Genomic DNA, 115,343 nt, shown 5'->3' on the forward strand with positions numbered 1-115,343 from the left:
TAATAATACTTGCTGTTCCAATTAAACGCATTCATCCAGGAATTGAAGACGGTACATTGGATTCAGAAATACTTGAAAAATTAGAAGAATTAAGCCCAAAGCTTGAAAAAAACAAAGACAAAGAAGAGGACATTGATCCTCGTTGGAATACATTAAAAAAATTATTAACGGATAAATAAACATATAAAATGGCACATCCTAAAAGAAAAATCTCGAAAACAAGAAGAGATAAAAGAAGAACACATTACAAAGCAACTGCGCCACAGATTGCTACATGTCCAACAACTGGAGAGGCTCATTTATATCATAGAGCACATTGGCACGAAGGAAAATTATACTACAGAGGTCAAGTATTAATTGACAACTCTGAAGAAATAGAAAACGTAGCATAAAGAGTTATGCATGCATATATAAAACGCTCATTTATGAGCGTTTTTTTTATGAAATACTTTTTCTAATTAACAAAAACATGTAATTTGTACATTATTAAACCAAAATTTAGTAGTTTTCATGAAATTTTGGACGTTTTTGTCCTTTTTTAATGATTTTTTGGTCTAAAAACAACTTTTAAAGTATGGGTAAAATCTCAGCAGCAATTACAGCTGTAGGTGCATATGTGCCAGATTATGTATTAACCAATCAGATTCTTGAAACGATGGTTGATACTAATGACGAATGGATTACCAGTAGAACAGGAATTAAAGAACGCCGAATTTTAAAAGGAGAAGGTAAAGGAACATCTTATCTAGCTATACAGGCGGCTCAGGATTTAATTAATAAGAAGGGTATTGACCCAAAAGATATAGAACTAGTTATTGTTGCTACAGCAACACCAGACATGAAAGCGGCTTCTACGGCTTCTTTTACAGCTTCTCAAATTGGAGCAGTAAATGCTTTTTCTTTTGATATGGACGCAGCGTGTTCTAGTTTTCTTTACGGGATGTCTGTTGCTTCTACTTATATAGAATCAGGGCGTTATAAAAATGTACTTCTTATTGGTGCCGATAAAATGTCTTCTATTATTAACTATAAGGATAGAGCAACTTGCATCATTTTTGGAGATGGAGCGGGAGCTGTTTTATTTGAGCCAACTGAAGAAAATTTAGGGCTTCAAGATGAGTATCTTAGAAGTGATGGTTCAGGTAGAGAGTTTTTACAGGCTACTTACGGTGGTTCTTCCCACCCATTAACTGCAGAACTTCTAGAACAAGGCGGTCATTGCGCATTTCAAGAAGGTAGAACAGTATTTAAAAATGCTGTTTTTAATATGGCTGATGCTACAGTTAAAGTTTTAGAGCGTAATAACTTGGATAAAGATTCGGTAGATTGGTTAGCAGCACATCAAGCTAACAAGCGTATTATTGATGCTACCGCACAACGTATAAATTTAGATGAAGATAAAGTAATGATGAATATTCATAAGTATGGGAATACAACATCTGCAACTTTACCACTTCTATTAAGTGATTATGAGTCACAGCTTAAAAAAGGAGATAATATAATATTTGCCGCTTTTGGTGGCGGATTTAATTGGGGTGCCACTTACTTAAAATGGGCATATAATTCAAAATAACTAACCACTAACTAATTAGTAAAATTATGGATATAAAAGAGATTCAAAACTTAATTAAGTTTGTAGCCAAGTCGGGTGCAAGTGAGGTTAAATTAGAAATGGATGATATAAAAATCACCATTAAAACAGGATCTGATTCAGACACAACAATTGTGCATCAAGTTCCTGCAACTCAAATACCACAACAAGTTATTGCCGCAGCGCCAGTTACTGAGGCTCCTGCAGCACCAGCTGCTTCAATAGAAACTGCAGCACCAGCTTCAGACGATTCAAAATATATTACCATTAAATCACCAATTATTGGTACATTCTATAGAAAACCTTCTCCAGACAAACCTTTATTTGTTGAGGTTGGTCAAGCTATAGCAGAAGGAGATGTACTATGTGTTATTGAAGCGATGAAACTTTTCAATGAAATTGAATCTGAAGTTTCTGGAAAGATAGTTAAAGTATTAGTTGATGATTCTTCTCCAGTAGAGTTTGATCAACCACTATTTTTAGTTGACCCATCATAACCTATTAAAAATTCCAATACACAAATCTCAAAATCCAAAATTTGGAATTTGGCGATTGGAATTTGAAATTTTTAATTCAAAAAGTTATGTTTAAAAAAATATTGATAGCCAATAGAGGAGAAATAGCACTGCGTGTTATTAGAACCTGTAAAGAAATGGGCATAAAAACAGTTGCTGTTTACTCAACTGCAGATGAGTCTAGTTTGCATGTTAAGTTTGCAGATGAAGCCGTTTGTATTGGGCCACCTGCAAGTAGTGAGTCTTATTTAAAAATGTCTAACATTATATCAGCTGCAGAAATTACAAATGCTGATGCTATTCATCCAGGATACGGATTTCTATCGGAAAACGCTAAGTTTTCAAAAATTTGTGAAGAACATGGAATAAAATTTATTGGTGCTTCTCCAGACATGATAGATAGAATGGGAGATAAAGCCAACGCAAAAGAAACCATGAAAGCTGCAGGTGTACCATGTGTACCAGGTAGTGATGGAGTTATCAAAGATTTTGACGAGTGTAAAAAACTTGCAAAAGAAACCGGTTACCCCGTAATGCTTAAAGCCTCTGCTGGAGGTGGAGGTAAAGGTATGCGTGCTGTTTGGAAACCAGAAGATTTACAAAATGCATGGGAATCTGCTAGAACAGAATCAAAAGCAGCATTTGGGAATGACGATATGTATATGGAAAAACTCATTGAAGAGCCAAGACATATCGAAATCCAAATTGTTGGTGATTCTCGAGGGAAGGCTTGTCATTTATCTGAAAGAGATTGTTCAGTGCAACGTCGTCATCAAAAATTAACAGAAGAAACACCGTCTCCATTCATGACGGATGAACTTCGTGAAAAAATGGGAGAAGCCGCTGTAAAAGCTTCAGAATATATAAAATACGAAGGCGCAGGAACGGTAGAGTTTTTAGTAGATAAGCACCGTAATTTCTACTTCATGGAGATGAATACACGTATCCAAGTAGAGCACCCAATTACAGAACAAGTTATTGATTTCGATTTAATTAGAGAGCAAATATTAGTAGCTGCAGGTGTACCAATTTCTGGTAAAAATTACACCCCAAAATTACATTCTATTGAATGCAGAATTAATGCAGAAGACCCATACAATGATTTCAGGCCTTCACCAGGAATGATTACTACATTACATGCTCCAGGAGGTCATGGAATACGCTTAGATACTCACGTTTACGCGGGTTATGCGATACCCCCAAACTACGACTCTATGATTGCAAAGTTAATTACAACAGCGCAAACCAGAGAAGAAGCGATAAATAAAATGAAGCGTGCTTTAGACGAGTTTGTTATAGAAGGTATCAAAACCACTATTCCATTCCACAGGCAACTCATGGATCATCCAGATTATTTAGCGGGTAATTATACCACAAAATTTATGGAAGATTTTGTCATGGAAAAACAAGTCGAAGAATAAATATTTAAAACTCCGGAAGCTATTTCGGAGTTTTTTTATGGCGTTACCACAAGGGTCGGGCTTTCCACTATATCTTTTTTATTTGTTACCTTGAGCGTAATCGAAAGGTGTTTTCGTTTAATAAAAAAGGATGCCGTTTCAATCCCTAACGCAGTGTAAAACTTCAATTTAAAATCCTAACTTTGCTCAATGAATCTTGCATATTGGGAAATTATATTTACTATCTGTCGATTTTAGTTTTATAAGAAAAGCGGAGATTCACGAAAAAAATAAAGATTGAATATAAAAGAAGAGTTATATAAGCAATGCGTAGCGTTTGTAAATAATCGTTTTCAAACCGTTCAAAATACCATCCAAGAAATTCAAAAATCATTACAATCCGAAACAAAAAGTAGTGCAGGAGATAAGCATGAAACAGGAAGGGCTATGTTACAATTAGAACGTGAAAAAGCAGGAAATCAACTAGCTGAAATTGAAAAAACAAAGCAAGTCTTGTCTAAGGTAAATATTGAAAAAACAGCCCATAACATTGGGTTAGGAAGTGTTATTTACACCTCAAAAGCCAATTATTTTATTGCTATAAGTGCAGGCGAACTTCGTGTTAAAAACGAAACCTTTTATGCTATTTCTAATAATACACCAATTGGGCAAGTTTTAATTGGGAAAACTTTAGGTGAAACTATAAAATTTAGAACGCAATCATTTCAGATTACTAAGGTTTTATAAGTTGTTTTTTTCAATTGAAAGATAAATTACTGTTTCTTTTTCTAAATTTTGATAATGCTCAAAAAAAAGTGTTTCAGCATTCAATTCAGCTTCAATTAAATAATAATGCCCTTTAAAATAAGATTGCTTTACAGTAGCCTTTAATTTTGAGTGCTCAACAACTTGAAGCTGATGAGCATAAACTATCTTTTTATTAATGATGTTGAATTCCCCAAAAAATGAAGCAATTAAAGGTGTTTTTGGGTTTTTATAAAGTGTTTCAGGCGCATCGTTAACAGCAATTTTATTGTCGTTTAAAACAATCATTTTATCAGCAAAACCGAGTACATCTTCTTTATCATGTGTTGCTACAATACAAGTAATGTTTTTATTTTTTAAATATTTAAAAACACTTCTTCGGAGACTTTGCTTTTTAAAATTATCAATATGGCTAAAAGGCTCGTCTAATAAAATAATCTCAGGCTGTTTTGCCAAAGCTCTTGCTAAAGCTACACGCTGTTTTTGTCCGCCACTTAAGGTTTTTACTTTTGTTTTAGCAAACTTGGTAAGTTCTACAACTTTTAGTAATTCGGCTGTGCGTTGTTCTTTTTCTTCAGGATAAAAACGCGATAGAAATTTACCTATATTTTCTTCAACCGTTATATAGGGCATAAGGTCAAATTCTTGTGCTACATATTTCATAAAATCATAGCCGATAACCAAGTTATATTTAGGTCCTAATATCGCTTCATCTTTCCAAAAAATATGACCTTTATCTAAGTCGTATTCGCCATATAAAACTTTAAGAAGCGTGCTTTTCCCAGAACCACTTTCTCCAATAATAGCAATATGTTCTCCTGTATGCGCTTTAAAAGAGATGTCTTTTAAAACGGGTATTTTGTTATAAGAAAAAGTTAGGTTTTTAACGTGTAGCATAGCAGCGCAAAAATAGTATAAAAAGTATATTATGTGTTATACTTTTATTTTCTAATTCACTTTATGAGGTAAAATTTCAAACCCCATGTTGTAAAGTGTAAAACAAAAAATATCTACGTATTGCTCGATGGTTTTGCTTACTGGTGTTCCTGCACCATGTCCTGCATCCGTTTCAATTCTTATTAGTGTTGGGTTGTTTCCTGTTTGCTTGCTTTGTAATTCGGCAGCAAATTTAAAACTATGCGCAGGCACCACGCGGTCATCATGGTCTCCAGTGGTTATTAAAGTTGCAGGGTATTCAATGCCAGATTTCACATTATGCACTGGCGAGTACCCTTTAAGATATTCAAACATGGCTTTGCTATCTTCAGCAGTTCCATAATCATAAGCCCAACCTGCGCCAGCAGTAAATGTGTGATAGCGCAACATATCTAAAACACCAACAGCAGGCAATGCTACTTTAGCTAAATCAGGACGCTGCGTCACGGTTGCACCAACTAATAATCCGCCGTTAGATCCACCTCTTATAGCTAAATATTCTGATGAAGTATAATTGTTTTCAAATAAATATTCCGCAGCAGCTATAAAATCATCAAACACATTTTGCTTTTGCATTTTTGTTCCTGCATCATGCCATGCTTTTCCATACTCTCCACCACCTCTTAAATTTGGTACTGCCAGAATGCCTCCTTGCTCCATCCAAATAGCATTAGCAATACTAAAACTAGGTGTTAAACTAATATTGAAACCACCATAGCCATAAAGGATGGTTGGGTTTTTACTGTTTAATTCTAAATCTTTTTTATGGGTAATAATCATCGGTACTTTTGTGCCATCTTTTGAGTTGTAAAATACTTGATTAGTTTCATAATTATCAGGATTAAAATCGATATCAGGCTTGTGTAATAACTCTGAAGTCCCGTTTTTAATATGGTATTTATAAATATTACCAGGGGTTTTATAATTGGTAAACGAGTAATATAACGTTGTCTCTTCTTTTTTCGCTCCAAATCCGCCTGCGCTACCAACTCCAGGTAATTTCACTTCTCGAATTAGTTTCCCGTTATAATCATATTGAAATACTTTAGATACCGCATCAACCATATATTCTGTAAAGAAATAACCACCACCAGTAGAAGGACTCAATACATTTTCAGTTTCAGGAATAAAGTCAACCCAGTTATCTGGTGTTGGATTTGAAGCATCAACAGAAACTATTTTTTTGTTAGGCGCATTTAAATTTGTCACTAAAAACAGTTTGCTGCCCACATTATCAATAACGTAAGTATCGCTATCTGTGTGATCTAAAATGGTTATAAGTTGACTATTAGGGTTTGTTAAATCTTTAATAAATAATTTATTTCCAGAGGTTGAAATTCTGGGAGAGATTAATAAATAACGATTGTCTTCAGTTACAGAACTGTATATATAGCGGTGTTTCTCATTTGGTTTGCCACCATAAATTAATTGATCTTCTTTTTGAGGCGTACCTAATTTATGATAGTATACTTGATGTTGGTCTGTTTTAGCAGATAGTTCACTGCCTTTCGGTTTATCATAGCTTGAATAATAGAAGCCTTCATTTTTATACCAAGACATCCCGCTAAATTTGATATCAATAAGTGTATCTTCAATAATAGTTTTTGTTTCAGTATCCATAACTAAAATCTTTCTCCAATCGCTTCCGCCTTCAGAGATAGAATAGGCTAATATTTTTCCGTTTTTTGAAAAACTAGTACCTCCTAAAGAAACAGTACCATCTTCTTTAAATGTATTTGGATCTAAAAAAACTGTTGCGGTACTTGGGTTTTCTCCTGTTTTATAACGATAGATGACATATTGGTTTTGAAGCCCATCATTTTTATAAAAATAAGTATAACCCCCTTCTTTAAAAGGCGCTCCTATTTTTTCATAATTCCATAGTTTTGATAAACGCGCTTTGAGTTCTTCTCTGTATGGGATGTTATCTAAATACCCAAAAGTAGATTGGTTTTGTGCTTTAACCCAAGCTTCGGTGGCTTCGCTTCTATCATCTTCTAACCAACGGTAAGGGTCTTTAACTTCTGTATTAAAATAGGTGTCTACGGTATCTACCGTTTTGGTTTTTGGATATTTCACAATAATATTTTTTAAAAATCCACTTATATATTAGCTTTTTAGCGATTTGGGTGGTCAAAAATAAAAAAAGCCTCTGTAAATCAGAGGCTTTGAGATTTCTTTATGAAAATAACACTTATACTAATTTATGCTCAATTAAATACTCAGCAATTTGAATGGTGTTAGTTGCTGCACCTTTACGAAGGTTATCTGCAACAATCCACATATTTAAAGTATTAGGTTGTGTTTCGTCTCTTCTTATACGTCCTACGAAAACCTCATCTTTTTCATGTGCAAAAATAGGCATTGGGTAGGTGTTAGTATCGGTATTATCTTGTACAACAACTCCAGGAGTTTCATGTAATAATTTACGAACATCAGCCAAATTAAAATCATTTTCAAACTCTACATTTACAGATTCAGAGTGTCCACCCGCAGTAGGAATTCTAACAGCAGTTGCAGATACAGAAAATGTTCTATCGTTCATGATTTTTTGAGGCTCTCTGGCTAATTTCATTTCCTCTTTAGTGTATCCATTGTCTTCAAAAACATCACAATGAGGTAATGCATTTCTTCCAATAGGATATGGATAAGCCATTTCGCCTTCAACACCAGCAATTTCGTTTTCTAATTGACGTACAGCTTTTACACCAGTACCAGAAACCGATTGGTAAGTAGACACCACAACACGTTTCATTTTATATTTTTTATGAAGCGGATTTAAAGCCATTACTAACTGAATAGTTGAACAGTTAGGATTGGCTATAATTTTATCGTCTTTAGTAAGCTCATCAGCATTAATTTCAGGAACCACTAATTTTTTTGTTGGATCCATTCTCCAAGCAGAAGAATTATCTACTACTGTAGTACCAACCTCTGCAAATTTAGGAGCCCATTCTAATGATGTGCCTCCTCCTGCTGAAAATAAGGCAATATCTGGTTTCATAGAGACAGCAGTCTCTAAAACAACAACCTTATAGTCTTTTCCTTTGTATGTTATCGATTTACCTAAAGAACGTTCAGAAGCAACAGGAATTAATTCTGTTACGGGAAAATTACGTTCTGCAAGAACTTTCAACATCACTTCGCCAACCATTCCAGTGGCACCAACTACAGCTACTTTCATTTTTTCTAGCTTTAATAAATTTGTGAGGACAAAACTAAGTATTAATTCTATTTTAGAGTATAAAAAAAGCCCTCATTTTCAATAAACAAGGGCTTTTTAACAACAAATAACACATTGTTATTTATTTAACATATTGTTATTTTTTAAGCAAATCTCTTATTTCGGCTAGTAGATCTTCTTGAGATGGTCCTGCTGGAGCTGGTTCTTCTGCTGGAGCTTTAGTTTTGTTGTAGGCCTTAACAATTAAGAACATAACAAACCCAACTATAATAAGATTTACTATTGTGTTTACCCAAGATCCCCACATAATAGCATTTTCTGGAGTTGTAACAACACCTTCAGCATTAACAACAGCTTCAGATAGGACTACTTTTAACTCAGCAAAATCCATTCCTCCAGAGAAATGACCTACTACAGGCATAACGATATTGTCAACAAAACCTTTAACAACACCTCCAATAGCTCCTGCCATAATAACGGCAACTGCAAATTCCACAACGTTACCCGTCATGATAAATTCTTTGAATTCTTTTAACATTTTAATTAGTTTTAATGGTTAAATATATTAATTGTGACCAAGATAACTAAAAAAGTCACATGTTGGAATAATTAGTAATTAATAAAAGTGCGTTTAACTCGCTGAGAGATAGAAGTAATCAACTCGTAAGAAATTGTATTTGCAGAATCAGCCAAGGTTTCAGCTGTAATTGTATTACCGTCAAAAACAATAACTTCATCACCTTCTTTACAATCAATATCAGTAATATTAACCATAATCATATCCATACAAACATTACCAATAATAGATGCTTTTTGTCCATTTATGGTAACAAAACCCTTTCCGTTGCCATAAATTCTACTAATACCATCGGCATGACCTAGTGGTAAGGTAGCTGTTTTTGTAATTAATCTATCGCTTTTATAGGCACGGTTGTAGCCCACAGACTCACCTTTTTTAATTTTATGGATTTGAGATATAACCGTTTTTAAACTAGCAACAGGTTTTAAATGAGCACTTTCTTTTTCAGAATTTCCAAAACCGTAGAGACCAATTCCAGAACGTACCATATCAAAATGAGCTTCAGGATAATTTAAAATCCCAGAGGTATTGCTCATATGTAAAAAAGGCATGTACCCAATTTCAGCTTCAAAATTTTCAGCAATTGCTTTAAAACTATTAATCTGATTTAATGTAAAGTCCCGTTCATTTAAATCTTCACTAGCTGCTAAATGAGAAAATAAAGATTTCACTTTTACTACACTTGTAGCCGTTACTTTTGAAACCACATATTCTAAATCATTTTCCCAAAACCCTAAACGATTCAAACCGGTATTAAACTTTATATGTACAGGATATTCGTTTTGCTTTTCAGAAGAAGCAAATGCAATAAATTCATTTAAAATTTTAGCATTATATAGATTAGGCTCCAAGCAATTTTCAATAATAACATCAAAATTAATAGCTAATGTATGAAGTACTAAAATGGGTTTGGTAATACCAGCTTTCCTTAATGTTATGCCTTCATTAGCATAAGCAACAGCAAAATAATCCACATCTAAATCTTGTAGGTATTTAGCAATTTTTTGTGCATCACTTCCATAAGCAAAAGCTTTAACAACCGCTAAAAACTTAGTTTCAGGTTGTAATTTTGATTTTAGATATTCAAAATTATGTTTAAGTGCTTTTAGGTCTATTTCAAGCACCGTTTCTTGTGCTTTAAGCATTAGCATCCTTGGGTTTTGTGTTAACTTCTTCGGCATCGTTAACTTTCATATTCCTGACTTTATCCCTAATCATCGCTTTATAATAAGCAGCTCTACTTAAAGGCTCATATTCGTTAACTTCACCTAATAAAACTAAATTATCATCTTGATTTTTTCTGTAACTATATTGCGCTAAATTCCCTGTTCTTGTACAAACGGCATGCACTTTAGTTACATATTCTGCTGTAGCCATTAGGTTGGGCATTGGCCCAAAGGGGTTGCCTTTAAAATCCATATCCAAACCAGCTACAATAACTCGAACACCTTTGTTTGCTAAATCGTTACATACCCGTACAATTTCATCATCAAAAAACTGAGCCTCATCAATACCAACCACATCACAACCATCAGCCAAAATAGGGATATTAGCAGCAGCAGGAACAGGTGTAGATCGAATTTGATTTTCATCATGAGAGACTACCATATCTTCATCATAACGCACATCAATAGCAGGTTTAAAAATTTCAACTTTTTGTCTAGCAAACTGCGCACGCTTTAGCCTACGAATCAATTCTTCCGTTTTTCCAGAAAACATGGAGCCACAGATAACTTCAATCCATCCAAATTGTTCTTTATGATTTACTGTATTTTCAAGAAACATTTCGTAATTTTAACACTAAAACAAAGCAATTTATCGTTTGTATAAAGGTGGCGTAAATTTATTAAAAAACAAAAGCCTAAAGTGCAATAATTTAAAATTTATAAACAATGAAGAAGAAGCTTGAATCTGAATTGGTCAGTATAGCACATAGAATTCTTAAATTAAAAGGAAAAGAGGATGTTGTTAAAATGCATGCCGAAGTTTCTGCGCTTTATGAGAAACTATCGGTGTTAAAATTTGCACACGAAAATTTTGAAGGCGATATACCAACTATTGGCAATGATTCTTCGTTTTTCGATATGTTGGACAGTGCTTTCAATAATAAAGTGAGTGATAATATTGAAGTTGAGGATAAAATATACATCAATCTTGATGAGGTTGAAGACGACGATATTATGGAGCCAGTAATGAATAAAATCAAAGATATGGTGGCGCATATGCCAGAAGAGACTGAAGAAACTGATACCGTTTTTGAAGAAGCCATTCCTAAAGAGCCTGTTAAAAAGCACAACTTAGAAGATATCACTGCTGGATTTGAGGATATACCTGTTTTTGAACCTATATCAAAATTAAAAAATGGAGTTGCTAATGGAAAAAAATCATTGAATGATAAACTTAAAGTTGGCGGATTTAATATTGGACTTAACGATAAAATAGCTTTCATAAAACATCTATTTAATGGGAAAAGTGAAGATTATGACCGTGTAATGTCTCAACTAAACACCTCAGTTTCATTGGAAGATGCAAGGCGTTTTATAGATAATATGGTAAAACCAGATTACAATAATTGGGAAGGAAAAGAAGAGTTTGAAGAACGCTTCATAGAAATTATAGAAGCAAAGTTTAATTAAAATTGGGGTGTTACCACGCCGAAAAAGGCGCGGTCGTGCTTTTCGTTCATAGTTTTGGCTCGATGCGCGCCTCGCCAAAAGCTAACCACTGCAATCACTAACACAAATGAGTAAACTCTTCATAGTCCCAACCCCTATTGGAAATTTAAAAGACATTACATTCAGAGCTATAGAAGTTCTTAAAGAAGTCGATTTAATTCTAGCAGAAGACACCAGAACATCAGGGAAACTATTAAAACATTTTGAGATTTCAACACATATGCAATCGCATCATATGCATAATGAGCATAAAACGGTTGAAAGTATTATTCAAAAATTAAAATCAGGAACATCAGTAGCATTAATATGTGATGCAGGAACACCAGCCATTTCAGACCCTGGTTTTTTACTCTCCCGTGCTTGTATTGAAAACAATATAGAAATAGAGTGTTTACCTGGAGCTACGGCATTTGTACCAGCATTGGTAAATTCTGGATTACCAAATGATAAATTTGTGTTTGAAGGTTTCTTACCTGTTAAAAAAGGGCGTCAAACTAGATTATTACTTTTAGCTGAAGAAACTAGAACCATGATTTTTTACGAAAGCCCTCATAAATTAGTAAAAACCTTAGGACATTTTTGTGAGTATTTTGGAGAAGACAGACAGGTGACTGTATCCAGAGAATTAACCAAATTGTTTGAAGAAACAATTCGTGGAACAACTAAAGAGGTTTTAGAATATTACACCAACAAACCACCTAAAGGAGAGATTGTTGTTGTGGTTGGTGGAAAAAGTAAATAGTATTAAAACATCAAAATGAATATAGAATCATTCAAGAATAAATTAAAAGAAACTCCAAAACAAATTGAGTTTTCCGAAACTATGAAAGTTATTGACGAAAACTACACGTTTTCACCAACAGCTTTTAAAAACGGAATACTAGAAAATGCAGAAGGTCAAAATTCAGGATCATGCAAATTATTTGCTTTTGCAAAAGAGCAAGGACTATCAAAAGACGAAACATTGGCTTGTTTTGGGCAATATTATTTTGAAGATGTTTTAAAAGATCCAAATGGTGAAGGACATCAAAATATTAGAAATTTTATGGAAACTGGTTTTGAGGGTTTAAGTTTTAAAACGAATCCATTAATAAAAAAATAGACATTCCTTTATTTTTTAAAAGATATGAAAGCGCTTCTACATGAGATTAAAGAATGTACCATTTGTAAAGAACATTTGGTTTTAGGGCCAAGACCTGTAGTTTCTGCGCATCCAGAATCTAAAATTGTAATTATTGGGCAAGCACCAGGAACAAAAGTCCATGCTTCTGGTATACCTTGGGATGATGCTAGTGGTAGACAATTACGAAAATGGTTAAATGTAACAGATGAAGAATTCTATGATGAAAAAAAGTTTGCCATAATACCTATGGGGTTTTGTTATCCAGGAAAAGGAAAAACAGGTGATTTACCACCACGACCAGAATGTGCTCCACAATGGCACAAACCCTTGTTTGATGAACTCAAAAATGTGGAGTTGGTTATTTTAATAGGCATGTATGCCCAAAAGTATTACCTAGGAAAGGCCGCGAAAAAAACCTTAACGGAGACTGTAGATAATTTCCAAGAATATTTACCAAAATATTTGCCTTTACCACATCCATCGCCTAGAAATAGATTTTGGCTGACAAAGAATCCTTGGTTTGAGGTTGAGGTTTTGCCAGTTTTGAGGGAACAAGTTAGAAAAATGTTAAGACATTAGTTTACTTTATATCCAAATCAATAACAGTATCAGAATCAACAATAAACTTCGCTTTTTCAAATTTTGGAGCACCCATAAAACCCTTAGCGTTATTTGAAAATACAAATGGCTCACTTGGGATACCTAAAAAATTGGTATCTAGTTTTTCATTATTATTCACATCATGATATGCCATTACTGCATAATCTCCTTTAGGAATAGAGTAAAACATAACAGAGACTCTGCCATTAACAACGTTACTTTTAGCAGCTTTAATAGGCTGTCTTTTTTTATAATTTTTCTCACTATTTACAAGCATCAATGCTATTTTACCACTATTTTTTTTAACATTAAAATTCACTTTAATATTAACAGTATTCTTAAAAAGTGAATCTGATAATTGTTTGTTTGGATTCATTTGATGTGTATTCATCATCTTGTAATCTATATAAGGAATCCCAAAGTTTTTTTGAAATGCATTGACTAAGTTTTTATTATCATCAAAACTATAATCGTTGAAATTTAAAGTTTCAGAATTAATTTTTGCCGCTACAGTTGTATCATCTTCAAAGTTGAAATTATCAAGTTTAATGGTTTTTACAGTTGGATTATTTCGACTTAAAAATTGAATTTCTTTATTTGTAACATCATAAACTATACTCCATTGCGTTTGTGTTGTTCTAGTTGGTAATAAGGTTTTAAACAGGGCTTCAGAATCTATAGTATTATCTAAATTTAATTTTGAAATACTATGAGATAAATGGCAATACCTATCTAAAGAACGTCCTGAGGTTTTGTCTACAGTATCTTTATGAGTCGCCCAATAGTTTTGAGAATTTTTATAGTTACTATTCGTGATTAATTGATGATTATCAGACGACTCAATAAGTTGAGTTTTACCATTTATAAATTCAATAATTGCTGATTTACCTGAAGTATCTGTTATAAAATAATGCACTTTTGCCATTACGGGAATAATCGTGATTTGTTTTAAAGAGTCAATAACTTCATCTACAGTTTTATAATTGTCTAATTGAAATTGAATCCATTCTAATTCAGAAATCGTTTTTGAATTTTTGAAAACTTCATATTCGCAATCATCTTGATTCCAAAGTTGTTCAACAACTAAACCTTCCTCATTCATACCTCCAAAAGGAAACTCTTTTCCTATTTGATTAAAAGTAATTGAGCCATATTTTGATGTCCACGATGCAGTATGTTCTCCTTTAAAATTATACCCATTTTTAAAAACACCTTTACTATTTTTTATGATATAACCATGGCTGTATTGCCAGTCGAAATTTTTAGCAAAATACACCCCATTTTTAGCACGACACATAAATGCAGAACATGCTGAGGCTTTTATTGAAGCAAAAAGAATGATAATAGTTAAAAAGAATGCTCTCATTTTTCCAGATATTAAAATTATACTCCAAAACTATACGAAAAGACAATAAAAAAAATTGACCTATGGTAAGAAAACCAGATTTAGTAGGTTTTATTCCTTTAGAAGTTGTTTTTTCAGTCGACTTAACGATTCAGGAGTAATACCAATATAGGATGCAATCATATAATTAGGGATAGATTTTAAAACCTCTGGTCTACCTTTTACAAGATTTAAATACCTAGTTTTGGCATCGTCTAACAAAAAAGAAGAAGATCTTTCGAAGAAATCAATATATAGAAACTCACTAATACGCCTTCCAAAAGTATTAAAGGCTTTACTGTTTTTATACATGTTTTGAACGTTTTCAAAAGATAATGCTAATAATTCTACATCAGATAAACATTCAATATTTATGCGCCCTTTATTTTGGGTTAAAAAGCTACTATACGATGAGCAATAAGAGTTTTCAAAATAAAATTGCGTTGTAAATTCTTCGCCATCTTTAAGGTAATATGATCGAAGTGTGCCATTATTAACAAAATACACATACTTACTTGTAGCGCCTTCTTTTACAATTACATCCTTTTTTTTGAAATGGAAAACCTCAAGTTTATTAACTAGATGCTTTTTTTCTTCATCGTTAAGATCTACAATTTTAGAAAAGAAGGATGTTATTTTTGAGAAATCTACTCCTTTCATTAAATATGCTTTCCTTTTTCCCAACCATGCTTGCCTAAATACTGGTTGCCACTTTCAACAGCACCACCTTCAATAGAGGTCCCCATACTATCATTCCATCTATTGAGATAACCAAACAAAGAAATTACCCCAAGCATTTCAACAATTTCACCTTCATCCCAATGCTCATATAAACGTTTTTTTATTTCCTCGTCAACACCGTTTGGAACTTGAGAGGCTTGTAAAGAAAAATCTAAAGCAACACGTTCTGCTTCACTAAAGGCTGGATGTGTTCTGTATTCCCAAATATTATCCAGTTGTTCTTGTTCTGCACCATAACGTTCGGCTGCACGAATTGCATGTGCTTGACAATATCTGCACCCAGTCGAGTTACTACTCACCCAAGCAATCATACGTTTTAAAGCAGATGTTACTCTGCCCTCATTAGCCATAACCGCCTTATTTAAATTAATAAATGCTTTACTTATGGCGGGTCTGCGTTGCATGGTTAGTACCGAGTTTGGGCAAAACCCTAAAGTTTCATTAAAAAATTCGGCAAGCTTTTTGGTGTCTAAATCGTGATCAGCAGATAATGGTGTTACTAAAGGCATATTTTGTTTTTTAAATAGTATTTTTGAAGCTACAAGTTAACAAAAAATAATTCAGAAAAATGACAAATAAGGTTACTACAAAATGGTTAGGAAATATGAGGTTTGAAAGTACAAACCCGTCAGGGCATAACTTGTTTATTGATGCTGGTGAAGAAAGTGGAGGGAAAAGTGAAGGCTACCGACCCAAAGCATTAATGTTATCTGGTTTAGCAGGATGTTCTGGACTAGACGTTGCAGCTTTAATAAAAAAAATGAAGCTAAATGTTGATGACTTCAAAATAGAGACTGAAGCAAATTTAACAGAAGAGCACCCAAAATATTACGATAAAGTGGCTATGCATTTTCATTTTTATGGAGATGATTTAAATGAAAAAAAACTGCAAAGAGCTGTAGATTTATCCATTGAAAAATATTGTGGTGTTATGGAAATGTTTCGTCAATTTTCAGAATTAAGTATAGAAACTCATTTTCATAAAAAATAAAAAGGAATACTACCCGTTGAACTTTTATCAAATCTCATACCCCTCTCAATGCGTTGGACTTTAAAACCTAAACCTCAATCTGAAAAAGTTGAAGCTTTACAAAAAGCACTTCAAATAGATCATACAATAGCAACATTGTTATTACAAAGAGGCATTGAGACTTATGATGAAGCTAAAACATTTTTTAGACCACGCTTAACTGATTTGCACGATCCTTTTTTAATGAAGGATATGGATAAGGCCGTTGCTCGAATTGAAAAGGCTATTACTAATAAAGAAAATATTTTGGTATATGGTGATTATGATGTTGATGGCACCACTTCGGTGGCGTTAATGTCTTCTTATTTAAAAACAAAACACGGTTTAGTTTACACTTATATTCCTAACAGGTATGATGAAGGTTATGGCATTTCATATAAAGGCATCAATTTTGCTTTAGAGAATGAATTTACTTTAATTATTGCTTTAGATTGTGGTATAAAATCTGTTGAAAAGGTTGAACACGCAAAAAAACTAGGTATTGATTTCATTATTTGTGATCACCATAGGCCTGCAGATAAAATTCCTGATGCTGCAGCTGTTTTAGACCCTAAGCGTGAAGATTGTGAGTATCCATATAAAGAATTATGTGGTTGTGGTGTTGGCTTTAAGTTGGTACAAGCATTAGCCTCAAAAGATGGAAAAACAGCTGAAGATTTAACCGAATATTTAGATTTGGTAGCTACTGCAATTGGCGCTGATATTGTACCTATTGATGGAGAAAATAGAGTACTAGCGTATTATGGTTTAATGGTTATAAATACCAATCCGAGATCTGGAATTCAAGCCATTTTAGATCAGGTTGAGAAAACTGAATTAACCATTACCGATGTTGTTTTTATTGTTGCACCAAGAATAAATGCTGCTGGAAGGATGAAACACGGTAATTATGCCGTAACTTTATTAACTGAGGAAGAGCCAGATATGGCTCAAAAATATGCTGCTGAAATAAATGATTATAATTTAGATAGACGTGAAACAGATAAGCAAATTACAGAAGCAGCTCTTCAGCAAATTGAAGAACAAAAAGAACAGAACCGCCTTACTACTGTTGTTTATGACGAAACTTGGCATAAAGGCGTTATTGGTATTGTGGCTTCTAGATTAACAGAAACCTATTACAGGCCTACTTTAGTATTTACAAAAAGTGGCAATAAATTAGCAGCCTCAGCACGTTCAGTTAGAGATTTTGATATTTATAATGCTTTGGAAAACTGCAAAGAACATATTGAACAATTTGGTGGGCATAAATATGCAGCAGGTTTAACCCTTGAAGAAGAAAATTACGAAGCATTTAAACAGGCTTTTGAAGATGAAGTTTCTAAAACCATAGATAGAAACCTATTGACTCCAGAAATTAAAATTGATGCTAAAGTTGATTTAAAAGATATTACGCCCAAGTTTTATAGAATATTAAAACAGTTTGCACCTTACGGGCCTAGTAATATGACCCCTGTTTTTATGACCGAAAATTTAATAGATACAGGCTACGGAAAATGTGTTGGTGCTGATAAAACCCATTTAAGATTAACCGCTACGCAACCAGAATCATCCAGTAGAATGGTAGGTATTGGATTTAGTATGGGCGATAAATTTGATATTATTTCTAATGGAAAACCATTTAAAGCTGTCTATTCCATTGATGAAAACGAGTGGAGAGGTAATGTAAGTTTACAATTGAAGTTAAGAGATATAAAAGATCAAGATAGCCAATAGGTAAATTATGGCAAAAACCGACCCTTACGCAGCCCTACGAATTAGAGAATTCAATATTTTTTTATTGCTACGATTGTTTTTGGTATTCGGTTGGTCCATGCAATTTATAGTTATTGAATGGCAGGTTTATAGTATTACTAAAGATCCACTTTCTTTGGGAATTATTGGGCTTATGGAAATTATTCCAGCTTTTACTATGGCTCTTTTTGCTGGTCATATTGTAGACCAAAAGGAAAAACGAAACCTCTTTGCGCTTTGTATTGCAGCTTTTTCATTAATTAGTCTGGGTCTTTATTTATTAACTTCTGAAGCTGTGGTTGGCAATTGGTCAACAAACGCTATTCTATATTCTATTTATGCGCTGGTATTTTTTGGAGGTTTTTTGCGTTCGTTTTTTGGACCTATAATCTTTTCATTGGTGGCATTAATTGTGCCTAAAAAAATATATCCAAATGCAGCAACTTGGAGTACAAGTACTTGGAAAACAGCCGCGGTTTTAGGTGCGCTTTTTGGCGGTTTTGCTATTAGCTGGATAGGTGTTGCAAATACATTATGCGTTGTTTTTCTCTTGGTTCTGATTTCATTTTTTATGACATTTCTTATCAAGAAGAAACCCATTTTAAATAAAAAAATTGGAGAACCCGTAAAAGAAAGTTTAAAAGTAGGAGTGCGTTTCGTTTTTCAAAATAAAGCTATTTTAGGAGCCTTAACGCTAGATATGATTGCTGTTTTATTTGGAGGAACTGTTGCTATTCTAGCTATTTTTGCTCAAGATGTTCTCGAGGTTGGTAGCGAAGGTTTTGGGATTTTAAATGCCTCAATTTCTCTGGGAAGTATTGTTACTATGTTTGCCACAACCTATATCCCTATTAGTAAGAATACAGGTAAAAAATTATTGATTGCAGTTTTTGTTTTTGGTATTAGTATTATTGGTTTTGGCTTGTCAAATATCTTTTGGTTAAGTGTTTTAATGTTATTTATTAGTGGTGCAGCCGATGGAATTTCTATGATTATTCGTCAGACGATTTTACAGTTAAAAACACCTGATGATATGCGTGGACGTGTATCTTCAGTTAATTCTATGTTCGTTGGCTCTTCAAATGAATTGGGTGCTTTTGAGAGTGGTTTAGCTGCTAAATTAGTTGGTCCTGTTGCAGCAGTAGTTTTTGGAGGAACAATGACGTTAATTACAGTTTTTGCAATAGGTGTGAAAAACCCAACGCTAAGAGATTTGGATTTAAGAGCTGATATGGAAGCTCATGAGAATGAGGATTAATATTCTTTTAATTCCATAGTTTCTCCATCAAAAACACCATACGTGAAATATTGAATCCAATCGCCGAGGTTGATGTATTTTGAATTTTTGTTGAGGTCTATATTTAGAGGTAAGTGTCTGTGTCCAAATACAAAGAAATCTCTGTGTTTATCTTCTAGTTTGCGTTTGCAATATTGTACTAACCATTCATTGTTTTCTCCAAGAAATTTAGCATCGTCATCGCCAGAAATCAATTTATTTTTTACCGAAAAGTATTGTGCAATTCGCATTCCAATATCTGGATGGCCCCATTTAAAAACCCATTTAAAAAAGGAATTGGTAAACACCTTTTTCATACGTTTATAACCTTTATCTCCAGGGCCTAATCCATCACCATGCCCTATAAAAAAAGTTTTATTGTTAAAGGTGAATTCTTTGGGTTTGTGATAAACAGGAATGTTTAGTTCTTCTTCAAAATAGCCATTCATCCATAAATCATGGTTTCCAACAAAATAGTGAATAGGAATGCCTGAGTCTGATATTTCAGCAAGTTTGCCTAATGTTCTAGTAAATCCTCTTGGGACAACAGTTTTATATTCAAACCAAAAGTCGAATAAATCACCTAAAAGGAAAATGGCTGCTGCATCATGCTTTACTTTGTCTAACCAGGCAACGAATTTTTTTTCGCGAGGAAAAGAGGCTTCTTTGGTTGGTGCGCCTAAGTGATTATCTGAAGCAAAATATATTTTTTTTCCTTTTGGAATATTCATGAAGTAAATATAAATAAAATAGCCACAAATGCACGAATATTTGTGTTATAACGGTATTTGGCGGATATGCCTGCGTTAGGGATTGCAGTGGATAGCCCACAGCTTTTGCGCCCTAGCGCAGAAGCGAGGACTTGTAACGAAACATTTATGTTCATGAATTCCAAAATTTAAAATAGAAATGCATGAATAAAAGCCCGACCCTTGTGGTAACGCCCTAATTATTTTCGTAAGCGAACCATTCTGCAAACGACGTATCTGTTTCTTGAAGTTTTAAGGAATGTAATTTAATATGTTTAGGTAGTCGTTTACCTATTTTTTTAGAAAAATCTAGCACCATCATTTCACTAGTAGGCTGGTAATCAACAAGTAACACATTGTGTCCGCGATCTTGTAATTCTTTTGCTAACTCGACATGTGGCGTGTTTTTGTTGAATACGGTTGCGTGATCAAAGACGTTTACTATCTCTTCTTTAACGATTTTTTTAAGATCGCCAAAGTCTATTACCATTCCGAATTTTACGTTGGTGTTATCGGTAATAGGTTTACCAATAACGGTAACAGAGAGTTTATAACTGTGACCGTGTACATTTTTACATTTCCCGTCGTAGCCGTAAAGTGCGTGACCGGTTTCAAAAGAGAATTGCTTGGTGATGCGAATGTTGTTTCCCATTATCTTCTTTTTCTTTTATTTACAAAGTATACGATGATTAAAACTAAACCGAGGATTAGAAATAATCCGTTTCCGCTGAGGAATGACATGATGTCCATAGTGCTTGTTTATTGGTTTCTTTTTTTGTTGTATCTGTACATTAAATACGCCAGAGCTACTAGGTTTATAAAGGGTAGCATGGAGCCAATGAAAACACCAATTTCGTAACCTTTATCGGGTGCGTTTTGGATTTTCTCTTCAATATCTACTTGCTGAACTATTGCAATTAATAGATTCATAATACGTTAATACAGATTACGCGCCAAAGTTAAGTTTTTTGTGCTAGAGGTATAAATATTTTCCTGAATTTTATAATTAAAGGGATGCCCCGAGCAATTATCCAGAATGTTATAGCTATGAATATGGCGTGTAGTTTATAATCGAGGTTGTCTAACCAAAATAGAATGGGTATAAAAACGAGAAAGGTTGAGAATAAAAGAACGTTTCTAAGGTATTTCATTTTTCCTAAGCCTTTAAAAATACCATCGAAAATAAAAGCGAGTGTACATAGCGGTTGCATAGCCAATACAATCCAAAATATGTTGTAAAACGCTTCTAAAACTTCAGGTTCTTTAGTAAAAATACGTCCGATTGGGTAATAGAATATAGCACCAATAATGCCTAAAATAATGCCGATTATTACACCGTATTTTATGAGTTTATTGCTTAATTTTATTAAAATTGAATAGGCTTTTGCACCGAACAATTTACCTGATAAAATATTACCTGCACTGGCGTAGCCATCAACTATAAAAGCACCTAAAAACCATAAATTTATGGCTATGGTATAAGCTGCAATGTAAGCTGCGCCATATTTTGTGGCATAAGCACTTGCAAAATATAGCGTAACATTAAGCGCTATAGTTCTGACAAATAAATTAAGAATCATGAGAATGAATCTATTTATTTCTGGATTAAAAGGAAAGGTAGGTTTTAATGGAATAGATGTTTTTTTGAGCAGGAAATATGCCGAAAAACCTGCCATTAAAATTTGAGCTATAACACTAGCATAGGCTGCACCTTCTATATTCATGGGTGGGATGTAGCCTTCAATTCCGTAAACTAAAATGATATCTAAAATGATGTTTGATGCGGCTCCTATTATTGCAATTATCATGGGGTAATAGGTGTTTTGTAAACCTCTAAAAGCACCAAAAACACCAATAGTAAAAAGCGTGAAAGGAAACCCTAAAACACGTATTTTATAGTAAATGACGCTATAATCTAGAATTAAGCCTGAGGCATTATAGAGTTTGAATATGTGTTTTGCTATAGGATAGGTGCCAATGATGATTAAGAGACTCAAGGAGGTTATTATGAAAATAGCTTGAGCTGGTAAGTTTTTTATTTTTTCGAGTTTATTTGCACCAACATATTGCGAAACTATTGATGAAATAGCACTTCTAGTTTGCCCCAATACCCAAATAAGCATGGATATAAATGTGGTTACTATACCAACTGCTGCAAGAGATTCAGTAGCGTTTAATTGAATATTACCAACTATTGCGGCATCTGTTAAAGATAAAATAGGTTCTGATACTCCAGAGATAAGTGCTGGAATAGCTAATTTGTTTATATTTTTAAAACTGATGTTTGTGCTCACAAGACGAGTTCGTAACAATGAAAAGGATGTTCACTTTGTTTTGGGAAGTAAATATCACCCAATTTTTTATAGCCACGAAGTTCGTAAAACTTTTGGTTTCTTTTGTTTTGAGAAAAGGTGTCTAATCTAACGGATTGAAACTTATTTTCTCGTGCATAATTTTCTGCAAATTGCATGAGTTTTTGAGCATATCCTTGCCCTTGTTGATTTGGGTGAATTGCTAGCCTATGGATGTAAATATTGTTTTTATTAGATGTTAGCCATGAAATTGGTATATATTCTTCGTCCATAAAAGTGGACACTGTAATACAACCTAAAATTTTATCATCTACTTCTAAAACATATAATTCGTCACTATTTGCATCATTTATGAAGGGTGTTTTGTTGGGATAAAATTCATTCCATTGGAAAATATTTTTAGTAATCATAAAAGCAGCACAAGCCTTTGTGATTTCAAGGATATTGTCGATATCGCTAAGTGTTCCTTTTCGAATCATATAAATGTTATACTTTTGCTTCAAATTTATTGTAAATTTAGTTTTTAAACATATTGGTATGAAGAATATTTTAGTTCCTGTTGGATCATCTAAAAATACATTAAGTCATTTACAGTATGCTTTAGATTTTGCTGAAGCTTTTGGCGCAAAACTTTTTGTAGTACAAGTATACAATGTTTATACTAAGGCTGGTACTATGATTAAAGTAGATCAGATTATTGAAAAAGAAAGCAGATCTTTTTTGGAAGATTTAGTTTCTAAAGTTGATACTAAAAATGTTGAGGTAGTTGTAAAGACCCTAAAAGGAAAATTAATTGACACATTAGAATTAGCATGTAAAGCGGGAGATGTAGATTTGGTTTTAATTGAACCCAGAACAAACTCTATTAAAGATGAAGTTTATTTAGGAAAGACATCTGGTAGAATTGTTAAGCAAATGGATGTTCCAGCTCTTATTGTTCCTGAAGGGTATAAGTTTAAAGCACCAGCTAATATTTTAATGGCGATTAAATCTGCTGTAATAAAGAAGAAAGGTGTATTAAATCCACTTTCTGATTTGAAGAAAAAGTTTGATGCTAATTTGGATTTATTATTGGTAAAAACACCATTCCATAATGAAGGTGATTTTGATCTTAATACAGAGCTTTTAGGCTTGATAAAAAATATTACTAAATCAGAAAATGCAACAACTTTTCAAGGTGTTTTAGAGCATTTTCAATCTTATAACCCTGATATATTATGTGTTGTAAGACGAAAAAGAGGATTCTTTGCGAAGAAATGGGAAAAGAATACCATTTTGAAAAAGGATTTTCACAGTAAAATACCAGTATTAGTTTTAAGTGGATTAAAATAGGAAATGGGGCATTAGCTCATTTGGCTAGAGCGCTACGCTGGCAGCGTAGAGGCGATCGGTTCGAATCCGATATGCTCCACCAGAAAAAAAAGCTTTCAAGATATTGAAAGCTTTTTTTGGCTTTTAAATGAAATAAAAAAAGAACGTATATTTATTTTTAATAAAATAATAACAATCTAACTATAAAATCGCATAGATAATTATGTCTAATACTCAAGAAATATCATCAGAAAATAAAACATTTATACCCATAGTGATTATAGCGGGGTTGTTTTTTATTTTCGGATTTGTAACCTGGATAAATGGAGCATTAATTCCATTTATGAAAACCATCAATGAGCTAACCGATGCTCAATCCTATTTAGTAGCATCAGCATCATATATATCGTTTGTGGTTATGGCATTGCCTGCTTCATCTATAATTAATAAAATTGGCTACAAAAAAGGGATGTCTTTAGGGTTAATTATTATGGCAATTGGCGCATTGGTATTTATTCCTGCGGCTAATGCGCGGACATATTGGATGTTTTTAACCGCTATTTTTATTCAAGGCGCTGGTATGACATTATTACAAACAGCATCAAATCCTTACATTACTATATTGGGACCTATTGAAAGTGCAGCAAAACGTATTGCTATAATGGGAATAGCAAATAAAGTTGCAGGAGCCTTAGGTTCGGTAATATTTGGTGCTATTTTATTATCTGGAATAGATGATATAAAAGAAAAACTAAATGTAGTTGATGCTTCTGAAAAAGCGAACTTACTAAATACTATGGCTGATAGTGTTATTACACCCTATATTGTAATGGCTGTTGTTTTATTTATACTCGGAATTTTGATTAGAAAAGCACCACTACCTCATGTTGAAGCAGAACCAATTAAAGAGTCCGAAACAGGTGGGAAAACAAAATCCAGTATTTTTCAATTTCCACATTTATGGTTAGGCGTTATAGCATTATTTGTTTACGTGGGTGTTGAGGTTATTGCTGGAGACACTATTATTTCTTATGGTATTTCACTTGATATCCCTGTTGAGCAAGCTAAGTTTTTTACATTATTTACATTAATGGCTATGGTTGCTACTTATGCTTTAGGGGTATTTTTAATTCCTAAATACATAAGTCAAAATTTAGCCTTAAAAGCAAGTGCCGCCATAGGAATTATTTTATCATTTTGTATAGTATTTACAAGTGGTTTCACGTCAGTTCTTCTTGTAGCTTCGCTAGGTTTTGCTAACGCTTTAGTATGGCCTGCTATTTGGCCTCTGGCCTTAACAGGTTTAGGTAAGTTCACTAAAACAGCATCAGCTTTATTAATTATGTCTATTTCTGGAGGTGCTATTTTACCCTTATTATATGGAAAATTAGTTGACGTAAAAAAAGAAGAATTAGTTGAAACAGGTTTAGATACTATAACTGCTAACATAGATTCAGCAACATTTGGATATTGGGTATTATTACCTTGCTATATTATTATATTCTATTATGCCTTTTGGGGACATAAAGTTGGTTTTAAGAGGGCATAATTTTATCCTTAAAATAAGGTAGTGAGACAACGAATTGAATTTGTAGATATTTTAAAAGGTTTTACTATAGTATCTATGATTTTAGTTAATAACTCTGGTGATTGGGGAAATGTTTACGAATCATTGTTACATGTCTTTCTGGAGTTTTAATGGGTAAATTGTTAGATGGACTAAATAAATAAAGTGGTTATTTTTAATCGCGTTTATATTACTTATTTCCGGTTATATGGTACGATATTTTAGTCTTAAACTTTAGGCTTAATTGTTGTCCTTTTTTATGCTTTATTGGGTTATATAATGTATAGAAAAAAGTGTTTATAAAAGTTTAAGCTACTTAAACTCTTCATCATATAAAGTTGTGGCGTCTTTGAGTGCTAGGTTTAATTTTTCAATCTCACTCTTAGTTTTGTCAGTATTCCAGTTTAGATATTTGGAAATATCATTAACTATTATTTTTTTAAAATTATAAATACTTTGAATATCAAAATACAATCGTCCTGTTCTTCTTATGAAAAAATCGTTCAAACTGTTTATCATTTCATGATGTACGCCATACCAGAGTTCAGCTCTAACTAAACATTCTAAAGGGGTATTAGATTTAAAATCTTTTAATTTTTCAATAATAAAATCTGCTTGTTTTCCATAAGAAGAAGACAGGTACCAAGAATAATAACTATCAGAGATTCCTAGAGTAGATAAAACGTTTTCAAGTTTGAATTTGTACGCTTCTACGTCATCAGTAGATTTAAGTGGCGGATTTACCAGAGTAATGGTTTCTGTATTTGATTCTTCAAGCTTTGGCAAAGTTTTACTATTACTGTGTTTTTTTAAAACAGCATCTAAGGCTCTATAAGCCATTTTTCTATAGCCTGTAAGCTTTCCTCCTGCCATAGATATTAAACCGCTTTTTGAAACGAATATTTCGTCTTTTCGAGATAATTCTGAAGCCGATTTATTCTCTTCATGAATCAGTGGTCTTAAGCCAGCCCAATTAGATTCAATATCGTCAATAGTTAAGTCTACCGTTTTAAACATACTATTTATAGCATTCAAAAGATAATTAGCATCAGGTTTTGTTGCAACTACACGGTCTAAACTACCAGAATAATTAGTATCTGTAGTACCTACATAAGTTATTTTTCCTCTAGGTATTGCAAAAACCATTCGACCGTCAGAAACATCAAAATAGATGGATTGTTTAACGGGCAATTTTTCAAATGGGAATACTAGATGTACACCTTTAGTAAGATGAAGTCGTTTTTTATTTATTGAATTATCTTTTTTACGAACTTGGTCAACCCAAGGACCAGCAGCAGAAACATAATTTTTAGCTTTTACTGTAAATATATTTTTAGAGTTATGGTCTTTACAATTTATACTCTCTATTTTCGATTGAATGTCGTAATTAAAAGATGTCATTTCACAATAATTTACTATGGTAGCACCTAAAGCTGCAGCCTTTTTTAAAATTTCAATAGTTAAACGTGCGTCATCTGTTCTATATTCAGCATAAAGTCCGCCTCCGATTACAGTTTTATTGTTTAGTAAAGGTTCTATGCGCAACGTTTCCTCTTTATCTAACATTTTTCGTCTATCATCACCTTTAACATCCGCCAGAAAATCATATACTTTTAAACCCAAAGCAGTCATTAATTTTCCATAGGTACCTCCTTCAATCAAGGGTAATAGCATTTTTTGAGGTGTTACTAAATGTGGTGCTAAATTATGTACTATGGCACGTTCTGATCCAGATTCTCTAACTAAACCGATTTCAAAATTCTTTAAATAGCGTAAACCGCCATGAATAAGTTTTGTTGATTTATTACTGGTGCCTGAAGCAAAATCATTTTTCTCAATTAAGCATACTTTAAGCCCCCTAGCAGAAGCATCTAGTGCTATGCCTGCTCCAGTTATTCCTCCACCAATTATAACTAAATCAAATATTTCTGTGCTTAGTTTTTCTATTTGATGCTGTCTATTTAAAACTGAAAAAGCTAAAGTGTTCAAAAGGTTATTCTTTTAAAAATGATATAATTAATGAAGTTACTTTTTTTAATTGAGTTGAAAGGTTTTTTTGTTGCCAAGGATGATTGGTATTAAATACATGATTTGCACCTTCAATAATTTTTAAAACACTTTTGGGTTGCCATTTATGAAGATTATGAGCTTCATCAATTAAAACACTGGTATCATTATCACCATGAATAATTAAAAAGGGCGTTTTTAAATTTGAAACTGCTCGTTTTACAGTAAGCCTTTCTTCATTTTGAATAAAGTCTTCATAGAATTGATAAAAATGAGGCATTTTTTGTTTTGTACGACCGTTTAAAACATACTTTACGCCATCTTTTTTCCATTGCTCTAAGTCACCAGTTGTAGATGTTCTTTTCCCAAAACTTGAAACACCTGCAAGACTTATTACTTTTTTTATACGATTATCTTCTTCTGCTTTTATAGTAACAATACCGCCAGCTCTACTATGGCCTAATAAATTTATATTACCAAGGTCAGCCTCGTTTTTAAAAGAAGTATTTTGGCATATCCAATTTATTACACTTTCAAGATCATCTAATTCTTTGGTGTAATTGTTATTTCCAAAAGCTTCTAAATCTGGAAAATCAATAGGCTGCTCAACGGTTCCACCATTATGCGAAAAGTTAAATTTTATAAAAAAGAAACCAGCGTCAGCAAATGCTTTAGCCATTAAATTCCAAGCACCCCAATCTTTAAACCCTTTATAGCCGTGGCAAAATATAATGATTGGTTTTGTTTCAGAGTTTTCAATATAAAAAGTATCAACCACAATAGGTTTTTTGTGTTTCCCAGGAATTATATTGTTTTTTGAAATGGTCATAATCAAACTTCTTTTTCAGTAAAATCTATTTTTGGATTGCATATTTCTAAGATGAGTTTTTTTAATTCATCTTCAAAAGCATTTATAGTGTCATTGGTTATAAGTGAATCTTTACTTCTACTAAAAGTACTGTCTTTTTTAGAAAATTTTAAAAAACCAGAACTTAAATTTTTAAAAGAAATTATACCAGCTTCAATAGGTAATTGAATTGTATTTTCTTGTTGCATCATATAAGCATAAGTTAATACTTGAAAACTTTTGCTATATTTTTTATAGTCTGTTGTAATATCTTCCCAATTAACAATTTCTACATGGTTAGATTCTACCTTACCCGTTTTGTAGTCTATAATTCTAGTAGTTCCGTTACATTCATCAACTCTATCAACTTTACCTTTAACTCTTATAGGAAATTTAAGTTCAGGAATATTTATTTCAATATTATTATCAGCTTCAATAGCAATAATTTTAATTTTATCACCTGCTTTCAAAGCTTTTATTTCTAAGTCTAAAAAATTAGAAACATAGCGCTTAGCTATTTCAAAAATAATAAGGTTTTTGCCTTTTGTAATGTCTCCTTCTTTATACTCTTTTAAAAAATGATGCGTTACAGTTTGGTTTATTTTTGATTTTAGGGCTTTTATATCTTCAACAATTAAAAACTTATTTATAAAGGGTTTGTAAAAATCTTCAAGTGTATTATGCACTACTGTTCCTAGCGTATTAGCTGCAACAGTTTCTTCAACATCATCATGGTCTTTTATCTTTAATATTTTCTGATAGTAAAAATCAATAGGATTTCTAATGTAGTTTGTTAATGATGAAGGTGAAAAACCTTGATTAGCTGTTTCTATTATTTGGCGTTGTAGCGTTTCAGTTTTTTTTATAGTGTTTAATTCTGTTTCAATAGTCGGAACGTTAGGTGCAATTATTTGATGGTTAATTTTATGAATACCTTCAAGTTCTAATTGCGTAATAAATCTACTTTTCTCACCTCCAGTTAATACATCAGTTTCAGTGTTGTAGATGATGTAAACATTTTTAGCACGTTGTATAAGTTTATAAAAATGATAAGTATAAACAGCGTCTTTCTCTTTATAAGTAGGTAATTTGTTTTCTAGTTTTACATCAAAAGGAATGAATGAATTATTGCTTTTCCCAGCGGGTAATATGCCTTCATTTACAGATGAAATAATAACTGTTTCAAAATCTAAAACACGAGATTCTAACATCCCCATAAGCTGTAAACCTTGTAAAGGTTCCCCTTGAAAATCTAAAGTTTCACTACTTAAAAGTTCTTTGTATACTCCAAATAATGTTGAGATATCTTTTATGTGTTCATGCTCTGAATTGAGTCTTGTGAGCTCATTAAACAACTCATTAAAACGAAACACATATTCTAGATGTAATAAATTTGATTTTTTGTTTTTATCTAATGAAGATTTAATAGTTAGAATAAGTTTAGAGCAATTTTCAAGGGCTAGTATTATAGAATTTTCCCAATTAGAAAATAATAAATCTAGTATGTTTTCATCCGTATTAATCATTCTTTTCAACCTGTCTTTATTTGGATAGACAAGATTATTGTTTTCTATAGTCTTAATAATTTTTGATGCATAATCAATTCCATCTACATTCAATAGAGGTCTAATAAATTGATGCGCTATGATATTTATTACATCTTTATAATAAAATGAATTTGAATTGATTTTATGTAATTTGAAAAGCGAATCAAATAATGATGCTAATGGTATAGATTTTAAAGGAAATCCCATTGTAATATTCAATGCCTGAATACTAGTTGGCAACGAATTTAAAACGGGTATTAATAAATTTTCATCACCTAAAACAACAGCAGTACTATTTAAATTTGTGTTTTCTTTCTGTAAGGTTTTTAAAAGTGAACCTATATATTTTGCTTGCCCTATATTTTTAGGAATTCCAATAGCTGATATGTTTTTGTTTTTTGAATAGTTATTTGCTATCCAATTAAAAGGATGTTTTTTAAAATATTTCCAATTTTTAAGATGTTGTCTTGTGAATAAAGCGGCATCATGCTTTATATTATTCATGAAAACAACATCAGTATCCCAATAAATTTTGGCTAAATTATTTTGAAGTAACTCTTGAATAATAGTTTCTTCTGAACTGTTAAGTGCATTAAAGCCAACAAACACATGTTTTTTATTAGAGTTGTTTTGAATATAAGCTTCTAAGTTTTCTACTGCTTCTCTGTAAACTAAACCTTGATACCCTAATTTTTTATTTAAAAGCTGCTCTGTAAAATTCTGATAATAGTCATAAAGTTTATTCCAAAAGGACAAATAATTTTTTACAAAATCAGTTTTGTTATCTTCTAACGACCAGTGTTTTAAATCTTGAATAGCACTTAAGTAATTGAAAATATTTTTTTGTGGAATTAAATACCTGTCAATTTCGTTAAAATCTTGTAGTAATATTTGTGCCCATTTTGAAAATGATTCAAAAGAGTCTGAGTTTTCTTTTTTTGTTAGATGTTTATATGTGCTGTAAAACTCAAAAAGAAGCTCTGTATTGGGAATTGATTTTAATTGAGATAGTTCTTCAACAAACTCTTCGATGCTTAAAATTTGAGGAGCAAATGCAGTTTGATTAACAACTGATGATAGTTGATGTTTAAGAAAAAGACCAGCTCTTTTACTTGGTAAAACGAATGTTATTTCAGAAAGCTTTTGACCGGTATTATGTAAATCTTTTAAAACCTCATGTATGAAAGTTGTCATTCTATAAAAATAAAAAAACGCTTCGGAAACCCGAAGCGTTTTTTGTAAACTTATTTATTAAAATTAGCTTTTTTAGCTTATTTTGCTAAGTTAATTTCTACACGTCTGTTATTAGCTCTACCAGCTCTAGTTTTGTTAGAATCAATTGGTTTAGATTCTCCATAACCAAGAGCAGATAATCTGAAAGCATCAATACCATGACTCACTAAGTATTCTTTCACAGAATTAGCTCTAGAGTCAGATAATCTTTGATTTAGTTTTTCGCTACCTACGCTATCAGTATGACCTTCAACTGTAAATTTAGCTGTAGAGTATTCTTTAAGTATGTTAATGATATCTCCTAATACAGCTTCAGATTGAGACTTTATAGATGCTTTACCAGTATCAAATAAGATAGTTTTAGCATACTCGTTCAATTGTTTTTGAACAGTTTCAGTAACTTCAGGACAACCATTGTTTGCAACAGTACCTTTAACGTCTGGACATTTATCGTCTTTGTCTAATACACCATCACCGTCAGTATCTGGCCATGGGCATCCTTTGTTTGCTGCAGGACCTGCAGTGTTAGGACATTTATCATCAGCATCAGTAACACCGTCACCGTCTGCATCAGGACAACCAGCTAAAGCTTTTAAACCAGCAACTGTAGGACAGTTATCTTTGTTATCAGCAATACCATCACCATCAGTATCAGGACATCCGTTTAGTTCAGCTAAACCAGCTTCGTTAGGACAATCATCTTTACTGTCTTCGATACCATCTCCATCAGAATCAGGACATCCGTTGAAGGCTTCTAAGCCAGCAACATCTGGACAAGCATCATCTTTGTCATATATACCATCACCGTCTGTATCAGTTCCACCAAATTTAATTGATAAACCAGCTGAATGCTGGAAGTGTGTATCTAAGTAATCTTCAAATGCATGTTTGTAAGAACTTTGTAGTGTTAAACCAACATTCTCACTAAACCAAACATTGAAACCTAATGTTCCATTAACTGTACCAGCTCCAATTTCATCTATCCAAGTGTAACCACCTCCTACACCAACAAATGGGTCGATAGTTTTGCCTTCTAAGAAGTTATATTTGATAGTACCATCAATAGCATAGTATGATAAGTCATCAACTTTGTTAGTAACATCTGGCGCTTTACTGATATCTCCCCATTTATCTATTTTATTTAAAGAACCAGCAATTCCAAAAGAAAAGCCATCACTTAGGTATTTAGATACAGAGATCGTTGATAAAGAAGGTAAAATGTTCCAGTGATCAGTTGCATTAAATAATTCATCACCGAAAGTTTCACTAAATGGAGCACCATCACCTGAAGGATATCCATCAACTGCATTTACACCAATAGTAATTTGCCATGGGTTGTTTTGGTCTTGCGCATTTACGTTGCTATAACCAAGTACAAGCAACATAGCGAACAATAATCTGCTAAGATTTTTCATATTCAAAAGTTTAATTTTTAAGTGTTAATTGTGAACAAAAGTAAGTTGTTAAATGTTATTAACAAAGACAAATATATAAAAAAATAGGAGATTTGTGCAGTTCGTCGATAGTTCATAATGAATTTAGATAACATTTAGTGCTTTTCCTACTTTGATAAAGGCTTTTAAAGCCTTGTCTAAATGGATTTTTGTATGTGCTGCGGATAATTGGACTCTAATTCTTGCTTTATCTTTAGGAACAACAGGAAAAAAGAACCCAATTACATAAATTCCTTCGTTTAAAAGCATATTTGCCATTGTTTGAGATAGTTTTGCATCATATAGCATCACTGGAACAATTGCTGAATCACCATCTACAATATCAAAACCGGCAGATTTCATACCTTTTTTAAAATAATTTGTATTCCATTCTAGAGTATCCCTTAACTCTGTATTGTTTGCCAACATATCAAATACTTTTATAGATGCGCCAACAATAGCTGGAGCTAGAGAATTAGAAAATAAATAAGGTCTTGAGCGTTGTCGTAACATATCTATAATCTCTTTTTTACCAGTAGTATAACCACCCATAGCACCACCTAGAGCCTTTCCAAGAGTACCAGTTATTATGTCTATACGTTCTAAAACACCTTTTTCTTCAAGAGTTCCTCTACCTGTTTTACCTATAAAGCCAGTAGCGTGACATTCATCAATCATAACCAATGCATTATATTTATCAGCTAAATCACAAATTTTATCTAGTGGAGCAACTAAACCATCCATAGAAAACACCCCATCAGTTACTATAATTTTAAAACGAGCATTATTTTGGTTGGCAGAAATAAGTTGTTTTTCTAAATCAGTCATATCATTATTTTGATAACGATATCTTGCTGCTTTACATAAGCGAACACCATCAATAATTGAGGCGTGATTTAATGAATCTGAAATAATAGCATCCTCTTTCCCCAATAATGGTTCAAAAACCCCACCATTAGCATCAAAAGCTGCAGCATATAATATGGTGTCTTCAGTCTGATAAAAATTGGCTATTTTTTGTTCTAATGTTTTGTGAATATCTTGAGTACCACAAATAAACCGCACAGAACTCATCCCAAAACCATGAGTATCCATAGTATCTTTTGCTGCTTGTATAACCTCAGGGTGAGATGATAGTCCCAAGTAGTTATTGGCACAAAAGTTTAAAACGGTTTCGCCTGTATTTAAAGTAATTTCTGCGCCTTGTGCTGAGGTGATTATACGTTCCTCTTTATAGAGCCCATTATTTTTTATGTCTTGAAGCTCTTCTTGGAGATGATTTTTCAGTTTTCCGTACATTTTATTGCGTTTTATGCAAATTTAAACATCTTTTACTAAAATATCATCATTTATATAGATTAGAACTTTCTTTTTAACTGCTATTTTCATGTCTTCCAAAACATCTTGATAAGATTGCAATTGCTGACCATGTTTTTTGTCCTCCAAACCTGTTTTATAATCTATTATTATAGCTTCATTTTTTGAATTTAAAACAATTCTATCTGGTCTAAAAATAATGCCATCTTTAGAAATAATATCACGCTCGTTATAAATAGTATAATCGGAAGAGAAATAATCTTTAAGTTTTGGGTGTTCAATAATACTTATAAGGATGTCTTTTACAGCTAGAGCTTGTTCTTGACTAATAGCCGAAGATTTCAAAAAGTCATTAATAACAAAATCAACATCATCGCTCGTTTTTATTTGAGCCATAATATCATGAATTAAATTTCCTTTTTCAATGGCTTCTTCTTGGCGGGTATCCCAAAGTAATCCAGATTTTGTGACAACTTTTATATTATGATCTTCTTTTGCTGTGGAAATAAATTCTTGTTGTAGGTGAATGTCTTTTTTTAACGAGGAAGCAACTTTTAGTGTTCTTTTAGAATTTCCGAAGCTGTAATTTAATTCTGAATCATTCCAGATACTTTTCTGTTGAAGATAATTTATCAATAAACCAGAATATTTTTTTGCATTCACTTCGCCTTTAGATGATATGTCTTTTGTTGAAATAATATGCATTTGCTCAACAGCTCTTGTTAAAACTACATAGAGTAAATTAATATTATCTAATTCTTGTTCAGATTTATGTTTATTGAATATGCGTAAGCCTTCATCACCGTAATTTTCAAAATCTTTATTGTAGTTTAAAAGAGCATGGGGAAATCCGTTGTATTTTTCTTTATCTAGACTAAACCACTCTTTAGGTTCAATTTCTCTGTAAATATCCAAATCTGCATAAGGAAAAATCACAACGGGAAACTCTAAACCTTTGGATTTATGGATGGTCATGATTTGAACAGCGTTTTGCCCTTGAGGTGAAATAATACTCAAACTATCTTTTTTCTTATCGAAATAATCTAAAAATGCTGAAATATCAGATCCCTTTTTTTGTGAAAAATCTAAAACAATATCTAGATAAAACTGAATGTAAGCATTTGATTTTTTAACTAAATTAAAGCTTCTAACAATAGTTTCAGTCAAATCATAAAGCGGAAGTTGTAGTAATTGATTGCTATCTACAAAAACCTCAAAGGTTTCTAATTTTTTTAATAAATCTTCAGTAGAAAGGTTTATGTGTTTTGTAAAAAAATCATGCTTGTCTTCAAGCTTAAAAAGTGAAGTTAAATAATTTAAAACCTTAATTTTTGATTCTTTGTTTTCAGGCTGAATAAGAAGCAATAATAAATCATTTATAAAAACGATTTCAGGAGAATTATTAATTAGTAATGTTTCAGATGAAATTATAGGCACTTTATTCAAACTCAAATAATCAGCAATAGCGACACCTTCTTTTTTCTTTCTAACTAAAACACAAATATCCTCAAGATTAAATCCATTTTCAATAGATGTATTTATGGTATTTAAAACTGCTGAAGGAAATTCTACGTTTCTATTATCTTCCTTTTCAAGATCTAAAAATGATATTGAAACATAACCTTCTTCAGTTTTTGTAATGTTTTGATGGGCTTTTTCATAAAGCACTTTATAATCTTCATTATTAAAAACCTGATTCGCCAGAAATTTAAAAAAGCCATTGTTAAAGTCTACTATTTCCTTATAACTTCGGTAGTTTTCCTCAAGGTTCTTTACATCTTGTTCAATATAAAATGGTGATTTTTTTTTATTAAATAAATCAATAAACTGTTCCGCTTTTCCACCACGCCAACGATAAATAGCTTGTTTTGCATCACCAACCAACATGGTGCTTCCATTAATTCCAGATACAGAATTGTCTAACAACGGAATTAAATTTTCCCATTGCATTACAGACGTATCTTGAAACTCGTCAATAAAATAATGTTTGAATTTTTCTCCCAAACGTTCATATATAAAAGGTGTTGGCTGTTCTTTTATTTCATTGCTAATAATAGAATTAAATTCAGAAATCAACATCTTATTTTGATCTTCTTTCAAAAGTTGCAATTCATTATTAATAGCTTTTAAAACAGATAAAGGTGTTACATTTTTATAAAACGCTTTCAAAAATTTTAAATGAAAAATAGCTTTTTTTGTTACATTAAAACTTAATGCTAGTTGTGGTTGTATTTGTTCAATTATTGAAGCGATATTATCGGTTACACGCTTGGGATATAGTGCTTTAGTTTCTATATCTTCTTGCCATTTGGCATCAAAATTCGCATCAAAATTTTTCTTTGATAATTTTTCAAAATGTTTAGGTAGGTAACTACTGCTAAAATCTGAAAACTCTAATCCGGCTTCTTCAATTAAAAGAAGAATACTTTCGCTAGTTTCAACAATTTGTTTTTCTAAACCAGAAATTTCCTTTTTCAATTGTGTTTTAAGGACTTTAAAATCGTTTAAAGTTTTATCCTTCAAACCATTTATAAAAGGCATATCGTTTTCATTTACTAATAGTTTAGCAATCTTGTTAAAATCAAAAGAGACATCCCAACTTTTATCATCATCGGTTTTTTCAATAGCAAAATCAACTAAAATTTTTGTCAAATCTTTATCATTTCCAGCTTTAGCAATCAAACTATCAACAGCCTCGTTCAATAAAGCATCTTGATCTAATTCAACTTCAAAATTTAAAGGTAATCTTAAATCATAAGCAAAAGTTCTAATTAATTTATGTGTAAAACCATCAATGGTCGAAATATCAAATGCAGCATAATTATGCAATATCGTGTTTAATAAGCGCTTTGATTTTTCACGTAAAACAGGAGGATTAATCTGTAACTCTTTAGAAATATCAATAAACATATCTATAGGTTTTTCGAGATTCTCTTTTGAAGAAAAACTTTTTAGACTTTCTATAATTCGCACTTTCATCTCAGCAACAGCCTTATTTGTAAAAGTTATTGCTAAAATGCGTTTAAAAGGTTCAGAGTGATTAGACCGAAATAAAATCTTCAAATATTCCTTAACAAGTGTATACGTTTTTCCACTTCCTGCAGAGGCATTGTAAATACTAAAAGGAGACGATTGTTGCATGAAGAATGATTTGCCTACAAGATAAAAACTATCAATGGTTTCATAGCTATTTATTATTTTTTATTGACCCGTTTTATGCGTAAATTTGAAGGAAATTAAATATTAATAATTAAAAACAAAATAATTATGGCTTTCGAATTACCGAAATTAGGATATGCTTATGATGCTTTAGAACCTCATATGGATGCAAGAACAATGGAAATACACCATACTAAGCACCACCAAGGCTATACAAATAAATTAAACGCAGCAATAGAAGGAACAGATTTAGAGGGAAAATCTATAGAAGATATTTTAACTGGATTAGATATGGAAAACTCTGGCGTTAGAAATAATGGAGGCGGTTTTTACAACCACTCTTTATTTTGGGACGTTATGAATCCAGAAGATAAAGGGTATTTATCTGGAGATTTAAAAGATGCTATTGAAGCAGCTTACGGCTCAAAAGATGCATTTATCGAAGCCTTTTCAAGTGCAGCAGCTACACGTTTTGGCTCAGGTTGGGCATGGTTATGTGTTCATAAAGGAGGTAATGTAGAAATTTGCTCAACACCAAACCAAGACAATCCATTAATGCCAGGAGTAAGCTGTGGCGGAACTCCAATTTTAGGCTTAGACGTTTGGGAACATGCATACTACTTAAACTACCAAAACCGTCGTCCAGATTATATCAAAGCATTCTTTAGTGTAGTTAATTGGAATGAAGTTGAAAAGCGTTACGCAGCAGCAAAATAAAACATACAGTACATTAAATTAAAGGCAAATTCAGAAATGGATTTGCTTTTTTTATGGCGTTACCCTAAAGGGTCAGGCTATCCGTTACAAGTCCTCGCTTCTGCGTTAGGGAGCAAAAGCTGTGGGTTATCACTACTATCCTTAACGCACCAATCCGTCAGCAACAGTTCTAATAATTTTACTAAATCTAGTCTAAAAAAGTTCGAGTAAAAAGAGAACAATTACGCTTATTATATATTTCGAAGTATTAAAAAACACAATTTCAAAAAAGGCAAATTATATAAAATGAAAAAGGTGAACTTGCGTTCACCTTTTTGCCCCAAATCTACCATAAACTTAACCTACTTATGTTATGGTGATTCAAATATATGGCAGTGATACTGTTCGTTAAAATATTTTAGTTAAACGGCGCAAATATTGGCTTAAAAGAGATTGTGCGAATTAAATAGGATAAAATGCAAGAATAAAAAAAACATAAAAAAAGAAACTTAATTGCATAAAAAAAGCCGAACAGAAGTTCAGCTTTTTTTGCCCCAAATCTACCATGAACTTAACCTACTTATGTTATGGTGAGACCAATTTATATGTAATTTAAATATTCTGATTATTTTTTAGACAAAACGCACTTTTTTGGGTCAAAATACGTGATTTGTAGTTTTCTTGCTTAGAATTTAACAATTTGATAATTAATAGGCACGTTCATTATTACCTTCGTAAAAGTTTATAAACGCTCTATTTACTACTCTATTACCGCCTACAGTTGGGTAGTTTCCAGTAAAATACCAATCTCCTAAATGTTCAGGACAAGCCTTGTGTAAATTCTCTACAGGTTGAAAAATAATTTTCACTTCCGCCTTAACTGTTTCATCACTTAGTAACTCAGATATTTTATCAGAAATTTGCTCATCAGTGAAAGGGTCATAAATCTCTTTTACAAAATTCTGAACATATTTATCTTTTAAATCTGTTTGCGTAATACATTTATCATAAACCTCTTTTACAATATCATATTTACCAGATTCTTTTAATAATTCTAAAGCAGCTCTAAAGGCCACTAAGCTTTCAAGGTTAGCCATATCAATACCATAACAATCAGGATATCTAATTTGCGGAGCAGAAGACACCACAATTATTTTTTTTGGGTTTAAACGATCTAGCATTTTTAAGATACTCATTTTTAAAGTGGTACCTCTTACGATACTATCGTCTATAATAACTAGGTTGTCGTTAGGTTTAATAACACCGTAAGTAACATCATAGACATGGGCTACCAAATCATCACGACTACTATCTTCAGTAATAAATGTTCTTAGCTTAACATCTTTAATGGCTATTTTTTCAACCCTAGCATGCTCAGATAAAATCTCAGTAACCTTTGCAGCAGATAAAGAACGTTGTCCGTTTAAAATGGCATTGGTTTTAGTTTTATTAATAAAATCTTCAGCAGTTTCAATCATTCCAAAAAAAGATGTTTCTGCTGTATTAGGGATGTATGAGAAAACGGTGTTCTTAGTATCATTATCAATAGCCTCAAGAACTTTCGGCATTAATAATTTACCTAACATTTTGCGTTCTTGATAAATTTCGGCATCACTTCCTCTTGAAAAATAAATACGCTCAAAAGAGCAAGATTTTCTTTCTAAAGGTTCAAGGATTTTTTTAATACCAACCTGACCAGATTTTTTAGTAATAATGGCATGTCCTGGTTCTAATTCCTTAACATCATTAAAATCAACATTAAAAACGGTTTGAATTACTGGGCGCTCAGAAGCAACAACTACAATTTCATCATCCTTATAATAATAGGCTGGTCTAATTCCTGCCGGGTCTCTTAATACAAAAGAATCTCCATGACCAATAAGTCCTGCCATAGCATAACCACCATCCCAGTTTTTTGCTGCTCGCCTTAGTATTTTACTAACCTTTAAACGTTCTGCTATTTGAGGAGAGGCATCTCTTTTATTATAACCTTCTTTTTTTAAGTCTTTATATATTTTACTAACCGCATCATCTAAAAAATGACCAATTTTTTCCATGATTGTTATGGTGTCGGTGTATTCTTTAGGATGCTGACCTAATTCTATTAAGTTGCTAAAAAGTTCTTTAACATTAGTCATGTTAAAGTTCCCAGCCATAATTAAATTTCTATGCATCCAGTTATTTTGCCTTAAAAACGGATGTACACTTTCAACACTGTTTTTTCCGAAAGTTCCGTAGCGTACATGCCCTAATAAAACTTCACCTATGTACGGAATATTCCTTTTTTGTGCTGCAACATCATCTTTATATTCAGGATGTGCTTCAAATTCTTTGTTAATTCTATCATTAATTTGATCAAAAATATCTTGAATGGGTTGTTGTTCAATAGATCGCACTCTACTTATGTAGCGCTGACCAGGTTTTGTATCTAATTTTATACTTGCAAAACCAGCACCATCTTGTCCACGATTGTGCTGTTTTTCCATCATTAAATACATTTTGTTTACACCATAAAATGCACTACCATATTTTTCTTTATAAAACTCTAATGGCTTTAAGAGCCTAATCATGGCTATTCCACATTCGTGTTTTAAGGCATCACTCATATTGTAGATATTTTCGCTTTCGCGGAATAAAAATTATTTTAATCAAAAAACGCACTCTATTTTAGAGCGCGTTGGTTTATGTTAATTCTATATCAAATTGCGTTAGTTGCTTAAACTGCAATAGTCGTTTATGAACTTCTTCATTTGATAGGTTTTGCATACGTTCAGTTCCAAATTTTTCAACACAAAATGACGCTAGAGTTGAACCATATATTACGGCATTTTTCATGTTTTCAAATGATGTATCGTTCGTTTTTGCTATATACCCAGCAAACCCACCTGCAAAAGTATCACCAGCACCAGTTGGATCAAAAACTTCTTTTAAAGGTAAAGCGGGTGCGTAAAATACATTTTCATTATGAAATAGTAATGCGCCGTGTTCTCCTTTTTTAATCACTACATATTTAGGGCCCATTTCATGAATTTTTTTAGCGGCAACAACTAATGAGTATTCACCAGTTAATTGTCTTGCCTCTTCATCGTTTATTGTTATAACATCAATGCGTTTAATAACATTAAGCAAATCATCAAGTGCACAATCCATCCAAAAATTCATAGTGTCTAAAATCACTAATTTTGGTTTAGTTGTCATTTGGTCTAAAACACTAGATTGAACAATAGGGTGTAAGTTCCCTAACATAACAACCTCAGCATCTTTATAGTTTTCTGGAACTACAGGATTAAAATCAGCAAGTGTATTCAATTCTGTTGCAAGCGTATCGCGAGAATTCATATCGTTATGATAGCGTCCGCTCCAAAAGAATGTTTTTCCTTCTTTAACAATTTCAACACCAGAAACATCAATATTTTTATTTGATAATAAATCTAAATAGGCTTGAGGAAAATCGCCACCAACAACAGAAACGGCTGCAGCATCAATATTAAAATGAGAAGCAGCAAGACCAATATAAGTTGCAGCTCCACCAAGAATTTTATCGGTTTTTCCGAAAGGTGTTTCAATAGCATCAAAAGCTACAGTACCAACAATAACTAATTTACTCATAAATGAGATGTGAAATTAAGGTGCAAATATAAGTCTTTTTATAGATTAGAACGACTATATTTTTTCAATTAAGCTTAATGTTACTAAAGTTCTTTTTAATGTGACTTTTTAAGAAAGGGTGTGTCTTAAAACTATATGCTATTATCAATTTAAGATTGGGGGATGTAATTTATTACACCCCTTATTTTTTTATTTAATAGAATGACTAATCAAAATATACAAGTTTATTTTCTGCCAAAATCAGCAGGAATTTCACCCCAAGCTTTGGTTTCCCATTTTACAATAACAGTTTTGTAAGTATTATTGTTTAACCATTCAATAGCTCTATCAACTAAGTCAAAAACAGGTTTGTTTTTTTTATTGCGCTTGAGTTTTGTGTTGCAGTTTTTTTTTCTAACCCAACTCATTGCGGTTTTAGAATCAGTGTATAATATTCTATCGCTATTATTATTTTTAAGAATAGCTAAACCATGTACAAGTGCTAAAAACTCTCCTATATTATTGGTGCCTTCTTCAAAAGGACCTTGAATAAATAGTTGTTTTTTTGTTTTTGTGTCTACACCACGATATTCCATAATACCAGGATTCCCACTTGAGGCTGCATCAACTGAAATAGAATTGTAATTTGGTTGCCCTATTTTTTTAAGTTGTGTTTCAGATAACTCAGAAGTAAACTTTTTAGTTTTTCCTATATAGTCTTTATAATTTCCTTTTAGCGCTTTTTTTGCTGCATCAAATGTTGAAAATGATTTGTACTGAGCGCCTTGAAAATCTTTAATTTGAGCTTTGCAATCATCCCATGACTCAAAAACACCTGTATGATGTCCTTTCCAAACGGTGTAATATTTCTTTTTCTTTTTACTCATTTAGAAGTTTATCAACAACCTTCGGAAAATGTTCCATCTCCAATTCATGAATTTTTGAAGCTACATCTTCAGCATTATCGTTTTTATCCACTTTACATGATGTTTGAAAAATAATAGCCCCTTCATCATAATGCTCATTTACATAATGTATAGTTATACCAGTTTCGGTTTCATTATTTTTAACAACAGCTTCATGAACATGTATACCGTACATACCTTTTCCTCCATATTTAGGTAATAAAGCAGGATGAACATTTATTACTTTATTTGGAAACTCCTTCAAAATATGTTCAGGAAACTTCCATAAAAACCCTGCTAAAACAATTAAGTCTGGCTTTGAAGCTAATAATATATTTAGTATATCATTTGTTTTTGAAAAGGCTATTCTGTTGAATGACAAAGCACTAACTTTTAATTTTTTAGCACGCTCTAAAACTTTGGCATGAGGATTGTTAGTTAGTATTTGAATAACAGACGCATTATCGCTGTTGTGAAAAAACTTAATTAAATTTTCAGCATTAGTACCACTTCCGGACGCAAAAATTATAATACGTTTCATCTGTTGGTTTTTATTTTAAAATTAATGTCAGATGTAATTCGTAAATCGAAATTACAACAATGTTCAGCAAAATTCGTAAGCTCATTTCATTTTACAGACTATAGTGTTAATATTATTCGAACAAAAAAAAGAATAATTATTAACAATTAGAAGGGAAAAACTAATTACTTAAAAGTAATTTTAGTAAATTACAAACACATTTTTACTGTAAAAGTGTATTATAAAATAAAGTTTTTTATTTTTGCCAACTAATTAAAACATTTAAATTAAAAGATTATGTCAGACATTGCATCAAGAGTAAAAGCGATTATCGTGGACAAATTAGGAGTAGATGAGAACGAAGTTGTTACTGAAGCTAGCTTCACAAACGATTTAGGAGCAGACTCTTTAGACACTGTGGAATTAATTATGGAGTTCGAAAAAGAATTCGATATTCAAATACCAGACGACCAAGCGGAAAATATCGCAACAGTTGGTCAAGCTATCTCTTATATAGAAGAAGCTAAATAAGAAAAACAATCAAAATACTTTATGGAATTAAAGCGAGTTGTAGTCACAGGATTGGGCGCTTTAACACCAATTGGCAATACCAAAGATGAATATTGGGAAGCTTTAATTAGTGGTAAAAGTGGAGCTGCGCCTATAACATATTATGATACCGAAAAGTTTAAAACTAAGTTCGCTTGCGAGCTAAAAAACTTTAACGTAACCGACTTTCTTGATAGAAAAGAAGCTCGTAAAATGGATAAGTTTGCACAATATGCTATGGTAGCAGCAGATGAAGCCATTGAAGATGCTAAATTAAATCTAGATCAAGTTGATAAGTTACGTGTTGGTGTTATATGGGGAGCAGGTATTGGTGGATTAGAAACCTTTCAGCAAGAAGTTTTAAACTTTGCTGCTGGAGATGGTACACCAAGATTTAACCCATTCTTTATTCCGAAAATGATTGCTGATATAGCACCAGGAAACATCTCTATAAAACATGGTTTTATGGGGCCAAACTATACAACGGTTTCTGCTTGTGCTTCTTCTGCTAACGCCATGTTTGATGCTTTAAACTCAATACGTTTAGGACATACAGACGTAGTTGTTACAGGAGGAAGTGAAGCTGCAGTTACTATTGCTGGTATGGGAGGATTTAATGCTATGCATGCCCTATCAACTAGAAATGAAAGTCCAGAAACGGCTTCCAGACCTTTTGACGCTACCAGAGATGGTTTTGTTTTAGGTGAAGGAGCTGGAGCACTAGTTCTAGAAGAATATGAACATGCAAAAGCAAGAGGTGCTAAAATATATGCGGAATGTATTGGAGGAGGTTTATCTTCTGATGCACACCATATGACGGCTCCTCATCCAGAAGGAATTGGTGTTATAGCTGTAATGAAAAATTGTCTTGATAATGCAGGTCTTAAACCTGAAGATGTAGACCATATTAATACACATGGTACATCTACACCTTTAGGAGACGTTGCAGAACTTAAAGCAATTTCAGAAGTATTTGGAAGTCACGCAAAAAACATAAATATTAATTCAACAAAATCAATGACAGGCCACCTTTTAGGTGCAGCTGGAGCTATTGAAGCTATTTCGGTTATATTGGCAATGGAACACGGTATTGTGCCCCCTACAATTAACCATACTACAGTAGATGAAAATATTGATCCTGAATTAAATTTAACCTTAAATAAGGCTCAAAAGCGAGACGTAAAAGTAGCAATGAGTAATACATTTGGATTTGGCGGTCACAACGCTTGTGTAGTATTCAAGAAAATAGATTAAATCCCGAATGAAAAACATTCGTAACATACTAAATTCCCGTTTTAAACGTAACGGGAATTTTTTTATGGAATTAACTAAAATTCTTGGATTTAAACCCAAGAAAATAAAGTACTACCAAAAAGCTTTCACGCATCGCTCTATGAATATCAGAGATGGTAAAGGAAATCCATTTAATTACGAACGTTTAGAGTTTTTAGGAGATGCTATGTTAAGTTCTGTAATTGCATCTCATTTATATTTAGAAGTACCAAGTGGAGATGAAGGTTATTTAACAAAAATGCGTTCTAAAATTGTAAGTAGAGAGCATTTAAATGAGTTAGGAAAAGATTTAAAACTCATTGACTTAGTTAAAAGCAAAATACCTTCAGGACAATTTGGAGATAATATTCACGGTAATTTGTTTGAGGCATTGGTTGGTGCCATTTTTTTAGACAAAGGCTATAAATACTGTGAGAAATTCATCTTCAATCGAGTAATAATTCCTTATGTTGATATTGAAACTTTAGAAGGTAAAGTTATCAGTTATAAGAGTTTATTGATTGAATGGTGTCAGAAAGAAAAGAAGACATTTGGTTACAACGTTTATGAAGATACTGGTAATGATGATGTTAGGCATTTTTCAGTAAAACTATCCATAGATGAAAAAGTTATTGCAAAAGCTAGAGCAACTTCAAAGAAAAAAGCAGAAGAAAAAGCATCAAAACGCGCTTTTTTTGCATTTCAAAGTAGAATGTCTAAGATGATTTAAGCATCTTATTTCTTACTAATACACTACAACGTTTTAGTTGTATTTCTTACCAAGATTAACATAAAGCTTGTCAAACTCAGCTTTATAAATATTATATTTACGAAATTTAAAAATAAGTTATGGCTGTTCACAAACTTATTCTTGATGATGTTTTTGAAGAAGCATTATACACCCTAATAGCAATACATTGCAGATTAGAAGACTATCGCTTAGCGTACCTTCTTAACAAGAATTTGGGTGTTACACTTTCTAGAAAACCTTCAGATATAGATTATAAAAACGGACAAGGTTCTTATTCAATTTTTGAATGGGAAGACCATAAACAATTAGTAACATGGAGTTTGGTATCTAATATATGTAAAATTGAAGAAGAACTTCATCAAACAGATTTTACATCGTTATTCGATAATCAACAAAAAGTAACCAAAACATTTCAATTATTACCAGAACATAAAACGGTAAACTATTTTTTAAAAATAGATAGCGAGTTCAGTTTCAGTAAAGAAAAATATATTTTAGATAGTATATTAAAAATACCTCAAATTGCAACCGCTTACAGTATAGATTCTAGTGAATTGAAATCTAAAGAAAATTTAATTTTTAACTAATGTCAATAGATAAAAAAACCAAAATAGTAGCAACCTTAGGGCCAGCTACCAGTTCCAAAGACGTTTTAAAAGGCATGCTTGAAGAAGGAGCAAATGTTTTTAGGATAAACTTCTCTCACGCAGATTATGATGATGTTAAAGAGCGTATCCAAATGATACGAGAACTTAATGAAGAATATGGTTTTACTGCAGCAATTTTAGCAGATTTACAGGGGCCAAAACTTCGTGTAGGCGTTATGAAGGAGGAAGTAGTTGTAAACCCAGGAGACGAAATTATTTTTGCTACAGGTGAACGTTTTGAAGGCACAAAAGAGCGTGTTTATATGACCTATGATAGGTTCCCGCAAGACGCAAAACCAGGAGAGCGTATTCTTTTAGATGATGGAAAATTACTTTTTGAAGTGGTTTCTACTGATAAAAAATCAGAAGTAAAGGCTAAAGTTATACAAGGTGGCCCATTAAAATCTAAAAAAGGAGTTAATCTTCCTAACACTGATATCTCACAGCCAGCATTAACTGAAAAGGATATTGAAGACGCTATTTTCGCCATCAGTCAAGATGTAGATTGGATAGCCTTATCGTTTGTACGTCATGCAGAAGATTTAATGCAATTACGAGATTTAATAGCAAAACATGCAGATCATAAAATCCCAATCATAGCTAAAATTGAAAAACCAGAAGCGGTTGAAAACATTGATAAAATTGTAGCGCATTGTGATGGTTTAATGGTAGCCCGTGGCGATTTAGGAGTAGAAGTTCCAGCAGAAGAAGTACCACTTATTCAAAAACAATTGGTACTACGCGCTAAAAAAGCAAGGATTCCAGTCATCATTGCAACACAAATGATGGAAACTATGATAGATAGTTTAACACCAACCAGAGCAGAAGTAAACGATGTTGCTAACTCTGTAATGGATGGTGCTGATGCCGTAATGCTTTCTGGCGAAACTTCTGTAGGTCAATATCCAGTTCAAGTAATTAGGCAAATGGCAAATATTTTAAAAAGCGTTGAAGGTTCAGATTTAATTAAAGTACCTCAACTACCGCCACATATTCGTACCAATCGTTACATCACAAAATCTATATGTTATCATGCCGCTAATATGGCAAACGAGATTAGTGCAAAAGCTATTTCTACATTAACAAATAGTGGTTATACAGCATTTCAAATTTCAGCATGGAGACCATCATGTCATATTTTAGTATTCACATCAAACAAGCGTATCTTAACGCGTTTAAGTTTACTTTGGGGCGTCCGTGCATTCTATTATGATAAGTTTGTAAGCACTGATGAAACTATTGAAGATGTAAATGCCATAGCCTGTAAAAAAGGTTATCTAGATGTTGGAGATATGCTAATTAGTTTAGCAGCAATGCCAATTCAAGATAAAGGGATGGTTAATACATTACGTGTTACAGAAATTGAAACCTGTAATTTCTAAAGTTGTTATAAATATTTGGGCGTTACCACAAGGGTCGCGCTTTTATTCATGGTTTTTAATTTTAAATTAAGGAATTCCTGAACATAAATGTTTCACTATATCTTTTAAATAGAAAAAACTGCCCAAAAGCAGTTTTTTCTATTTAAAAGGATAAGTTTATCCTGAGCGTAGTCGAAGGGTTTCAAGTATTAAGCGTTATATTTATTTTGCTGGTAATAATCCAAAACATGCTTAGGAATTTCCATTTTCTGTGGTAACCCTTTATCAGGTATTGGATATTCAGCTACCTGTTTTAAAGGTACTAAACCAGCCCAAACATCCAAATTATAATCTTCTGGTTCGTCCCCAACACCAACATCTCTAACTTTTGCAGAAGCCGTTTCAATAGTCATTTCAACAACCATAGTTCTGTCTAACTCTTTTTTGTGCATAGGCCTAATGCCATCCCAACGACCTGTCATCATATGTTCCATAAAACAAGCAAGAGCAGCTTCTTTTTCTTTAGGATTTTCAAGGTTTTTAATAGAACCAAATAAAGTAGCTGAACGATAATTTACTGAATGGTGTAAACCAGAGCGCGCTAAAACCAAAGCATCTAAATGCATAACAGTCATACTCATTTGTTTTGCTTCTAATAAAGCTAAAAGCATCCTGTTAGCTTGAGAGCCATGTAAGTAAATTTTATCTTCTTTTCTTCCATAAGCCATTGGTAGCGTAATGGCTCTATCTTGGTATATATAGCTTACATAACCTATAAAACCTGCATCTAATATTGAATTGATTTTTTCAACATCATAGGTAGCTCTAATTTGCCCACGTTTTATTCTGTTTAGTTTTGATTTTGAATAGTCTTTCATTGTTATAATTCTTTAGCAAAAATTTGATTTGGGTAATTACTTTCTCCAACAAAATAATTAATGGTTCCAATATCTTTAAAGCCATTTTTTTTATAAAAATTAATCCCTCTTTTGTTTTTATAATAAGCAGTTAACCAGATGTCTTTGTATTTTAAATCCTTTGCTTTTTGTAATACAATATCTTGTAGTCTAGAACCTATTTTTAAACCAATAAAATCATTCAGAATATAAAGTCTTTCTAGTTTGCAAGAATTAACATCTAATTTTAATGGATGTTTCATGTTCAAACAAAGCTTTGCAAAACCAATTGGTAATTCATCAGAAAAAACAATCCAAAATAAGACATCATCATCATTCAACTCTTCCTTTATTTTAGAAACCGAATGGTGTTGGTTAAAAAAATCAAGTAAATGTTTTTTATTCTCTATATATTTTCCGTGAGATTCTGAGTAGGTAATTCTTCCTAACAAAGCAATATAAGTTGCATCAGATGGAGTTGCTCTTCTTATTTCTATCATAATCTATCTATTTTCAGGAGAAATATTTTTAAACATATCCGAATTTATTTTTGCCTTTTCTAAATCTTTTGGTTTATAAATGCGTTTAATTGATGCTGGGTTTCTATCAACCTCTCTTTGTGGTCTAATAGGGCGTTCAACAAAATTTCCTGAACAACTCGGACATACATTTTCAAATACCTCAATAGCACATGTTTTACAATACGTACATTCAAAAGAGCATATCATAGCTTCAGTAGAAGTGTTTGGTAAATCTATATTACAGTGCTCGCAATTTGGTCTTATTTCTAGCATATCATTTATATGTATTACAAAAATATTATATTTGTGGACTGCTATAGTCGTCCAGAATAAATATATTAAGTAGTCCAGATGTTTCCATTTAAGACCAGTATTCAATTTGATAGAAAAAGTAGTCAGTCATTGTATTTACAATTATCAAATCAAATTATAAAATATATTAAAAATCAAACTTTAGCTCCTAACACCAAACTTCCTGGGAGTAGAGTTTTAGCAGAACAGTTAAATGTACATAGAAAAACAATTGTTGCTTGTTATGATGATTTATTGATGCAGGGATGGGTAGAAAGTATTCCAAAAAAGGGAACTTTTGTACTTAGTAACTTACCCTTATTACATCAACAAAAATTAGATAATTCTGCAGTTTCTGATTTTAAAATTCAAACTGGTTTTTCCTTTTATAAGAATAGTGTTTTTCCTAAAAAAACTATCAAAAAAACAGATGGTTTTATGTATTTGAATGATGGGATTTCAGATAGCAGATTAACACCAATTGATGAAATAGCAAGAACATACAGAAGAGTTTCCTCTAAAAAAAACGTATTTGGTCATTTGTCTTATGGCTCAACATACGGCAATGATACATTGCGAACTGTTTTGGTAGATTATTTAAATACTACCAGAGGTTTACATATTAATAAAGAAAACGTGTTGATTACACGTGGTAGTCAAATGGGCATTTGGTTATCATCGCAATTGTTACTTAAGAATGATGATATTGTTGTTGTTGGAAATACCAATTACACATCTGCAGATTCAACTTTTTTATACCAAAATGCAAAAATTGAACGTGTTTTGGTTGATGAAAACGGAATAGTAACTGATGATATTGAAAAGCTTTGTAAACTAAAACAAATTAAGGCAGTTTATGTAACATCACATCATCATCACCCAACAACAGTAACGCTCTCAGCAAAAAGAAGAATTCATCTTTTAAACCTTTCAAGACGATATAACTTTGCAATTATTGAAGATGATTATGATTACGATTTTAATTATAATCATGCTCCAATTTTACCACTAGCAAGTCACGATACAAACGGAAACGTGATCTATATAGGCTCAATTTGTAAAACAGTAGCACCAGTTTTTAGAATAGGGTATTTAATAGCTTCAAAAGAGTTTGTAGATGAAGCGTCTAAACTAAGAGGTTATTTAGATAGACAAGGTGATGCGCTACTAGAATTAACCTTTGCCAGTTTTATAAAATCTGGAGATTTAGATAGACATATTCGAAAAGTAATGAAGATTTATAAACAACGACGTGATTTGTTTTGTAATCTTTTAAAAGCACAATTAGGGGATTTATTTGAATTTGAAATACCAAAAGGCGGAATGGCAATTTGGGTAAAACTGGATTCAAAGTATACATGGGGGAATATATCTAAAGTTGCAAAAAAGTATAAATTAGAAATTGGTGATTGGCAGCGTTATGATAGCGCTAAGTTGAAACATAATTGTATAAGAATTGGTTTTGCTACCTACAACGAAAAAGAAATTTATGAATTGATAAATAGATTAAAGAACACAATGGACGAAATTAAAACTCAAACCGCAACTGCACACTAACGCTCTTTTTTACTTCAGGTTTTTTCTTCTTTTCAGTATTTAAATTAGACATTGATATTCCTAATAACCTAACAGAATTATTAAGCTTTTCTTGATATAATAAGCCCTTGGCAGTTTCTAAAATCACATCTTTATCACTTATATAATAAGGTAAAGTTTTGCTTCGTGTTTGTAATGTAAAATCACTGTATTTGATTTTTAAAGTCAAGGTTTTACCTGCAACTTTACTTTTTAACAACCTACGCGATATCTCTTCTGCTATGCGCTCTAATTTTTCAAGCATAAATACTTCAGAAGATAGGTTCTCGCTAAATGTACGTTCTGCAGCTAAACTCTTTCTAGTTCTATGGGGTTTTACTTCGCTGTTATGAATACCTCTTACAATGTAGTAATAGTATCGTCCAGATTTTCCAAAGTTTTCATCTAAATACTCTAAAGATTTCTGCTTCAAATCCATGCCAGTAAAAATGCCTTTTTGATACATTTTTTCAGCAGTAACTTTACCAACACCATAAAATTTTCTGATATCTAACTGCTCTAAAAACTCAAGAACTTCCTCAGGATTTACCGTTTTTTGCCCGTTAGGTTTGTTGTAATCACTGGCTACTTTAGCAATAAATTTATTAATAGATATACCAGCAGACGCTGTTAATCCTACTTCATCTAAAATGCGTTCTCGAATTTCTTTTGCAATTAAAGAAGCACTTGGGTTTCCCTTTTTGTTTTTGGTAACATCTAGATAGGCTTCATCAAGAGATAGTGGCTCAACCAAATCCGTGTAGTCATAAAATATTTTTCTAATCTTTTTAGAAATCTCTGTATACCTTTCAAAATGGGGTCTAACAAAAATTAATTCTGGACAAAGTTTAGCTGCTAAACGTCCAGCCATAGCGCTTTTTACACCAAACTTTCTAGCTTCATAACTCGCAGCACTTACAACACCTCGTTTTCCTCCTCCACCAACAGCAATTGCTTTTCCTTTTAATTCGGGATTATCCATTTGTTCTACAGATGCGTAAAAGGCATCCATATCTACATGAATAATTTTTCGTATTGGTAAATCGTTAGACATAGCGTAAATTTAGGCATTAAATACCTTTAAATTAAAATTACATTTGGATAATACATGATAGAAATAGAACGTAAATTTTTAGTTAATTCTATGTCTTTTAAAACAGCTGCTTTTAAAGAAACTAGGATTATTCAGGGTTATTTAAATTCCAATAAACAACGCGCGGTTAGAGTAAGGTTTAAAGGAGACGTTGGCTATTTAACTATTAAAGGGAAATCTTCAAAAAATGGATTATCACGTTTTGAATGGGAAAAAGAAATTCCTAAAAGCGAAGCTGAAAACTTACTAAAATTATGCGAATCGGGAGTTATTGATAAAATGCGTTATGAAGTAAAAGTAGGAAAGCATATTTTTGAAGTAGATGAATTTTTTGGTGATAATGAAGGTTTATTTATTGCTGAAGTAGAATTAAAGAGCGAAAATGAAGCCTTTGAAAAACCAGAATGGTTAGGAAAAGAAGTTTCAGGACAAATAAAATATTACAATTCACAATTAAGTAAACAACCTTATAACACATGGAAATCTTAAAAAAAACTATTTTAGTAATATTTGTTTCTTTATCCTTTCTTGGATGTAAAGAGGAACAAAAAGCAATACCTGAGATAAAAGAAGATCTTAAAGAAGTTTCAAAAGAACTAAAAGAAACTGTTGCAGAAGAGACTAAAGAAATAGTTGAAGAGGTGGTGCCAAAGAATATAAAACTAATCAAAGAAGAGCTTACGCATAAAGGATATAAAATATTTGATTATGTTAATGAAGAAACCAAAGACACTATTTTAATGCAGCAGTATTTTATGGCTTTTTTAAAGAAAGGACCTATAAGGGGGCAAAACGAAGAAGAAGCTGCAGAACTACAAAAACTGCATATGGCGCACTTAAAAAAAATGTATGATTTAGGTTATGCAGATATTTCAGGCCCCTTTGGTGATGATGGTGAGATGAGAGGTATTACAATTTACAACGTGCCAACATTAAAAATAGCAGATAGTCTAGCTAATTCAGATCCTATGGTTATTGCAGGACGATTAGAAATAGAAATCCACCCATGGTGGGCAGCAAAAGGATTCCCGTTAAGGTAATGTTATAGTTTTATCTGCTTGTATAGTTTTTGTATAGGTTTTTAGTCTTTTTGTAATTTCTATTTGAATAACTTTTTCTTAATATAGCTTTCAATAAATTAGGGTGTTGTATAGAAAGAAAATTTAGAAGATTATATTTTTCTGAATTTAAAATACGATTATCTTAATTTTTGTATTTCACCAATCTTTTGAAAGACAAATTGAATGTTTAGATATCTTATAGCATTATTTTTAATCTTAGTAACAGATTTTTCTTTTGGTCAGATAGTTTTGACTCAGACTCATAATGATGCCACAATAGGTCTTGATAGAAAAGCTTGGAATGGTTTAGGGAATACCTCTATACACAGTGATGGTTATGCTCATGATTTTACCTTACCGCTAAGAACAAATCCTTGCGAACAGATTACTGGTATAACAGTGGAGGTAAATTATACAGGCTATACAAATAATAATGCTTGCCCTCATTATGTAACTTACTACAATCAATTTTATGGGTGTACAACATACGCAGGTGGCGCGACGTGTTTACCAGCAACTAATTTAATTGCAGAACCTAATTATCCCCCAAATACAAACCCTCCACCATTTGTTTATGGAAATCCTTTAGGAAGTCCTCTTAATTCTAATATTGTACCGGATTTTGGAGATAATTTAAGTTTTGATATCGTACCTGTTTCAGATCCTGGTTGTAATCCTGTAACTAATGGGCATATAAGTCATCAATACACCATAACGGTTACAGTTACAATTTCAAATACATCGCCAACATCTCCAACCTTCACACAAGTACCAGCAATATGTAGTGGTGACACATTATCAGCATTACCAACCACATCGAATAATAGTATTACAGGCACATGGAGTCCTGCTTTAGATAACACAGCTACTACAACTTATACGTTTACCCCAGATGCAGGTCAATGCGCAAGCACTCAAACAATGACTATTACAGTTAATCCACCAGTGACGCCAACCTTCACACAAGTACCAGCAATATGTAGTGGTGATACGTTATCAGCATTACCAACCACATCGAATAATAGTATTACAGGCACATGGAGTCCTGCTTTAGATAACACAGCTACTACAACTTATACGTTTACACCAGATGCAGGTCAATGTGCAAGCACTCAAACGATGACTATTACAGTTAATCCATCAGTGACTCCAACCTTCACACAAATATCAGCAATATGCGCTGGTGATACCTTATCAGCATTACCAACCACATCGAATAATAGTATTACAGGCACATGGAGTCCTGCTTTAGATAACACAACTACTACAACTTATACGTTTACCCCAGATGCAGGCCAATGTGCAAGCACTCAAACGATGACTGTTACAGTTAATCCATCAGTGACGCCAACCTTCACACAAGTATCAGCAATATGTAATGGTGACACATTATCAGCATTACCAACCATATCGAATAATAGTATTACGGGCACATGGAGCCCTGCGTTAGATAATACAGCGACAACAACTTATACGTTTACCCCGGATGCAGGCCAATGTGCGTCCAGTCAAACAATGACTATTACAGTTAATCCAACAGTGACACCAACTTTCACACAAGTATCAGCAATATGCGCTGGTGATACCTTATCAGCATTACCAACCACATCGAATAATAGCATTACAGGCACATGGAGCCCTGCGTTAGATAACACAGCTACTACAACTTATACGTTTACACCAGATGCAGGTCAATGCGCAAGCACTCAAACAATGACTATTACAGTTAATCCATCAGTGACTCCTACCTTCACACAAGTATCAGCAATATGTAGTGGTGATACCTTATCAGCATTACCAACCACATCGAATAATAGTATTACAGGCACATGGAGTCCTGCGTTAGATAACACAGCTACTACAACTTATACGTTTACACCAGATGCAGGCCAATGTGCAAGCACTCAAACAATGACTATTACGGTTAATCCATCAGTAACCCCAGCCTTCACACAAATATCAGCAATATGTAGTGGTGATACCTTATCAGCATTACCAACCACATCGAATAATAGTATTACAGGGAGATGGAGTCCTGCGTTAGATAATACAGCGACTACAACTTATACGTTTACACCAGATGCAGGTCAATGTGCATCCACTCAAACGATGACTATTGCAGTTAACGCATCGGCAACCCCAACCTTCACCCAAGTACCAGCGATATGTAGTGGTGATACATTATCAGTATTACCAACGACTTCAAATAATGGAGTTACAGGAATATGGAGTCCTGCTTTAAATAATACAATGACTACTATATATACATTTACGCCAGATGCAGGGTTTTGTCCTTCTCCAGTTACAATGACGATTGAAGTAAATGAAAACCCAAGTTTTTCTTTACTAGATGAATATTTTCTTTGCTTAAATAATAGCGGAAATGTTGTTGTTCCTCTTACGATTGATACAGGTTTAAGTGTTAATACATATAGTTTTTCTTGGCAATTAAACGGAAATGTTATTATGGGCGCAAATCAGGCTAGTTTTATGCCTGTTCAAGGGGGTAATTATGGGGTTATTGTACAAAATATAGTGACTATGTGCGAAAGTAGCATGCTTACTGTAGTCACTGAATTATCTGAACCAGAATTTGAAGCTGAAGTTATTACAGCTGATTTTTCTGAAAATCAAACGATTCAAGTTACAACAATGAGTTCTGGAGATTTTGAATATCAATTAGATGATGGTCCTTGGCAAGATGAACCTGTTTTTAATAATGTTTCTGCTGGAGAACATTTGGTTACTGTTAGAGATAAAGCTGGTTGTATCGCAAGTAGTAAAACAGTAATTGTAATAAACTACCCAAAATTTTTTACGCCAAATGATGATGGTTATAACGACAGATGGAATATTAGTAGTATAGGAAATCAGGCTAATGCCAGAATTAATATTTTTAATAGGTATGGAAAGTTATTAAAACAGTTTAATCCTTCAAGTGAAGGCTGGAGCGGTTTATATAATGGTAGATTAATGCCGATGGATGATTACTGGTTTACTGTTGATTACAATGATGCAAATACCGGAGAAAGAAAAACGTTCAAAGCTCATTTTGCTTTAAAACGCTAGTTAGATATTTCAAATCGTCTTTTCATTTCATTTCCAAATTCATCAACAACAGTAATAAGATGTTTCCCTTGTTTTGGTTTAACAGCCAATTCATGAATGTCTTTTGTGCTACCCACAAAGGTTTCATCAACATACCAAAACACAGTGCTTTCTGGCTTTGAATGTGCAATTTTCAAAATGAGGTCGTTTGTTTCTCCATCAAAATCTTTAGGTAAAAAAATGCTATTATTAGCCTTAGGGTAAATAAAATCAATAGAAACGGAAATATCGCCCAAACAATCAGTCCTAAATTTTGGTAAAGATTTATAAAATGGATTTTTAGTTTTATAATAATAAGCCATTAACGGCGGTAATACAAACCAAGATTTGTGCTTAATATTGTCTAAATTTTCGCAAGAAGAATTTACTTGAAAGTTTTCATTTTTATCCACATGAATTAAAACATGATACGGACAAGGTTTAGTTTTCAATCCGCTAAGTTGAATATATTTTTCTTTGGTATCATTACAATTTGGTGAAGCGCGATGTCCACTTTGCTTACAAATAGAAACCTCTTGCATTTCATCAAAAGGTTTTGCAAACCAATCGCTATTTGGTAATAAATCAAACACGTCAAATAAAATAGGAGCAGCGGTTTGCACACCAACTAAACCAGGTCGTCCTTCACCATCTGCATTTCCAACCCAAACACCAACTACATAATCTTTGGTTGTACCAATAGCCCAAGCATCTCGAAACCCAAAACTAGTGCCTGTTTTCCAAGCTATTTGTTTTGAGTCATCAAAAAACTCCCAACTCTCATCACTTTCGGGTCTATTTACGTCTTTTAAACTTTCGTAAGTTAAATAGATCGAGGCAGCATCAAAAAGCGTTTTACCAGAAGTTTTTGTTCCAAAATCAATAGCTTTAGAAGCCAAAAAAGTAGGTTCGCAAAATTCATTTGAAAAATATTCACTAGAACTTTCAGAAAAATGATTTAAGGTTGAAGACAATGCCGCATAACTTTTACACAAATCCCATAAGTTACTTTCAGCGCCACCCAAGGCTAGAGATAATCCGTAATGATTCGCATTGTATTTTAAGTCTTTAAGCTTCAATTGCTTCAAATAATGGTAAAACCGATCCAATCCAAATTCTTGCAACATCCTAACTACAGGAACATTCAAAGAGCGTGATAAAGCACGACTTGCAGGAACAGCACCATCATAAGTATTATCATAATTTTCAGGATTATAACTTCCAAATTGCGTAGGCACATCAGCAACCAAAGTATTAGGAAGTAAATCTCCAGAGTCTAGCATAGAGGCATATAAAAAAGGCTTTAAAATACTACCTGTACTTCTTGGTTTATCAATAATATCCACATCTTTTTGATGTGCTTTATCGGTTGGCGTATTTCCAACATAAGCTATAACTTGTCTTGTTTTAACGTCTAGAACTAAAACGGCGGTATTGTAAATTTCATTTTGACTTAATTGGTTATAATGTGTTTTTACAACATGATTAACACGCTCTTGTAGGTTTTTGTTAATAGTAGTTTCAACCCGTTTTCCAACATGCGTTTGTGTAACTTTTTGTAATAAATGAGGCGCTATTTGAGGTAAAGGATATGGTTTTTGTGGTAAACTCTCTGCGATAGAAAGTTTATAAGTAAGCGAATCTATAATTGTGTTTTCAAGAAGTTTTTGCAAAAGCCTATTACGCTTATTCAGTAATCGCTTTTGATTTTTACCGGGATAAATCAAGCTTGGTGCATTAGGTAAAACAGCAAGTGTAGCGCTTTCTGCCCAAGACAATTCATTAGCATGTCTGTTAAAATAGCGCCATGATGCAGCATCCAAACCAACCACGTTTCCGCCAAAAGGAGCATTACTAGAATAATAAGCTAAAATTTCATGTTTAGAATCTCGTAATTCTAATCGAGTGGCTAGAATAATTTCCTTGAGTTTTTCAAAATAAGTACGTCGCTGCCCTTTTCTAGAAAGTCTTATAACTTGTTGAGTTAAGGTACTTCCGCCACGTTTTACACCTCCAGATTTTAAATTCTCTCGTAATGCTTTAAAAATTGAAATTGGATTAAAACCAGGGTGTTTGTAAAAGTATTCATCTTCAAATTGAATAATGCAAGTTTTAAATTTTTCTGGAATAGAATCGTTATGCGGAAACCGCCATTGGCCATCTTTTGCAATTTTTGCACCTATTAATTCACGATTCGAACTTGTAATGACTGTAGATGTAGGGTCTTTAAAAAGTTGCTTAGGTAAGCATAGTAAATAGACAACAAAAAGAATGGCAATTATTGCCACTTTTATTTTATGCCGCTTTATGTAGTTTTTTAACCTTATCACTTAAAATATATACTATTAGTAACGCAGTTTAGATGTATTTTAAGATAACTTTATAATTCATTTTTTAGAAATTCATATTCGCGTTCAACTTTACAAATTCTCACATTGTACCAACTGTACCAATCTACTCTTCCTTTTTGTTGCGCTTCCAAATGCTCACTTTGTTGTTTCCAAAGTTTGATATCCTCTATAGTTTCCCAATAACTTACGGTAATACCAACCTCATTTCTTGCGCTGTCCATTTCTAGAAAACCTTTTTGTTGTTTCGCTAAATGTTCTATCTTATTGGCCATTTCAGAATACCCTTCAATATTTTCATTTTGAGTAGACGTGAAAATAACGGCGTAGTATGGTTTAAAAGTTTGTTTCATTATTCTTTAACTTAATTTATGCGTTAAGATAAATCATTTGGGCGTTACCGCAAGGGTCGGGCTTTCCGTTACAAGTCCTCGCACCTCTCCCGATAGCTATCGGGATCGGGCTGTGGGCTATCCACTGCAATCCCTAACGCGGTTTATCTGCTAACTTGTTTTTTAAAATTAGAGTTGGATTTATTTTTGGAGAGGTTCGTTTAACGTCCACTGTTGGTATGAGAGCAGTAGCGGATTAAACGCACTTGCTTTCGAATTGCAATATACTTATTTAAATGCAAAAACGGTTCGAGTTTGCACCCGAACCGCTATTGCTTTTATACATTGTTGTAGGTAGTATTTTTACCTAAAAGTTGAATTTCCCGTTACTATTTTTATGTTCAGTAGCTGGTGCAATAGTTTCCATTACATCCCAATGTTCAGCAATTTTTCCATTTTCAATTCTGAACAAATCATAAAAGGAAGTATGTTTTCCTGCAAACTGCCCTTCACTAACAGCAAGTACAAAATTACCTTCTCCTAATACGATATGATTTTTTTCATAAACCATTTTAATTCCATTCTTTGCCATTTCTTCAAGAGCTTTACCCAATCCGGATAGTCCATCTCCAATCATTGAATTGTGCTGAATATAATTGTCTCCATCAAAATAGTTTCCCATTTTATCAAAACCGCCATTCACTAAAACAGTATTTATGAAATCTTTGACTAATTCTTTATTGTTATCGGTTTTATCCAAATCAGTTAAAGTTGTACTTCCATCTGTTTGAGTTCGGTTACTTGGGTTTACATCTGCTATTGCTGAAAGATTGTCCCAATGCTCAACTATTTGTCCATTTTCGTATCTGAAGATATCGAAGCCAACTTTTGGTCCGAAAAAATCATAAATAGTGTGCGAAAAGGTGTAATCTCCATCTTGAAAAGAACGAACAACATTTGCTTTAAAACCACCTTCTGGGGCATTTTGCAATACAGCACCAAAACCTTCTAAACCATCAGCAACACCAAGGTTGTGTTGCTTATAGTTTGTTGGATTAATGTATGCAATGGTTGATTTGTCTCCATTCTCAAGACTTTCTAGTAATGCTGCTGATTTTTCTTTGTTCGTCAATTCTGTTTTTGATTCCATTTTTTCTGTGTTTTTTGTTTTTAATTCTTTCTGATTAGTACCGCAAGAAGCAATTAAAAGTGCTATTGCAACTGTCGTTATTAGCTGTTTCATTTCTTTGATTTTTATTTGATACAAAGGTGAAACAACTTTTGTGTAAACGGAAGATTAAAAATGGAATAATAATGGTTAAAGTCGAACCATTTCTATTTGTATGTTGACTTAATGAATGAATTAGGGGTTAAACCCGTGTGTTTTTTAAAATATTTTGAAAAATTTGTTGGGTCTTCAAAACCTAATTTATAAGCTAATTCTGAAATTTTTAGGTTTGAATTAATTAGATTTCTTTTTGCTTGTAGAATTACAAAATCGTCAATGACGGTTTTCGCTGTTTTATTAATCAACTCTTTGCAGATTTTGTTTAAGTGCTTATAGGTAATAGTTAACTCTTTAGCGTAGAAATCAGCACTTCTACTTTTTGATAAATTGGATTCAATTAAAGATGTGAATTTTTGAAAGATTTTAACTTTTGAAGAATCTGTTATATGAAAAGTTTGACTTTTCTTTAAATCTTCCGCTTTTGAAATAAGAATTACGAATAAAGATTCAATAATTGTTTTCTGATTGAATGAATCTATGGTATTAAATTCTTGTCGTAATAACTTGAAATAAGTTTGGAAATCCGATTGCTTTGGAATTTGAAGAATTGGTGAAAATAATTGAGGATTAAACAATCTAAAGACAAAATCTTTAGATAGATTAGAAAAGCATTTAACAAAATATTCTTCTGTGAATATGATGCAAAAACCATTTAAGTTTTTTGAAAAATCAAATGCATTTACCTGTTCCTTTGTAAGATAAACTAAACTGTTTTCTTGAACAGGAAACCAATTAAAATCAATAAAATGTCTGCCAAAACCGCGTGTAAAAAAAATTAAATTATAGAATTTGAGTTGGTGTGGTAATTCAGGATTGTGACTGTACTTTTTCTTTTCTCTAGCAATTTTTTCAATAGGAAGAATTTCAAACCCAAAATTTTCGGTTGTAGAAGCATTAAATTGTATATGCGGAATGTCCTTTTTCATATTACCTACAATGTTGCAAAGACAAAGTTCCGTTTCAATGAACTTTATCGATTGTTAATCGAATTTATCATTTTTTTCTGACAAACTCAAGTTATTCAATGGTGTAATATCTTGGGTAAGATTCCTGCTTTACTGAAACAAGTTCAGCACAAGTCGCAGGAATTTATCACTTCTCAACCACAACCCATTTTCCTTTAGTCCTAACCAAAAACTCATCATCATACATTGCCTCAGCTTGCACTCCAGGTAAATAATATGTGCCTAAATACGAGGCATTCAACATCACATTAAACGTTTTTGTACTGTGTTTTCCTTTTTTAGGTAAATCAAAATAGAAATTCACACGGTCATCTCTAATATCGGTATGTCTTGCAGCACTTGTTGTTGTGCTTCCAAAAGCTGTAAAACGGGTATTTACAATTTCCCAACCCGATGGAAAAATTTGAGTCAACGCCACATCATTAACCGATGCATTTTTCAAATTACTCACACTAACGGTAGCCACAAAATCTTGTCCTTGCATGAGTTTAGAAACATCAATTGTATTCCCTTTTAAATCTTTGTATTGCACCGATACACTTAGTCCACGTTGTTCTACCAATTCTTGCCCAAGTGGTAATTTTCCAGAATTCAATACTCTTACATAAACCACATTGTCTTTAGCATTTTTAAAAACTAAATTATTTATGCCTTCAACTACGTTTAAATCTCGTTGTGCAATCGCACTTTTGGTGTCTATACTTTCGGTTTTTCCATTAATGGTATAATTTAGGTTTAAAGCTTTTCCACCATTAGCGTTTACCATTTTTGCCATGGCCAATAAACTATACGCTGTTGTTTGCGTGCTCATCCATCGGTTACTTGATAAATCTCTAGCAATGTATTCAGCAAGTTCTCGCATTTTAGAATCTTTAGTCAATACCATAGTTTCTAGAGCCATCGCACGGTTTCTATCTACTGAGCCATAGGTGTAATAATTATATCGCTGAGGTTTAAAATTAATATTAGCCGATTGCGAAATCTTGTCACTAGCCTCTTTTTGTCCTGCTAAAGCATAAGCCGCCGCCAATCGCCATTTGGCTTCATTCGAAATTTCAGAGAATTCTCTAAGACGGTTCATACTTGCTAAATCCGGACTACCAGCCAAAGCCATAGTATATAATCTGTAAGCCTGTGCTAAATCTGAATTGTAAGTGCGATAACTTGGTCGCCAATTTCTAGCGGCTTGCTTTTGGTACATCAACCAATTACTTTTAAAGGTTAATGGCAGCACATAGCCTTTCTTTTCGGCTTCAATCATAAAATGTCCTGCATAACTAGTGCCCCAATCGTTGGCACTAGCTTCTCCAATCCAATAACTGAGCCCACCATGTGCACGCTGAAAATGTCCTAAACGCTTAATTCCATTTTCAATATTCGTTTGAATTTGTTTCTTTTTATCAAAAGTCAAATCAAAAATATCAGCTAAAAATAACTGCGGAAACACACTCGATGTGGTTTGCTCTACACACCCATGCGGATAACGAATTAAATACTGTAAGCGTCTTGAAAAATCCATCGGAGGCAAGGTTGAAAATTCAACGGTAGCCGAATTTGTTCCAGCAACCCCAAACGTTGAAAAGTCTAACGTTTCAGATGTGTTTGCAGCCAATGTTTTATCCAATGCTTTTGAAGTAATTGGATTTGTATTTATCACATCCAATTCCACTTTGTATGTTGATTTTTCGCCATTGCCAGTTGCAATCACTTCAACCGTATTAATGCCTTTGGCTTTACTAACATCCAATTCAAAATAAGCCATTTGTTCATCAGGTTTACCAAAACTCAACGCTTTTGTGGTTTCTCCAACTATTGAAATCCCATCACTCAATTTCAAACTAATATTAACATTCTTCACTTTGGGTTCCATAGCAAAAACGGTAACGGGCAATGTTACTTTTTCGCCAGGGCTCAACTTCCGCGGAAGCGTTGCTAAAACCATCAACGGTTTTTTAACTTCAACTGCTTTGTCGGTACTTCCATAAGCTTCATTATCATTATTTCCAGCAACCACCATCGTTCGAACAGAACCTATATAATTTGGTAATTTTATTTGATGGGTTTTTGTTTTTCCAGCATCCAATTTAAAAGGCCCTAAATACGTAACCACAGGTTTAAAACGATTCGCTTTTTTGTTTTTTCCACCTGCAGCATTGCCATCGCCACCAATGGCAAATACTTGGTCAATACTTCCTGAATACGCTCCAATAACGTCATCAAAAACATCCCAAGTTTTTACACCCAGAGCTTGACGTTTATAAAACTCATTCCAAGCATTTGGCGTTTTAAATCGCGTTAAATCTAGCAGCCCTTCTTCAACCATGGCAATAGTATAAGTCATCGCTTTGTTGTTTTTCTCAGAGACTTTCACTTCAAAAGTTTGCTCTGGACGCAATTTATCTGGCATGCTTAATTCAGGATATAATTTCGTGTTTGGGTTTTCAACCATAATGGGAATGACACCATATAATCGAATTGGTAAATCGTTAGCAGTAATCGCATGTGGTTGTAATAATGAAATATTCACAAACGCATTTGGTGCCATTTCTTTACTGATTGGAATATCAACAACCGTTTCGCCTTTTGATGTTTTAACCCATTGATAATCCAAAACTTCGGTGCCATTTTCAATACTTACCAATGCACGCCCTTCACTTCCTGACGCAAAAGTCACTTTAGCTATTTCACCTACATTATAGTTTTCTTTATCAGCAGAAAAGACTAGCATTTTAGCTGCTTCTTTATCAGATGATGGTGCTTTTTGCCACCAGTTTTTATAGAAATATGCGGTTCTTCCTGTGGCGTGACCACTCACAGGATCTGATATTCTAATGAGGTAACGTCCACGGTCATTATCTGGAATTTTCACATTGAAATTAGCTTTACCGTTAGTATCTGTATTTATTTTTAGAGATTTATAAGGTCTGTGATAACTACTAGACACATAACTCGCCAAATCATCGTAAGACGAATTCCACCACCAGCGCCATTCCACTTTATAAATCTTCACTTCAAGGTTGTTGCGTTTTATAGGCTTGCCATTTTCATCAACCACCACTAAGTCAAAGGTTTGGTTTTCATCTGTAAAAAATGAACCATAAGCATTTCCTTTTGGGGATTGTAATCCAACAAAAGATTTATAAGGTGCGTATTTTTTGGTAAAAGCGTCCATGGAGAAATCGCCACCATTTTCGAAAGCTCTCACTAAAAATTGAACATTCAGCATCCCTGGAGCGTTCTTCCCAACATTGAGTTTTTTGTTGATTGACGCTATACCTTCTTCATTTACTTTCCCTTCAAATATGTTAATTTCTTCAGTATTGAATTTTCGTGTAGGGTCGTTAAACGTGTAATTTTTATAGTTTTCAAAAGCGGTATAAGCAGAAGTGAATTTCGCTTTTATCTCAGCTTTTAAATTTTTTCCTGGAGCTCCGTGAAGCCATTTTACATCCAAATCGCCTTTTAATAGTTCGCTATTTGAAAGGATTTCGTTTTCAAAATTGACCTTAATTTTTAATCGATTGGGTTTTACAGTTTCAATTTTTAAACCTTTATAAAAGGTTGCTCCTCCAACAGAAACTTTGGCGTTGTAGTTTCCTGTTTTGCCTTCTGAAGATGTTGGTACGGTAAATTTGTAGAAGTTATTTAAGTGGTCTGCGGTAACGTTTTTGTATACCAATTTCCCGTTAGGATCGGTAATTTCTAGTTTTACTGGATGCCTTTTTGGAAGTTTGTTGGCGTTGTCATTCAACATAAAAGTTAAATGCAAAGTATCTCCCGGTCGCCAAACACCACGTTCGCCATAAATATAACCTTTAAGACCGCGTTGTAAGCGATGTCCGGACACATCAAACTTGCTAAGCGATAACGAATTCCCATCATGAAGTTTAACATAAGTAGTGTTTTTTCCTTTTGAAACGATGGCGAATGCTGCATTTTTATCAGAATCAATCAAAGTTAAACCTTGTTCGTCCGTAGTTCTGCTTGCCAATTCTTGCTGCTGAAAATTGTAAATAGCAACTTTTGCTCCAGCCTCTGGATTGGTGTTTAAAATATTAGTAACCGCAAAATAATACGAGTTGTTAGCGCCCTGTTTTGCAATAACGCCCAAGTTTGAAGCGAGTAAATTTTGAGAGACAATTTTACGCTCGTTATAATAGGCATCATGACATGGGTTTTGCTCTTCGCGCCAATTATAAACATAATTTTTGTAACGATAGGCTTTGTTATCCCAATAAGCTTCCTCACGTAAGTCTTCATTTTCAATATCTATTTCAGCGTAATCACCTTCATAGTAATCTTCCTCATAATAGTCATCATAATCATCATTTTCTGAATTTGAAATACCTGCATTGGCTTCACAATCGTATAACGAATAGCGTTTATCAAAACTTAATTCCACCCGATAAATGGCGCCCGCATCAGCTTTAAAAAACTTTGATAAATCGATGCTATAGACTTTCCATTTTCCAGTGTTTTCTGCTGCGGTTTGTAGTTGAATGGTTTGTTTTGCAATCCGACGCCCAACCTTTTTTATGTCGTATTTATTGTTGCTGTTTAAGTTGTTGTCTTGCAAAAATTGCAGCACATTATCTTCAAAAATCTTAATCACACGAACATCAACTGCACTTAAATTAACGGCTTCAAAATTGAATTTTAATTGCTCAGAATTTGGTAGAATATTACCGTTGCTAATTAGTTTTACTTGTGGTTTTAAATCTTCAAAAGCTATAGTTTCAGAAAATGGTTTCTTCAATTTATAACCTTCAGTATTTTTGATGCCTTGAAATACATCTACCTGAATATTACCCACTAATTTGGTGTCTGGATACACTTTAAGAACATTTCCATCGACTACATATTTTGGATTCTTTACTTTTTGAATGGAGACTAAACCATCAAAATTTTGTTGTTTTTTAAGTGGGTCTGAAAAGTTAATGGATAGATGCTGTTCTGGAGATTGGGTTACATTAGTTTCAACAATCGTGAAGTTATTTATACCAGGAATTAAAATGGTGTTTTCGCCTTCATTAGTTGCTTCAATAGATTTTCCATTCCATTTTACAAGGATGTTGTCGTCTTCAATTTTTCGATTGATGCTGTCAATTTTAAATTCAAAATGCTTTGAATTTGTGTTTGCCTCATTAAAAACCAGTACTAATTTTTTGCCATTTTGAGAGGCTTCAACCAAAGTTTTTGCATCTTCAATTGAAATAACATCTGCCGATTTTATAACGCCTTCAAGGTATTGCCAATTTTTGCTGTACGATTGTAAATGATTAGTTTCAATATTAAAACTCGGCGTGATGGTTTTAAACTGAAATGTATAATCTTTAAAACCATCTGGCATTTTTTTATAGATATCATTTAGCTTTACAATAACCGTGTATTCCGTATCGGGTTCTAAATGTTCATCGGGTTTAAAAAGTAAGGTGTGTTTGTTGGCAACTGTTAATTTACCTTCAACATGAGGTTTTATGCTTACAATTTTACCGGTTATTTCCTGTCCCATTTCCCAGTCTTCAACTTCGTTTGCTAAATTGATTTGAATTGGACTAGCCACTGAAGTTATCCCTGATGTGGTATAACTGATATAATCCCGGAATTTGAAAAGATTATCGGTTTCTACGGGTTTCTTTTTACACGAAACAGCTAACATAATAAGCAATACGAAAGCGAAGCCTTTTTTTAATGACATAAAGATGAAGATTTAAATGAACAAAATAGTTAAAAAACGAAAGCGTAGGTAGAATCCCGTTAATTAAATTACGTTGAAGAATTAAAGTTTAGTCTTTTGTAGATGTTAAATATGTCTTAAGATTTTTTATGTTTTGGTTTTCAGTAAAAGACCCACCTCTTAATCCCCTCCAAGGAGCGGAAATCGTTATGTTTAAAAAGTAATATTAATTTTTATTTATTAAACATTCCAACATACAACTCACCTTTATCATTCATAGTAGCCCTAAACATCCCTTGTGTGTTAAATTCCATAGCCATATTACCATCTTTATCTATGGCTACAATACCACCTTTTGCCCCTTGATCTCCAATATTTGGTAATTTATTTTGAATAACTTCTTTTGCAGCTTCTTCAAGACTTAAACCTTTATATTCCATAAGTGCAGAAATATCATATGCCACCATACCACGAATAAAAAACTCGCCCCAACCTGTGCTTGAAACTGCGCATGTGTTGTTATTAGCATAAGTGCCAGCACCAATTATAGGAGAATCGCCAATGCGTCCCCAACGTTTATTGGTCATGCCACCTGTAGAAGTTCCAGCTGCTAAATTACCATGTTTATCAAGAGCTGCACAACCAACAGTTCCGAATTTTGAGTTTTGTAAGTCTGCATCATAAAATGAGGCTACTTTATTTTTTTCTGAGGTTTTAACCCGCTCAAGAGATTTTAGCTTTTTTTCAGTAGAGAAATAACTAGGGTCTACAATTTCTAAGCCTTGTTCTTTGGCAAAAGTTTCAGCACCATCTCTGGAAAGTAAAACGTGTGGCGATTTATCCATGACCGCTCGAGCCAAATTAATTGGGTTTTTAACCGTTTTTGTTCCAGCTGAAGCCCCTGCATTTAATGTTTTTCCATCCATAATAGACGCATCATGCTCGTTTGTGCCTTCATGAGTAAAAACAGCACCTTTTCCAGCATTAAAAAGTGACGAATCTTCTAGAATATTTATGGTGCTTTGTACTGCATCTAAACTTGTACCTCCATTTTTTAAAATATTATGCCCCACACGAATGGCTTCTTCAAGTTTTTGACGATACATGGCTTCTCGGGCTTCAGACATATTATCCCGTCTTATACTTCCTGCTCCTCCATGAATAATTATTGAAAACTCAGCTTTTTGAGGATTAGTTTGAATGCTTTCAGTTTCTGGGTTTGATTCATTTTTACAAGAAAAAACCAAAATGAATATGATGAATACATTGATATACTTTTTCATGAAAATTTAGATTAATTTGATGACTAAGTTACTAATTTTACTATTAGTAAATTTTAATAAAAACGACTTTTAATTAGTATATTCGCAAATAATTTCGATATAAATAATAAATCAATAATTAATGAATACAATAGCAACAGGTTTTGGTATAGACGATGCTCTAAAAATTTTAGGACTAAAGTCTATAAATGAAGGCTCCTCAACAGGTTCAAATAACTTTTCAAATGGCGAAATTATTGAAAGTTATTCTCCTGTAGATGGTCAATTAATTGGGAAAGTAAAATCGACTACCAGAGCAGATTACGATAAAGTAATGGATGCAGCAACAAAAGCATTTTTATCTTGGAGAGATATTCCAGCACCACAACGTGGCGAAATTGTACGTCAATTTGGAAATAAATTAAGAGATTTAAAAGAGCCATTAGGTAAATTAGTGTCTTACGAAATGGGCAAATCTCTTCAAGAAGGCTACGGAGAAGTTCAAGAAATGATAGATATCTGTGATTTTGCTGTTGGTTTATCTAGGCAACTAAATGGTCAAACCATTCCATCTGAACGTCCAGGACACGTTATGAGAGAACAATGGCATCCAATAGGCGTTGTTGGGATTATTTCTGCTTTCAATTTTCCAGTAGCTGTTTGGGCTTGGAATACTGCTTTAGCATGGATTTGTGGTGATGTTTGTGTTTGGAAAGCTTCTGAAAAAGCACCGTTATGTGCTGTGGCATGTCAAAACATTATTGCTGAAATTTTAAAAGAAAACAACTTGCCAGAAGGCATTTCATGTATTGTTAATGGAGATTATAAAGTTGGAGAAATGATGACAACTGATGCTCGTATTCCTTTAGTATCTGCTACTGGTTCTACCAGAATGGGACGTATTGTTGGTGCTACTGTAGCTGAACGTTTTGGGAAATCCTTGTTAGAATTAGGAGGAAATAATGCCATTATTATTACACCCTCTGCAGATTTAAAAGTAGTTGTTCCTGGTGCTGTTTTTGGTGCTGTTGGAACTTGTGGACAACGATGTACGTCTACTAGACGATTGATTATTCACGAATCTGTTTACGATAAAGTTAAAGATGCTATTGTTGGTGCTTATGGACAACTAACAATTGGTAACCCCTTGGATGAAAACAATCATATTGGACCATTAATAGACCATGATGCAGTAAACACCTATTTAACCGCTATTGAAAAAGCAAAAGCTGAAGGCGGAAATGTATTAGTTGAAGGTGGTGTTTTAGAAGGAGAAGGTTATGAATCTGGTTGCTATGTAAAACCAGCAATTGTAGAAGCAGAAAATAATTTTGAAATTGTACAGCACGAAACTTTTGCTCCTATTTTATATTTGATGAAATACTCAGGTGAAGTAGAAAATGCTATTGCTAAGCAAAACGGTGTAGCTCAAGGTTTATCTTCAGCCATTATGACTAACGAAATGAAAGAAGCTGAGAAATTTTTATCATATGCTGGTTCAGATTGTGGGATTGCCAACGTTAATATTGGAACATCTGGTGCTGAAATTGGAGGCGCTTTTGGAGGCGAAAAAGAAACAGGTGGAGGGCGCGAGTCCGGATCTGATGCTTGGAAAGTGTACATGCGTAGACAAACTAATACAATTAATTATTCTGATGAATTGCCTTTAGCTCAAGGTATAAAATTTGACTTATAAGATTAAGATAAGTTACTAGTATTTTAAAGTCACATTTCTTGAAATGTGACTTTTTTAGTTTTTGTGGTTCTTATTGTATGAGCTTAAAGTGTTAAATTATAAACACTTATATTTTTTATAACCTAAAACAAAAACCTAATGAGTAAAAAGACATCCTATCTTTTAGGGATTATACTCACTATTATTCTCGGTACTATTTTGTATTATTTTCTGTGTTGTAGCGTATGCTGTGGTGAAGGAAGTTGCGAACATAAGGAAGATGAGACTAAAAGTGCAGTAATTCCAGAAATTAAAGATGCAACTAGAAATGCATTTATGATTAAAGACGCTAATGGCGACTTTAATTTAAAGTTGAACGACAACTTTAATTTTAAAACATCAAATTTTTCAATATTACAACCAGTTGCTGGAGATGTAGAAAATGGTGTATTGAAATTAAAAGATTATTTATTAGCAAACCCTTCAAAAACAGTTGATATTACTGGATTTTATAAAAGTGATGAAGTCAATAATTCTGCATATCCAAATTTAGGTCTAGCCCGTGCAAACTCGGTTAAGAATTATTTAGTTTTACATGGCGTGTCTTCAAAACAAATAGATACTTATGGCGAATTAAATGATGCTATAAATCCTGATGAAAATAGTACTTTGTTTGGACCATTGAAATTTGGGGTATTAACAACAGATGCATCAGATACATCAGCAATTGAAGCTCTAGAAAAAGCTTGTGATGCTGTTAGAACAAACCCATTGGTACTTCATTTTAAAACAGGAGAAGCCGCTATAGCATTAACTTCAGAACAGCGTCAAAAAATTGCTGATATTTCACATTGTGTTGATAAATTAGGCGTAAAAGTTCAAGTGGTTGGACATACTGATAACACAGGAGATGCTGCAAATAACGTTGTTCTTGGTCAGCAACGTGCAGATTTCGCAAAAAGTTACTTAATTAGAAATGGCATTCTAGAAGGTAATATCGAAACATCATCTAAAGGTCAAACAGAACCTATTGCAGATAATACAACTGAAGCAGGTAGATCTGAAAACAGAAGAACAGAAATAACTATTAACTAAAATTAAAAAAATAAAATTATGAATTGGTGTATATTAATCCCATTATTAGTCGGTGCTATTTGCGCAATATTAGGGTACTTATTAGGTAAACTTTTAGGTGGAGGTAATCATGAAGATTGTAATGAAAAAATAGGCAAATTGCAAACTAAGTTGGATGCTTGTATATTGAGTAAAAGATCTTTAGAAAACGATTTAGAATCTACTAAAGCGTCATTAACATCATCATTAGCGTCAGCAAGTGCAACCTTAATACCTTTTGATGCAGCAGCAGCTAAAGCAGTTTTTGGAAAGAAAGTAAAAGAGAATGATTTAACAATTGTTGAAGGTATTGGTCCGAAAATCCAAGAGTTATTTCACAATCAGGATGTAAAAACATGGAAAGCCTTATCAGAATGTACCGTTGATAAATGTCAAACTGTGCTAAACTCAGGAGGCGATCGTTTTAAAATGCATAATCCAGGTACATGGCCAGAGCAAGCAAAAATGGCTTATGAAGGCAATTGGAAGCAACTTTTAAAATGGCAAGATGAATTGGACGGCGGAAAATAATTTCGCATAGATAAGTTTATATCAAAACCGTTTCTTAAACAGAAACGGTTTTTTTGTATCTTCAAATATTGAATTTAAACCTTTGTAAAATATTACAGTCTAAAGGCTTATAACCCTTTTTATAAATTTCACTCTGATGAAGCGTAAACATATTCAGCATTTACACAGGCGAGTTGGATTTGGTATTTTACCAACAGATTTAGATAAGCTATCAAAAAAGAGTCAAAAGGAAGTTGTCAATAGCCTTTTTTCATCTTCAAAAAACGTTACGCCATTAGAAGTAGATACTTCAGAGATTAAAAACATGTTCTCTGGCATGATGAATTTGTCTAAGTTGGAACAAGATGCTCGAAGAAAAATTCAGAAAATAAGTCGCCAAAAACAAATAGAATTAAATGTCGCTTGGATAGATAGACTCGCTGTTTCAAAAGAAATTTTAAGAGAAAAGATGACCCTGTTTTGGGCTAACCACTTTGTTTGTGAAGACAATAGTATCATATATATTCAACAATTTAATAATACACTTAGAACCCACGCTTTAGGAAATTTCAAAGATTTTGTAAATGCCGTTTCAAAGGAAGCAGCCATGACGAAATATTTAAATACTAAACAAAACAGAAAGCAAAAACCAAACGAGAATTTTGCTCGAGAATTGATGGAGTTATTCACTCTAGGCGAAGGACATTATACAGAAGAAGATATTAAAGAAAGCGCCAAAGCATTTACAGGTTATAGCCATAATTTACAAGGCAAATTTGTGTTCAGAAAACGTGCATATCACGAAGGAGAAAAAACCTTTTTCGGGAAAACAGGAAACTTTTCTGGAGAAGATATTGTTGATATTATTCTTGAAAAGAAGCAATGTGCCAAATACATCTGCGGAAAAATATACCGCTATTTTGTAAATGATACAATTGATGAAACACATGTAAATGCTATGGCTAATGTGTTTTATAAAGATTACAACATTGAAAGTCTGATGCGTTTTATGCTTATGTCTGATTGGTTTTATGATGAAAAAAATATAGGAACAAAAATAAAATCGCCAATTGAATTTATTGTCGGAATTAAAACGCTTGTTCCTACCGAGTTTAAGAACCCTAAGCAATTGCTTTACATTCAAAAGATTTTAGGTCAAAAACTTTTAGATCCTCCAAATGTAGCGGGTTGGAAAGGCGGTAGAAGTTGGATAGATAGTAACACCATTGTACTTCGTTTAAAATTACCATCTTTATTAATAAATGGCGCGTACATTTCTAAAGCTGAAGAAGGTCAAGAAAACGTTGATGCAGAATCTAAAAAAGCATTTTTTAAGAAAAAGTATGGGAGATGGTTTAAAACAGAAACCGATTGGTTTTATTTCGTAAAGCATTTCAAAAAAGTAGCGTTAGAAGATTTAGACAAACACATATTGGCTTGTGAGATTAATAACACTGCAAAGGCATATCTAGACGCTTTACAAAAAGTATCAAAGCAAGAATATTGCATCCAATTGATGTCGTTACCAGAATATCAAATGTGTTAATTATGGACAGAAGAAAATTTTTAAAACAGTCATCCTTAGCTAGTAGCTTATTTTTTGTTCCTAGTTTTGTGCGCGCTTTTGAGGAGGTAGCCAGCAGTAAATTAGGCTATAAGCGTTTAGTAATTATACAACTTTCTGGAGGTAACGATGGTTTAAACACCATAATACCTTACAGAAACGATTTGTATTACAAAGAACGACCAACATTATCAATTGCAAAAACAGACATCATAAAACTTAATGATGAGGTAGGTTTAAACCCAAGTTTACAACCTCTAAAAGCACTTTACGATAAAGGCTATTTGTCAATCATAAACAATGTAGGCTATCCAAATCCAGTGCGTTCTCATTTTCGTTCTATGGATATTTGGCAAACCGCAACAGATTCAAACGAGTTTTCTCAAAGTGGCTGGTTAGGTCGCTATTTAGATAATTATGGCAAATTACCTTACAGTGCAATAGAAATAGACGAAAGCTTATCTCTAGCCATGAAGGGCGAAAAAGTAAACGCAATTGCCACACAAGACCCCAAAGTATTTTATAATTTATCAAAAGACCCCTATTTCAAAAACATCCATAACCATCAAACCGATGCGCATTTAAACGAGCATAACTTAGGGTATTTATACAAGTCTATGATCGATGCACAGTCGTCTTCAAAGTATATATTCGAAACCAGTAAAACGGTAACCAGTTTGCAAGAATACCCAAACAATAAGTTCGGAAAACAGATGAAAACCACAGCACAATTCATCAATTCTGGGCTAGATACCAAGGTGTTTTACACCTCTTTAGGCGGGTTCGATACACACGTAAACCAGCTAAACACCCAAAAACGTTTATTATCGCAGTATGCCAATGCTGTAGAAGCTTTTGTGCAAGATTTAAAAGATAATAACACCTTTAAAGACACACTAATTTTAACCTTTTCAGAGTTCGGTCGTCGTGTAAAACAAAACGCAAGCGCAGGTACAGATCATGGTACCGCAAACAACGTATTTGTAATAGGCGAAAACCTAAAAAAGCAAGGACTTTATAATAATATGGCAAGCCTAAACAATTTGGATGATAATGGCGATTTAAAATTCGAAATAGACTTCAGAACCATATACGCCACCGTTTTAGACAAATGGCTGGAGGTAGATGATAAAAAAGTACTCAACAAGTCCTTTAGTCAGCTCGATTTTATTTAGAATAATTTGGGCGTTACCCACAAGGGGTCGGGCTTTCACTAGTCGCTCCTCCTTAGGTCGGGTGCTCCAACATGCCGTTCAATCCCTAACGCGGGCATATTTGCTAGCTAAGTTTTTTAAATATACTTGTTGAATTTTTGGAAGTTTCGTTTAACGTCCACTGTGTGTAGTTTCGTGTGGAGTTCTCTTAGACTTGACTAAATATACACAAAATTGGCGAGGAGCAATCAACAGTGGACGATGGTATGTAATTAGTAGAAAGGAAGTGTTTGCAAAACGCGATTCTAGGTGCCGCAGGCAATTACATACCATCGGTCTCGACTATGATTAGTACGGGAATAAATAAGCGATTAACTTCCGAACTAGCACTAAGGCGAAGCATTTTGTTTGCTTTAATTTTTTCTTATTCAAAAGTCAAATCTAAATGATTTGACGTCCTTATAAAAATACATTAAACTTTGGGTTAAGAACTAAAACCCCGTATTAATTATAGCCAATGTTGTACTTAGTTTTTATAAGTTATTAATTATTTTGGTAAGTTAACTCTAATTCCGTTTTTCCAATAGCAAGCGTTATATTCTACAGGAACATTTCCTGTTGATCCACATATATAAATGTCATTTCCATCAATAAAAATACCATTCGCTTGAGCATTATCATCTAATTCAAATAACTCTCCATTTTTCCAATAACAAGCTGTATGTCCTGTGCTATTACTGTTGTTTTTATTATAAAATCCAACAGCATAAATGTTTTCTCCAGCTAAATAAATTTGATTTACTTCACCAAATAGTTCTCCTAATTTTATCATTTCAGTATTTTTCCAATACATCGGAAATGAAGTTTTTCCTCCAACATAAAAATCATCTGAATCAACAAGTAGACAACTTGTTCCTCTAAAAAAGAGTTCTTCAGGCATAGGTAATTCGATGATTGGTGAATTTCCATCCCAAAAAAATGGGATACTAGGAACAAAACTTGGTTGCTGCAATTCAGTAAAAATTTCTTTACTAATATGTCCACTATAAAAAGGTTGTTTATTAAAAAAACTTATAGCTGATAAGACACCTGGATTAGGAATATTTGTAGTTATAGGATTATTGTCTTTATAAAATAATATGTTTCCATCAGACATTAAAGCTCCTTGATGAAAACTATACAGATTGGCGTCATAATTATGTGTTTTGTTGATGAATGTTGTTCTATATAAGTTATCTATTGATCCACGATAAATGTCATCTATTTTTAATAAATTAGCAAAGGTTATGGAATCGGTTGAAATATTATCAATCCAAAATTTAGTTGTTAAATTATTATTCGAATTTTTAATACCACTTACAAGTATTTGCCCATTATTGACAAAAATAGAATTACCTATTGTAATATCTATTTCAGATGTTACTCTCGTAAATTCGTCATCTCCTGAACAGGAAATAACAAAACTAATAATAAATAAAATTGTTATTTTTTTAATCATAGTATTCTGTATTTTATTACTAGATGGTCATTTTACAAAATGGTTGCTTTAAATTAAGTACAATGCAAAGATAAAGTTCCGTTTCAATGAACTTTATCGATTGTTAAACGAAGTTATCATTTTTTTCTGACAAATTCAAGCAGTGTTTACCCGAAGAATAACAACTATAAAAAGCTTATAGGTTTTTGGAAACAAGGCTAAATTTATAGCACTGGCAAAACATGTTAATTACTAAAAACAGAAAAAAAGACATAAAAAAAACCCTGAACCAATCTTACGATTTGGGGCACAAGGTTTAATTAAAAAGATTAATAGCGGTGCAAAGATAGGATTTATTCTATGTTTTCAAAATTTTAAAGTTAACTTAAGGTTAAATTTATTAACATTTGTTAACTGTATTTTACTTTTCTTAAAATCCTCATAGACTCCTTGTATAAGTTGTAAACCTCTTTATTGTAAGCCTTTAAATAAGGTTTCGCTTCATTAAGTTTATCAAGAGCCTTATCAAATAAGTTTAAATAACAAATTAAATACGTAGCTGGTAAATTCTTTAAATCCAAAGCTTCTCGTGGTGTTAAAGACAACCCTTTTTTTAATTTATCTAAAATAGCGTTGTTTGTGTTATAAATATGGTGGAGGTCTTTTTTATTAAACTGTGGCGGCTCAAACAATAATTTGGTTTCAATATTATAATGGGCGTTGTCTTCAAATTTAATGATGGTTTCTTCTAAAGGGTAATACTTATTAGAGTCTTGAAGCCCAAGATTCACGTATTCAATAATTTTAAAACTATCATCATTTATGGCAATAGAAACGTCATCTAAAGCCGAAAAAAATAAACGTACCTGCTCATTAATTAATTCAATATCCACCCGAGAATAAAACGTTTCATTTTTAACCACTTTTTTCTGTCCTGCCCAACATACCACAAAATACTCCTTAAAAACTTTATACTGAGGGTTGAAGTCTTTCCTGAAATTCATAAAATCGAAAACACCATTAAGCGTATGTTCAATATTATTTTGTGCATGCTTTTCAATGGCAGCAACAATATTTGAGTTTACATCTTTTATTTCAATATCAAACACCTTGGGCATGCTGATGCTGCCATCTCTAAAAAAAACAGAGCCACCATAATATTTCCAGATGTTTTTTCGAAGTGATGTTATTTTTCCGGTTGGACGAATAGTTACCAACCCAACAACCTTATCGTCTGGTAAATGCGGAAACGGAATATTTTCATATTGAACAATAGGCGGATTAGTCAAGTAAGCATTAATAAGGTTTTGGATTTTACTATCATCAAAAAAATCAACACCTATAATGTTGTTGTCTTCATCTTCAACACCAATTACTATGTAAGAATTGTTTTTTGGATTGCTATTAGATAAGGCACAAATATGTTTTAAAAACTTAGCTTTCCCTTCCTTATGGCTAATATCAACTTTTCGCTTTTTATCATAAAAACTGTTCTCATCGTTGTGAGCTAGAAGGTGTTTTATAAGAAGCCTTTTGTTAATCATAGCAGTTGTTCCTACATAGGCAGGAATCTTTTAATTAAAGAGATTTTTTTACTAAAGTTGAACTAGCCTGCGCCGTTGGAAACACCAACAAATCCGCAATATTAACATGAGGTGGTCTTGACACAGCAAAGTATATAATTTCTGCAATATCTTTAGCTTGTAAAGCTTTAAAACCTTGGTACACATTATCAGCAATGGCATCGCCTTTAAAGCGCACTTGAGAAAATTCGGTTTCAACCAAACCAGGATTTACAGCGCCTACTTTAATTCCAAAAGGGTTTAAATCAATCCGCATGCCTTCAGTAATAGCTAAAACAGCATGCTTACTGGCGCAATACACATTGCCTTTTGGATATACTTCTTTTCCAGCCGAGGATCCAATATTGATGATATGTCCAGATTTACGTGCTGTCATTTGTGGAATTACAGCTTTACTAACATAAAGTAAGCCTTTAACATTTATATCCATCATAGCGTCCCAATCATCAATACTTCCTGTTTGGATGGGGTCTAAACCATGTGCATTTCCTGCATTATTAACTAGAATATCTATGTTTTTAAAATCTTTTGGGAGTGATTCGATGGCTTTAAAAGTGTCGTTTTTATCGCGTACATCAAAATTTAAAATATGCACATCGGTTAAACGTTCTAATGCTTTTTGGATGGTTTCTAAACGTTGTAAACGTCTGCCGCAGAGTACTAAATTGATGCCTTGTTTTGCAAATTCGTAGGCTGTTGCTTCTCCTATGCCACTTGTAGCTCCGGTAATTAGGGCTGTTTTTTTCATCATTAAGTTTTAAATCACTTTAAAAATACTCAAAAGCCTGAAATATTTGTCTTATATCGTTCTTTTTATCGATTGCGTTAATTTTTTTTCAATTTTGAATAATAAAAAACATCTGTGAATCATACTTTTGACGTAAATATTATGAACTTAAAAAAATGATATTATGAAATTAACGAAGTATTTAAAATTAGTTTTTTCTTTAACTGCTGTAATGTTTTTGGGGTCTTGTGATAATTCTGACTCTAATAAAATTGCAGAAGGAGTACCTACTATCTCAGTTAGATTAGTTGATGCACCTGGAGATTTTGAAGAAGTTAATGTTGAGGTTGTCGATGTGTTGATTAAAATGGATGATGAAAGTGATGATGATAACGGTTGGATATCATTAGAATCCGAAAGTGGCATTGTAAATTTACTAGATTTTACGGGAGGTTTAAGCAAAGTTTTGGTTGATAGATTTCCTATTCCTCAAGGAGAATTAACCCAAATGCGATTGGTATTAGGAGATGGAAATACTATTGTTATTAAAGATGAAAATGACTTAGATGAAACTTTTGATTTAAAAACACCAAGCGGACAGCAATCTGGATTAAAACTTAAAGTAAATACTGAAATAGAAGAAGGTTTTGCGTATGATTTCGTGTTAGATTTTGATGTTGAAAAATCAATTGTTATTGCAGGAAATTCAGGAAATATTATTTTAAAACCTGTGCTATATGTAAGTGCAGAAGTAAATTCTGGTATTATTGAAGGAACGGTTTCTCCAAGTGATGTTCCAGTAATGGCTTCAGTTTTAGTAAATGATAACGGAACACCTGAGACTGAAGATGATTTTATAATTTCAGCTTATACTGACGAAACTGGAGCATTTGCATTATGGGGAGTACCAGCAGGTACATATGAGGTAGTTATTTCGCCTGTTAATGAAGACTCAGATTACTCTGAAGTAAGTGTTGAAAATGTTGTTGTTGCAAATGGTGAAGTTACTACGATTTCTGAAACCATAGCGTTAAGTTTAAAACCAGGTTCAATAACTGGAACTATATCTGGTTTAGCTGCAGAAGTTGATGCAACCATTACATTAAATGATGCGTCTTCAACAAGTGTTACGTCAGATGTGAATGGAATGTTTGAAATACAAAATGTTGTACCAGGAGATTATACCGTTACAATTAGCGCTGTAGGTTATGTTTCGCAAGAGTTCATGATTACTTTAGAACCAGCAGAAGAAGAAATTATAGATGCTACTTTATTAGAAGTGGAATAACATTAAATAAAAAAATTAAAAAAGCACAAAATCATATGATTTTGTGCTTTTTTTTTATTTGTAAATCCTATTTAAGATTTGCTTATCATAATAATACGTTAAAGCATTAGATAAAGGTGCTTAGCTTATTTTTTTAACCATTTTTTAACACCTTTACAATAATTTTTTTAACATTTTGCAATGCTCAAATACTAAGCGTACATTCGGGCTTTTAATAAAACAAAAAATGATGGAAGAAACAGGGACAATTGATATTAAGTCGATAAACGAGAAAATTGAAAAGGAAAGTGCTTTTGTTGATTTACTGATGCTTGAAATGAATAAAGTTATCGTGGGTCAGAAACACATGGTGGAACGTTTGCTGATTGGTTTATTAGGACAAGGGCATATTCTTTTAGAAGGTGTTCCGGGGTTAGCAAAAACGTTAGCTATTAATACATTGGCACAAGCTGTAGACGGGAGTTTTAGTAGAATACAGTTTACACCAGATTTACTACCTGCTGATGTTACAGGAACGTTGATTTACAATATGAAAGTCAACGATTTTTCTATTAAAAAAGGACCCATATTTGCAAATTTTGTATTGGCAGATGAGATTAATAGAGCGCCTGCAAAAGTACAATCGGCTTTACTGGAAGCAATGCAAGAAAAGCAAGTAACTATTGGTGATGAAACCTTTAAATTAGATAAGCCGTTTTTAGTAATGGCAACTCAAAATCCTGTGGAACAAGAAGGAACATACCCGTTGCCAGAAGCGCAGGTTGACCGTTTTATGCTTAAAACAGTTATTGATTATCCGAAAATTGACGAAGAGCAATTGATTATGAGAGCCAACATGAAAGGTGCTTGGGATAAAGTAAACCCTGTGGTTTCTATATCTCAGATACTTAAAGCGCAAGAGGCTGTTCGTGATGTTTATATGGATGAAAAAATTGAGAAATACATTCTGGATATTATTTTCGCTACACGTTATCCAGATAAATACAGATTGCCAGCTTTAAAACCATTAATTTCTTTTGGAGCATCGCCTCGTGGAAGTATCAATTTAGCAACCGCAGCAAAATGTTATGCATTTATTAAGCGTCGTGGGTATGTAATTCCTGAGGATGTGCGTGCCGTAGTTTACGATGTATTACGTCATAGAATTGGTATTACTTATGAAGCTGAAGCTGAAAATGTAACTTCAGTTGATATTATCAACAAGATAGTAAACGAGATAGAAGTGCCATAGAAAAGAGTTTCCAGTGTTCAGTCTCAGTATGCAGTTGCTTACTCAAGATTGAATACGATATGCTAAACTCAACGGTTTATTGATAACTGAATACTGCGACTGAAAACTGTTTACTGAATAGATGGATACTAAAGAATTACTAAAAAAAGTACGTAAGATAGAGATTAAGACACGCCGTTTGTCTGATCATATTTTTGGAGGAGAATATCATTCTACTTTCAAAGGACGTGGTATGACTTTTAGTGAAGTGCGCCAATATCAATTTGGAGATGATGTTAGGAATATTGATTGGAATGTTACTGCGCGTTACAACGAACCTTATGTAAAAGTTTTTGAAGAAGAACGCGAACTTACCATGATGCTTATGGTAGATGTTTCGGGTTCTGAATTATTTGGGACAGAGCAGCAATTTAAAAACGAGGTAGTTACAGAAATTGCCGCAACATTAGCGTTTTCAGCAACACAGAATAATGATAAAATTGGTCTCATTTTATTTTCAGACCAAGTAGAATTATACATACCACCTAAAAAAGGGCGTTCGCACGTGCTTCGTATTATTCGTGAGTTAATCGAATTTCAACCTGAAAGCAGACAAACCAATTTAGCCGAAGCTTTAAAATTTATGCAAAACGTCATGAAAAAGAAGGCTATTGTATTTGTATTGTCTGATTTTATAGCGGATGATTATCATCAAACCATGAAAATTGTTTCTGGTAAACACGATGTAACTGGAATTAGAGTGTATGATAAACGTGAAGAAGACATTCCAAACTTAGGCATGGTACAAATGCAAGATGAAGAAACTGGCGAGTTGATGCTAGTAAACACATCATCAAAAAAAGTACGACTTAATTATGGGAAATTCTACAGTCAAAAAGTAGATTATTATAAAGAAAGCTTCACTAAATCTGGTGCAGGTGCTATTGATTGTCGTGTAGACGAAAGCTATGTGAAAAAATTATTAGGGTATTTTAAAAGAAGGGGATAATCTAGTTAAAAGTTAAAAGTTAAAAGTTAAAAGTGATAAGAGATAAGTTTCAAAATATGAATTATAGTAAGAAGAAGATATTTATGATTAATCATAGGTGCTTTTTAGCTCTTACCTTCTTATTATTCACTTTTACTACTAAAGCTCAAGTTTCATCAACTATCGATTCAACTTCAATAAAAATTGGAGAACAAATTACTTACCATATTCAAGTTGAAGCAGACACTACAGATTTAGTTGTTTTTCCAGAGGGACAAACCTTTACGCCTCTAGAAATGATAGAATCCTATGATATTGATACGCTAAAGAAAACATCTAAAAGCGATAAATATAGCTTGATTAAAAAATATGGATTAACGCAATTCGATTCTGGTAAATACACCATTCCAAGGCAAAAAATTATAATTGGAGATAAAACGTTTTTTACTGATTCTTTAAAGGTTGAGGTTAATAATGTAGTTATTGATACTACTCAAGGTCTTTACGATATCAAACCCATTATTGCTGTTGACAAAAAAGGAAGTGATTGGTGGAAATACCTATTGCTTACATTATTGATTATTGGGGCAGTTGCTTTTTTATTATACTGGTTTATATGGCGAAAAAAGCCATTAACTGAAGAAGAAGAAATAGCATTATTACCACCCTATGATAGAGCAAAATTGGCTTTACAAAAGTTAGATGAAAGACCATATCTTGAAAATGAAAATTTGAAAGATTACTATTCTGAGCTAACATTTATTATTAGAAAATACCTAGACGAAAAAGTATATGATCATGCCTTGGAAAGCACTACTGATGAATTGATTACAAGATTAAATTTACTTAAAGAAGGTAACCAAGTTGATTTGAGTAATGAAGATATCAAGAACTTAGAAAGTATTCTAAAACGTGCTGATTTAGTAAAATTTGCTAAATCTGCTCCAGATATTGAGTTAGCTAAAATTGATAGAAATACTATAGATATTGAAATTGATCATGTTAAAGAAGCATTACCTGAACCTACCGAAGAAGAAAAACTTCTAGACGAAAAATATAGAGAAGAGCAAGAGCGCAAAAAGAAACGAAAAAAGATTTGGTTAACGGTTGGAATTAGCATCTTTTTACTTTTAGCTACACTTACAGGGCTTTCTGTAAAATATGGTTTTGATTATGTGAAAGATACTATTATTGGTCATGATAGTAAGGAACTTTTAGAAGGCGATTGGGTAACAAGTGAATATGGGTTTCCTCCAGTTACTATTTCAACACCAGAAGTTTTGAAAAGAACAGCTGTACCTTTACCCGAAGAGTTAAAGGGTAAAATGGATATTACTACGTTTTCTTTTGAGCAAAAAAACAAACTAACAATAGTTATTTCAACTACTGTTTTAGCTCAAAAATTAGATAGTTTAGATATTGGTAAAGCCATAGAAGGGAATCTTAAGGTAATTGAAAATAATGGAGGTAGAAATATAATTACAAAAAATGAAAAATTTGTAACACCAAACGGAGCTGAAGGAATAAAAACGTTTGGATCCTTAGAATACCCAATAGAAAATACAGAAAACTTCATCAATGGTAAGTATACTTCATTAAGTTTTACTGCTGAAAATAAAGTGATGCAACAAATAATTATTACATGGAGACAAAATGATGTTTATGCAGACCAAATGGTAGAACGTATTTTAAATTCAGTTGAACTAAAACCAGCAGAAGAATAATGTTTGAAGGGATTGAATTTGTAAATAAAGAATTTTTCTGGTTGTTGTTAGCGCTTCCTTTGGCTATACTTTGGTATATTTTTAAGAATAAAAAGCAAACAGCAGAACTTAAAATATCAAGTCTAAAAGGCTTTAAAGTCACTAAGTCTTGGTTGCCAAAATTAAGACCTGTTTTGTTTGTGCTAAGGCTACTCGTTTTAGGGCTACTTATTATGGCATTAGCAAGACCTCAATCTGTAGATGTGTCTACCAAAACAAAAACAACGCGTGGTATCGATATTGTTATGGCAATTGATGTTTCAGCAAGTATGTTGGCTAAAGATTTATCACCAAATAGACTTGAAGCATTAAAAAAAGTTGCTTCAGAGTTTATTAAAGGTAGACCCAACGACAGAATTGGTTTGGTAGAATACGCAGGTGAAAGCTATACAAAAACTCCAATTACGAGTGATAAAGCTATTGTACTTCGATCACTTAGAAGTATTAGATATAACACAATTATTGAAGGAGGAACGGCTATAGGTATGGGTTTAGCTACCTCAGTAAATAGATTAAAAGATAGTAAAGCGTCAAGTAAAGTGATTATTCTTCTAACGGATGGTGTAAATAATTCTGGTTTTATAGATCCAAAAATTGCAAGTGAGTTAGCTGTTGAATATGGTATAAAAGCTTATACAATTGGTTTGGGAACAAACGGAATGGCATTATCACCGGTTGGTATTTTATCAAATGGAAATTTTCAATATGGAAGAATTCAAGTAGAGATAGATGAAGATTTACTAAAAGAAATCGCTGAGGTAACAGGAGGAAAATATTTTAGAGCCACCAACAACAAGAAGCTTGAAGAGATTTATGATGAAATAAATAAACTTGAAAAAACAGAAATAGAAGAATTTAAATATTACAATTACGAAGAAAAGTACCGTCCATTAGTAATTTTAGCAGGCTTGTTATTGCTAATTGAATTACTGTTGCGCTATACTATTTTTAGAAGTTTTGTTTAAAAACTAAACAAAAAAATGTATCAATTAGAAGAAAAAATATGGTTTTGGGTATTAGCGATTATTCCAGTAATAATTCTACTCTTTTTGGTGCTTCAGTTTTGGAGATATAAAACACAAAAAAGGTTTGCAGATGCCGCATTACTTAAAAGGTTAAGTCCTAATAGATCTATATTTAAATCAGTTTTAAAAGTTGTTGTTTTAAGTTTAGCATTCTTTTGTTTAGCTATTGCTCTAGTAAATCCAAAGATTGGAACCAAGTTGGAAACAGTAAAACGTGAAGGCGTAGATATTGTTTTTGCAGTTGATGTTTCTAAAAGTATGTTGGCTGAAGATATTGCTCCAAACCGTTTAGAAAAATCGAAACAGTTAGTTACTCAAATCATCAATAATTTAGCTAGTGATCGAGTTGGAATTATAGCTTACGCAGGAAAAGCATTTCCACAACTACCAATTACAACAGATTATGCTTCTGCAAAAATGTTTTTACAAAGCATGAATACTGATATGTTATCCTCACAAGGAACAGCAATTAATGAGGCCATCAAATTAGCAAGAACTTATTTTGATGACGAAGAGCAGACCAATCGTGTTTTAATCATTATTTCAGATGGTGAAGACCATAGTGAGCAGGCAGCTATTGTAGCAGAAGAGGCAAGTGAAGAAGGTATTAGAATTTTTACTATTGGTGTTGGAGATGTAAAAGGCGGTCCTATTCCAGAAAAACGTAACGGAGTTGTCTTAAATTATAAAAAAGATAGCCAAGGCGAAACTGTAATAACCAAGTTAAATGAAGAAACACTTCAGAATATTGCATCTGAAGCTAATGGCGCATATATTAACGGAAAAATAACAAAAGATGTAGTTGCTAATATCCGTGAGATATTAAATGCTATGGATAAAACAGAGTTTGAAGCTAAAGAGTTTGCTGATTTTAAAGATCAGTTTCAATGGTTTTTAGGTTTTGGAATTTTCTTTTTATTAATCGATATTTTTCTATTAGAAAGAAAAACTGCGTGGTTGAAAAAGTTAGATTTATTTAATGAGAACTTTTAATTAAAATTGAATATCATCTTCAATAATGATGAAATAAAAAGAATTTTACATTGAAAGCACATTTTGAAGTAAAACGAAAGGGATTAATTTTATAAAATATTTAACGAACAAAATAAACTAGGTTTTATAATTTAGAAATAAAAATGAAGCATATAATATTATTCTTACTAATGTTATCATCGATATTTTCTTTTTCTCAAGAAGAAAATAAAGAACTATTATTAGCCGAAAAAAAAGCTAATAATTTTGTGTATGAGGGTAATGAATTAATTGAAAATGAGGATTTTGTTTCAGCTGAAATGGAGTATAGAAAAGCCATTTCAAAACATCCAACTATAATTGCAGGAGCATATAACTTAGGTACGTCATATTTTAAAAGTGGCAATCTAGATGAAGCACTTTATCGTTTAGAACAAGCAACTGAAACTGCCAGTTCAAAAGCTGAGAAACACAAAGCGTTTCACAATATTGGAAATATTTTAATGCAAAATAAAAAGTGTAAAGAAGCTGTTGAAGCCTATAAAAGCGCATTGAGAAATAACCCTTCAGATGATGAAACACGATACAATTTGAGTGTTGCAAAAATTTGTGCAGAGGAACAACAAAAAGAGGAGGATAAAAATAAAGACGATAAAAAAGACGATCAAGACAAAAAGGACGAAAACAAAGAAAATCAAGATAATAAAGAAAACCAGGATAAAAAAGATAAAGACAAAGACGGAGAAGATAAAGAAGACAAAAAGGACGAAGGAGATCAAGAAAAGAAGGAAGGCGAAGATGAAAAAGATGAAGACGGTAAGCCTAAGGATGAACAAAAGGATAAAGGAAAGGGTGATGAAGACAAGAAAAAGGAGCAACAAAAACCAAAGCCTCAACCCGGACAATTATCGCCTCAGCAAATAAAGAATTTGTTAGAAGCCATGAATAATCAAGAACAAAAGGTTCAAGAAAAAATGAACGCTGAAAAGCAAAAAGGCGTTAAGATAAAGACGGATAAAGACTGGTAAAATAAGATTGAAGTAAGAAGACGGAAGCTAGAAGACAATGCAATTACAAAAACACATAACCATCATTTTATTTATACTTACAGCAAGTATGACATTTGCTCAGGTTAAGTTTGATGCTAAAGTGAGTAAAAATAAACTAGGAGTAAACGAGCGTTTACGTGTTGATTTTGAAATGAATCAAGATGGAGATAATTTCAACCCACCAAGTTTTACTGGATTTACAGTTGTTGGTGGCCCAAATCAATCAGTAAGTAATTCGTGGATTAATGGTAAACGATCTTTTAAAAAAACCTATACTTATTTTTTATCGCCAAAAAAGCGTGGAGTATTTACCATTTCTCAGGCTACAATCAATATAGGAGGAGAAACCTATAAAACAACGCCTGTAAAAATTCAAGTTACTGCTGCCGTAGATATTCCTAAAGACCCTAATGATCCAAAGTATTTAGCGTCACAAAATATTCATTTAGTAGCTGAGGTTTCCAAATCGAATCCATATCTTAATGAAGCCATAACTGTAGTGTATAAGCTCTATGTTTCTCCTAAAATTGCAGTTGATAATTGGAATGAAATAGATACACCAAGATATAATGATTTTTGGAGCCAGAATATAAATACTCAAGGTCAAAAGGTTCAAAACGGAACTTATAAAGGTGAAGATTATCGATTTTTAGTACTCAGAAAAACAGTTTTATATCCACAAAAAACAGGGAAATTAAACATCGAGCCATTAACTTTGGATCTTTCAATGCGTGTGCCTTCTAATAGGAGAGACATTTTTGGAAGTTTATTAATGACGAGAGTTAATAGAACGGTTTCGGCAGGTAATAAAACCATTAATGTAAAAGCATTACCAGAAGCAGGAAAACCTGTGGATTTTACAGGAGCCGTTGGAGATTTTTCATTAGATGTAACATCTTCAAAAACAGAGCTTGATGCTACAGAATCTCTTCAAGTAAAAGTTAATGTAAAAGGGAAAGGAAATTTAAAATTATTTAAACTCCCAAAAATCTCATTACCAAGTTCTTTAGAAGTTTATGAGCCAGAACATAAAGAAAATGTTAGAACTAATCTGGCTGGAATGCAAGGAAATATTTCAGACAGTTATACTGTTGTACCTCAATATAAAGGTAAATATCCAATACCTAGTATTTCATTTTCTTATTTTGATTTAAAAACAGAGAGTTACAAAAGATTAACATCAGATGAAATAGTTATTAATGTTTTAAACGGACCATCTAATGTAACATCTTCAGAAAGCAATACAGTTTCTAATAATGCCAACAAACAAGCCGTTATTTTAAACAGTGATCAGTTTGCATTTATTAAAACAAAAACGAGTTTTTCACCAATTAAGGTAAATCATTTTTTTAAGACTAATTTATTTTGGAGTCTCCTAGTATTACCATTTTTGGTAATTCCTTTGGCTATTTTTATTCGTAAAAAGAAAGCCACTAGGGATGCAGACGTATATGGAAACAAAATCAGGAAAGCGAACAAGTTAGCTCGTAAATATTTAGGTAGTGCCAAAAAATCACTTGGAAAAAAAGAAGCATTTTATATCGCTTTAGAAAAAGCATTACACAACTATTTAAAGGCGAAATTGCATATTGAAACAAGTGATTTAAGTAAGGATAAAATCAATAGTCTATTAAAAGAAAAAGGTGTTGAAGATTCTGTTATAAGAGATTTCGCAAGTATTTTAGAAAACTGTGAATTGGCACGTTATACACCTATCGATATTGTAACCATGCAAGAGGATTATGATAAAGCTGCGAAAACTATTTCATTAATTGATAAACAAGCGCGTTAATATGAAACAGATATTTTACATACTATTGTTTTTATTCAGTTTTGGGATTTTTGCGCAAAATAATGCTTTATTTGAAAAGGCTAATGCGCTTTATAATGAAGGTAAATACGCTGAGGCTATTGATAATTATCAAATGATTTTAGATTCAGAAAAGCATTCAGCAGACTTATATTTTAATTTAGCCAACGCACATTATAAACTTAATAATATTGCACCAAGTATTTATTATTATGAAAAGGCATTATTGTTAAATCATGATGACTCAGATATTAAAAACAATATTGCTTTTGCTAAAAACATGACTATTGACGCAATTGATGTTGTTCCAGATGCAGGGTTTTCAAAACTGTTAAATACAACAACTCATAAAATGTCTTTTGATCAATGGGCAAAAACTTCAGTAGCTTTTGTTTTCTGTTTTGTTGCATTGTTTTTATTTTATTATTTCGCTTATTCAACTTTAAATAAGCGTTTATCTTTTATTGGAAGTATAGCTGCTTTAATATTAGTCTTTATAACGTTAGCTTTTGCTTTTCATAAGTTTAATTTAGATAAACAAGATAATCCAGCGATTATTTTTGCTCAAGAAAGTAAAATAAAAAGTGATCCAAACAACAGAAGTGAAGAACTTTTTAGATTGCACGAAGGTACTAAAGTTCAAATACTTGAAGCTTATGAAGATTGGAAAAAGATAGAGCTTTCCGATGGAAAAGTAGGTTGGGTTTTATCAGATGAGATTAAATCGTTGAAGATAAATTAATTGTATTTGAACATATATTAATATATTTACTTTTTAAACAAGAAAAATGTATAGAAGTATAGTTTCAGTTTTCTTATCAGTAATGTTTTTGGCGTTTTTAATAGCGCCAACCGTTATTATATTAATTGATAACAAGGTTGATGTATCTATATTCTATACCTGTAATGAAGAGGAGGAAAAAAAAGGGCAAGAAAAAGAGAAGGATAAGGAGTTACTGTGTTATGAGTTTTTAAAGTCTATACATTACATAGATCTAAATGAAACAGAACTTGATTTGGCATATTTCTCTAAAAAGTATAAAAAGCCTCATTTATACCTTATCTCTCCTCCACCAGAATTAATATAGCTTTTTTATTGGCCTAAGTGGTCTAAAATCATTTCTTTTTAATTGCTTTTGATATTTTTATATCACAAGCAAAACTTAAATTATTATTATGTTTAAATATATTAAAAACGACTTGCCAGCGAGTATAGTTGTATTTTTTGTGGCACTACCATTATGTTTAGGTATTGCATTAGCAAGTGGAGCTCCACTTTTTTCAGGATTAATTGCAGGTATTATTGGTGGTATTGTTGTCGGGTCATTAAGTGGGTCTAATATTGGTGTAAGTGGTCCTGCTGCTGGTTTAGCGGCAATTGTACTTACTGCTATTGGTGCTTTAGGCGGATATCAAAACTTCTTGGTAGCTGTAGTTATTGGAGGTGCTATTCAATTATTACTTGGGTTTTTAAGAGCAGGTATTATTGGATACTATTTTCCTTCTTCGGTTATAAAAGGTATGCTTACTGGTATTGGTATTATTATTATTTTGAAACAAATCCCTCACTTTTTTGGTATGGATGAGGACCCTCAAGGCGATTTTGCATTTCTGCAAATAGATGGTGAAAACACATTAACTGAACTTTTAAAGGCTATTAATGCATTAATTAGTGGTAATGTTAGTATGGGCGCGACTATCATCGCTATAATAGCGATGGCTATTTTACTATTATGGTCTAACGTTTTGAGTAATAAAGGAAAAATATTTCAACTTGTACAAGGGCCTTTAGTTGCTGTGGTAGTAGGTATCATTTTTTATGTTACAACTAAAGGAGGGTCACTTGGTATAACGGACAATCACTTAGTTTCTGTACCTGTTCCAGAAGATTTCGATAGTTTTTTAGGTCAATTTAGTTTTCCAAACTTTTCAGCAATAACTAGAATGGATGTTTGGATAACAGGGTTTACGATTGCCATAGTGGCTTCACTTGAAACCTTGTTATGTGTAGAAGCTACGGATAAATTAGATCCGCACAAAAATGTAACGCCTACTAACAGAGAGTTATTGGCACAAGGAACAGGTAATATAATTTCTGGTTTTATTGGAGGTTTACCAATTACACAAGTAATTGTTAGAAGTTCTGCAAATATTCAGTCTGGAGGGCGAACAAAAATGTCTGCCATCATTCATGGGTTTTTCTTATTAATTTCAGTAATACTAATACCTAAACTTTTAAACATGATTCCGTTATCTGTGTTAGCAGCGGTATTATTTATTGTAGGTTTTAAACTAGCAAAACCATCAACCTTTAAAACAATGTTTAGTTTAGGTTGGAAACAATGGGTACCTTTTATTGTAACAATTTTAGGAATTGTATTTATCGATTTACTTTGGGGTATTGGTTTAGGTCTTGCTGTTGGTATTGTTGTGATATTAATTAAAAGTTTTCAAAATTCTCATTTCTTACACATAGAAGGAGAAGATGTTGATGATGGAAAAATAAAAATGACACTTGCAGAAGAGGTAACATTTTTTAATAAAGGTGCAATTCTTAAAGAATTAGATAGTTTACCTCATGATTCATTTTTAGAATTAGATGTTAGAAAAACCAGATACTTAGATAATGATATTATTGAAATTCTTGAAGACTTTGCTTTTAAAGCAAAAGAAAGAAATATTGATATAAGATTAGTGTCAGAGCGAGGTATTGTTGAAAATCCACATAGTTATATAGAGTTTTTCAAACTGGATAAACCAAAGAAATAACATAATTTAATAAGATATTGAAGCAAATATTTTCTAATATAAAAGGAGATGCTTTTGGAGGGATTACAGCTGGAATAATAGCACTTCCGCTAGCTCTTGCATTTGGTGTTTCATCAGGTTTAGGTCCAGCAGCGGGTTTATATGGTGCAATATTTATAAGTTTTTTTGCAGCACTTTTTGGAGGAACTAATACCCAAATCTCAGGACCAACAGCACCAATGACAGCTGTAAGTATGGTTGTAATTGCAAGTATTATAGCAGCAAATAATGGCAACATAACTCAAGCTTTACCCATAATACTTACAGTATTCCTGTTAGCTGGTTTATTACAAATAGGATTGGGTTTTATGGGTTTAGGAAAATATATAAAATATATTCCTTACCCTGTAGTTTCTGGATTCATGACAGCTATTGGAGTTATAATCTTAGTTACTCAAATTCTACCATCTATTGGGTATTATTCAAAAGAAGATAGTGAGTATGTAGATAGGTTTAAGCCTCAAGTTGAACAAGTTATTTTTGATAGAAGTATAAATGAAATAAAGACCAAGAAACAAAATGATGCGTTGAACCTAAACGACTATAATAGTGTTGTATCAAGAGTAGGTGAAATTGACGATTTAGATGTTTTAAGTGAATCAAAAATCCTTGCAGCTAGAGAAGCTTCGGGAGTATGGGGTACTCTAAAAATATTACCTCGAGCGCTTCAAAACATCAACTGGCTTGAACTTCTTTTAGCTTTAGGAACCATCATAATCATTTATGGGTTTAAAAAAATAACAAAAGCAGTTCCTAGTACACTAGTAGCTTTAATTGTAATGTCTTCAATAGCAGTACTGTGTAATTTTGATTATAAACAGATTGAAGAAATCCCTAGTGGCTTGCCAATACCAAATTTAGAAATTTTCACAGGTTTTCAACTTAAAAATATAACCCCTTACATCTTTACAGCATTAACATTAGCTTTATTAGGAGCTATAGATTCTTTACTTACAAGTGTTGTTGCCGATAATATGACTAAAACCAAGCATAAACCAAATAAAGAACTTATAGGTCAGGGAATAGGTAACAGTATAGCATCTGTATTTGGAGGCATTCCGGGTGCTGGGGCTACAATAAGAACTGTAATAAATATTTCTTCTGGAGGTAAAACCAAGTTATCTGGAATGATAGCAAGTTTATTACTTTTAGTTATTTTACTAGGTTTAGGCCCTATTGCATCTAAGATTCCAGCAGCTGTGCTTTCAGGAATTCTTATAACAGTAGGTATTGGAGTTATGGATTATAAAGGCTTAAAAGCTATACCAAGTTTACCAAAAGATATTTCTGTTGGTCCTATAAAATTAAGCTCAGAAGTACTCATTATGTTTGTAGTACTCATACTTTCAACATTTTGGAATTTAGTTTATGCTGTAGGTATTGGCTTAGTATTAGCATCCTTAATTTTTATGAAGAAAGCTGGGGATATGCTAGGTAAAAAATCAACAGTAAAACAGTTAAAAGAAACCCCTTGGGAAGACGAATTAAGTTTTCCTAATAATTTAAAAGAAGAGGTTTTTATCAAACACATTAACGGGCCTTTGTTTTTTGGATCTACTGGAGATTTTTTACAACTTAAATCTCAGCTACCTGAATCTGCTAAAACAGTAATATTAAGGTTAGATAAAATGGAGTATATGGATCAATCGGGTCTATATGCTATGGAAGATATGCTTTATGATCTTACTAAAAATGAAGAGCAAATACTATTTGTTGGCTTGCAAGAGCAACCAAGATATATGATGGAAAGAATAGATATAATTCCAGATTTAGTTCCAGAAAAACAAATATTTGACACTTTTAATCAGTGTATGGAATGGGTTAAACAAAATATAAAAAACAATTAATTATACTAAAAATAAAAATTATGAAAAATATAGCAATCACTAAAGATGTACAAACAAGTCTATCTCCTTCAAATGTTTTAGACGATTTATTAGATGGAAATAAAAGATTTGTAAATAATAATATGCAAGCAGTTGATAATTCTGCTTTGGTATCGCAAACTGTGGGCGGACAATTTCCAAAAGCAGTAGTGCTTTCTTGCATCGATTCTAGAGTTCCTGTAGAAACTGTTTTAGACCAAGCTATTGGAGATGTTTTTGTTGCTAGAGTAGCTGGTAATTTTGAAAATACTGATATTTTAGGAAGCTTAGAATACTCATGTAAAGTAGCTGGTAGTAAATTAATTTTGGTTCTAGGTCATGAAAGTTGTGGGGCTGTAAAAGCTGCTTGTGATGGCGTAGAACTTGGTAATATTACAGATATGTTAGCAAACATTTTACCAGCTGTAAAACAAAGTTCTGATGAGGTTGATGGTGAATTGAACTCATCAAATAAAACATTTGTAGCAAAAACAGTTGAGAACAATGTAAAACTTACTATTGAACGTATTAGAGAGCGTAGCTCTATTCTGAAAGAAATGGAAGATGCAGGAGATATTAAAATTGTAGGCGGCGTATATATGTTATCTTCAGGAAAAGTAGAAATGCTTTAAAAAGCATTCATCTTTAATAAAATATTAAGCCACTTTTTAGTGGCTTTTTTTACGCCTCATTTTCTTCAGTAGAAGCATTTTCCTCATTAAGGTTTAATAAATTCGGAAAAATCATTGGTACCAGGGATTTTACAGGTTTGTAAAGCACAGAACTTTCTTTAGTATCATCATCTAAAAGCGTAATGGTATTATTAAGTTTATCAAAAACATTTAAAACTACACTTAAAATTAAGGCAATTTTTAAGGCTCCAAAAACTCCACCAGCCAATTTATTTATAATACCTAAAGCAGCAAAATTGGCTAACTTAGTTAATGCCTTTCCTGCAAGTCCAATAGCTAAAACGATGATGACAAAGGTTATAGCAAAAGCAGTAATATTAATAGTTTTTTCGTTCCACTCTGTTTTAGTCTGCAAAAAATCGGCAGCAAAATTACTAAAATGTATAGCGCCATAAACTCCTGCAACCAAAGCCACTAAAGAAGCAACTTCAACAAAAAGCCCTTTCATAAACCCACGTACAAGCCCAAATAAAATTAAAGCCCCTAAAACAATATCAATAACCCCCATAATTATCAGATTTTAAACAAATATAAAATAATACTAACACTTAGGTTTATTAACTTTGCATCTCAGAAATTATTATGGCAAGAGACGAACAATTAAAAGAACGCTGGCAATTGGTGGTAGAAAAACTATCCAATCAGTTTGCCGATGGCGACCCACTAGATTTGGATGCTATAATTTACCTTATTGGCGTACAAGAACTCGGGCAGTTGGATAGAACCTTTAAAAAAGACCAAAAGCTAGACCTCATGCACATAGCCATTTGCAAACTCCTTGCGCCTTATGGCTATTACGAGCTCGATTTTGTGGATGAAGACGGTTGGCCACACTACAAAACACTCGAAACCTTACCCCATTTAAAAGCAGGCGAACAAAGCGTTTTAATGAAGGAAGCCATTGTAAACTACTTTGTAGAAACTGAGTATATTAATTAAAATAATTTGGGCGTTACCACTAGGGTCGGGCTTTCGGTAGTCGCTTTTTTGTGTTGCATAGGTGCAACAACACAAAAAGAGCTTCAACAATACCTCAATCCCTAACGCAATTCACGTAAAAAATAGTAAATTTGCCTTCATTTTAGGATGTCATGATAGATAAGATAAACCAACTCATAGCAGAAGCAGAAGCATTCAAAGCCCAATCAAAAGAAGAGGTTGAAGCATTTCGTATAAAATATTTAGGAAAAAAGGGATTATTAAACGACTTTTTTGCCGAGTTTAAAAATGTAGCAAACGATCAGAAAAAAGAATTTGGTCAGACTATAAATAAACTTAAAAAAACGGCTGAAGAAAAGGTTAATGCTTTAAAAGAAGAGCTTGAAAGTAAAGAAGAAGTAAAAGGGGTTTATGGTGATTTATCTCGCCCAGGCGAACCCGTGCAAATTGGTGCGCGTCACCCTATTTCTATAGTAAAAAATCAAATAATAGATATTTTTTCTCGAATTGGATTTAATGTTAGTGAAGGTCCAGAAATTGAAGATGATTGGCATAACTTTACAGCTTTAAACTTACCAGAATATCATCCAGCTCGTGATATGCAGGATACGTTTTTTATTCAAACCAATCCAGATATATTATTACGTACTCACACCAGTTCTGTACAAGTACGCTATATGGAAAATAATAAACCGCCTATTAGAACCATTTCTCCGGGTAGAGTTTATAGAAACGAAGCAATATCAGCACGTTCTCATTGTTTTTTCCACCAAGTTGAAGGTTTGTATATTGATAAAGATGTGAGTTTTGCAGATTTAAAACAAACCCTTCAGCACTTTACAACTGAGATGTTTGGAAAAAGTAAAATTCGTTTACGTCCGTCATACTTCCCGTTTACAGAACCAAGTGCAGAAATTGATGTGTATTGGGGCTTAGAAACTGAAACAGATTACAAAATAACTAAAGGCACTGGTTGGTTAGAAATTGGTGGCTGTGGTATGGTAGACCCTAACGTACTTGAAAATTGTAAAATAGATACTGCTGAATATTCTGGTTTTGCATTTGGAGTAGGTATAGACCGTATTGCAATGCTTTTACATCAAATTGGTGATATTCGTTTATTAAGTGAGAATGATGTTAGGTTTTTGGAGCAGTTTAAAAGTTCACTTTAATTTTTTTTGTCATTCCGCACTTGATGCGGAATCCACTTTCAAACTTTAAATATAAAAAGATTTCTGCTTTCGCAGGAATGACAGATAATGAAAAAAGACATCCAAATCCCAAAAGTTGAAGACGTTTATATTGCCGTAGTAAACGAATACAACGCTATTTATAAAACTCAAGATTGGAATGCTTACATTATAAACGATAAAGCTGTTGATTTAGAGATGGTAATTATTGTGACTAGTGGCTATTCTGAAAACAAAACAACATCAGTTTTTAGAAAAAAAATAGATATGCTTCCTAAAAAAAGTTATGCTAAAATTGAATTGATGCAAGAAGAGTTATTTGCTTTAAATAACACGTTTAAAGTGTCCTTTTTTGAGGGGAATCAAATGTTTGACAAAACGTATTTGTTTAGAAAAAACACCATTAATTTAAAAGCGTTACAACCTTTGCCTTTAATGGAGGTTAAAGGTATTTTGGTAAAATAGAACTTTGGCAGATTTGCCCGTGTTAGGGATTATTCATTGGTTAATATTTTAGATTAATGAAATCATGAATGCTTTGCATTTGTAGTGGATAGCCCACAGCCCGACGTAGGAGGTGCGAGGACTTGTAACAGAAAGCCCGAACCCTTTTTGGGGTAACGCCCAAATAATTTTAATCTAACTTATCTGTTAACTTTTTAAATACCTTTTTAGGGTTTTTGTTTTCGTATAAAATCTCGAAAACGGCATTTATTATTGGAGTATCTGCCTTCTTTTCGTTATTGGTGTTAATTAAAAAAGCACTTTTTGTGGCGTAGTAACCTTCGGCAACCATATTCATTTCCATTTGGGCAGATTTAACAGTGTAACCTTTACCAATCATGTTTCCAAACATGCGATTTCTTGAAAATACCGAGTAGCCTGTTACCAATAAATCGCCTAAATAAGCTGAATTATTAATGTTGCGTTTCATTTTATGTACTTTTTTAATAAAACGTTTCATCTCTCGAATGGCGTTACTCATTAAAACACTTTGAAAATTATCGCCATAGCCTAAACCGTGGGCTATTCCTGCAGCAATAGCATAAATATTTTTAAGCATTACACCATATTCAACGCCTATAACATCGTCGCTAATTTTAGTTTTAATGTAGTCGCTAGATAAACTATTGGCTATGTGTTGCGCTTTCTCAGCATCCCAACACGAGATGGTTAAATAGGATAAACGCTCTAGAGCCACTTCCTCTGCATGACATGGGCCAGCAATAACAGCGATACTCTCAAAAGGTACTTTATAGTGTTCATTAAAATGCTCACCTACTAATAAACCAGTTTCTGGCACAATACCTTTAACGGCAGATACTATGGTTTTGTTTGTAATATCAATATTTAATTTTTCTAACTCCTTATAAATAAAAGCCGAAGGGATTACAAATATTAAAACATCAGTATAAGCTGCTGTTTCATTAATATCATTACTAATTTTTAGTTGTTTTATATTAAATTCAACTGAGCTTAAGTAACTTGGGTTATGCTCCTCTCTTAATATATGCTCTTTTATATAAACACTTCGCATATACCAACCAACTTCATCTAAATTTTCGCAAAGCATTTTTACAATGGCTGTTGCCCAACTTCCTGCACCAAAAACCGCATATTTTAAAGGTTTATCCATAGATTTTAAATCTTTTACTATTTCAAAAATACGGAAAATATAAGGGATTATAAAGTGTTGAAATATAGGTTGTTTCTTTTTTGGCACGCGTTTTGAAACTACATAATCAAGAACCCTAAAATGTTATATTATGAAAACGATAAAAATACTTTTAAGCTTTGTTTTAACAGCAACACTTTTTACTTCTTGTTATACAGAAGTTGTTGTAGACGATTTTAATGATGCACCTGTAATTACAGCAAATCAATTATTAAATTCGTATGATCTTTGGTATGTAGATATTAATAGTACTGTTGGGTATGGAGAAACGCCTTTTCTACAAAAAGCATTTACAGTATCTTTTCTTAATGGTGTAGTATATGCTAATAATAATATTGCAGGATTAGGTTCTAATGGTAATGGCTTTGGAATTGATGTTGGTGAGTTTGATGCTTATGATATGATTTTAGATGTACAACATGATATTGATGGATTTTCAACTTTTGATGTTTATGAAGTAGATTATAATACGATAGAATTATACAACCCTAATAATGACACCTCTTACTTTTTAGATGGTTACCAAAGAAATAATTTTGATTACGACTTTGTATTCTATGATAATATTCATTATTTCTTACAAGAGTATGAGGCTTGGGAAAAGACTTATACTAGTGAGTTTGGAGCTATAAATGAATTTGATAATGAGAATTATTTACAATTTTTAGCTGGTGGAAACGATTCAACTTTTAGAAGCTCGCAAGATGATATTGGATTAAGCGCTAATAATCTTATTTGGGATTATACAGGAATTTATGGAGTGGGTGATGTAAGTGGGAATGAGCTCTTGAAAACTTTAACATTAGATTATGACTTTTTGGACAATGAATTTTTTGAATTGACCGTTATAACAGACAGTAAGATTGAATTATTCCATCCTTCTTCTGAAACAGTTTATGAATTTGAAGGTAGAGGTTATATACAATACTTAAAGTCTGATGGTAATACTAAAGAGAAGAAAGTATCAAAAGACAAAAAGCGTAAGTTTAGAAAAGATAAAGTAGCAAATCCAAGAGAAAGTACTCGAAAGGTTTAAAAATACAAAGTGAATTTTCACTAAAAATTTTGGTTGGTTATTTAGTTTAGAAACCGTTTAAAGCATCTTGTTTTAAGCGGTTTCTTTTTTGTTTATATATGTGACGTATTTATGTTTTTTGTGTCTAAAAAATAGAAACACTAAAAACCAAAATAAAATTTAATGGGGTTATTTTCATTTATAAAAAAAGCAGGAATTAAAGTATTTGAAATTGAACATGCACATATGTTATTGCCTTCTGAAGCTTTAATTAAAAAGGCCGAAATTGAAAATTATGCTGCAAAAAAACTAGAAAGAATAATTATAAATTTACAATTACAGGTTGAAGACTTAAATGTTTTTATAGACACAGATGTTGCTGTAGTTTCGGGTTTAGCATACGATCAAGCTACAAGAGAAAAAGTTGTTTTAATTGTTGGGAATTCAGATGGTATTTCTAGTGTATATGATTATATGAAAGTTGAAAATGAAGCCCCAGTTTCTCAATTTTATACGGTAACAAATGGAGATACTTTAGGGAAAATAGCAAAGGTGTATTATGGGAATGACATGGGCTACTCTGTAATTTTTGAAGCAAATAAGCCGATGTTACACCACCCAAAAAAAATATATCCTGGACAGGTATTAAGAATCCCTGCTTAGTATTTAGATTACTAATTATATTATGTTTTAAACAGGTTTTAGGTTCTTGTAAAATATTAATTGTGACCTATTTAATTTTTGTGTGTCTTAAAAGTATTAACCCTTAAAACAAATGATAAAATGGGATTATTTTCATTCATAAAAAATGCAGGAGCTAAAGTTTTTGGAATAGGAAAAACTGATGCTGAAGAAGCTAGAGAAGCTGCTGAAAAAGAATTAAAACTAGAAGAAGCTGCTGCTAGAAAATTAGAAGAAACAATTACTGATTTACAATTAGAGGTTGAAGGTTTGAATATCTTTATTGATGATGATATGGCTACTGTATCAGGATTAGCATATAATCAAGCTACAAGAGAAAAAGTGGTTTTAGTTGTTGGTAACTCAAGCGGAATAGCCTCTGTTGATGACCAGATGACTGTTAAACATGAAGAGCCAGTAGCACAATTCCACACAGTTCAAAGTGGAGATACTTTAGGAAAAATTGCAAAAACATATTATGGTAACGCTATGAAATACCCAGTTATTTTTGAAGCGAATAAACCAATGCTTACAGATCCTGACAAAATATATCCAGGACAAGTATTAAGAATCCCAGCACTTGATTAGAACATGAGAACCTAATTAATAGCTAATTATGTTATGTTCGAAGCCAACTTGAAAAAGTTGGCTTTTTGCTTTTAAAGTTTTAGCTATTTATAAAAATTCATCTCATCTAAATATTCCCAAACATTTTTAGGGAGCATAGGTTCAACAAGTTTACCATCCTTTATCGCTTTTCTTATAAAAGTTGAAGAGAGTTGCATTATGGGTGCATTTACATGATGTATTTTTTTGTGTCCGTTAAACCTAGTATCAATGTTACTCTCAGAAATTCTTGGATAGACATAGATATCATGATTATCAAGAATCACTTCATAATTTTTCCATTTATGGAAACTCTTCAAATTATCCTCTCCCATTATTAAAGCAAAGGTATTGTTGGGGTATTTTTCTTGTAAATGTGCAAGTGTGTTTACTGTGTAATTAGGTTGAGGTAAATTAAACTCTATATCACTTGGTTTTAGTTTTTTGTAATCTTTAGTTGCCAAATAAACCATCTCTAGTCGTTGATAATTATCAAGTAAACTAGATTTCTTTTTAAAAGGATTATGTGGTGTTACAACAAACCAAATTTGGTCTAAATCACTGTATTCTGCTAAATGATTTGCAATAACCAAATGCCCAATATGTATGGGGTTGAAAGAGCCAAAATATAAACCAACTTTCATTGCAAGAACATTAAGAATTAATAAAATTATTTACTTTCTCTTCTGCTTCAACAAGTGCTCTTTCTAAATCATCATTAACAATAATAGTATCAAAAAGTGGCGCTGTTGCTAATTCTGCTGAAGCTTTTGCAACACGCATATTTATTTTGTCTTCACTTTCTGTTTTACGTTTTTTTAAACGAATTTTTAATTCATCTATACTTGGTGGTTTTACAAAAATGGCTAGAGTTTCTTCTGGAAATTTTCTTTTTATTCTAAGTCCGCCAGAAACATCAATATCAAAAATCACGTTTTTACCAAGTGCCCAAATACGTTCAACTTCAGTTTTTAAAGTGCCATAAAAGTTATCTCTATAAACTTCTTCCCATTCTAAAAAGGCATCAGTTTTAATTTTGTTTTTAAATTCTTTAGCCGAAAGAAAATAGTAGTCTTTTCCATGTTCTTCCTCTCCTCGTTTATCTCTTGAAGTTGCAGATATTGAGAACTCTAAATTTAAATTTTCCTTACCTAATAAATGCCTCACAATGGTTGTTTTTCCTGAACCTGAAGGTGCAGAAAACACTATAAGTTTACCTTGTTTTATGTTTTTGTCAATCACTAATTTATCCTTTTGTTAAAGTACATTCAATAATTGTTCCTTAATTTTTTCCAACTCATCTTTCATTTGTACCACTAACTGCTGCATAGGTGCATAATTACTTTTAGAGCCAATGGTGTTTATTTCACGTCCCATTTCTTGACCAATAAAGCCTAATTTTTTCCCATTAGAATCGTTAGAATTCATACATTCAGTAAAATAATTAAGATGATTTTTTAGTCTTACTTTTTCTTCTGTAATATCAAACTTTTCAATGTAGTAAATCAATTCTTGCTCAAATCGGTTTTCATCATATTTTTCTCTTAACTCTTCAACCCCTTTTAATAAACGTTCTCGAACACCTTCAACACGTTCGGGGTCCATGGCAATTACTTTTTCTAGTAACTCATTTATAGCAACAACACGTTTGCTGAAATCAAGTTCTAAGACCTTGCCTTCATTTAATCTGTGCTTCGTTAATGCTTCAATAGCATGGTTTATCTCGATTTCAATTGTATTCCATTCATTGTCATCAATTTCTTCTCTAACAGTATTTAATGCATCAGGAAATCTAACTGCCATTTTAAGAAAATCTAAATCATTTCCATCAACAACATGCTTTAATTGCTCAATATATTGTTTTACAACAGGAGTATTAATTTGAGTAGAGGTGTCTTCAGCTGTAGCTTCAACATAAATTGAAAAATCTACTTTTCCACGCACCAATTTATCAGCTAAAATTTTTCTAATAACTAATTCTTTTTCCCTATAAATAGAAGGCATTCTAGCATTTAAATCTAAATTTTTACTATTTAAAGACTTAAGTTCTATTGTTATTTTTTTTGTTGGGAGCTGTAAAACAGATTTTCCATAACCTGTCATAGAATGTATCATAAATGCGAGTATTAATATTATGCAAAGGTAATTAAAACCTAAGTAAAGAAAATGAATTTACTAGTGTTAAAAAAAATACTTTAAATGATTATGAGTGGGTTATAAAATAATTAATAAATACATTTACTGAATAATTTTTTTCAATATAGAAATGAATAAAATACATAAGATAAGTGCTGTAATAGGATGTTGTATTCTTATTCTAGCATGTAAGGAAAAGCAAAAAAGTGTTGAATTAAATAATGAAAACATTGTTGAAGAAGCTACTAAAAAATCAATAGATAGTATTATTAATAATCCGCCAAATGGAATGGTTTGGGTTCCTGGAGGTTCTTTTTTACAAGGGGCAGTTCAACAAGATAAAACTGCCATGAGTCATGAAAAACCACAACACCCTGTTTCTGTTGATGGATTTTTTATTGATATAACAGAAGTGACAAATAAAGCATTTAAAAAGTTTGTAAACGAAACAGGTTATATTACTGTTGCTGAGCGTGAAATTGATTGGGAAGAAATGAAGAAGCAATTACCTGTTGATACACAGAAACCGCATGATAGTATTTTGCAACCTGGATCCTTAATGTTTAAAAAAACAAAAACATCACTTCCAAATTTATATGATTTTTCACAGTGGTGGCGATGGGTTAATGGTGTAAATTGGAGACACCCAAGTGGTCCAGATAGTAATATTGATGGAAAAGATAATCACCCAGTCGTACATATAAGTTACGAGGATGCTCAGGCTTATTGTAAATGGACTGGAAGACGATTACCAACAGAAGCGGAGTGGGAATATGCTGCAAGAGGTAAAAAGACAAGCACTATTTATTTTTGGGGTGATGATAGAAGTGAACTCTCTAAAATGGTGAATAGTTGGGAAGGCGAATTCCCTGTTAACAATACGTTAGAAGATGGTTTTGAAAGAACAGCACCAGTAAAATCGTATCCACCAAATGATTTTGGGTTGTATGATATGGCAGGAAATGTTTGGGAATTTGTGTCAGATTGGTATAATATTAAGTATTATGAAGAATTAGTCGCAACAAATGCAGAAGTTGTTAATCCTCAAGGCCCTGATAAAGCATATAATCCTAGTCAGCCATATTTACAAGAAAAAGTAATTAAAGGCGGCTCTTTTTTGTGTAGCGATTCGTATTGCGCAAGTTATAGAGTGTCTTCTAGAATGGGAACAAGTATGGACTCCTCTTCAGAGCATATTGGTTTTAGAACAGTTGCTACTCCAGATATGTTATTGAAATAGTTTACTAAAATAAAACAAAAAGGCTTTAATAAATTCACTTACTAAAGCCTTTTGTACTCAAGGTGGGAATCGAACCCACACTTCCGAAGAAACTGGATTTTGAATCCAGCGCGTCTACCAATTCCGCCACTTGAGCATTTCGGACAGCAAAAATATAGTTTTTTTCGATATTACGCACAAAAATACCAGTCATTATACTTTTCAGGTTAAAATAAATGTCTAAATTTGCACCTCGTTTATAAAAAGTAGACTTTAAATACTACAAAACAACAAGTTAACCATGGCCGTTGTAAATACTGAAGCAAAAATTTTTGCATGTACACAAAGTAAAGTTTTAGGTGAGCAAATCGCTAAAGCTTTTGGTACAGAATTAGGAAACGTTATAACGTCTACATATAGTGATGGTGAGTTTCAACCTTCATACGAAGAATCGATTCGTGGTACTAGAATTTTTATAATCGGATCGACACACCCGGAGCCAAGAAACTTAATGGAAATGTTGTTAATGATTGATGCAGCAAAACGTGCATCAGCAAGACACATTACTGCGGTTATGCCATATTTTGGTTGGGCAAGACAAGATCGAAAAGATAAACCAAGAGTACCAATTGCAGCTAAATTAGTAGCAAAAATGCTTGAGGCAGCTGGTGCAACACGTATTATCACTATGGATTTGCATGCAGATCAAATCCAAGGATTTTTTGAAAAACCTGTTGATCATTTATATGCATCAATCATATTTTTACCATATTTAAAAAGTTTAAACCTACCTAACTTAACTATTGCATCACCAGATATGGGTGGTTCAAAAAGAGCCTACGCTTATTCAAAAGCTTTAGAAAGTGATGTTGTAATTTGTTACAAGCAACGCGCAAAAGCCAATGTTATATCTCACATGGAATTAATTGGAGATGTTAAAGGTAAAAATGTAGTTTTAGTTGATGATATGGTTGACACTGCAGGAACATTAACAAAAGCAGCAGATTTAATGATGGAAAGAGGTGCATTAAGTGTAAGAGCTATATGTACACACCCTATTTTGTCTGGAAACGCTTACGAAAGATTAGAAAAATCTAAGCTTGAGGAATTAATAGTTACAGACTCTATTCCATTAACTCAAAAAAGCGATAAAATTAGAGTTTTAGGATGTGCAGATTTATTTGCTGAGGTGATGAGTAAAGTACACAATAACAAATCAATTAGTTCAAAATTTGTAATGTAACCATTCCGCTTAAGGCGAAATAAAAAAGAGTATTAATTAAATTATTATATAAATAACAATTATGAAATCAATTACAATCAACGGATCTCAAAGAGAAAGCGTGGGCAAGAAAGCAACAAAAGCCCTACGTAATGCTGGTCAGGTTCCTTGCGTATTATACGGAGGAGACAAGCCAGTGCATTTCTCTGCACCAGAATTAGCTTTCTCAAAACTAGTATACACGCCTAATGCGCATACAGTTGTGATTGAGCTAGACAACGGAGAAACTTTAAATGCAGTACTTCAAGACATTCAATTTCACCCAGTAACAGACAGAATCTTACACATAGATTTCTATCAATTATTCGAGGATAAAGAAATTGCATTAAACATCCCAGTACAATTAGTAGGTAACTCTAAAGGGGTTAAAAACGGTGGAGTTTTAAAAAGAAACAACCGTAAGCTTCGTATTAAAGCATTACCAGTAAACTTGCCAGATTTTATAGAGATAGATATCACACCTCTTAAAATTGGTGATAAAGTTGCCGTAGGCGATTTACCAAGTGGAGATTATACATTTTTACACAACGATAATACTGTAGTTTGTAGAGTAAGTACATCTAGAGTAGCAGTTGAAGATGAAGAAGATGAAGAAGAATTAGAAGAAGGAGCAGAAGCAGCTGAAGGAGCAGAAGCACCAGCAGCAGAAGGGGCAGAAGCACCAGCTCAAGAATAAAACATATTTTGGATTAAATAAAAAAAGCATCTTGATTTTTTCAAGGTGCTTTTTTTGTAATAAAAATTTTGGTGTTACTAGAAGTGTCGGGCTTTTATTCATGGATTCTATTGTAAATTTTGGAATTCATGAACATAAATGTTTCGTTGCAAGTCCTCGCACCTCTTTCGTCGGGCTGTGGGCTATACACTTCAATCCCTAACTTACCCCATCTGCTAGAAACTAACTAATCAGCAATTTTTTGGCATGTTTAATGTATTTTAGCAAAAAATAAAAATAACATGTGGCAGTTTTTGTCAAACTTATTTAAAAAGAAAAATAAAATAGAAGAACAAGACCCTATGAAAAAATTTTTGATAGTAGGTTTGGGAAACATAGGCGAGAAATATGAAAATACCCGTCACAATATAGGCTTTAAAGTATTAGACTATTTTGCAAAACAAGAAGACTTAACCTTTGAAACCCAAAAACTAGGAGATGTTACTACCTACAAACTAAAAGGGCGTACGTTTATATTTTTAAAACCAAGTACCTACATGAATCTTAGCGGAAAAGCTGTTCAGTATTGGTTGACAAAAGAAAAAATTCCATTAGAAAACCTATTGGTTATTACAGACGATTTAAACTTACCCTTTGGAAGCATACGTGTAAAAACAAAAGGAAGTGATGGTGGTCACAATGGATTAAAAGATATTCAGGACAAATTAAACACCACAAAATACAACCGTTTCAGATTTGGTATAAGCGATGCTTTTAGTAAAGGTAGGCAGGTTGATTATGTACTAGGTGAATGGACAAATGAAGAAAACACTAAGTTAAAAGAGCGCTTAGGAAAATCAATGGACCTTATAAAATCTTTTGCTTTAGCAGGTATCAATAATACCATGAATACATTTAATGGAAAATAAAAGGAGCGTTTTTAACGCTCCTTTTATTTATTCTATTATAATTTTCTTAGTCGATTTTCTTAGACCGTCACTTACATTTAAAATGTACATGCCAGAGTGAATATTATTTAAATCTATAGATTGATTGAAATCTCCAGTTGCTTCATAATTTTTCTTAAATATTACTCGACCTCTTATATCATAAATTTCAGTAATAATATCCCGAGATTTAGAGCCGTTTAGTTTTATAGTAAAATCACCTTTGTTAGGGTTAGGAAAAACTAAAAAGTTTTCGAAACCAAATTCCTCAACAGATAAGGTAGGCATTATATTAAGCGTATAATCTTCAACTTCACCATCAAAGCTATTTTCACAAGAACCCGCAATTCCATCTCCTTTAAATTTGGTAGAAACTCGCATTACGGTACTTCCAAGAAGAGCATCAATAGGTACAGTTATAGATCTTGGCGTTTCACCAGTAGGACCATTACTGGTATTAGTAGCATCTCCCATATCATAATCTTCTCCAACATCAAATTCACAGTTTTGATTCCAGTCTACCCATACTTTGGTATTTGTGGTAAAAGCCCCATCTGTATTTACATTAACTCTTAGATCATAAGAACTATTTCTATTTATATCTGTAGAAGTGCCAGTAAAATCACTATAATCAGATTTCCCTGTTAAATTAGTAATTGTATTAAATTGGACTAATCTAGTACTTGTTTGGTAATCTAAATTACCACTAGATACACAAATAGAATTGAAGAATGGAAAAACAATATTTTTGTTTTTCACCTTAGGAGCAGCTGTTGTGCCTGTTAAAGTAATATTATAATTGTTTTGCGCAACACCATCTAAATTACTAATGGTCATGGTTACAGTGCCAGAATCATTTCTGCTTGTTGGTGAAAAAGAAACAGTTCCTGAACCAGGAATTCCAGACGCACTAAAAGTGGTGTTGTCTGAAAAACCATTAGCAACAACAAAATCAAAATTATATACTGCTATTGTTTCTCCACAGTTTATGGGTGTTAAAGTTTCATCAGCTATAAAAAAATCTGGCTCGGTTGAAATTGAAAAATTATAATCTGAGACATCATAAAAAATATTATCCACTGCTTCAATTAAAACTCTTGCAGTAGTAGTATTTGATATGGCAGGTACTGTATACGAAAAAGAACCATCATTTGGAGTAGCTGAAGTAATAACAGTTGGGAATGATAAACCACCATCAGTAGATAATTTTATACTAACCGTTTGGCAGTTAATTCCACCAACATCTGCAGATTGCCCAACAATCCATTCGATATTTTGAGTTGAACCTTGTGCCCAAGATACAGGGTTTACTACAGCAAAAGGATCTGTACTATTTACAATGATATCAACAAAATCAACAGCAGTTTGTCCAGCTCCATTTGTACCCATTACATCATTATCTCTAACGGTTAAAGCAAAAGTCATGGTTCTATTAACTGATGGTATTTTTTCCCAAGTTGTAGACCCTCCAGTAGCAACATAATCAGCAAAAATTGGAATATTTCTAACAGGGTTAGTTGTGCCTTCAAATGAGCGCACTAAAGGACCAGTAATATTATTCTCTTGAGGTAATCCAGCAGAACCTAAATCATATTGTTCCCAAGTATAAGTATGTCCAGAAGTACCATCAGGGTCAGTTGAACTTCCTACAAGTTTAAAAGCTGTTGATACTGGGATAGTATAGTCAGGTCCAGCGTTTGCTGTTGGTGCATTATTTGTTACACTAGTTTCTGCTCCACAAGTACTTGCACCAGTTGTGATATTATCCCAAATCATTTGAATGCTTTTTTGATGAAAATAGGCATCACTTTGATTTTGTACATTTTGCGGAGAACAAATACCCGCATAAGCCATAATAGTTGTTCCACTACCAGGTTCGTAGGCATTACTTGCAGTTCTGTTTCCTCCAGCACAATTCCCGGCATCTCCATTAAATGTATGCGGTGCACCAAACTGATGACCAATTTCATGAGCCACAAAATCTATATCATATGAGTCTCCTACAGGAGAAGATAATCCAGTAATTCCTTGGGCTTTAATTCCAGTAACACAAGGAGAATTTAGTTGCGCTAACCCACCACCTCCAGTGCTAAATGTATGACCTATATCATAAGTAAAAGGCGTTGCTGTAGCAGCAGCATCAATTTCTACTTGACTTTCATCAATTAATAAGTTTGCATCATTATTAGTGAAATTGTCAGAATTAATAAAAATAATATTAGTATTATCAACCAAGATCATTTTAATGGCCAAATCTCTTTGAAAAACAGTATTTACACGATTCATTGTTACAGTCATTGCAGCTAATACAGCTGCTTTTTTAGCTGCTTCGGTATCTCCAGCTGTTAAACCAGCTGCTTGCCAATGAAACTGAGAATATTCGATAGTAGAAGCTAAAGCTAGTCTGAATGTTCGTAATTTACTATCATTAGCATTTCTTTGTGATTTTGAATTTTTACTTGTTTCTCTAGACATAATTAAATCATCAGGAACAAGACATCTAAATTCTTTTTTTAAGGCTGGAAGATCTCCTTTATCATAAACTATATATGTATTGTTTTCTGAATAAGGGTCAATAAATTGTGTGCCAGTTTTAGAAGACAATGTCATAGCATGTAATCCTTGAGGAGTAATACTAAAACTAATAGTAGATGAAGGGTTTTTAATATTTTGTCCAACATAAGTTCGTATTTCTGGATGCTTTTCTTGATAAGCTGCCTCTAATATTGATGATTCTTTCACTTCAAATTCATCTAATTCACCTTCACTATTTGGAAACTTAATAATTTGTGTAGCTGTATTTTTATTTGATGAACTCTTTGAAACTGTATTTAAACTGTTCTTTAACTCATTAATATTTAATTGATAGTAAACAGATTTTGAAGGTTCTGTTTTTCGTAACATTTTTTTACCTTGAATAGCTTCTTTTTTAGAAACCAAAGACCAAACTTCTTTATTTTGAGCAAAAACGGTTGTTAGAAATAATGAAAAAAATAACAGAAATAAATTGTTTTTTGGGGTAAAAATTCTCATGACAATTAAGATTTATATTTTTCTTAGCTTGCTAAAAGTACTCTGTTAATGTAACAATTACAAAAAATATGCTGTCATTTTAAAATAACATATATTTGTTTATGAGGTATTTTTATGTGTTTTTTTTGATAATTTGTTTGCTGTCATGTAAAGCTAAAAGTGAGATAAAATCAGCTGTAACAAAGGAAGTTTCGAATATGGAGTGTCCTAAAGAAGGTAGATGTTCACTTGAAATAATCGAAAATAAAATCTTACAAATTAATACCGATAATCTAGGAAGTGTTTATCCTGAAGTGTTAAATGGCGATGAATGTGTGTTAAAATTTGAATATAAGAAGCTAGGAAATAGTAATTATCAAGACAGTGGTTATAGAGAAGAAATTTTTATTGAAATAGATAAAAGTAATCCTGAGATTAAAACAGAAGATTTAAAAAATAAAAAACTCTTTTTTGCAAGGTGGTGCTATTGTAAAGGACAAACGGGTTATTATAAAATTAATAAGGGTAAATTATCAATAACTAAGGTGGATGAAAATAGTTTTCGTATTCAATTAAATTTTAAAATTGAAGAAGTGCCACAAGTTATAAATAGAATAGATTATATATTCAGCTTACAATAACGTTTTTAGGTTTGTTTTAAGTTTCATTATAACTAATTTTGTGTAAAATAAAAAGCTTGAAAACAAGGCGTAATTTAAACACTTTAAACAATCAACCAACTGTTGTAACCATTGGCACTTTTGATGGTGTACACGTTGGTCATCAAAAAATAATCAATCGTTTAATTAATACAGGCAAATTAGAAGATTTACAATCTGTAATACTCACTTTTTTTCCTCACCCAAGAATGGTGTTGCAAAAAGATTCTAACATAAAACTTATAAATACCATTGATGAACGACATAATATTTTAGATGAATTAGGATTAGATTGTTTAGTTATAAAAAAGTTTACTCACGAGTTTTCAAGATTATCAGCAGAAGATTTTGTGAAACAGATTTTAGTAGAAAAACTAAATGCTAAAAAAGTAATTATTGGTTACGACCATAGATTTGGTAGAAATAGGAATGCTGATATTAATGACTTAAAAGCTTTTGGTGAAACTTATGATTTTGAAGTAGAAGAGATTTCAGCTCAAGATATAAATGATGTGGCAGTAAGTTCTACAAAGATTAGAAAAGCTTTGTTAGAAGGAGAAATACAAAAAGCCAATACATTTTTGGGTTATAATTTTATGTTAACAGGTAAAGTAACTAAAGGTAAAGGTTTAGGAAAACAGATTGGGTTTCCTACGGCTAATATTGAAATTGTAGAAGACTATAAAATTATACCTAAACAGGGTTCTTATATTGTAAACGCTTTGATTAATGAAACTTTAGTTTATGGTATGATGAATATTGGAATGAACCCAACAGTAAACGGAGACAAACAAACAATTGAGGTTCACTTTTTTGATTTTGATGCAAATATTTATGAGGATACAATACAAATAGATTTGCTTCACAGAATTCGAGATGAAGAAAAATTTGAGTCTATTGAAGTCTTAAAAAATCAATTGAAGAAAGATAAAGCTACTGCTTTAGAATATATTATAAATCAAAATGCTAAATAACTGGCTTTTTAAACATATAGACAATTCATCTCTAGTCGTTTTCAGGATTATTTTTGGGTTGCTTTGTTTTTTAGAATCGGTTGGAGCTATTTTTACAGGTTGGATAAAACGTACTTTAGTTGAGCCAGATTTCACTTTTAATTTTATTGGTTTTGAATTTTTGCAACCCTTACCTGGTGATGGGATGTATTACTATTATTTAGCAATGGGCTTATTTGGGTTGTTAATTATGGTTGGATACAAATACAGATTCAGCATGTTTGCATTTACAATAATGTGGTCTGCAACGTATTTAATGCAAAAATCATCATATAATAATCATTACTATTTGTTAATGCTGTTGAGTGCCATTATGGTGTGTCTTCCTGCACATAAATATGCCTCTATTGATGCTAAAATAAATCCAGAAATTAAAAGCTATTCAATGCCTCAATGGTGTCGTTGGGTTATAATTCTTCAATTATTTATTGTTTACACATATGCGTCTGTAGCTAAGTTATATCCAGATTGGTTAGACACATCTGTTATAGAATTAATGATGAGAGGTAAAAAAGATTATGTTGTAGTTGGTGATTTTCTTCAGCATAAATGGTTACATTATATATTAGCTTATGGTGGTATTTTATTTGATGGTTTAATAGTGCCTTTGCTATTATTTAAACCTACAAGAAAATATGCTTTTATAGTTTCTATTTTCTTTCATATGTTTAATTCAATTATATTTCAAATAGGTATTTTTCCTTATTTATCTTTAGCCTTTTCATTGTTCTTTTTCCCAGCAGAAAAAATTCAAAAACTATTTTTAAAAAAGAAATTATTCTACTCATCAGAGGAAATCAGAATTCCAAATTATAATTCAATACTAATCATAGTATTTTCAATTTATTTTATAATCCAAATTGGATTACCATTAAGACATCATTTTATTGAAGATAATGTACTTTGGACAGAAGAAGGACACAGACTTTCATGGCGAATGATGCTTAGAATAAAAAGTGGACAAACATCGTATTGGGTTGAAAATAAAGACACAGGGAAACGTTCTTATATAGATTTAAACAAATACTTAAGTGTTAAACAAAAAAGATCTGCTAGCACAAAACCAGATGTAATGTGGCAATTTGCACAACGCCTTAAAGAAGAATTTAAGAGTAAGGGAGAGGATGTTGCAGTTTACGTAAACAGTAAAGTGAGTGTAAACGGAAAGCCATATAAAACTTTAATTGATCCAACCATAGATATTGCCAATGTAGAATGGGATGTTTTTAAGCATTCCAATTGGATTTTACCTTCAAAAGAAGAGTGATTATATATTCAATTCATTAAATTTGTGGCTTAAATTTTTCAATTCATGTTACAAGTTCCTTTTATTAGAGAAAACAAAGCATTAGTTATAGAGCGCTTAGCAAAAAGAAATATTGATGCTACGCAAATGATTGATGATGTTATTAATTTTGACGAAGATAGAAGACGTCTTCAAACTGAGTTAGATAATACTTTGGCAGAATCTAACACTTTATCAAAAGAAATAGGGAACTTATTTAAGTCTGGTAAAGTTCAAGAGGCTAATGTTTTAAAAGGAAAAACGAGCCAGCTTAAAGAAGCTTCTAAAGCGCTTTCTGAAGCATTAAATAATAAATCTGAAGCGTTAAACGAGCTACTTTACAAAATACCAAATGTGCCTCATGAAGATGTACCACGAGGAAATTCAGATTTAGATAATGAAGAGGTTTTTAAAGCAGGTGATATTCCAAAATTATATGATGGTGCTTTACCACATTGGGAACTAGCTAAGAAATATGATATTATAGATTTTGAATTAGGTAACAAAATAACTGGCGCAGGTTTTCCAGTTTATAAAGGAAAAGGGGCAAGATTACAACGTGCTTTAATTGCTTATTTTTTAGACAAAAATACAGCAGCTGGTTACACAGAATACCAATTACCACTTATGGTAAATGAAGCTTCTGGTTTTGGTACAGGACAATTACCTGATAAGGAAGGGCAAATGTACCATGTTACAGAAGATAATTTATATTTAATCCCTACGGCTGAGGTGCCTGGAACCAATATTTTTAGAGATGTTGTTTTAAGTGAAAATGAATTACCAGTTAGTGTTACAGGTTATACACCATGTTTTCGTCGTGAGGCAGGAAGTTACGGTGCTCATGTAAGAGGTTTAAATAGGTTACACCAATTTGATAAAGTTGAAATTATTCGTGTAGAACACCCTAGTAAATCTTACCAAGCTTTGGATGGTATGATTGACCATGTTAAAGATATTTTAAAAGAATTAAAATTACCATACAGGATATTACGTTTATGTGGCGGAGATACATCTTTTGCTGCAGCATTAACTTACGATTTTGAGGTGTTTTCTACAGCTCAAGATAGATGGTTAGAAATCTCTTCAGTTTCAAATTTTGAAACCTTTCAAGCGAATCGTTTAAAACTTCGATTTAAGAATAGTGATGGTAAAAATGAATTAGCACATACTCTTAATGGAAGCTCTTTAGCTTTACCAAGAGTGCTAGCAGGAATTCTTGAAAACTACCAAACTAAGGATGGAATCCTTGTGCCAGAAGTGCTTCAACCTTACACAGGTTTTAAAATCATAAATTAAAGTTAAATCTTACAAATTAATCAATTTATTAAAATAATTATCGATTAAATGCATTTAATACATGTTGTTTGACGAATTTATTATATTTTTCTTGAATAATTAATATTTATTTTTCAAGTTCGCTTAACCAAATCTAATTAACCTACTGATTATGAAGAATGTTAAGCGCATTTTCCTTTTAATTGCTCTGATTTTTTTCGCAACTAAAGTATTATCTTCAGATTTCGAATTATTTAAATCCGAAGACAATACCTCAACCATTGCGAGTAAATAGGGATTTTTCAAATAAAATTCTTGATGCAATCCAATACGAATTTTTGAAAATAGTCGTTCTTGTGTAAACGAGAATTAAAGACTGTCCCCAATCGAGTGTTTAATTAACAAGTAGTTAATAGAAAATTATTTTTGGTTGGTAAGTGCCCGATTTTTATCGGGCACTTTTTTTATAAAAACTTTTACATTATCTACACCTTACATTTGTTATATTTACCATATGCGTTACATTTTATTTTTATGCTTATTTATATCGGGTGTTTTGTTTTCTCAAAATGCTACGCTTGCTAAAGATTATTTCCAAAAAGGGGAGTATGAAAAAGCACTTATTGAGTATAAAAAGTTGTATGCTAAATCATCTTCTAATATTAATTACATTAATCAAGTTATTAGCACCTATCAGCAATTAGAAAGGTATGATGAAGCTGAAAGTTTTATTTTGAAATTAATGGAGCGGGTTAAGTACCCAGCTTTTATAGTTGAGTTGGGGTATAATTATCAACTGAAAAACGATTTGCAAAAAGCAAACGAGAATTACCAAAAAGCAATTTCAACAATTGATAAAAAAGCTAGTAATGTTTTTGCTGTAGCTAGAAGTTTCCAAAGTCATTCACTTTTAAACGAGGCTGTAATTTCTTATGAAAAAGCAGCAGTTTTAAATCCCGATTTCAATTTTAATGTACAGCTTGCACAAATTTATGGAGAGCAAGGTAATATTGAAAAGATGTTTAATAGTTACCTAAATTTTGCAGAATTAAACCCTGTTGTTGTAAGGGATGTTAAGCGTGCTATAAACGATTTTATTAGTGAAGATAGTACTAATGAAAACAATATTTTATTCCGAAAATTACTTTTGAAAAAAAATCAACTAGAGCCTAATATTCTTTGGAATCAGTTATTAAGTTGGTTGTTTATTCAGCAAAAGGATTTCAAAAAAGCTTTTATTCAAGAAAAGGCCATTTATAAGAGACAGCCAGAAAGTTTGCGTCGTATTGAAGAGCTAGCTTTAATAGCATCAAATGAAAAAGAGAATAACATTTCTCGAGAGATTTTTGAGTTTATTATTGAAACTGCTCAAGATGATGAAACTAAATTAGAAGCACATAGAAATTTAATAAAGATTGACATTAGTGAAAGTTCTAAAACTAATTATGGAGCAATCAAAAACAAATACCTAGAATTACTTAAACAATTTGGGGATGAATCTGAAACTATAGAATTACAGATTTCTTATGCACACTTCTTAGCATTCTATTTAAACCAAACTCAAGAAGCCACTAAGTTTTTAGAAAATAGTTTAAGGTTGCCATTAGCAGAAATTGAAAAGGCTCAAGTTAAGCTAGAGTTAGGAGATATTTTAGTATTACAAGAAAAGTTTAATAAAGCATTAATTTACTACACTCAAATTCAGCGTAATCTTAAAAACAGTACTATTTCTCAAGAAGCACGTTTTAAAGTTGCCAAGGCAAGTTATTACAAAGGGGATTTTAAATGGGCAGAGTCTCAGCTTAAGATTTTAAAAGCTTCAACATCTCAACTTATAGCTAATGATGCATTAGATTTAAAACTTTTAATTTCTGATAATAAGTATGAAGATTCACTTCAAACAGCATTAAAAAAATATGCAAAAGCAGATTTATTGGCATTTCAAAACAGAAATAATGAGGCTATTATTATGCTTGATGAAATTTTGGAAGAGCATAAAACAGAGCCTATAATTGCTCAAGCATTATTCAAACAAGCACATTTGTTTGAGTTAAAAGGCGACAATGAAAAAGCAAAGGTTAATTATGAAATATTAGTTAAAAACTACAGGGATGGTATTTTAATTGATGATGCACTTTTCTATTTAGCAGAAATATATGATAAGCATTTAAATCTTCCAGAAAAAGCTAAAGCGTTATATGAGCAAATTATCTTTAATCACGCTGATAGTATCTACTTTGTTGATGCTAGAAAACGTTACAGAACGCTTAGAGGCGATGCCATAAATTAGAATATGATTGCTGAAGCTGAAACCGAACGTTTATTAATTGAAAAATTTACACTTAATGATGCTTCGTTTTTTAAAGCATTAGTAAACACACCACATTGGATTAAATATATTGGTGATAGAAACACCAAAACTATAGAAGACGCTGAAGAAAGAATAAAATCTGGGCATCTAGAAAGTTATAAAACAAACGGATTTGGTTTTTATAAACTGATATTGAAAGAAAAAAATATTCCAATTGGTACTTGTGGGTTAATTAAACGAGATGAATTAAAACATGTAGACATAGGATTTGCATTTTTAGAAGATTATGAAAGACAAGGCTTTGGATATGAAGCTTCAATTGCAATAATGGAATTAGCAAAAGAGAAATTTAATATTAAAAAACTTTTAGCCATTACTGCTCCATATAATATAGGTTCCATAAAACTGCTTGAAAAATTGAGTTTTAGATATGAAAAAAGAGTAAAACCCTTTGAAGATGATGAAG

The 115,343-nt window shown here is 32.5% G+C and carries 103 protein-coding genes and 2 tRNA genes (2 of these 105 only partly in view); 61 read left to right on the plus strand and 44 right to left on the minus strand.

Features of this window, described 5'->3' with window-relative positions:
- The 6 genes from DIS18_RS05455 to DIS18_RS05480 form a co-directional block, all read left to right on the plus strand.
- Positions 1-179 carry the end of a YceD family protein gene (locus DIS18_RS05455; protein ID WP_109352000.1) on the plus strand. 361 nt of this gene lie to the left of the window's left edge, so only the last 179 of its 540 coding nucleotides appear in the window; its start codon lies off the left edge, out of view; it ends in the stop codon at positions 177-179.
- Between the two features lie 9 nt (positions 180-188).
- Positions 189-392, plus strand: a complete 204-nt coding sequence (rpmF, locus tag DIS18_RS05460) for a 50S ribosomal protein L32 (protein WP_109352001.1) — start codon at positions 189-191, stop codon at positions 390-392.
- A gap of 182 nt (positions 393-574) precedes the next feature.
- Positions 575-1,573: a beta-ketoacyl-ACP synthase III gene (locus DIS18_RS05465; protein WP_109352002.1), complete on the plus strand. Its 999-nt coding sequence runs from the start codon at positions 575-577 to the stop codon at positions 1,571-1,573.
- Positions 1,574-1,599: 26 nt separating this feature from the next.
- On the plus strand, positions 1,600-2,088 hold the full coding sequence (accB, locus tag DIS18_RS05470; RefSeq protein ID WP_109352003.1) for an acetyl-CoA carboxylase biotin carboxyl carrier protein: 489 nt from the start codon (positions 1,600-1,602) through the stop codon (positions 2,086-2,088).
- 86 nt (positions 2,089-2,174) lie between these two features.
- Entirely contained in the window at positions 2,175-3,527 is a 1,353-nt protein-coding gene (accC, locus tag DIS18_RS05475; protein WP_109352596.1) for an acetyl-CoA carboxylase biotin carboxylase subunit, read from the plus strand.
- A 276-nt stretch (positions 3,528-3,803) separates the two neighbouring features.
- Complete coding sequence (locus DIS18_RS05480) at positions 3,804-4,253, plus strand: 3-oxoacyl-ACP synthase (RefSeq protein WP_109352004.1); 450 nt, start codon at positions 3,804-3,806, stop codon at positions 4,251-4,253.
- On the opposite strand, the gene DIS18_RS05485 is transcribed toward DIS18_RS05480, so the two are convergent.
- The 6 genes from DIS18_RS05485 to DIS18_RS05510 form a co-directional block, all read right to left on the minus strand.
- Positions 4,248-5,168 (minus strand): ABC transporter ATP-binding protein, encoded by a 921-nt coding sequence (locus DIS18_RS05485; protein WP_109352005.1) that lies wholly within the window; start codon positions 5,166-5,168, stop codon positions 4,248-4,250. The genes DIS18_RS05480 and DIS18_RS05485 overlap by 6 nt on opposite strands.
- A 51-nt stretch (positions 5,169-5,219) precedes the next feature.
- Positions 5,220-7,292 carry a prolyl oligopeptidase family serine peptidase gene (locus tag DIS18_RS05490; protein WP_425428172.1) on the minus strand — a complete coding sequence of 691 codons (2,073 nt, stop codon included), beginning with the start codon at positions 7,290-7,292 and terminating at the stop codon, positions 5,220-5,222.
- Between the two features lie 109 nt (positions 7,293-7,401).
- On the minus strand, positions 7,402-8,391 hold the full coding sequence (locus tag DIS18_RS05495) for an aspartate-semialdehyde dehydrogenase (RefSeq protein WP_109352007.1): 990 nt from the start codon (positions 8,389-8,391) through the stop codon (positions 7,402-7,404).
- A gap of 136 nt (positions 8,392-8,527) precedes the next feature.
- Complete coding sequence (gene mscL / locus DIS18_RS05500) at positions 8,528-8,929, minus strand: large conductance mechanosensitive channel protein MscL (protein WP_109352008.1); 402 nt, start codon at positions 8,927-8,929, stop codon at positions 8,528-8,530.
- A 71-nt stretch (positions 8,930-9,000) separates the two neighbouring features.
- Positions 9,001-10,116: an alanine racemase gene (gene alr, locus DIS18_RS05505; protein WP_109352009.1), complete on the minus strand. Its 1,116-nt coding sequence runs from the start codon at positions 10,114-10,116 to the stop codon at positions 9,001-9,003.
- A complete protein-coding gene (locus DIS18_RS05510) occupies positions 10,109-10,756 on the minus strand; it encodes a thymidine kinase (RefSeq protein WP_109352010.1) in 648 nt (215 codons plus the stop codon). The genes alr and DIS18_RS05510 overlap by 8 nt, the downstream gene beginning before the upstream one ends.
- Before the next feature lie 107 nt (positions 10,757-10,863).
- On the opposite strand from DIS18_RS05510, the gene DIS18_RS05515 reads away from it, so the two are divergent.
- From DIS18_RS05515 to DIS18_RS05530, 4 genes are all read left to right on the plus strand, one after another.
- Positions 10,864-11,607 carry a hypothetical protein gene (locus tag DIS18_RS05515; RefSeq protein WP_109352011.1) on the plus strand — a complete coding sequence of 248 codons (744 nt, stop codon included), beginning with the start codon at positions 10,864-10,866 and terminating at the stop codon, positions 11,605-11,607.
- 106 nt (positions 11,608-11,713) lie between these two features.
- Positions 11,714-12,388 carry a 16S rRNA (cytidine(1402)-2'-O)-methyltransferase gene (rsmI, locus tag DIS18_RS05520; protein ID WP_109352012.1) on the plus strand — a complete coding sequence of 225 codons (675 nt, stop codon included), beginning with the start codon at positions 11,714-11,716 and terminating at the stop codon, positions 12,386-12,388.
- A 15-nt stretch (positions 12,389-12,403) separates the two neighbouring features.
- Positions 12,404-12,748, plus strand: a complete 345-nt coding sequence (locus DIS18_RS05525) for a HopJ type III effector protein (protein WP_109352013.1) — start codon at positions 12,404-12,406, stop codon at positions 12,746-12,748.
- 24 nt (positions 12,749-12,772) lie between these two features.
- Complete coding sequence (locus DIS18_RS05530; RefSeq protein WP_109352014.1) at positions 12,773-13,348, plus strand: uracil-DNA glycosylase family protein; 576 nt, start codon at positions 12,773-12,775, stop codon at positions 13,346-13,348.
- Position 13,349: 1 nt separating this feature from the next.
- Here DIS18_RS05530 and DIS18_RS05535 read toward each other — a convergent pair whose 3' ends face one another.
- The 3 genes from DIS18_RS05535 to DIS18_RS05545 form a co-directional block, all read right to left on the minus strand.
- Positions 13,350-14,735 carry a DUF2141 domain-containing protein gene (locus DIS18_RS05535; protein ID WP_109352015.1) on the minus strand — a complete coding sequence of 462 codons (1,386 nt, stop codon included), beginning with the start codon at positions 14,733-14,735 and terminating at the stop codon, positions 13,350-13,352.
- A 90-nt stretch (positions 14,736-14,825) separates the two neighbouring features.
- The gene (locus DIS18_RS05540; RefSeq protein WP_109352016.1) at positions 14,826-15,413 is read right to left on the minus strand and encodes a Crp/Fnr family transcriptional regulator; all 588 of its coding nucleotides are present in this window, start codon (positions 15,411-15,413) and stop codon (positions 14,826-14,828) included.
- A complete protein-coding gene (locus tag DIS18_RS05545; protein ID WP_109352017.1) occupies positions 15,413-16,003 on the minus strand; it encodes a carboxymuconolactone decarboxylase family protein in 591 nt (196 codons plus the stop codon). Before DIS18_RS05545 ends, DIS18_RS05540 begins: the two co-directional genes overlap by 1 nt.
- Positions 16,004-16,062: 59 nt before the next feature.
- Between DIS18_RS05545 and DIS18_RS05550 the strand changes: the two genes are divergently transcribed.
- From DIS18_RS05550 to DIS18_RS05560, 3 genes are read left to right on the plus strand one after another with little or no spacing between them, the layout of a single operon-like run.
- Positions 16,063-16,485 carry an OsmC family protein gene (locus DIS18_RS05550; RefSeq protein ID WP_109352018.1) on the plus strand — a complete coding sequence of 141 codons (423 nt, stop codon included), beginning with the start codon at positions 16,063-16,065 and terminating at the stop codon, positions 16,483-16,485.
- Positions 16,486-16,533: 48 nt separating this feature from the next.
- Positions 16,534-18,240, plus strand: a complete 1,707-nt coding sequence (gene recJ / locus DIS18_RS05555) for a single-stranded-DNA-specific exonuclease RecJ (RefSeq protein ID WP_109352019.1) — start codon at positions 16,534-16,536, stop codon at positions 18,238-18,240.
- Between the two features lie 7 nt (positions 18,241-18,247).
- Positions 18,248-19,516 (plus strand): MFS transporter, encoded by a 1,269-nt coding sequence (locus DIS18_RS05560; protein WP_109352020.1) that lies wholly within the window; start codon positions 18,248-18,250, stop codon positions 19,514-19,516.
- On the opposite strand, the gene DIS18_RS05565 is transcribed toward DIS18_RS05560, so the two are convergent.
- From DIS18_RS05565 to DIS18_RS05580, 5 genes are all read right to left on the minus strand, one after another.
- Entirely contained in the window at positions 19,513-20,265 is a 753-nt protein-coding gene (locus DIS18_RS05565; RefSeq protein WP_109352021.1) for a UDP-2,3-diacylglucosamine diphosphatase, read from the minus strand. The genes DIS18_RS05560 and DIS18_RS05565 overlap by 4 nt on opposite strands.
- Positions 20,266-20,479: 214 nt before the next feature.
- Positions 20,480-20,935: a 6-pyruvoyl trahydropterin synthase family protein gene (locus DIS18_RS05570; RefSeq protein ID WP_109352022.1), complete on the minus strand. Its 456-nt coding sequence runs from the start codon at positions 20,933-20,935 to the stop codon at positions 20,480-20,482.
- Positions 20,936-21,042: 107 nt separating this feature from the next.
- Positions 21,043-21,213 carry a hypothetical protein gene (locus DIS18_RS14925; RefSeq protein ID WP_181363987.1) on the minus strand — a complete coding sequence of 57 codons (171 nt, stop codon included), beginning with the start codon at positions 21,211-21,213 and terminating at the stop codon, positions 21,043-21,045.
- Between the two features lie 29 nt (positions 21,214-21,242).
- Positions 21,243-22,577: an MATE family efflux transporter gene (locus DIS18_RS05575; protein ID WP_109352023.1), complete on the minus strand. Its 1,335-nt coding sequence runs from the start codon at positions 22,575-22,577 to the stop codon at positions 21,243-21,245.
- On the minus strand, positions 22,574-23,074 hold the full coding sequence (locus tag DIS18_RS05580) for a GNAT family N-acetyltransferase (protein WP_109352024.1): 501 nt from the start codon (positions 23,072-23,074) through the stop codon (positions 22,574-22,576). Before DIS18_RS05580 ends, DIS18_RS05575 begins: the two co-directional genes overlap by 4 nt.
- 58 nt (positions 23,075-23,132) lie before the next feature.
- Here DIS18_RS05580 and DIS18_RS05585 point away from each other — a divergent pair, with 58 nt between their 5' ends.
- The 4 genes from DIS18_RS05585 to DIS18_RS15095 all read left to right on the plus strand — a co-directional run bounded on the left by DIS18_RS05585 (position 23,133) and on the right by DIS18_RS15095 (position 25,605).
- The gene (locus DIS18_RS05585; RefSeq protein ID WP_109352597.1) at positions 23,133-23,927 is read left to right on the plus strand and encodes a universal stress protein; all 795 of its coding nucleotides are present in this window, start codon (positions 23,133-23,135) and stop codon (positions 23,925-23,927) included.
- Between the two features lie 5 nt (positions 23,928-23,932).
- Positions 23,933-24,009: transfer RNA gene (locus tag DIS18_RS05590), tRNA-Ala, on the plus strand.
- A 120-nt stretch (positions 24,010-24,129) separates the two neighbouring features.
- Positions 24,130-25,455, plus strand: a complete 1,326-nt coding sequence (locus DIS18_RS05595; RefSeq protein WP_109352025.1) for a sugar MFS transporter — start codon at positions 24,130-24,132, stop codon at positions 25,453-25,455.
- 21 nt (positions 25,456-25,476) lie between these two features.
- Positions 25,477-25,605 carry a hypothetical protein gene (locus tag DIS18_RS15095; RefSeq protein WP_281261084.1) on the plus strand — a complete coding sequence of 43 codons (129 nt, stop codon included), beginning with the start codon at positions 25,477-25,479 and terminating at the stop codon, positions 25,603-25,605.
- Positions 25,606-25,785: 180 nt separating this feature from the next.
- Here the strand turns inward: DIS18_RS15095 and DIS18_RS05600 are convergent, their stop codons facing one another.
- The 6 genes from DIS18_RS05600 to DIS18_RS05625 all read right to left on the minus strand — a co-directional run bounded on the left by DIS18_RS05600 (position 25,786) and on the right by DIS18_RS05625 (position 36,998).
- Positions 25,786-27,462 carry a glycerol-3-phosphate dehydrogenase/oxidase gene (locus DIS18_RS05600; RefSeq protein ID WP_109352026.1) on the minus strand — a complete coding sequence of 559 codons (1,677 nt, stop codon included), beginning with the start codon at positions 27,460-27,462 and terminating at the stop codon, positions 25,786-25,788.
- A gap of 4 nt (positions 27,463-27,466) precedes the next feature.
- Positions 27,467-28,309, minus strand: coding sequence for an alpha/beta hydrolase family protein (locus tag DIS18_RS05605; RefSeq protein ID WP_109352027.1), 843 nt, complete (start codon positions 28,307-28,309; stop codon positions 27,467-27,469).
- A 2-nt stretch (positions 28,310-28,311) separates the two neighbouring features.
- Positions 28,312-31,068, minus strand: a complete 2,757-nt coding sequence (locus DIS18_RS05610; RefSeq protein ID WP_109352028.1) for a PD-(D/E)XK nuclease family protein — start codon at positions 31,066-31,068, stop codon at positions 28,312-28,314.
- A 77-nt stretch (positions 31,069-31,145) separates the two neighbouring features.
- The gene (locus tag DIS18_RS05615; RefSeq protein WP_109352029.1) at positions 31,146-32,522 is read right to left on the minus strand and encodes an OmpA family protein; all 1,377 of its coding nucleotides are present in this window, start codon (positions 32,520-32,522) and stop codon (positions 31,146-31,148) included.
- Between the two features lie 123 nt (positions 32,523-32,645).
- Positions 32,646-33,839, minus strand: coding sequence for a glycine C-acetyltransferase (kbl, locus tag DIS18_RS05620; RefSeq protein WP_109352030.1), 1,194 nt, complete (start codon positions 33,837-33,839; stop codon positions 32,646-32,648).
- A 21-nt stretch (positions 33,840-33,860) separates the two neighbouring features.
- Entirely contained in the window at positions 33,861-36,998 is a 3,138-nt protein-coding gene (locus DIS18_RS05625; protein ID WP_109352031.1) for a UvrD-helicase domain-containing protein, read from the minus strand.
- 126 nt (positions 36,999-37,124) lie between these two features.
- Between DIS18_RS05625 and DIS18_RS05630 the strand changes: the two genes are divergently transcribed.
- Positions 37,125-37,733, plus strand: a complete 609-nt coding sequence (locus DIS18_RS05630) for a superoxide dismutase (protein WP_109352032.1) — start codon at positions 37,125-37,127, stop codon at positions 37,731-37,733.
- 686 nt (positions 37,734-38,419) lie between these two features.
- Here DIS18_RS05630 and DIS18_RS05635 read toward each other — a convergent pair.
- From DIS18_RS05635 to purN, 4 genes are all read right to left on the minus strand, one after another.
- On the minus strand, positions 38,420-40,318 hold the full coding sequence (locus DIS18_RS05635) for an amidophosphoribosyltransferase (protein WP_109352033.1): 1,899 nt from the start codon (positions 40,316-40,318) through the stop codon (positions 38,420-38,422).
- A gap of 76 nt (positions 40,319-40,394) precedes the next feature.
- On the minus strand, positions 40,395-41,321 hold the full coding sequence (locus DIS18_RS05640; RefSeq protein ID WP_109352034.1) for a PfkB family carbohydrate kinase: 927 nt from the start codon (positions 41,319-41,321) through the stop codon (positions 40,395-40,397).
- 224 nt (positions 41,322-41,545) lie between these two features.
- Positions 41,546-42,187: a ribonuclease H1 domain-containing protein gene (locus DIS18_RS05645; RefSeq protein ID WP_109352035.1), complete on the minus strand. Its 642-nt coding sequence runs from the start codon at positions 42,185-42,187 to the stop codon at positions 41,546-41,548.
- Positions 42,180-42,746, minus strand: coding sequence for a phosphoribosylglycinamide formyltransferase (gene purN / locus DIS18_RS05650; RefSeq protein ID WP_109352036.1), 567 nt, complete (start codon positions 42,744-42,746; stop codon positions 42,180-42,182). Before purN ends, DIS18_RS05645 begins: the two co-directional genes overlap by 8 nt.
- 276 nt (positions 42,747-43,022) lie before the next feature.
- On the opposite strand from purN, the gene DIS18_RS05655 reads away from it, so the two are divergent.
- The 5 genes from DIS18_RS05655 (at position 43,023) to pyk (ending at position 47,326) form a co-directional block, all read left to right on the plus strand.
- A complete protein-coding gene (locus tag DIS18_RS05655; RefSeq protein ID WP_008269813.1) occupies positions 43,023-43,256 on the plus strand; it encodes an acyl carrier protein in 234 nt (77 codons plus the stop codon).
- Positions 43,257-43,277: 21 nt separating this feature from the next.
- Positions 43,278-44,528: a beta-ketoacyl-ACP synthase II gene (fabF, locus tag DIS18_RS05660; protein WP_109352037.1), complete on the plus strand. Its 1,251-nt coding sequence runs from the start codon at positions 43,278-43,280 to the stop codon at positions 44,526-44,528.
- 7 nt (positions 44,529-44,535) lie between these two features.
- Entirely contained in the window at positions 44,536-45,276 is a 741-nt protein-coding gene (gene rnc, locus DIS18_RS05665) for a ribonuclease III (protein WP_109352038.1), read from the plus strand.
- Between the two features lie 119 nt (positions 45,277-45,395).
- The gene (locus DIS18_RS05670) at positions 45,396-45,884 is read left to right on the plus strand and encodes an IPExxxVDY family protein (RefSeq protein ID WP_109352039.1); all 489 of its coding nucleotides are present in this window, start codon (positions 45,396-45,398) and stop codon (positions 45,882-45,884) included.
- Entirely contained in the window at positions 45,884-47,326 is a 1,443-nt protein-coding gene (pyk, locus tag DIS18_RS05675) for a pyruvate kinase (RefSeq protein ID WP_109352040.1), read from the plus strand. The genes DIS18_RS05670 and pyk overlap by 1 nt, the downstream gene beginning before the upstream one ends.
- A gap of 188 nt (positions 47,327-47,514) precedes the next feature.
- Here pyk and DIS18_RS05680 read toward each other — a convergent pair whose 3' ends face one another.
- From DIS18_RS05680 to DIS18_RS05690, 3 genes are read right to left on the minus strand one after another with little or no spacing between them, the layout of a single operon-like run.
- Positions 47,515-48,183 carry a pyridoxamine 5'-phosphate oxidase family protein gene (locus tag DIS18_RS05680; RefSeq protein WP_109352041.1) on the minus strand — a complete coding sequence of 223 codons (669 nt, stop codon included), beginning with the start codon at positions 48,181-48,183 and terminating at the stop codon, positions 47,515-47,517.
- Positions 48,184-48,185: 2 nt separating this feature from the next.
- Positions 48,186-48,701, minus strand: coding sequence for a GNAT family N-acetyltransferase (locus DIS18_RS05685; RefSeq protein WP_109352042.1), 516 nt, complete (start codon positions 48,699-48,701; stop codon positions 48,186-48,188).
- Between the two features lie 3 nt (positions 48,702-48,704).
- Entirely contained in the window at positions 48,705-48,995 is a 291-nt protein-coding gene (locus tag DIS18_RS05690; RefSeq protein ID WP_109352043.1) for a DUF1272 domain-containing protein, read from the minus strand.
- A gap of 78 nt (positions 48,996-49,073) precedes the next feature.
- On the opposite strand from DIS18_RS05690, the gene pdxR reads away from it, so the two are divergent.
- The gene (gene pdxR / locus DIS18_RS05695; protein WP_109352044.1) at positions 49,074-50,570 is read left to right on the plus strand and encodes a MocR-like pyridoxine biosynthesis transcription factor PdxR; all 1,497 of its coding nucleotides are present in this window, start codon (positions 49,074-49,076) and stop codon (positions 50,568-50,570) included.
- Here the strand turns inward: pdxR and dinB are convergent.
- The gene (gene dinB, locus DIS18_RS05700) at positions 50,542-51,642 is read right to left on the minus strand and encodes a DNA polymerase IV (RefSeq protein ID WP_109352045.1); all 1,101 of its coding nucleotides are present in this window, start codon (positions 51,640-51,642) and stop codon (positions 50,542-50,544) included. The two genes, pdxR and dinB, sit on opposite strands and share 29 nt — an antisense overlap.
- A 54-nt stretch (positions 51,643-51,696) precedes the next feature.
- Between dinB and DIS18_RS05705 the strand changes: the two genes are divergently transcribed.
- The 3 genes from DIS18_RS05705 to DIS18_RS05715 all read left to right on the plus strand — a co-directional run bounded on the left by DIS18_RS05705 (position 51,697) and on the right by DIS18_RS05715 (position 55,811).
- Positions 51,697-52,170: a CYTH domain-containing protein gene (locus tag DIS18_RS05705; protein WP_109352046.1), complete on the plus strand. Its 474-nt coding sequence runs from the start codon at positions 51,697-51,699 to the stop codon at positions 52,168-52,170.
- Positions 52,158-52,721 (plus strand): YciI family protein, encoded by a 564-nt coding sequence (locus DIS18_RS05710; protein WP_109352047.1) that lies wholly within the window; start codon positions 52,158-52,160, stop codon positions 52,719-52,721. Before DIS18_RS05705 ends, DIS18_RS05710 begins: the two co-directional genes overlap by 13 nt.
- A 204-nt stretch (positions 52,722-52,925) precedes the next feature.
- The gene (locus DIS18_RS05715) at positions 52,926-55,811 is read left to right on the plus strand and encodes a T9SS type B sorting domain-containing protein (protein WP_109352048.1); all 2,886 of its coding nucleotides are present in this window, start codon (positions 52,926-52,928) and stop codon (positions 55,809-55,811) included.
- Here DIS18_RS05715 and pbpC read toward each other — a convergent pair.
- The 6 genes from pbpC to DIS18_RS05745 form a co-directional block, all read right to left on the minus strand.
- Positions 55,808-58,117: a penicillin-binding protein 1C gene (gene pbpC / locus DIS18_RS05720; protein WP_245925588.1), complete on the minus strand. Its 2,310-nt coding sequence runs from the start codon at positions 58,115-58,117 to the stop codon at positions 55,808-55,810. The genes DIS18_RS05715 and pbpC overlap by 4 nt on opposite strands.
- Positions 58,118-58,209: 92 nt before the next feature.
- Positions 58,210-58,530, minus strand: a complete 321-nt coding sequence (locus tag DIS18_RS05725) for an antibiotic biosynthesis monooxygenase family protein (RefSeq protein WP_109352050.1) — start codon at positions 58,528-58,530, stop codon at positions 58,210-58,212.
- A 346-nt stretch (positions 58,531-58,876) separates the two neighbouring features.
- Positions 58,877-59,752, minus strand: a complete 876-nt coding sequence (locus tag DIS18_RS05730; protein WP_109352051.1) for a nuclear transport factor 2 family protein — start codon at positions 59,750-59,752, stop codon at positions 58,877-58,879.
- Positions 59,753-59,844: 92 nt separating this feature from the next.
- Entirely contained in the window at positions 59,845-60,723 is an 879-nt protein-coding gene (locus DIS18_RS05735) for an AraC family transcriptional regulator (RefSeq protein ID WP_109352052.1), read from the minus strand.
- A 166-nt stretch (positions 60,724-60,889) separates the two neighbouring features.
- Complete coding sequence (locus tag DIS18_RS05740) at positions 60,890-66,460, minus strand: alpha-2-macroglobulin family protein (RefSeq protein WP_109352053.1); 5,571 nt, start codon at positions 66,458-66,460, stop codon at positions 60,890-60,892.
- Between the two features lie 212 nt (positions 66,461-66,672).
- The gene (locus tag DIS18_RS05745; RefSeq protein ID WP_109352054.1) at positions 66,673-67,722 is read right to left on the minus strand and encodes an isoaspartyl peptidase/L-asparaginase family protein; all 1,050 of its coding nucleotides are present in this window, start codon (positions 67,720-67,722) and stop codon (positions 66,673-66,675) included.
- 121 nt (positions 67,723-67,843) lie between these two features.
- On the opposite strand from DIS18_RS05745, the gene amaB reads away from it, so the two are divergent.
- The 5 genes from amaB (at position 67,844) to DIS18_RS05770 (ending at position 73,738) form a co-directional block, all read left to right on the plus strand.
- Complete coding sequence (gene amaB / locus DIS18_RS05750; protein WP_109352055.1) at positions 67,844-69,397, plus strand: L-piperidine-6-carboxylate dehydrogenase; 1,554 nt, start codon at positions 67,844-67,846, stop codon at positions 69,395-69,397.
- Between the two features lie 138 nt (positions 69,398-69,535).
- A complete protein-coding gene (locus DIS18_RS05755; protein WP_109352056.1) occupies positions 69,536-70,471 on the plus strand; it encodes an OmpA family protein in 936 nt (311 codons plus the stop codon).
- A gap of 18 nt (positions 70,472-70,489) precedes the next feature.
- Positions 70,490-71,020 (plus strand): hypothetical protein, encoded by a 531-nt coding sequence (locus DIS18_RS05760; protein WP_109352057.1) that lies wholly within the window; start codon positions 70,490-70,492, stop codon positions 71,018-71,020.
- A gap of 136 nt (positions 71,021-71,156) precedes the next feature.
- Positions 71,157-72,545: a DUF1800 domain-containing protein gene (locus tag DIS18_RS05765; protein ID WP_109352058.1), complete on the plus strand. Its 1,389-nt coding sequence runs from the start codon at positions 71,157-71,159 to the stop codon at positions 72,543-72,545.
- Between the two features lie 2 nt (positions 72,546-72,547).
- Positions 72,548-73,738, plus strand: a complete 1,191-nt coding sequence (locus DIS18_RS05770; protein WP_109352059.1) for a DUF1501 domain-containing protein — start codon at positions 72,548-72,550, stop codon at positions 73,736-73,738.
- A gap of 526 nt (positions 73,739-74,264) precedes the next feature.
- Here the strand turns inward: DIS18_RS05770 and DIS18_RS05775 are convergent.
- The 3 genes from DIS18_RS05775 to DIS18_RS05785 all read right to left on the minus strand — a co-directional run bounded on the left by DIS18_RS05775 (position 74,265) and on the right by DIS18_RS05785 (position 77,525).
- Entirely contained in the window at positions 74,265-75,215 is a 951-nt protein-coding gene (locus DIS18_RS05775; RefSeq protein WP_109352060.1) for a hypothetical protein, read from the minus strand.
- Positions 75,216-75,604: 389 nt separating this feature from the next.
- Positions 75,605-76,738: an ATP-binding protein gene (locus DIS18_RS05780; protein WP_109352061.1), complete on the minus strand. Its 1,134-nt coding sequence runs from the start codon at positions 76,736-76,738 to the stop codon at positions 75,605-75,607.
- A gap of 34 nt (positions 76,739-76,772) precedes the next feature.
- The gene (locus DIS18_RS05785; protein WP_109352062.1) at positions 76,773-77,525 is read right to left on the minus strand and encodes an SDR family NAD(P)-dependent oxidoreductase; all 753 of its coding nucleotides are present in this window, start codon (positions 77,523-77,525) and stop codon (positions 76,773-76,775) included.
- A gap of 163 nt (positions 77,526-77,688) precedes the next feature.
- Between DIS18_RS05785 and DIS18_RS05790 the strand changes: the two genes are divergently transcribed.
- From DIS18_RS05790 to DIS18_RS05850, 13 genes are all read left to right on the plus strand, one after another.
- On the plus strand, positions 77,689-78,792 hold the full coding sequence (locus DIS18_RS05790; RefSeq protein ID WP_181363988.1) for a DUF4382 domain-containing protein: 1,104 nt from the start codon (positions 77,689-77,691) through the stop codon (positions 78,790-78,792).
- A 229-nt stretch (positions 78,793-79,021) separates the two neighbouring features.
- Complete coding sequence (locus DIS18_RS05795) at positions 79,022-80,023, plus strand: AAA family ATPase (RefSeq protein ID WP_109352063.1); 1,002 nt, start codon at positions 79,022-79,024, stop codon at positions 80,021-80,023.
- Between the two features lie 121 nt (positions 80,024-80,144).
- Positions 80,145-81,011: a DUF58 domain-containing protein gene (locus DIS18_RS05800; RefSeq protein WP_109352064.1), complete on the plus strand. Its 867-nt coding sequence runs from the start codon at positions 80,145-80,147 to the stop codon at positions 81,009-81,011.
- A gap of 83 nt (positions 81,012-81,094) precedes the next feature.
- Positions 81,095-82,714 carry a BatD family protein gene (locus tag DIS18_RS05805; RefSeq protein ID WP_425428173.1) on the plus strand — a complete coding sequence of 540 codons (1,620 nt, stop codon included), beginning with the start codon at positions 81,095-81,097 and terminating at the stop codon, positions 82,712-82,714.
- Positions 82,714-83,718, plus strand: a complete 1,005-nt coding sequence (locus DIS18_RS05810) for a vWA domain-containing protein (protein WP_109352066.1) — start codon at positions 82,714-82,716, stop codon at positions 83,716-83,718. Before DIS18_RS05805 ends, DIS18_RS05810 begins: the two co-directional genes overlap by 1 nt.
- Before the next feature lie 15 nt (positions 83,719-83,733).
- Positions 83,734-84,771: a vWA domain-containing protein gene (locus DIS18_RS05815; protein WP_109352067.1), complete on the plus strand. Its 1,038-nt coding sequence runs from the start codon at positions 83,734-83,736 to the stop codon at positions 84,769-84,771.
- A gap of 143 nt (positions 84,772-84,914) precedes the next feature.
- Positions 84,915-85,778: a tetratricopeptide repeat protein gene (locus DIS18_RS05820; protein WP_109352068.1), complete on the plus strand. Its 864-nt coding sequence runs from the start codon at positions 84,915-84,917 to the stop codon at positions 85,776-85,778.
- A gap of 37 nt (positions 85,779-85,815) precedes the next feature.
- The gene (locus DIS18_RS05825) at positions 85,816-87,591 is read left to right on the plus strand and encodes a BatD family protein (protein ID WP_109352069.1); all 1,776 of its coding nucleotides are present in this window, start codon (positions 85,816-85,818) and stop codon (positions 87,589-87,591) included.
- A gap of 1 nt (position 87,592) precedes the next feature.
- Positions 87,593-88,351, plus strand: coding sequence for a tetratricopeptide repeat protein (locus tag DIS18_RS05830; protein WP_109352070.1), 759 nt, complete (start codon positions 87,593-87,595; stop codon positions 88,349-88,351).
- Positions 88,352-88,397: 46 nt separating this feature from the next.
- Complete coding sequence (locus tag DIS18_RS05835) at positions 88,398-88,697, plus strand: hypothetical protein (protein WP_109352071.1); 300 nt, start codon at positions 88,398-88,400, stop codon at positions 88,695-88,697.
- A gap of 88 nt (positions 88,698-88,785) precedes the next feature.
- Positions 88,786-90,378, plus strand: coding sequence for a SulP family inorganic anion transporter (locus DIS18_RS05840; protein WP_109352072.1), 1,593 nt, complete (start codon positions 88,786-88,788; stop codon positions 90,376-90,378).
- A 17-nt stretch (positions 90,379-90,395) separates the two neighbouring features.
- Positions 90,396-92,264 carry a SulP family inorganic anion transporter gene (locus tag DIS18_RS05845; RefSeq protein ID WP_109352073.1) on the plus strand — a complete coding sequence of 623 codons (1,869 nt, stop codon included), beginning with the start codon at positions 90,396-90,398 and terminating at the stop codon, positions 92,262-92,264.
- 20 nt (positions 92,265-92,284) lie between these two features.
- Positions 92,285-92,914 (plus strand): carbonic anhydrase family protein, encoded by a 630-nt coding sequence (locus DIS18_RS05850; protein ID WP_109352074.1) that lies wholly within the window; start codon positions 92,285-92,287, stop codon positions 92,912-92,914.
- A 49-nt stretch (positions 92,915-92,963) separates the two neighbouring features.
- On the opposite strand, the gene DIS18_RS05855 is transcribed toward DIS18_RS05850, so the two are convergent.
- On the minus strand, positions 92,964-93,482 hold the full coding sequence (locus tag DIS18_RS05855) for a CvpA family protein (RefSeq protein WP_109352075.1): 519 nt from the start codon (positions 93,480-93,482) through the stop codon (positions 92,964-92,966).
- A gap of 74 nt (positions 93,483-93,556) precedes the next feature.
- Between DIS18_RS05855 and DIS18_RS05860 the strand changes: the two genes are divergently transcribed.
- The 3 genes from DIS18_RS05860 (at position 93,557) to DIS18_RS05870 (ending at position 95,568) form a co-directional block, all read left to right on the plus strand.
- Positions 93,557-93,913 carry a hypothetical protein gene (locus DIS18_RS05860; protein WP_109352076.1) on the plus strand — a complete coding sequence of 119 codons (357 nt, stop codon included), beginning with the start codon at positions 93,557-93,559 and terminating at the stop codon, positions 93,911-93,913.
- 152 nt (positions 93,914-94,065) lie between these two features.
- Entirely contained in the window at positions 94,066-95,085 is a 1,020-nt protein-coding gene (pheS, locus tag DIS18_RS05865) for a phenylalanine--tRNA ligase subunit alpha (protein WP_109352077.1), read from the plus strand.
- 87 nt (positions 95,086-95,172) lie between these two features.
- Positions 95,173-95,568: a hypothetical protein gene (locus DIS18_RS05870; protein WP_109352078.1), complete on the plus strand. Its 396-nt coding sequence runs from the start codon at positions 95,173-95,175 to the stop codon at positions 95,566-95,568.
- 169 nt (positions 95,569-95,737) lie between these two features.
- Here DIS18_RS05870 and DIS18_RS05875 read toward each other — a convergent pair whose 3' ends face one another.
- Positions 95,738-96,739 carry an NAD(P)H-dependent glycerol-3-phosphate dehydrogenase gene (locus DIS18_RS05875; RefSeq protein ID WP_109352598.1) on the minus strand — a complete coding sequence of 334 codons (1,002 nt, stop codon included), beginning with the start codon at positions 96,737-96,739 and terminating at the stop codon, positions 95,738-95,740.
- Positions 96,740-96,869: 130 nt separating this feature from the next.
- Between DIS18_RS05875 and DIS18_RS05880 the strand changes: the two genes are divergently transcribed.
- From DIS18_RS05880 to lysM (DIS18_RS05890), 3 genes are all read left to right on the plus strand, one after another.
- Positions 96,870-97,814, plus strand: coding sequence for a nicotinic acid mononucleotide adenyltransferase (locus DIS18_RS05880; RefSeq protein ID WP_109352079.1), 945 nt, complete (start codon positions 96,870-96,872; stop codon positions 97,812-97,814).
- Positions 97,815-97,976: 162 nt separating this feature from the next.
- Positions 97,977-98,456, plus strand: coding sequence for a peptidoglycan-binding protein LysM (gene lysM, locus DIS18_RS05885; protein WP_109352080.1), 480 nt, complete (start codon positions 97,977-97,979; stop codon positions 98,454-98,456).
- A gap of 120 nt (positions 98,457-98,576) precedes the next feature.
- Positions 98,577-99,062 carry a peptidoglycan-binding protein LysM gene (lysM, locus tag DIS18_RS05890; protein ID WP_109352599.1) on the plus strand — a complete coding sequence of 162 codons (486 nt, stop codon included), beginning with the start codon at positions 98,577-98,579 and terminating at the stop codon, positions 99,060-99,062.
- Between the two features lie 83 nt (positions 99,063-99,145).
- On the opposite strand, the gene nadD is transcribed toward lysM (DIS18_RS05890), so the two are convergent.
- The 3 genes from nadD to DIS18_RS05905 are packed head-to-tail and all read right to left on the minus strand — an operon-like array spanning position 99,146 to position 101,195.
- Complete coding sequence (gene nadD / locus DIS18_RS05895; protein ID WP_109352081.1) at positions 99,146-99,724, minus strand: nicotinate (nicotinamide) nucleotide adenylyltransferase; 579 nt, start codon at positions 99,722-99,724, stop codon at positions 99,146-99,148.
- A 10-nt stretch (positions 99,725-99,734) separates the two neighbouring features.
- Positions 99,735-100,307, minus strand: a complete 573-nt coding sequence (gene gmk, locus DIS18_RS05900; RefSeq protein ID WP_109352600.1) for a guanylate kinase — start codon at positions 100,305-100,307, stop codon at positions 99,735-99,737.
- 30 nt (positions 100,308-100,337) lie between these two features.
- On the minus strand, positions 100,338-101,195 hold the full coding sequence (locus tag DIS18_RS05905; protein WP_109352082.1) for a YicC/YloC family endoribonuclease: 858 nt from the start codon (positions 101,193-101,195) through the stop codon (positions 100,338-100,340).
- Positions 101,196-101,346: 151 nt separating this feature from the next.
- Here DIS18_RS05905 and DIS18_RS05910 point away from each other — a divergent pair, with 151 nt between their 5' ends.
- Positions 101,347-102,456 carry a formylglycine-generating enzyme family protein gene (locus DIS18_RS05910; RefSeq protein WP_109352083.1) on the plus strand — a complete coding sequence of 370 codons (1,110 nt, stop codon included), beginning with the start codon at positions 101,347-101,349 and terminating at the stop codon, positions 102,454-102,456.
- A 54-nt stretch (positions 102,457-102,510) separates the two neighbouring features.
- Here the strand turns inward: DIS18_RS05910 and DIS18_RS05915 are convergent.
- Positions 102,511-102,592, minus strand: a tRNA-Leu gene (locus DIS18_RS05915).
- Positions 102,593-102,736: 144 nt separating this feature from the next.
- Here DIS18_RS05915 and DIS18_RS05920 point away from each other — a divergent pair.
- The 3 genes from DIS18_RS05920 to pth all read left to right on the plus strand — a co-directional run bounded on the left by DIS18_RS05920 (position 102,737) and on the right by pth (position 105,301).
- On the plus strand, positions 102,737-103,678 hold the full coding sequence (locus tag DIS18_RS05920) for a ribose-phosphate pyrophosphokinase (RefSeq protein ID WP_109352084.1): 942 nt from the start codon (positions 102,737-102,739) through the stop codon (positions 103,676-103,678).
- A 61-nt stretch (positions 103,679-103,739) separates the two neighbouring features.
- Positions 103,740-104,393: a 50S ribosomal protein L25/general stress protein Ctc gene (locus tag DIS18_RS05925; RefSeq protein WP_109352085.1), complete on the plus strand. Its 654-nt coding sequence runs from the start codon at positions 103,740-103,742 to the stop codon at positions 104,391-104,393.
- A gap of 281 nt (positions 104,394-104,674) precedes the next feature.
- The gene (gene pth / locus DIS18_RS05930; RefSeq protein WP_109352086.1) at positions 104,675-105,301 is read left to right on the plus strand and encodes an aminoacyl-tRNA hydrolase; all 627 of its coding nucleotides are present in this window, start codon (positions 104,675-104,677) and stop codon (positions 105,299-105,301) included.
- Positions 105,302-105,328: 27 nt separating this feature from the next.
- On the opposite strand, the gene DIS18_RS05935 is transcribed toward pth, so the two are convergent.
- Positions 105,329-108,352 carry a reprolysin-like metallopeptidase gene (locus DIS18_RS05935; RefSeq protein ID WP_109352087.1) on the minus strand — a complete coding sequence of 1,008 codons (3,024 nt, stop codon included), beginning with the start codon at positions 108,350-108,352 and terminating at the stop codon, positions 105,329-105,331.
- 101 nt (positions 108,353-108,453) lie between these two features.
- Here DIS18_RS05935 and DIS18_RS05940 point away from each other — a divergent pair, with 101 nt between their 5' ends.
- The 6 genes from DIS18_RS05940 to DIS18_RS05965 form a co-directional block, all read left to right on the plus strand.
- Positions 108,454-108,972, plus strand: coding sequence for a hypothetical protein (locus tag DIS18_RS05940; RefSeq protein WP_181363989.1), 519 nt, complete (start codon positions 108,454-108,456; stop codon positions 108,970-108,972).
- Positions 108,973-109,028: 56 nt separating this feature from the next.
- Positions 109,029-109,964: a bifunctional riboflavin kinase/FAD synthetase gene (locus tag DIS18_RS05945; protein ID WP_109352089.1), complete on the plus strand. Its 936-nt coding sequence runs from the start codon at positions 109,029-109,031 to the stop codon at positions 109,962-109,964.
- Positions 109,954-111,270: an HTTM domain-containing protein gene (locus tag DIS18_RS05950; RefSeq protein ID WP_109352090.1), complete on the plus strand. Its 1,317-nt coding sequence runs from the start codon at positions 109,954-109,956 to the stop codon at positions 111,268-111,270. Before DIS18_RS05945 ends, DIS18_RS05950 begins: the two co-directional genes overlap by 11 nt.
- A 45-nt stretch (positions 111,271-111,315) precedes the next feature.
- Positions 111,316-112,587 carry a serine--tRNA ligase gene (gene serS / locus DIS18_RS05955; protein WP_109352091.1) on the plus strand — a complete coding sequence of 424 codons (1,272 nt, stop codon included), beginning with the start codon at positions 111,316-111,318 and terminating at the stop codon, positions 112,585-112,587.
- Positions 112,588-113,080: 493 nt separating this feature from the next.
- Positions 113,081-114,856 carry a tetratricopeptide repeat protein gene (locus DIS18_RS05960; RefSeq protein WP_109352092.1) on the plus strand — a complete coding sequence of 592 codons (1,776 nt, stop codon included), beginning with the start codon at positions 113,081-113,083 and terminating at the stop codon, positions 114,854-114,856.
- Positions 114,857-114,859: 3 nt separating this feature from the next.
- Positions 114,860-115,343, plus strand: the 5' portion of a protein-coding gene (locus DIS18_RS05965) for a GNAT family N-acetyltransferase (protein ID WP_109352093.1). The gene runs 29 nt beyond the window's last position; 484 of the gene's 513 nt are visible here — the first part of the coding sequence; it begins with the start codon at positions 114,860-114,862; its stop codon lies off the right edge, out of view.

This window comes from Algibacter marinivivus (assembly GCF_003143755.1).
GTDB lineage: Bacteria > Bacteroidota > Bacteroidia > Flavobacteriales > Flavobacteriaceae > Algibacter_B > Algibacter_B marinivivus.

Excerpts from the sequence above, each read along its gene's own strand:
- rpmF (WP_109352001.1), top strand. The coding sequence starts at position 189 with ATGGCACATCCTAAAAGAAAAATCTCGAAAACAAGAAGAGATAAAAGA.
- DIS18_RS05465 (WP_109352002.1), top strand. The coding sequence starts at position 575 with ATGGGTAAAATCTCAGCAGCAATTACAGCTGTAGGTGCATATGTGCCA.
- accB (WP_109352003.1), top strand. The coding sequence starts at position 1,600 with ATGGATATAAAAGAGATTCAAAACTTAATTAAGTTTGTAGCCAAGTCG.
- accC (WP_109352596.1), top strand. The coding sequence starts at position 2,175 with ATGTTTAAAAAAATATTGATAGCCAATAGAGGAGAAATAGCACTGCGT.
- DIS18_RS05485 (WP_109352005.1), bottom strand. The coding sequence starts at position 5,168 with ATGCTACACGTTAAAAACCTAACTTTTTCTTATAACAAAATACCCGTT.
- DIS18_RS05495 (WP_109352007.1), bottom strand. The coding sequence starts at position 8,391 with ATGAAAGTAGCTGTAGTTGGTGCCACTGGAATGGTTGGCGAAGTGATG.
- mscL (WP_109352008.1), bottom strand. The coding sequence starts at position 8,929 with ATGTTAAAAGAATTCAAAGAATTTATCATGACGGGTAACGTTGTGGAA.
- alr (WP_109352009.1), bottom strand. The coding sequence starts at position 10,116 with ATGCTTAAAGCACAAGAAACGGTGCTTGAAATAGACCTAAAAGCACTT.
- DIS18_RS05510 (WP_109352010.1), bottom strand. The coding sequence starts at position 10,756 with ATGTTTCTTGAAAATACAGTAAATCATAAAGAACAATTTGGATGGATT.
- DIS18_RS05515 (WP_109352011.1), top strand. The coding sequence starts at position 10,864 with ATGAAGAAGAAGCTTGAATCTGAATTGGTCAGTATAGCACATAGAATT.
- rsmI (WP_109352012.1), top strand. The coding sequence starts at position 11,714 with ATGAGTAAACTCTTCATAGTCCCAACCCCTATTGGAAATTTAAAAGAC.
- DIS18_RS05525 (WP_109352013.1), top strand. The coding sequence starts at position 12,404 with ATGAATATAGAATCATTCAAGAATAAATTAAAAGAAACTCCAAAACAA.
- DIS18_RS05530 (WP_109352014.1), top strand. The coding sequence starts at position 12,773 with ATGAAAGCGCTTCTACATGAGATTAAAGAATGTACCATTTGTAAAGAA.
- DIS18_RS05535 (WP_109352015.1), bottom strand. The coding sequence starts at position 14,735 with ATGAGAGCATTCTTTTTAACTATTATCATTCTTTTTGCTTCAATAAAA.
- DIS18_RS05540 (WP_109352016.1), bottom strand. The coding sequence starts at position 15,413 with ATGAAAGGAGTAGATTTCTCAAAAATAACATCCTTCTTTTCTAAAATT.
- DIS18_RS05545 (WP_109352017.1), bottom strand. The coding sequence starts at position 16,003 with ATGCCTTTAGTAACACCATTATCTGCTGATCACGATTTAGACACCAAA.
- DIS18_RS05550 (WP_109352018.1), top strand. The coding sequence starts at position 16,063 with ATGACAAATAAGGTTACTACAAAATGGTTAGGAAATATGAGGTTTGAA.
- recJ (WP_109352019.1), top strand. The coding sequence starts at position 16,534 with ATGCGTTGGACTTTAAAACCTAAACCTCAATCTGAAAAAGTTGAAGCT.
- DIS18_RS05560 (WP_109352020.1), top strand. The coding sequence starts at position 18,248 with ATGGCAAAAACCGACCCTTACGCAGCCCTACGAATTAGAGAATTCAAT.
- DIS18_RS05565 (WP_109352021.1), bottom strand. The coding sequence starts at position 20,265 with ATGAATATTCCAAAAGGAAAAAAAATATATTTTGCTTCAGATAATCAC.
- DIS18_RS05570 (WP_109352022.1), bottom strand. The coding sequence starts at position 20,935 with ATGGGAAACAACATTCGCATCACCAAGCAATTCTCTTTTGAAACCGGT.
- DIS18_RS14925 (WP_181363987.1), bottom strand. The coding sequence starts at position 21,213 with ATGAATCTATTAATTGCAATAGTTCAGCAAGTAGATATTGAAGAGAAA.
- DIS18_RS05580 (WP_109352024.1), bottom strand. The coding sequence starts at position 23,074 with ATGATTCGAAAAGGAACACTTAGCGATATCGACAATATCCTTGAAATC.
- DIS18_RS05585 (WP_109352597.1), top strand. The coding sequence starts at position 23,133 with ATGAAGAATATTTTAGTTCCTGTTGGATCATCTAAAAATACATTAAGT.
- DIS18_RS05595 (WP_109352025.1), top strand. The coding sequence starts at position 24,130 with ATGTCTAATACTCAAGAAATATCATCAGAAAATAAAACATTTATACCC.
- DIS18_RS05605 (WP_109352027.1), bottom strand. The coding sequence starts at position 28,309 with ATGACCATTTCAAAAAACAATATAATTCCTGGGAAACACAAAAAACCT.
- DIS18_RS05610 (WP_109352028.1), bottom strand. The coding sequence starts at position 31,068 with ATGACAACTTTCATACATGAGGTTTTAAAAGATTTACATAATACCGGT.
- DIS18_RS05615 (WP_109352029.1), bottom strand. The coding sequence starts at position 32,522 with ATGAAAAATCTTAGCAGATTATTGTTCGCTATGTTGCTTGTACTTGGT.
- kbl (WP_109352030.1), bottom strand. The coding sequence starts at position 33,839 with ATGTACGGAAAACTGAAAAATCATCTCCAAGAAGAGCTTCAAGACATA.
- DIS18_RS05625 (WP_109352031.1), bottom strand. The coding sequence starts at position 36,998 with ATGCAACAATCGTCTCCTTTTAGTATTTACAATGCCTCTGCAGGAAGT.
- DIS18_RS05630 (WP_109352032.1), top strand. The coding sequence starts at position 37,125 with ATGGCTTTCGAATTACCGAAATTAGGATATGCTTATGATGCTTTAGAA.
- DIS18_RS05635 (WP_109352033.1), bottom strand. The coding sequence starts at position 40,318 with ATGAGTGATGCCTTAAAACACGAATGTGGAATAGCCATGATTAGGCTC.
- DIS18_RS05640 (WP_109352034.1), bottom strand. The coding sequence starts at position 41,321 with ATGAGTAAATTAGTTATTGTTGGTACTGTAGCTTTTGATGCTATTGAA.
- DIS18_RS05645 (WP_109352035.1), bottom strand. The coding sequence starts at position 42,187 with ATGAGTAAAAAGAAAAAGAAATATTACACCGTTTGGAAAGGACATCAT.
- purN (WP_109352036.1), bottom strand. The coding sequence starts at position 42,746 with ATGAAACGTATTATAATTTTTGCGTCCGGAAGTGGTACTAATGCTGAA.
- DIS18_RS05655 (WP_008269813.1), top strand. The coding sequence starts at position 43,023 with ATGTCAGACATTGCATCAAGAGTAAAAGCGATTATCGTGGACAAATTA.
- fabF (WP_109352037.1), top strand. The coding sequence starts at position 43,278 with ATGGAATTAAAGCGAGTTGTAGTCACAGGATTGGGCGCTTTAACACCA.
- rnc (WP_109352038.1), top strand. The coding sequence starts at position 44,536 with ATGAAAAACATTCGTAACATACTAAATTCCCGTTTTAAACGTAACGGG.
- DIS18_RS05670 (WP_109352039.1), top strand. The coding sequence starts at position 45,396 with ATGGCTGTTCACAAACTTATTCTTGATGATGTTTTTGAAGAAGCATTA.
- pyk (WP_109352040.1), top strand. The coding sequence starts at position 45,884 with ATGTCAATAGATAAAAAAACCAAAATAGTAGCAACCTTAGGGCCAGCT.
- DIS18_RS05680 (WP_109352041.1), bottom strand. The coding sequence starts at position 48,183 with ATGAAAGACTATTCAAAATCAAAACTAAACAGAATAAAACGTGGGCAA.
- DIS18_RS05685 (WP_109352042.1), bottom strand. The coding sequence starts at position 48,701 with ATGATAGAAATAAGAAGAGCAACTCCATCTGATGCAACTTATATTGCT.
- DIS18_RS05690 (WP_109352043.1), bottom strand. The coding sequence starts at position 48,995 with ATGCTAGAAATAAGACCAAATTGCGAGCACTGTAATATAGATTTACCA.
- pdxR (WP_109352044.1), top strand. The coding sequence starts at position 49,074 with ATGTTTCCATTTAAGACCAGTATTCAATTTGATAGAAAAAGTAGTCAG.
- dinB (WP_109352045.1), bottom strand. The coding sequence starts at position 51,642 with ATGTCTAACGATTTACCAATACGAAAAATTATTCATGTAGATATGGAT.
- DIS18_RS05705 (WP_109352046.1), top strand. The coding sequence starts at position 51,697 with ATGATAGAAATAGAACGTAAATTTTTAGTTAATTCTATGTCTTTTAAA.
- DIS18_RS05710 (WP_109352047.1), top strand. The coding sequence starts at position 52,158 with ATGGAAATCTTAAAAAAAACTATTTTAGTAATATTTGTTTCTTTATCC.
- DIS18_RS05715 (WP_109352048.1), top strand. The coding sequence starts at position 52,926 with ATGTTTAGATATCTTATAGCATTATTTTTAATCTTAGTAACAGATTTT.
- DIS18_RS05725 (WP_109352050.1), bottom strand. The coding sequence starts at position 58,530 with ATGAAACAAACTTTTAAACCATACTACGCCGTTATTTTCACGTCTACT.
- DIS18_RS05730 (WP_109352051.1), bottom strand. The coding sequence starts at position 59,752 with ATGAAACAGCTAATAACGACAGTTGCAATAGCACTTTTAATTGCTTCT.
- DIS18_RS05735 (WP_109352052.1), bottom strand. The coding sequence starts at position 60,723 with ATGAAAAAGGACATTCCGCATATACAATTTAATGCTTCTACAACCGAA.
- DIS18_RS05740 (WP_109352053.1), bottom strand. The coding sequence starts at position 66,460 with ATGTCATTAAAAAAAGGCTTCGCTTTCGTATTGCTTATTATGTTAGCT.
- DIS18_RS05745 (WP_109352054.1), bottom strand. The coding sequence starts at position 67,722 with ATGAAAAAGTATATCAATGTATTCATCATATTCATTTTGGTTTTTTCT.
- amaB (WP_109352055.1), top strand. The coding sequence starts at position 67,844 with ATGAATACAATAGCAACAGGTTTTGGTATAGACGATGCTCTAAAAATT.
- DIS18_RS05755 (WP_109352056.1), top strand. The coding sequence starts at position 69,536 with ATGAGTAAAAAGACATCCTATCTTTTAGGGATTATACTCACTATTATT.
- DIS18_RS05760 (WP_109352057.1), top strand. The coding sequence starts at position 70,490 with ATGAATTGGTGTATATTAATCCCATTATTAGTCGGTGCTATTTGCGCA.
- DIS18_RS05765 (WP_109352058.1), top strand. The coding sequence starts at position 71,157 with ATGAAGCGTAAACATATTCAGCATTTACACAGGCGAGTTGGATTTGGT.
- DIS18_RS05770 (WP_109352059.1), top strand. The coding sequence starts at position 72,548 with ATGGACAGAAGAAAATTTTTAAAACAGTCATCCTTAGCTAGTAGCTTA.
- DIS18_RS05775 (WP_109352060.1), bottom strand. The coding sequence starts at position 75,215 with ATGATTAAAAAAATAACAATTTTATTTATTATTAGTTTTGTTATTTCC.
- DIS18_RS05780 (WP_109352061.1), bottom strand. The coding sequence starts at position 76,738 with ATGATTAACAAAAGGCTTCTTATAAAACACCTTCTAGCTCACAACGAT.
- DIS18_RS05785 (WP_109352062.1), bottom strand. The coding sequence starts at position 77,525 with ATGAAAAAAACAGCCCTAATTACCGGAGCTACAAGTGGCATAGGAGAA.
- DIS18_RS05790 (WP_181363988.1), top strand. The coding sequence starts at position 77,689 with ATGAAATTAACGAAGTATTTAAAATTAGTTTTTTCTTTAACTGCTGTA.
- DIS18_RS05795 (WP_109352063.1), top strand. The coding sequence starts at position 79,022 with ATGGAAGAAACAGGGACAATTGATATTAAGTCGATAAACGAGAAAATT.
- DIS18_RS05800 (WP_109352064.1), top strand. The coding sequence starts at position 80,145 with ATGGATACTAAAGAATTACTAAAAAAAGTACGTAAGATAGAGATTAAG.
- DIS18_RS05805 (WP_425428173.1), top strand. The coding sequence starts at position 81,095 with ATGATTAATCATAGGTGCTTTTTAGCTCTTACCTTCTTATTATTCACT.
- DIS18_RS05810 (WP_109352066.1), top strand. The coding sequence starts at position 82,714 with ATGTTTGAAGGGATTGAATTTGTAAATAAAGAATTTTTCTGGTTGTTG.
- DIS18_RS05815 (WP_109352067.1), top strand. The coding sequence starts at position 83,734 with ATGTATCAATTAGAAGAAAAAATATGGTTTTGGGTATTAGCGATTATT.
- DIS18_RS05820 (WP_109352068.1), top strand. The coding sequence starts at position 84,915 with ATGAAGCATATAATATTATTCTTACTAATGTTATCATCGATATTTTCT.
- DIS18_RS05825 (WP_109352069.1), top strand. The coding sequence starts at position 85,816 with ATGCAATTACAAAAACACATAACCATCATTTTATTTATACTTACAGCA.
- DIS18_RS05830 (WP_109352070.1), top strand. The coding sequence starts at position 87,593 with ATGAAACAGATATTTTACATACTATTGTTTTTATTCAGTTTTGGGATT.
- DIS18_RS05835 (WP_109352071.1), top strand. The coding sequence starts at position 88,398 with ATGTATAGAAGTATAGTTTCAGTTTTCTTATCAGTAATGTTTTTGGCG.
- DIS18_RS05840 (WP_109352072.1), top strand. The coding sequence starts at position 88,786 with ATGTTTAAATATATTAAAAACGACTTGCCAGCGAGTATAGTTGTATTT.
- DIS18_RS05850 (WP_109352074.1), top strand. The coding sequence starts at position 92,285 with ATGAAAAATATAGCAATCACTAAAGATGTACAAACAAGTCTATCTCCT.
- DIS18_RS05855 (WP_109352075.1), bottom strand. The coding sequence starts at position 93,482 with ATGGGGGTTATTGATATTGTTTTAGGGGCTTTAATTTTATTTGGGCTT.
- DIS18_RS05860 (WP_109352076.1), top strand. The coding sequence starts at position 93,557 with ATGGCAAGAGACGAACAATTAAAAGAACGCTGGCAATTGGTGGTAGAA.
- pheS (WP_109352077.1), top strand. The coding sequence starts at position 94,066 with ATGATAGATAAGATAAACCAACTCATAGCAGAAGCAGAAGCATTCAAA.
- DIS18_RS05870 (WP_109352078.1), top strand. The coding sequence starts at position 95,173 with ATGAAAAAAGACATCCAAATCCCAAAAGTTGAAGACGTTTATATTGCC.
- DIS18_RS05875 (WP_109352598.1), bottom strand. The coding sequence starts at position 96,739 with ATGGATAAACCTTTAAAATATGCGGTTTTTGGTGCAGGAAGTTGGGCA.
- DIS18_RS05880 (WP_109352079.1), top strand. The coding sequence starts at position 96,870 with ATGAAAACGATAAAAATACTTTTAAGCTTTGTTTTAACAGCAACACTT.
- lysM (WP_109352080.1), top strand. The coding sequence starts at position 97,977 with ATGGGGTTATTTTCATTTATAAAAAAAGCAGGAATTAAAGTATTTGAA.
- lysM (WP_109352599.1), top strand. The coding sequence starts at position 98,577 with ATGGGATTATTTTCATTCATAAAAAATGCAGGAGCTAAAGTTTTTGGA.
- nadD (WP_109352081.1), bottom strand. The coding sequence starts at position 99,724 with ATGAAAGTTGGTTTATATTTTGGCTCTTTCAACCCCATACATATTGGG.
- DIS18_RS05905 (WP_109352082.1), bottom strand. The coding sequence starts at position 101,195 with ATGATACATTCTATGACAGGTTATGGAAAATCTGTTTTACAGCTCCCA.
- DIS18_RS05910 (WP_109352083.1), top strand. The coding sequence starts at position 101,347 with ATGAATAAAATACATAAGATAAGTGCTGTAATAGGATGTTGTATTCTT.
- DIS18_RS05920 (WP_109352084.1), top strand. The coding sequence starts at position 102,737 with ATGGCCGTTGTAAATACTGAAGCAAAAATTTTTGCATGTACACAAAGT.
- DIS18_RS05925 (WP_109352085.1), top strand. The coding sequence starts at position 103,740 with ATGAAATCAATTACAATCAACGGATCTCAAAGAGAAAGCGTGGGCAAG.
- pth (WP_109352086.1), top strand. The coding sequence starts at position 104,675 with ATGTGGCAGTTTTTGTCAAACTTATTTAAAAAGAAAAATAAAATAGAA.
- DIS18_RS05935 (WP_109352087.1), bottom strand. The coding sequence starts at position 108,352 with ATGAGAATTTTTACCCCAAAAAACAATTTATTTCTGTTATTTTTTTCA.
- DIS18_RS05940 (WP_181363989.1), top strand. The coding sequence starts at position 108,454 with ATGAGGTATTTTTATGTGTTTTTTTTGATAATTTGTTTGCTGTCATGT.
- DIS18_RS05950 (WP_109352090.1), top strand. The coding sequence starts at position 109,954 with ATGCTAAATAACTGGCTTTTTAAACATATAGACAATTCATCTCTAGTC.
- serS (WP_109352091.1), top strand. The coding sequence starts at position 111,316 with ATGTTACAAGTTCCTTTTATTAGAGAAAACAAAGCATTAGTTATAGAG.
- DIS18_RS05960 (WP_109352092.1), top strand. The coding sequence starts at position 113,081 with ATGCGTTACATTTTATTTTTATGCTTATTTATATCGGGTGTTTTGTTT.